General features: G+C 71.1%; 79 protein-coding genes, 4 pseudogenes, 1 CRISPR repeat array and 2 riboswitches (2 of these 86 running past the window's edge). Of the genes and pseudogenes, 44 read left to right on the top strand and 39 right to left on the bottom strand.

Going from position 1 to position 115,343, the window contains the following annotated elements; genetic code table 11:
• Positions 1-399, top strand: partial view of a FadR/GntR family transcriptional regulator gene (locus VAB18032_RS11890; RefSeq protein WP_013733078.1) — the 3' portion only. The gene continues 327 nt to the left of window position 1, outside the view; only the last 399 of its 726 coding nucleotides appear in the window; its start codon lies beyond the left edge, outside the window; its stop codon occupies positions 397-399.
• A gap of 56 nt (positions 400-455) precedes the next feature.
• Here VAB18032_RS11890 and VAB18032_RS30015 read toward each other — a convergent pair whose 3' ends face one another.
• Genes VAB18032_RS30015 through VAB18032_RS11875 form a run of 3 tightly spaced genes read right to left on the bottom strand, consistent with a single transcriptional unit; the run spans position 456 to position 2,930 of the window.
• Positions 456-1,286, bottom strand: coding sequence for an N-acyl homoserine lactonase family protein (locus VAB18032_RS30015; RefSeq protein ID WP_013733077.1), 831 nt, complete (start codon positions 1,284-1,286; stop codon positions 456-458).
• Positions 1,283-1,930, bottom strand: a complete 648-nt coding sequence (gene dhaL / locus VAB18032_RS11880; protein ID WP_013733076.1) for a dihydroxyacetone kinase subunit DhaL — start codon at positions 1,928-1,930, stop codon at positions 1,283-1,285. Before dhaL ends, VAB18032_RS30015 begins: the two co-directional genes overlap by 4 nt.
• A gap of 1 nt (position 1,931) precedes the next feature.
• Positions 1,932-2,930 (bottom strand): dihydroxyacetone kinase subunit DhaK, encoded by a 999-nt coding sequence (locus VAB18032_RS11875; protein WP_013733075.1) that lies wholly within the window; start codon positions 2,928-2,930, stop codon positions 1,932-1,934.
• A 119-nt stretch (positions 2,931-3,049) separates the two neighbouring features.
• On the opposite strand from VAB18032_RS11875, the gene VAB18032_RS11870 reads away from it, so the two are divergent.
• From VAB18032_RS11870 to VAB18032_RS11850, 5 genes are all read left to right on the top strand, one after another.
• Entirely contained in the window at positions 3,050-4,654 is a 1,605-nt protein-coding gene (locus tag VAB18032_RS11870; protein WP_013733074.1) for a sugar ABC transporter ATP-binding protein, read from the top strand.
• On the top strand, positions 4,651-5,679 hold the full coding sequence (locus tag VAB18032_RS11865; protein ID WP_013733073.1) for an ABC transporter permease: 1,029 nt from the start codon (positions 4,651-4,653) through the stop codon (positions 5,677-5,679). The genes VAB18032_RS11870 and VAB18032_RS11865 overlap by 4 nt, the downstream gene beginning before the upstream one ends.
• The gene (locus VAB18032_RS11860) at positions 5,679-6,701 is read left to right on the top strand and encodes an ABC transporter permease (RefSeq protein WP_013733072.1); all 1,023 of its coding nucleotides are present in this window, start codon (positions 5,679-5,681) and stop codon (positions 6,699-6,701) included. The genes VAB18032_RS11865 and VAB18032_RS11860 overlap by 1 nt, the downstream gene beginning before the upstream one ends.
• Before the next feature lie 47 nt (positions 6,702-6,748).
• Positions 6,749-7,885 (top strand): sugar ABC transporter substrate-binding protein, encoded by a 1,137-nt coding sequence (locus tag VAB18032_RS11855; protein ID WP_148272253.1) that lies wholly within the window; start codon positions 6,749-6,751, stop codon positions 7,883-7,885.
• Positions 7,886-7,973: 88 nt separating this feature from the next.
• Positions 7,974-9,110 (top strand): mandelate racemase/muconate lactonizing enzyme family protein, encoded by a 1,137-nt coding sequence (locus VAB18032_RS11850; RefSeq protein ID WP_081476082.1) that lies wholly within the window; start codon positions 7,974-7,976, stop codon positions 9,108-9,110.
• Positions 9,111-10,000: 890 nt separating this feature from the next.
• On the opposite strand, the gene VAB18032_RS11845 is transcribed toward VAB18032_RS11850, so the two are convergent.
• Positions 10,001-10,396 carry a YkvA family protein gene (locus VAB18032_RS11845; protein ID WP_043723897.1) on the bottom strand — a complete coding sequence of 132 codons (396 nt, stop codon included), beginning with the start codon at positions 10,394-10,396 and terminating at the stop codon, positions 10,001-10,003.
• Between the two features lie 15 nt (positions 10,397-10,411).
• Here VAB18032_RS11845 and VAB18032_RS11840 point away from each other — a divergent pair, with 15 nt between their 5' ends.
• Positions 10,412-10,666 (top strand): hypothetical protein, encoded by a 255-nt coding sequence (locus VAB18032_RS11840; protein ID WP_148272252.1) that lies wholly within the window; start codon positions 10,412-10,414, stop codon positions 10,664-10,666.
• 53 nt (positions 10,667-10,719) lie between these two features.
• Here VAB18032_RS11840 and VAB18032_RS11835 read toward each other — a convergent pair whose 3' ends face one another.
• Positions 10,720-11,013, bottom strand: coding sequence for a Scr1 family TA system antitoxin-like transcriptional regulator (locus VAB18032_RS11835; protein ID WP_232510879.1), 294 nt, complete (start codon positions 11,011-11,013; stop codon positions 10,720-10,722).
• On the opposite strand from VAB18032_RS11835, the gene VAB18032_RS11830 reads away from it, so the two are divergent.
• Positions 11,000-11,296, top strand: coding sequence for a hypothetical protein (locus tag VAB18032_RS11830; protein WP_043720487.1), 297 nt, complete (start codon positions 11,000-11,002; stop codon positions 11,294-11,296). The two genes, VAB18032_RS11835 and VAB18032_RS11830, sit on opposite strands and share 14 nt — an antisense overlap.
• Positions 11,297-11,318: 22 nt before the next feature.
• On the top strand, positions 11,319-12,401 hold the full coding sequence (locus VAB18032_RS11825; protein WP_013733065.1) for a protein-L-isoaspartate O-methyltransferase family protein: 1,083 nt from the start codon (positions 11,319-11,321) through the stop codon (positions 12,399-12,401).
• 30 nt (positions 12,402-12,431) lie between these two features.
• On the opposite strand, the gene VAB18032_RS33185 is transcribed toward VAB18032_RS11825, so the two are convergent.
• A complete protein-coding gene (locus VAB18032_RS33185; RefSeq protein WP_269764253.1) occupies positions 12,432-12,563 on the bottom strand; it encodes a hypothetical protein in 132 nt (43 codons plus the stop codon).
• Here VAB18032_RS33185 and VAB18032_RS33525 point away from each other — a divergent pair.
• Both VAB18032_RS33525 and VAB18032_RS11820 read left to right on the top strand, forming a co-directional pair.
• Positions 12,501-12,845 carry an NUDIX domain-containing protein gene (locus VAB18032_RS33525; RefSeq protein ID WP_415878014.1) on the top strand — a complete coding sequence of 115 codons (345 nt, stop codon included), beginning with the start codon at positions 12,501-12,503 and terminating at the stop codon, positions 12,843-12,845. The genes VAB18032_RS33185 and VAB18032_RS33525 overlap by 63 nt on opposite strands.
• 347 nt (positions 12,846-13,192) lie before the next feature.
• Positions 13,193-13,951, top strand: a complete 759-nt coding sequence (locus VAB18032_RS11820; RefSeq protein WP_013733064.1) for an AfsR/SARP family transcriptional regulator — start codon at positions 13,193-13,195, stop codon at positions 13,949-13,951.
• Between the two features lie 12 nt (positions 13,952-13,963).
• Here the strand turns inward: VAB18032_RS11820 and VAB18032_RS11815 are convergent, their stop codons facing one another.
• Together VAB18032_RS11815 and VAB18032_RS11810 are read right to left on the bottom strand one after the other, a co-directional pair.
• A complete protein-coding gene (locus VAB18032_RS11815) occupies positions 13,964-15,154 on the bottom strand; it encodes a cytochrome P450 (RefSeq protein ID WP_013733063.1) in 1,191 nt (396 codons plus the stop codon).
• Between the two features lie 90 nt (positions 15,155-15,244).
• A complete protein-coding gene (locus VAB18032_RS11810; protein ID WP_148272251.1) occupies positions 15,245-17,914 on the bottom strand; it encodes a helix-turn-helix transcriptional regulator in 2,670 nt (889 codons plus the stop codon).
• A gap of 394 nt (positions 17,915-18,308) precedes the next feature.
• On the opposite strand from VAB18032_RS11810, the gene VAB18032_RS11805 reads away from it, so the two are divergent.
• Entirely contained in the window at positions 18,309-19,028 is a 720-nt protein-coding gene (locus VAB18032_RS11805; RefSeq protein WP_050814588.1) for an AfsR/SARP family transcriptional regulator, read from the top strand.
• A gap of 46 nt (positions 19,029-19,074) precedes the next feature.
• Here VAB18032_RS11805 and VAB18032_RS11800 read toward each other — a convergent pair whose 3' ends face one another.
• Both VAB18032_RS11800 and VAB18032_RS11795 read right to left on the bottom strand, forming a co-directional pair.
• A complete protein-coding gene (locus VAB18032_RS11800; protein ID WP_013733060.1) occupies positions 19,075-19,500 on the bottom strand; it encodes an allene oxide cyclase barrel-like domain-containing protein in 426 nt (141 codons plus the stop codon).
• Positions 19,493-21,271, bottom strand: coding sequence for an RHS repeat-associated core domain-containing protein (locus tag VAB18032_RS11795; RefSeq protein WP_013733059.1), 1,779 nt, complete (start codon positions 21,269-21,271; stop codon positions 19,493-19,495). Before VAB18032_RS11795 ends, VAB18032_RS11800 begins: the two co-directional genes overlap by 8 nt.
• A 164-nt stretch (positions 21,272-21,435) precedes the next feature.
• Between VAB18032_RS11795 and VAB18032_RS11790 the strand changes: the two genes are divergently transcribed.
• From VAB18032_RS11790 to VAB18032_RS33645, 9 genes and pseudogenes are all read left to right on the top strand, one after another.
• Positions 21,436-22,461: a 3-oxoacyl-ACP synthase III family protein gene (locus VAB18032_RS11790; protein ID WP_013733058.1), complete on the top strand. Its 1,026-nt coding sequence runs from the start codon at positions 21,436-21,438 to the stop codon at positions 22,459-22,461.
• Complete coding sequence (locus VAB18032_RS11785) at positions 22,458-24,326, top strand: HAD-IIIC family phosphatase (RefSeq protein WP_013733057.1); 1,869 nt, start codon at positions 22,458-22,460, stop codon at positions 24,324-24,326. Before VAB18032_RS11790 ends, VAB18032_RS11785 begins: the two co-directional genes overlap by 4 nt.
• The gene (locus VAB18032_RS11780) at positions 24,323-24,559 is read left to right on the top strand and encodes an acyl carrier protein (protein WP_013733056.1); all 237 of its coding nucleotides are present in this window, start codon (positions 24,323-24,325) and stop codon (positions 24,557-24,559) included. The genes VAB18032_RS11785 and VAB18032_RS11780 overlap by 4 nt, the downstream gene beginning before the upstream one ends.
• Positions 24,556-25,311 carry a 2-oxo acid dehydrogenase subunit E2 gene (locus tag VAB18032_RS11775; RefSeq protein WP_013733055.1) on the top strand — a complete coding sequence of 252 codons (756 nt, stop codon included), beginning with the start codon at positions 24,556-24,558 and terminating at the stop codon, positions 25,309-25,311. The genes VAB18032_RS11780 and VAB18032_RS11775 overlap by 4 nt, the downstream gene beginning before the upstream one ends.
• On the top strand, positions 25,308-26,375 hold the full coding sequence (locus VAB18032_RS11770) for an alpha/beta hydrolase (protein WP_013733054.1): 1,068 nt from the start codon (positions 25,308-25,310) through the stop codon (positions 26,373-26,375). Before VAB18032_RS11775 ends, VAB18032_RS11770 begins: the two co-directional genes overlap by 4 nt.
• Positions 26,372-43,717 (top strand): type I polyketide synthase, encoded by a 17,346-nt coding sequence (locus VAB18032_RS31665; protein WP_013733053.1) that lies wholly within the window; start codon positions 26,372-26,374, stop codon positions 43,715-43,717. Before VAB18032_RS11770 ends, VAB18032_RS31665 begins: the two co-directional genes overlap by 4 nt.
• Before the next feature lie 106 nt (positions 43,718-43,823).
• Positions 43,824-54,731: a type I polyketide synthase gene (locus VAB18032_RS11760; protein ID WP_050814726.1), complete on the top strand. Its 10,908-nt coding sequence runs from the start codon at positions 43,824-43,826 to the stop codon at positions 54,729-54,731.
• Positions 54,732-54,745: 14 nt separating this feature from the next.
• A pseudogene (locus VAB18032_RS11755) lies at positions 54,746-57,415 on the top strand (type I polyketide synthase); the annotation flags it as partial.
• A gap of 9 nt (positions 57,416-57,424) precedes the next feature.
• Complete coding sequence (locus tag VAB18032_RS33645; protein ID WP_463014104.1) at positions 57,425-57,706, top strand: acyl carrier protein; 282 nt, start codon at positions 57,425-57,427, stop codon at positions 57,704-57,706.
• Positions 57,707-57,774: 68 nt separating this feature from the next.
• Here VAB18032_RS33645 and VAB18032_RS11750 read toward each other — a convergent pair whose 3' ends face one another.
• Positions 57,775-58,467 (bottom strand): TetR/AcrR family transcriptional regulator, encoded by a 693-nt coding sequence (locus VAB18032_RS11750; RefSeq protein ID WP_013733050.1) that lies wholly within the window; start codon positions 58,465-58,467, stop codon positions 57,775-57,777.
• 83 nt (positions 58,468-58,550) lie between these two features.
• Between VAB18032_RS11750 and VAB18032_RS11745 the strand changes: the two genes are divergently transcribed.
• From VAB18032_RS11745 to VAB18032_RS11710, 8 genes are all read left to right on the top strand, one after another.
• On the top strand, positions 58,551-59,978 hold the full coding sequence (locus tag VAB18032_RS11745) for a DHA2 family efflux MFS transporter permease subunit (RefSeq protein WP_013733049.1): 1,428 nt from the start codon (positions 58,551-58,553) through the stop codon (positions 59,976-59,978).
• 70 nt (positions 59,979-60,048) lie between these two features.
• Positions 60,049-61,056 carry an LLM class flavin-dependent oxidoreductase gene (locus VAB18032_RS11740; protein ID WP_013733048.1) on the top strand — a complete coding sequence of 336 codons (1,008 nt, stop codon included), beginning with the start codon at positions 60,049-60,051 and terminating at the stop codon, positions 61,054-61,056.
• 87 nt (positions 61,057-61,143) lie between these two features.
• A complete protein-coding gene (locus VAB18032_RS11735; protein WP_013733047.1) occupies positions 61,144-62,760 on the top strand; it encodes an ABC transporter substrate-binding protein in 1,617 nt (538 codons plus the stop codon).
• Complete coding sequence (locus VAB18032_RS11730) at positions 62,757-63,692, top strand: ABC transporter permease (RefSeq protein ID WP_013733046.1); 936 nt, start codon at positions 62,757-62,759, stop codon at positions 63,690-63,692. The genes VAB18032_RS11735 and VAB18032_RS11730 overlap by 4 nt, the downstream gene beginning before the upstream one ends.
• On the top strand, positions 63,689-64,540 hold the full coding sequence (locus tag VAB18032_RS11725) for an ABC transporter permease (RefSeq protein ID WP_043723878.1): 852 nt from the start codon (positions 63,689-63,691) through the stop codon (positions 64,538-64,540). Before VAB18032_RS11730 ends, VAB18032_RS11725 begins: the two co-directional genes overlap by 4 nt.
• Positions 64,530-66,149: a dipeptide ABC transporter ATP-binding protein gene (locus tag VAB18032_RS11720; RefSeq protein ID WP_013733044.1), complete on the top strand. Its 1,620-nt coding sequence runs from the start codon at positions 64,530-64,532 to the stop codon at positions 66,147-66,149. The genes VAB18032_RS11725 and VAB18032_RS11720 overlap by 11 nt, the downstream gene beginning before the upstream one ends.
• Entirely contained in the window at positions 66,146-67,333 is a 1,188-nt protein-coding gene (locus VAB18032_RS11715) for a cytochrome P450 (RefSeq protein ID WP_013733043.1), read from the top strand. The genes VAB18032_RS11720 and VAB18032_RS11715 overlap by 4 nt, the downstream gene beginning before the upstream one ends.
• Positions 67,305-67,547 carry a ferredoxin gene (locus VAB18032_RS11710; protein ID WP_013733042.1) on the top strand — a complete coding sequence of 81 codons (243 nt, stop codon included), beginning with the start codon at positions 67,305-67,307 and terminating at the stop codon, positions 67,545-67,547. Before VAB18032_RS11715 ends, VAB18032_RS11710 begins: the two co-directional genes overlap by 29 nt.
• On the opposite strand, the gene ssuE is transcribed toward VAB18032_RS11710, so the two are convergent.
• Entirely contained in the window at positions 67,548-68,126 is a 579-nt protein-coding gene (gene ssuE, locus VAB18032_RS11705) for an NADPH-dependent FMN reductase (protein WP_013733041.1), read from the bottom strand.
• A 124-nt stretch (positions 68,127-68,250) separates the two neighbouring features.
• Between ssuE and VAB18032_RS11700 the strand changes: the two genes are divergently transcribed.
• Positions 68,251-69,147 carry a thioesterase II family protein gene (locus VAB18032_RS11700; RefSeq protein ID WP_013733040.1) on the top strand — a complete coding sequence of 299 codons (897 nt, stop codon included), beginning with the start codon at positions 68,251-68,253 and terminating at the stop codon, positions 69,145-69,147.
• On the opposite strand, the gene VAB18032_RS11695 is transcribed toward VAB18032_RS11700, so the two are convergent.
• Complete coding sequence (locus VAB18032_RS11695) at positions 69,046-69,954, bottom strand: zinc-binding dehydrogenase (RefSeq protein ID WP_013733039.1); 909 nt, start codon at positions 69,952-69,954, stop codon at positions 69,046-69,048. The genes VAB18032_RS11700 and VAB18032_RS11695 overlap by 102 nt on opposite strands.
• 90 nt (positions 69,955-70,044) lie before the next feature.
• Here VAB18032_RS11695 and VAB18032_RS11690 point away from each other — a divergent pair, with 90 nt between their 5' ends.
• On the top strand, positions 70,045-70,638 hold the full coding sequence (locus VAB18032_RS11690; protein ID WP_013733038.1) for a TetR/AcrR family transcriptional regulator: 594 nt from the start codon (positions 70,045-70,047) through the stop codon (positions 70,636-70,638).
• A 179-nt stretch (positions 70,639-70,817) separates the two neighbouring features.
• Here VAB18032_RS11690 and VAB18032_RS11685 read toward each other — a convergent pair whose 3' ends face one another.
• On the bottom strand, positions 70,818-72,053 hold the full coding sequence (locus VAB18032_RS11685) for an aminotransferase class V-fold PLP-dependent enzyme (protein WP_232510877.1): 1,236 nt from the start codon (positions 72,051-72,053) through the stop codon (positions 70,818-70,820).
• 48 nt (positions 72,054-72,101) lie between these two features.
• A riboswitch (SAM riboswitch) is annotated at positions 72,102-72,222 on the bottom strand.
• Between the two features lie 380 nt (positions 72,223-72,602).
• Here VAB18032_RS11685 and VAB18032_RS31660 point away from each other — a divergent pair.
• The 5 genes from VAB18032_RS31660 to VAB18032_RS11660 all read left to right on the top strand — a co-directional run bounded on the left by VAB18032_RS31660 (position 72,603) and on the right by VAB18032_RS11660 (position 76,759).
• Positions 72,603-72,902 carry a hypothetical protein gene (locus VAB18032_RS31660; RefSeq protein WP_013733036.1) on the top strand — a complete coding sequence of 100 codons (300 nt, stop codon included), beginning with the start codon at positions 72,603-72,605 and terminating at the stop codon, positions 72,900-72,902.
• A 352-nt stretch (positions 72,903-73,254) separates the two neighbouring features.
• Positions 73,255-74,121 (top strand): ABC transporter permease, encoded by an 867-nt coding sequence (locus VAB18032_RS11675; protein WP_013733035.1) that lies wholly within the window; start codon positions 73,255-73,257, stop codon positions 74,119-74,121.
• A gap of 10 nt (positions 74,122-74,131) precedes the next feature.
• Positions 74,132-75,154 (top strand): taurine ABC transporter substrate-binding protein, encoded by a 1,023-nt coding sequence (locus tag VAB18032_RS11670; RefSeq protein WP_013733034.1) that lies wholly within the window; start codon positions 74,132-74,134, stop codon positions 75,152-75,154.
• The gene (locus VAB18032_RS11665) at positions 75,141-75,911 is read left to right on the top strand and encodes an ABC transporter ATP-binding protein (RefSeq protein WP_013733033.1); all 771 of its coding nucleotides are present in this window, start codon (positions 75,141-75,143) and stop codon (positions 75,909-75,911) included. The genes VAB18032_RS11670 and VAB18032_RS11665 overlap by 14 nt, the downstream gene beginning before the upstream one ends.
• Complete coding sequence (locus VAB18032_RS11660) at positions 75,908-76,759, top strand: TauD/TfdA dioxygenase family protein (protein ID WP_013733032.1); 852 nt, start codon at positions 75,908-75,910, stop codon at positions 76,757-76,759. Before VAB18032_RS11665 ends, VAB18032_RS11660 begins: the two co-directional genes overlap by 4 nt.
• On the opposite strand, the gene VAB18032_RS33520 is transcribed toward VAB18032_RS11660, so the two are convergent.
• The 8 genes from VAB18032_RS33520 to VAB18032_RS11625 form a co-directional block, all read right to left on the bottom strand.
• A complete protein-coding gene (locus VAB18032_RS33520) occupies positions 76,756-77,127 on the bottom strand; it encodes a response regulator (RefSeq protein ID WP_415878001.1) in 372 nt (123 codons plus the stop codon). The two genes, VAB18032_RS11660 and VAB18032_RS33520, sit on opposite strands and share 4 nt — an antisense overlap.
• A 66-nt stretch (positions 77,128-77,193) precedes the next feature.
• Positions 77,194-78,504 (bottom strand): M48 family metallopeptidase, encoded by a 1,311-nt coding sequence (locus VAB18032_RS30005; protein WP_148272249.1) that lies wholly within the window; start codon positions 78,502-78,504, stop codon positions 77,194-77,196.
• A 293-nt stretch (positions 78,505-78,797) separates the two neighbouring features.
• Positions 78,798-79,364 (bottom strand): LysE family translocator, encoded by a 567-nt coding sequence (locus VAB18032_RS11650; RefSeq protein ID WP_232510784.1) that lies wholly within the window; start codon positions 79,362-79,364, stop codon positions 78,798-78,800.
• Between the two features lie 60 nt (positions 79,365-79,424).
• Positions 79,425-79,937: an acyl-CoA thioesterase gene (locus VAB18032_RS11645; RefSeq protein WP_013733028.1), complete on the bottom strand. Its 513-nt coding sequence runs from the start codon at positions 79,935-79,937 to the stop codon at positions 79,425-79,427.
• 119 nt (positions 79,938-80,056) lie between these two features.
• Positions 80,057-80,272: riboswitch (cobalamin riboswitch) on the bottom strand.
• A 27-nt stretch (positions 80,273-80,299) separates the two neighbouring features.
• Positions 80,300-80,590, bottom strand: a complete 291-nt coding sequence (locus VAB18032_RS32235) for a hypothetical protein (RefSeq protein WP_162097624.1) — start codon at positions 80,588-80,590, stop codon at positions 80,300-80,302.
• Positions 80,591-80,631: 41 nt separating this feature from the next.
• Positions 80,632-81,975 carry an MFS transporter gene (locus VAB18032_RS11635; protein ID WP_013733026.1) on the bottom strand — a complete coding sequence of 448 codons (1,344 nt, stop codon included), beginning with the start codon at positions 81,973-81,975 and terminating at the stop codon, positions 80,632-80,634.
• A complete protein-coding gene (locus VAB18032_RS11630; protein ID WP_043720460.1) occupies positions 81,972-82,799 on the bottom strand; it encodes an SDR family NAD(P)-dependent oxidoreductase in 828 nt (275 codons plus the stop codon). The genes VAB18032_RS11635 and VAB18032_RS11630 overlap by 4 nt, the downstream gene beginning before the upstream one ends.
• Entirely contained in the window at positions 82,796-84,139 is a 1,344-nt protein-coding gene (locus tag VAB18032_RS11625) for a flavin-containing monooxygenase (protein WP_043720458.1), read from the bottom strand. The genes VAB18032_RS11630 and VAB18032_RS11625 overlap by 4 nt, the downstream gene beginning before the upstream one ends.
• A gap of 125 nt (positions 84,140-84,264) precedes the next feature.
• On the opposite strand from VAB18032_RS11625, the gene VAB18032_RS11620 reads away from it, so the two are divergent.
• On the top strand, positions 84,265-85,395 hold the full coding sequence (locus VAB18032_RS11620) for a PucR family transcriptional regulator (RefSeq protein WP_013733023.1): 1,131 nt from the start codon (positions 84,265-84,267) through the stop codon (positions 85,393-85,395).
• Positions 85,396-85,469: 74 nt separating this feature from the next.
• On the opposite strand, the pseudogene VAB18032_RS33515 reads toward VAB18032_RS11620, so the two are convergent.
• The 5 genes and pseudogenes from VAB18032_RS33515 to VAB18032_RS11605 form a co-directional block, all read right to left on the bottom strand.
• Positions 85,470-85,871 (bottom strand): annotated as a pseudogene (locus tag VAB18032_RS33515) (beta-xylosidase family glycoside hydrolase); the annotation flags it as partial.
• Positions 85,872-85,950: 79 nt separating this feature from the next.
• Positions 85,951-86,883, bottom strand: a pseudogene (locus VAB18032_RS33510) (glycoside hydrolase 43 family protein); the annotation flags it as partial.
• Positions 86,798-88,324 carry an alpha-N-arabinofuranosidase gene (locus tag VAB18032_RS33180; RefSeq protein WP_013733021.1) on the bottom strand — a complete coding sequence of 509 codons (1,527 nt, stop codon included), beginning with the start codon at positions 88,322-88,324 and terminating at the stop codon, positions 86,798-86,800. The gene VAB18032_RS33180 and the pseudogene VAB18032_RS33510, both read right to left, overlap by 86 nt.
• Positions 88,325-88,362: 38 nt before the next feature.
• A complete protein-coding gene (locus VAB18032_RS33505) occupies positions 88,363-88,443 on the bottom strand; it encodes a hypothetical protein (protein ID WP_353505311.1) in 81 nt (26 codons plus the stop codon).
• A gap of 171 nt (positions 88,444-88,614) precedes the next feature.
• Positions 88,615-89,610, bottom strand: coding sequence for a LacI family DNA-binding transcriptional regulator (locus tag VAB18032_RS11605; protein WP_013733020.1), 996 nt, complete (start codon positions 89,608-89,610; stop codon positions 88,615-88,617).
• 279 nt (positions 89,611-89,889) lie between these two features.
• Between VAB18032_RS11605 and VAB18032_RS11600 the strand changes: the two genes are divergently transcribed.
• The 5 genes and pseudogenes from VAB18032_RS11600 to VAB18032_RS11580 all read left to right on the top strand — a co-directional run.
• Positions 89,890-91,512, top strand: a complete 1,623-nt coding sequence (locus VAB18032_RS11600; protein WP_013733019.1) for a type 2 periplasmic-binding domain-containing protein — start codon at positions 89,890-89,892, stop codon at positions 91,510-91,512.
• A gap of 93 nt (positions 91,513-91,605) precedes the next feature.
• The gene (locus VAB18032_RS11595) at positions 91,606-92,682 is read left to right on the top strand and encodes an ABC transporter permease (RefSeq protein ID WP_013733018.1); all 1,077 of its coding nucleotides are present in this window, start codon (positions 91,606-91,608) and stop codon (positions 92,680-92,682) included.
• Between the two features lie 9 nt (positions 92,683-92,691).
• Entirely contained in the window at positions 92,692-93,645 is a 954-nt protein-coding gene (locus tag VAB18032_RS11590) for a carbohydrate ABC transporter permease (RefSeq protein WP_013733017.1), read from the top strand.
• 143 nt (positions 93,646-93,788) lie between these two features.
• A complete protein-coding gene (locus VAB18032_RS11585; protein ID WP_013733016.1) occupies positions 93,789-94,343 on the top strand; it encodes a YesL family protein in 555 nt (184 codons plus the stop codon).
• Between the two features lie 375 nt (positions 94,344-94,718).
• Positions 94,719-95,420, top strand: a pseudogene (locus VAB18032_RS11580) (IS5 family transposase); the annotation flags it as partial.
• A gap of 488 nt (positions 95,421-95,908) precedes the next feature.
• On the opposite strand, the gene VAB18032_RS11575 reads toward VAB18032_RS11580, so the two are convergent.
• Together VAB18032_RS11575 and VAB18032_RS32830 are read right to left on the bottom strand one after the other, a co-directional pair.
• Positions 95,909-96,430, bottom strand: a complete 522-nt coding sequence (locus tag VAB18032_RS11575; protein WP_013733014.1) for a hypothetical protein — start codon at positions 96,428-96,430, stop codon at positions 95,909-95,911.
• A gap of 437 nt (positions 96,431-96,867) precedes the next feature.
• Positions 96,868-97,041, bottom strand: a complete 174-nt coding sequence (locus VAB18032_RS32830) for a hypothetical protein (RefSeq protein ID WP_415878013.1) — start codon at positions 97,039-97,041, stop codon at positions 96,868-96,870.
• A 349-nt stretch (positions 97,042-97,390) separates the two neighbouring features.
• Between VAB18032_RS32830 and VAB18032_RS30655 the strand changes: the two genes are divergently transcribed.
• Positions 97,391-97,975, top strand: a complete 585-nt coding sequence (locus tag VAB18032_RS30655) for a DUF4352 domain-containing protein (RefSeq protein WP_158309493.1) — start codon at positions 97,391-97,393, stop codon at positions 97,973-97,975.
• A 37-nt stretch (positions 97,976-98,012) separates the two neighbouring features.
• Here the strand turns inward: VAB18032_RS30655 and VAB18032_RS11565 are convergent, their stop codons facing one another.
• From VAB18032_RS11565 to VAB18032_RS11525, 10 genes are all read right to left on the bottom strand, one after another.
• Positions 98,013-99,299: a hypothetical protein gene (locus VAB18032_RS11565; RefSeq protein WP_013733012.1), complete on the bottom strand. Its 1,287-nt coding sequence runs from the start codon at positions 99,297-99,299 to the stop codon at positions 98,013-98,015.
• Between the two features lie 931 nt (positions 99,300-100,230).
• A CRISPR array of direct repeats spans positions 100,231-102,757; the repeat unit is 28 nt; unit sequence CTGCTCCCCGCGCACGCGGGGGTGATCC.
• 447 nt (positions 102,758-103,204) lie between these two features.
• Positions 103,205-103,615: a type I-E CRISPR-associated endoribonuclease Cas2e gene (gene cas2e, locus VAB18032_RS30645; RefSeq protein WP_013733011.1), complete on the bottom strand. Its 411-nt coding sequence runs from the start codon at positions 103,613-103,615 to the stop codon at positions 103,205-103,207.
• Positions 103,615-104,583, bottom strand: coding sequence for a type I-E CRISPR-associated endonuclease Cas1e (gene cas1e, locus VAB18032_RS11560; RefSeq protein ID WP_013733010.1), 969 nt, complete (start codon positions 104,581-104,583; stop codon positions 103,615-103,617). Before cas1e ends, cas2e begins: the two co-directional genes overlap by 1 nt.
• The gene (gene cas6e, locus VAB18032_RS11555) at positions 104,580-105,257 is read right to left on the bottom strand and encodes a type I-E CRISPR-associated protein Cas6/Cse3/CasE (RefSeq protein WP_013733009.1); all 678 of its coding nucleotides are present in this window, start codon (positions 105,255-105,257) and stop codon (positions 104,580-104,582) included. The genes cas1e and cas6e overlap by 4 nt, the downstream gene beginning before the upstream one ends.
• Before the next feature lie 2 nt (positions 105,258-105,259).
• Positions 105,260-105,961: a type I-E CRISPR-associated protein Cas5/CasD gene (gene cas5e / locus VAB18032_RS11550; protein WP_013733008.1), complete on the bottom strand. Its 702-nt coding sequence runs from the start codon at positions 105,959-105,961 to the stop codon at positions 105,260-105,262.
• A complete protein-coding gene (cas7e, locus tag VAB18032_RS11545) occupies positions 105,958-107,082 on the bottom strand; it encodes a type I-E CRISPR-associated protein Cas7/Cse4/CasC (protein ID WP_013733007.1) in 1,125 nt (374 codons plus the stop codon). The genes cas5e and cas7e overlap by 4 nt, the downstream gene beginning before the upstream one ends.
• Positions 107,079-107,753 carry a type I-E CRISPR-associated protein Cse2/CasB gene (casB, locus tag VAB18032_RS11540; RefSeq protein ID WP_013733006.1) on the bottom strand — a complete coding sequence of 225 codons (675 nt, stop codon included), beginning with the start codon at positions 107,751-107,753 and terminating at the stop codon, positions 107,079-107,081. Before casB ends, cas7e begins: the two co-directional genes overlap by 4 nt.
• Positions 107,750-109,411 carry a type I-E CRISPR-associated protein Cse1/CasA gene (gene casA, locus VAB18032_RS11535; protein ID WP_013733005.1) on the bottom strand — a complete coding sequence of 554 codons (1,662 nt, stop codon included), beginning with the start codon at positions 109,409-109,411 and terminating at the stop codon, positions 107,750-107,752. The genes casB and casA overlap by 4 nt, the downstream gene beginning before the upstream one ends.
• Positions 109,412-109,608: 197 nt before the next feature.
• Positions 109,609-112,449: a CRISPR-associated endonuclease Cas3'' gene (locus VAB18032_RS11530; RefSeq protein WP_050814584.1), complete on the bottom strand. Its 2,841-nt coding sequence runs from the start codon at positions 112,447-112,449 to the stop codon at positions 109,609-109,611.
• Positions 112,446-114,545, bottom strand: coding sequence for a UvrD-helicase domain-containing protein (locus tag VAB18032_RS11525; protein WP_013733003.1), 2,100 nt, complete (start codon positions 114,543-114,545; stop codon positions 112,446-112,448). The genes VAB18032_RS11530 and VAB18032_RS11525 overlap by 4 nt, the downstream gene beginning before the upstream one ends.
• A gap of 259 nt (positions 114,546-114,804) precedes the next feature.
• On the opposite strand from VAB18032_RS11525, the gene VAB18032_RS11520 reads away from it, so the two are divergent.
• Positions 114,805-115,343: the 5' portion of a serine/threonine-protein kinase gene (locus VAB18032_RS11520; protein WP_232510782.1), read on the top strand. 757 nt of this gene lie beyond the right edge of the window; 539 of the gene's 1,296 nt are visible here — the first part of the coding sequence; it begins with the start codon at positions 114,805-114,807; the stop codon falls past the right edge of the window.

Genomic DNA, 115,343 nt, shown 5'->3' with positions numbered 1-115,343 from the left:
TCCCTCGAGCCGGACGCCGCCAGCCTGGCGGCCCGGCGGATCACCGCCTCGGAGGCCAGCAACCTGCAGCGAATCCTGGCGGAAGCCGAGAACCCGCAACTGAGTGACGACGCGTTCGTCAAGCTCGACGCCGAGTTGCATCGCGCGATCGTCGCGGCCACCAAGAACACGTTGCTGCTGCGGCTCATGGAGAGCGTCGAGCCACTGTTCTTCAAGTACTCCCACCGGGTCATCAAGCTGCCCGGCCGTCGAGCGCACGCACATGCCGGACACGTGGCGCTCTGCCAGGCCATCATCGGGCATCGGGTGCGGGACGCCCGGACCGCGGCGCTGAGTCACATCCGCGATGTCGAACGCGACATCGCCGAGCATCTGGAGCAGACGGTCGAGCGCCGGTGACGCGCCTGCCCGCAGCGCCGCCGCCGGTCGTCCCGGCAGCGGCGCTTTCGGAATCGTCAGCGCAGATCCAGCATCTTTCTCGCCTGGTGGACCGGGCCGCCGGTCGGCCGCCGCAGCGGGTCAGGGGCCTTCGGTAGCGCCTCGAACTGGGTCATGTCATGCCCGGTCACGACGAGCGCATCCGTGGCGTCGGCCAGCGCCGTGAGCCGGTGCATCGAGTGCACGGCCGCGAGGGTGTCGGTCGCGATGCCCGGCGGAAGGCCATCGTCGATGCATCCGACGGTGTTGATCGCATCGCCGGCGAGGATGACGTTGCCCAGGTCCGGCACGTCCCAGAGGACCACCGACTGGTGCCCCGGAGTATGGCCCGGCGTCATCATGAGCTGGAGGCCGGGAAGCATGTGCCAGTCGCCGTCGGCGAGCGTCCACGTCGTCGCGGTGAAGTCCGCCGGCACGTACGCCGTGCCCGCGTGCCCGTCAGGGCTGGTCGCCCATCGGTGTTCCGCGCGCTGCACGACGTGGACCGCGTGCGGAAAGACGCGCCCGCCACCGGCGTGATCGTGGTGCAGGTGTGTGTAGACCACGGCCCGGACATCGCGCGGCGCAAGACCCAGCAGCGCCAGTTGCCGGGCCGGGTGCTGGTGCGGCTGCATCCGCGGGCGGGAGGCCGCCGCCAGGTCAGCTCCCCAGGTGCCGACCGGGTCGTCGATGACACCGGGGTCGTTGCCGGTGTCGACCAGGACGTATCCCGAGGTGGTGCCGACCAGGAACATCTGAACCGGTACGGCGATGCGGCGGCCGAAGCCGCTGCCGGGCACGACGACGCTCGACTCGACGTCGAGCACGCCGCCGTCGAGGAGATGGACGGAAGTGATCGAGGACTTCATGATGTGACCTCCTCGGCGCTAGCGTGCAGACAGCGCAACAGCATTGCCATGGAGGTCGCACCGGCGTCGATGTGGCCTCGGCTGCGATCGCCGAGGTAGCTGCCCCGCCCCATCCTGGCCACCATTGCCGCGGTGGCATCACGACCCTGCTCGGCCGCGGTGGCGGCGCGGTCGAGGGCCGCGACAAGGCCGGCGGATCCGGTGGACGGCGACTCAAGCACGGCGACGGCCGGGTGGATCGCGTCGACAAGCGTCTTGTCGCCGGGGGCCGAGCCACCGAGTTCCCGGATGCCCGCCAGGGCGGAACCGAGGCCCTCGGTGAGGCCGGCGAGGTCCAGCGTGTTCCGACCCGCGCCCACGTCACTCAGCCGCAGGAAGAACGTGCCGTAGAGCGCACCGCTGGCACCGCCGACGGTGTTGACGATCGCCATCGCGACGGCCATCAGTTGTTCCTGGATGTCGCCGAACTTGCGGTCTCGAAGCAGAGCGCGGACAGCAACCGCGCCCTGCCGCAGGTTCGAGCCGTGCTCGCCGTCACCGACGGCGGCGTCGAGCTGGTTGAGGTGGGACTCGGCCGCCACGACGTCGGCGCAGAAGCGCTCAAGCCACGTCGTCACGACGTCTTGCGACAGCACCAGGGTCATCTCAGGCTCCCCAACGCAGCGAAGCAGTGTGTACGGGCCGGTCCCAGAGTTCGAGCAGTTCCTCGTCGGCATGCAGCACCGTGAGCAGCGCGCCCTGTGAGTCGAGCGAGGTGATGTAGTCGCCGACCAGGCTCCGGACGGGTTCGACGCCCTGCTTGACAAGCCGATCCCGGACCGCCGCAAAAAGCCCGTACAGTTCGATGGCCGGGGTCGCGCCAAGGCCGCTGAGCAGGACCACGACCTGGTTGCCAGGCCGCAGCTCCAGTTCGTCGATGATCCGTTTCAGCATGACATCGGCGATCTCGTCGACCGGCGGCAGCGGCCGGCGCTCGTGGCCGCGGTCACCGCCGATACCGACGCCGACCTCGTACTCCCCGTGCGGCAGGTCGAACGTGCGCCGGCCGGTCTTCGGGTGTGTGCAGGAACTCAGCGCCACACCGAACGTTCGGCTGCGTCCGACGACCCGGCGGGCGAGGGCGGCCACGTCGTCGAGCGGGCGTCCCTCCTCGGCGGCGGCGCCGGCGATCTTCTCGACCAGCACGGCGGCGCCCAGGCCACGGCGCCGGGCCGCGAGCTCGGGCGGGAACGACGCGTCGTCGTCGACGAGAACCTTCTCGATCCGGACGCCCTCACGCCGCAGGATCTCCGCGGCCAGGCCGAAGTTCATCACCTCGCCGCCGAAGTTCTTGACGACGTAGAGCACGCCTGCGCCGTGGTCGGCGCGCCGGGTCGCCGCCATGATCTGGTTAGGCACGGGAGATGAGAACACCTCGCCGGGGCATGCCGCGTCGAGCATGCCCAGCCCGACATAGCCCGCGTGCAGCGGTTCGCAGCCGGAGCCGCCGCCGGAGACGAGCCCGACCTTGCCCGGGGCGGCTGGTGCCCGGCGTACGACGATGCGGTCAACCGGGTCGTACTCGACGACGCCGGGATGGGCGGCAGCCAGGCCGCGCAGGTAGTCGGGGACGACCGTGGTGGCGTCTCCCATGATCTTCTGCATCTTGCCCGCTTCCTCTCTGCGGAAGAAACCGAGTCAGCCTCTTGACTTTGTGGCCGGGGCATCAGGATATTGGTCCGACCACCCGATCACAAGACCAGTGGATTGCGGAAGGAGCAGGTATGGAGACGCCACTCCCCGTGCCCGACGAGGCACAGCGGTTCGCAGAGGCTCCGCACCTGCGTATGACCGACATCAGCAAACGCTTCCAGGGCGTCCAGGCCCTGGACAGGGTGAGCCTGCTGGTGCACAGCGGTGAGATCCATGCCCTCCTCGGCGGTAACGGCGCAGGCAAGTCGACGCTGCTGAACGTGCTGTCCGGCCTGGTCGTACCGGACTCCGGCACCATGGAACTGACCGGCCGCGAAGTTGTCATCGGCCATCCCCGAGAGGCGCAGGCCCTGGGCATCAGCACCATTCACCAGGAGCTGTCCACAGTGCCCGACCTGACCGTTCTGGAGAACATCTTCCTCGGCCGGGAGAAGGCGCTGATCGGCAACGGTGCACTGCTTCTCAACCGGCGTCAGATCGCGCGCCAGATCCAGGATCTCGCCGGCGAGTTCGGCATCACCCGGTCCGAACTGTGGCGTCCAGTCGGCGAGTTCGGGGCGCTCAAAAAGCGGGTCATCGAGATCGTCAAGGCGCTCGCTGTGCCGCCGCGGATTCTCATCCTCGACGAGCCGACGTCGGGACTCGAGGAGCACGAGAAAACGCTGCTCTTCGAACACATGCGCGGCCTGCAGCGCCGGGGTGTCGCCCTGATCTGGGTCACCCATCACCTCGACGAGGTGTTCGGCCTGGCCGACGTGGTAACCGTGATGCGCGACGGGCGCACCATCGCTCGCACCGCGACCGCGGAGCTCACGCAGCGCGAGCTGGCGGTGCAGATGTTCGGCGGCGACGCGACGAAACTCATGGAGTCCGCCGACGCCGTGGCCGCGCCGCGGCGGCAGGCCGGCAGCGAATGCCGTCAACCGCGGCTACGGGCACTGAACCTGACCCGGCGCGGGGTGCTGCGCGACATCTCCCTCGAGGTGGCATCCGGGGAGATCCTGGGCATTGCAGGGCTTGCCGGTGCCGGACGAACCGAGCTGGTGCGCGCTCTGATGGGCTTGGACAAGCTCGACTCGGGCCGGATCGAGATCGACGGACAGGCTCGCACCATCCGGCATCCCAAGATGGCGTACCGGGCCGGTCTGGCGATGGTGCCCGAGGACCGCAAACAGCTGGGCATCCTGCCGGACCTCTCGGTCGCCGCGAACATCACGGTCGCCAACCTCGGCTCCGTCACGACGGCCGGGGTTCTGCGCGGGCGGAGCGAGCAGACGCTCGCCGACTCGTACATCCGCAGCCTGGGGATCAGGACGCCCGGCCCGGCCGAGCCGATCCGCAACCTCAGCGGCGGCAACCAGCAGAAGGCGATCATCGCTCGCTGCCTGAACACCAGGCCGTCGATCCTCATCTTCGACGAGCCGACCCAGGGCATCGACATCCACGCAAAGGCCGAGGTTCACCGTCTCGTCCGGGACGTCGCCGACCAGGGCACCTCGGTCATCGTCATCGCCTCGGAGTTTGCCGAGCTGATCAGTCTGTGCGACCGCGTGGTCGTGCTGAACCGCGGCGCCCTCGTGGGCGAGATCCGCGACATCCCGCACCGGGTGGCGACAGAGGGTTACGACGCCGTCAAACACGCCATCATCGACAAGGCATCGAGAGCTGACCGATGAAAAACCTCCGCTCCGGCGCCGCTCGGTTCCTCGGGATCGAGGGCGTACCCATCCTGCTGGCCTTCACGGCCGTCGCCATCGGCTTCGCCGTGGCCGTGCCGTCGTTCGCCGAAGGGGACTCCGTCAGGTACTACCTCAACGAGGAAGTACCGATCTTCATCATCACGGCCGGGCTGGCCTTCGTCATCATCGCTGGCGGGATCGACCTCTCCGTCGGCGCGGTGCTCGGCCTGAGCGCCGGCACCTCCCTGTGGGCGTCGATGCAGGGCTTCAACCCGTTGCTGTCCGTCTTCGTCGGAGTCGGCACCGGGTTGGCCTTCGGCCTTGTCAACGGCTTGGTGATCGTCAAGTTCCGGCTCAACGATTTCATCGTCACGCTGGGCACACTCAACATCGCCGCCGGCCTGCTCGTGGTGCTCACCAACCACGTCCAACTGGTCGGCACATCCGACGAGACCTTCCTGGGCATCGCCGGCACGACAGTCGGCGGCCTTACCAGCGCCATGGTCCTGACCGCCGGCACCATCGCGGCGCTGCACCTCGTGCTCGTGAAGACCGCCTTCGGCCGGCGCATCCGGGCGGCCGGCATGGGCAGCGCCCCCGCGCTGGTCCTCGGTCTCGACGTCGGACGACTCAGGTTGTACGCGTACCTCGTCTCGGGTGCCCTGGCCGGCCTCGGCGGCGTCCTGCTCGCCGCCCGCCTCAACTCCGTGCAGTCCGGCATGGCCGGCGGCTACGAGCTGATCGCGATCGCCGCCGCGGTGCTCGGCGGGGTGAGCCTGACCGGAGGTAGGGGCGGTATCTGGCAGGCGGTGCTCGGCGCGCTGCTGCTCGTCACCCTCAAGCAGGGCTTCCGGTTGATGGGCGTCGACCCTCTCATCTTCTCCATCATCACCGGGCTCTGCATCCTCCTCGGCGTGATCGTGGACCGCAATGTCCGTCGCTTCGCGATGACGCTGCGCATCTCGCAGCCCGTGCCGGCACCCGCCGGCGACCTGCAGCCAGCGACGAGTAAGGGGCGATGATGACCACCCTGACCACGGAGCGGGCGTCCGCCACCACCGATCGGATCTCCGCACTGCGGATCCGGATCCTGCGGGATCCATCGTTCGGAATCCTCGTACTGCTCGTCGTCGTCTCCGTCGTGATGGCGTTCGTCGAGCCGACCTTCGCCACCGCCGGCAACCTCACCAACATCATCAATGCAATGATCACGGTGAGCTTCTTGGCCATCGGCATGACCGTGGTTCTCATCGCTGGCGGCCTCGACCTCTCGGTCGGGTCGGTGATGGCGCTGACCGCCGGCGTGGTCGCCAGTTGTCTCAACAACGGGATGCCGCTGGCCGTCGCGTTCCTCGCCGCGCTGGCCGTCGGCGCAGGCATCGGCCTGATCAACGGACTGCTCATCACGAAGCTCGGCATCCCGGACTTCATCGCGACGCTGGCGATGCTCGGTCTGGCCGGGGGTCTCCTGCTGTACTGGACCGCCGGGGTCCCGGTCCTCGGCTACATGACCAACGCGTACTACTACATCGGCGGGCTGCGCCAGCTCATCGGGCCGATAACCGTGCCGATGCTGTTGGTCGTCGCGGTCGGCATCGCGGTCTCGGTGTTCCTGCGCCGCACCACCTACGGCGTGAAGTTCTATGCGGTCGGAAGTTCGGCGACCGGTGCCATGAACGCCGGCATCCGCGTCGACCGCATCAAGATCGCCGCGTACGTCATCAGCGGCCTCATGGCCGCCATCGCTGGCATCCACATCGCCGGACGTACCACCACCGTGCCGCCCCTGATCGGCAACGGCTACGAGATCAGCGCCATCGCGGCAGCCGTGATCGGCGGTGCCTCGCTGTTCGGCGGCAAGGGACGGGTGATCGGCGCCCTCGTGGGCGCGCTGACCCTCACCCTGACGCGCAACATCATCAACCTGACCGGTGTCGAGTCGAGCTGGCAAGCCGTCGTTACCGGCCTCGTTCTCATCATCGCCGTCCTAGCGAACCAGGCGTGGAGCGGCATCGCCCGCTCCATCGGCGCCGCCCGCCGCTGAACTCCGCACCCCTCCGAGAGACACACCGCACCGCAAAGGAGACCGACATGGCCGACTTCAATGGACTATCGCGACGACGAATGTTACGCACCGCCGGGCTGCTCGCCGGGGCGGGCGTGGGTGGATCCCTGCTGGCTGCCTGCTCACCCAACGGCGAGACGGGCGAGTCGTCCGGCGGTGGTGGTGCCGCCAGTGAGTCGTTCGACGAGGCCATCAAGAAGATCGTGGACGGCAGGGAGATCAAGGTGGGCTTCACCCCGCCGGTCCTCTCCGAGAACTTCACCCAGATCGAGCACGCCGCCTGGCGCAAGATGCACGAGTACGAGCAGCGATTCGGCTGCCGCTGGGTCTGGGAGCGCCAAGCGCCGGTCGGCGACTTCAACGCCGTCCAGGGCACTCTCGGCATCGTGCAGTCGTGGGTCTCGCGCAAGTTCGACGCCATCGCGGTCTGCACCGGCGCGAACTTCGCGACCGTGCAGAACCTGTACCGCGACGCCACGGCGAAGGGCGTCAGGATCTACCAGTTCAACCAGCCGGCCGAGCTGTACCCCGAGGACCAGCTGCAGACTGTCACCAACGTGGGATACGACAACCGTTGGCAGTCCGGTTACCTCGCCGGCAAGTACATCGCCGAGAAGCTCAACGGGCAGGGGAACATCCTGCAGATCTGGGGTCCGTCCGGCTCGGACTGGACCCGGGGCCGCAAGATCGGCTTCAACCGGGCCCTCGCCGAGAACCCGGGGATCAAGGTTGTCGGCGAGGCCGACGGCGGGTATGTGCGCGACAAGGGCTTCGCCGCCGCCCAAGACCTGCTGACCAAGAACCGTGACGTCAATGCGATCTACGGTGAGAACGAGGAGATGGCCCTCGGTGCGTCCCAGGCCATCGACACTGCCGGCCTCAAGCACTGGGACGACACCGGCGGAATCCTCACCATCGGCGCCGACGGGCTGGTCTCCGGATACAAGCAGATCAGGGCCGGCAAGCTCACCGCGACCGTCGACATCGGCGGCGTCGACCAGGGCCAGAACCTCATCGAGGCCATCTTCGTCTCCGCAGTGCTCGGCCAGTCGCTGACTCAGTTCATCAACAACCCAACGCAGGTCGTCGACCAGAGCAACGTGGACTGGCACCAGGCCTACACCGAGTGGGCCCTCGCGGCCCCAAAGAAGTACGGCGCCTGACCAGGTGACACGTGGCGGCCAGAGGACAGGCCGCCACGTCCACACCACACCAATCAACAACAGCTACGAGGCGAACGGTGAGTTGAGCATGAAGATCGCAGGTGTTCGGGCATATCCCGTCGGGCTACCCCTAGAGGAGGAGCTGCGTTGGGGCGCGATGGCGGTGAGCACCAAGGGCGGCATCATCGTGGAGGTCCGCACCAGCGACGGACTGGTGGGAATCGGCGAAGCCGGTTTCTCGGCCGAGTACTTTCCGACCGTCGGCCCACTCATCAACGGGCAGCTCGGTCCGATGGTCATTGGCCGCGACCCCCGCGACATCGGTGCGCTGTGGCACGACATGATGAGGGCGACACACATGTGGGGCCGCCGCGGCGTCGAGACGTACGCGCTGAGCGGCATGGACATCGCACTCTGGGACTTGATGGGCAAGACAGCCGAGCAGCCGGTCCACCGGCTGCTCGGCACATCCCAGCACTCGGTGCGGGCCTACTACGCCCCATCGCTGAAGCCAGCCGACAAGGCCGTCACCGAGGCCCAGGAAGCAGTCGCCGCCGGATACACCGCGATCAAGCTGCGCGTCGACGGAGACCTGTCCGCCGCGGTGCACCTCGTGCAATCGGTACGCTCCGCGGTAGGTGCCGGCGTCGATCTGATGGTCGACGCCAACATGGCCTACCACCGCCGGGGAGCTCTGACCCTGGCCAGGGAGCTGCATGACCTCCAGGTGGCCTGGCTCGAAGAGCCCATCATGTCGCACAGCCTCTCCCAGTACGTTTCAAGCCACTCATGGCTCGCCGACCGGGTCGACATCCCGCTGGCCGGCGGCGAATCACTGCTGACCCGCTTCGAATACATCGACCTCATGGCGAAGCTGCCGTTCGACATCGTTCAGCCAGACGCCGCCAGCGTCGGCGGCATCTCCGAGCTCAAGCGAATCGCGGACATGGCCAGCTCCTGGAATCTCCAGTGCGTGCCGCACATCGGTTGCTCCTCCGGTACCGGCATCGGCATCAACGCCGCCCTACAGGTCATTCTCAGCTGTGACAATGCCCCACTGATCGAGTTCGACGCCTACGGCGGACTCGGCTGGCAGGGCTTCCTCGCCGTCCCACCGGTGGTCAAGGACGGCCGGGTCTGGGCAAGCGAGGAGCCGGGCATCGGCGTAACCATTGCCGACGGGGCGGAGCAGCGGTTCCGGATCCAGACCCGAGCTGTGCAGTGAGCCCACCACGAAGACCCACCGCACCCGGCTGGCGACTGCGGCCAGTCCCCCATCAGAGAGTCCACACGACCCTCGACGACCGCCCGGCGGACGTGGATCGCACCTGTGCGAGCATGTCGGAGTTGAACCCGTTTCATCCTGTGTAACAACCGGTCTCGACGTGGTGTGAGACGAGGCTGGCCGGCACAATGCGGCGGTTCGCCGTGGGCTGCAGCGCAATTGGGCAGAACGCTGCGAGACTTGCCGGTGATGGTGCGCTTATCGCGAGCGCGGTGGTTGAGTCGGCCTGGGGCGCGGCGTCGGGATCGCTCCCGGTCCGTTGCCCCCAGGCCGCTCGCTAAACCCCCGCCGCACCGGTCTACCGGCAGTGCTCCCCACGGTTTCTGCCGTCAGGCGTGGTGGGGCCCCCAGGGGTTGGGGGTCTTGCTGCCCCGGCCGGAATGAGTGACACGTGCCGGGGTTCCACAGATGATCGGGGTCCTTCGGACGCCCGCCGCCATCCGACAGCCGTTTGGAAATCGAGGCGGGAGCCTGGTCACGGGGGACGCACATCGACTGCTCCAAGGGGATGGTGACGCTGCGGCATGACCAATGAACCCACCGTGCGCCGATGTCGAACACCTTCGACACGATATCTCGACACCACCGGCGTGAGTAGCCCCCGGTCGACGAGTGGGTTGGCCGACCGGTAGGGCTGTGTATTCAACTACGGCGAGTTTGGCGAGTGATCGATTGTGAGGTTGCTCCGTGTAGTGCGGCGGGTTGGCTCACAGGCCGGCGAGGAACAGCGCTCCGGCGTGCAAGGAGGACCAACGTCCGGTCGCTGATTCGGCCGACGAACTTCTCGCCGACCCCGGCTCCGGCGAGGGTGGCGGGCTCTGCCAGGTTTGTCAGGCCGGCGGTGTGCCGAGCAGCCGTTCGATCAGCCGGGGCTCGCCGGGCCAGGCCGCGAGGATGACGTCTCGGGGTACTTGGCGTGCGGCGTAGCGCAGAGCGAGAGCAACCACGACGATGTCGTCGAGGGGGCCGATGACGGGCAGGAACTCGGGGATCAGGTCGATGGGGCTGGCGACCCAGATCCCCGCGATCAGCACGGCGATCTTCGCCCGGCGCGGCACTCGGGGGTCGGTGCGCAGTCGGCGGACGGTGGTGACGCAGTCGGGGATGAACGCGGCCAGGTCGCGCATGATGCCGGGTGGTAGGCGCCGGGCGAGCAGGATCAGCAGCGCCCAGGAGGCAAGCAGCAGCACGACCGCGATGGCCAGGCCGACGAGCCAGTCACGCATGATCACGGGCTCAGCATGTCATCGCCGTCGGGGGCGGCGCGATCAGTGGTGCTGGGGCAGCGGCTCCAGGTGCCGCTGCACAGCGTTGCGGCGCAGGAGTTGGATCCGGGCGGCTTCGACGTGCTCGACCGGCCAGGCCCGGAGTTCGCGTACGACCGGGCAGCGGGCTGGCGGGTCGACCCGGACGGGCATCCGGTGTACGTGCACCCCTACCTCCGCAGCGATGGTGGCACGGCTCCGTTCGACGGCGGTCCGGTAACGGACGAGTAGGCCGATGCCGTCGACCGGTACGAGACGAGAACCTTCTGTCTCCCGGCTTGCGGTTACCGAGCCTGCGACTCCGCTGAGTCCAGGGCTTCGGCCCGCATCGTTTCCAGCAGTTGGCGGGCCTGTTTGCCGGTTGCGGAGTCTGCGAGGAGCGAGTCGTATACCTGTGAGTAGATGCGGATCTCTTCTGGGTCGGTGAGGGTCAGTTCGCGGGTGTAGGTCTCGATCGTGGTGAGTTGGGAGCCGTCGGGCAGGGTGTGGATCACGAAGGGATGGGCGTGTACCGCTGAGGGGCGTACGCCGGTCGGCAGGATTGACAGGCTCACGCTCGGTAGCGTGGCGACTGACAGGATCTTGTCGTACTGGGCGGCGGGCGCGTCGTGGGGTACGGGGCGGAACCGCAGCGCGGCGCCGGTCGCGTCCTCCGCGCTGATCGGCCCGCACGGCTATCTGCTGCGCCGCGCGAAGTCGGACGGCCCGGACGTCGTCTGCGTCGATCTGGACCGCACCGATGCGGACCTGGATATCGCGCTGAACAAGGCCCGGCCGTGGCGAGCCGCCGCCCGGGCCGGTGACATCTACGCCACCCGCCGGGTCACCGATGCACGGAGCCTCGACCGCACCCACCCCTGAGCCTCTGTAAAAGGGAGCAGCCGTGACCGAGCTCGACCGGGCCTTCGACGCCGTACCGGCCCCGATCTACACCCACCATGAACGGCACGGCGAAACGGTGCACCGCTCGGCACCGGAGTCGATCCGCCGCGAGCTGGCCGCCCTGCAGGTCCGCGCCGGGGACCGGGTGCTCGAGATCGGTACGGGCTCCGGGTACAGCGGCGCGCTGCTCGCGCACCTGTGCTGCCCGGACGGCCAGGTCACCAGCATCGACATCAGCGACGAACTCGTCCGCCGCGCGGCAGCCATCCACGCCGAGCGCGGGGTAACCAGCGTCGACTGCCATGTTGGCGACGGACTGGCCGGCTACCCGGCCGCAGCGCCCTTCCATCGAGCTGTTTCGTGGTGTGCTCCGCCGCGGCTGCCGAGGGCGTGGACGCAGCAGGTCGTGAACGGTGGGCGGATCGTCGCGTGCCTGCCGATCACGGCCCTGCCGTCGACCACGTTGATCGCCACCATCACCGTTGCGGCCGGGAAACCTCGTATCGAAGCCCTCGCCGGAGGCGGCTACGCCCAGAGCACGCCCGTCGCGGTCGACGATGCCCTGACCGTCCCCGGCCGCTGGGTCGACTACTGCGACCGCCAGCCCGATCCGTCCTGGATCGGCATCTGCTGGCGTTCTGCCGACGACGCCCAGCACACCGGCGCTCGCTCCGCCCTCGGCCAGCTGCTGCATCCCGGGTACACCGACACGTATCGGCAGATGGAGCCGCACTGGCGCTCCTGGTACACCTGGACGTCCGCGCTCGGCGACCCGCAGCTGAGCCTGGTGTCGCTGCGCAACGAGATCCGCGGACTCGGTCACACCACACCAAGTTCGGCGGCGGTGATCCTGACCGATGGCAGGGTCATCGCGGACCGGCCGGACTCGCCGTCCCTGCGCTCCTTGCGGACCTGGCTGCAACGGTGGGAACACGTCGGCCGTCCGGCACCCGAGTCCTTCGCCCGCACCCTGGTGCCGCACGACTGCCCTGATCTCGCCGGCTGGGACCTGCAGGTCGGCCATGGCTCCGTGACCACCGACCGGCAGCCGCCGCGGCGCGTCGATGAGCCTCGCCGCCCTTGAGCAGGCCAGCACCCGAGGCGGAAGGGCAACCTATTGACCAGCCGGTATCGCACCATCGTCGTCGTGCACGTGCTGCTGCGCCGCGCCGACGGCCAGGTCCTGTTCCTGCAACGCGCCGGCACCGGTGAAGCCGCCGGCCAGCTCTGTCTGCCCGGTGGACACCTCGAAGATGGGGAATCGGTCGTCGCCGGCGCGATACGGGAGACGGCCGAGGAAACGGTGTGTCGAGCTGTCCGAGACGAATCTGGAGTTCGTTCATGTCGTGCACCGCCGCCACGGCCACGACGACCCGCGGCTCGGCTTCTTCTTCCTCGCCACCGCCTGGCAAGGCCAGCCGGTCAACCGGGAACCCCACAAATGCGCAGGCCTGGTCTGGACGGACCCGGCGCAGCCACCCGCCACCACGATCGCGTACACCGTGGCCGCCCTGGAACAGATCCATAGCGGGCGACCCTTCTCCCTGGACGGCTGGGCAGAGCACTCGCCCTCCGCCACGGGCTGCGGAATCGTTGATGTGGCATGGGAACCTCCCGTTCGACGAGGGCAGCGTGAACCGCGCCACCAGCATGACGACGGAGGTCGCCACGGATACACGGTCGGTCAGCCCGACCCCTGCCGTCCGCTGCTCGGGTGTCGCTCGACGGCCCACCCCACCGGTTGCCGTCCTCGCAGGAACGTCTCGTCCTGGCTGCAGCTGTCACCACGCACCCCGGGTCCGTACGCAATTTCTCTGATGTCCCGGGAACGGTGAGCGGCCAGAATACGGTGGCCGCCGACCTGCGGAGGAAACCATGCGCTACCAGTTGCTCGGAGCATTGCGGATCGCCGATCCCGCACCTCGCACGATTACCGCGCCGAAGGTGGAAACGCTGTTCGCCACGCTCCTCATCCGGGCCAACCACACCGTCACCACCGACGAACTCATCGCTGAGCTGTGGGGCGAGAACCCTCCCCGCCACGCCCGCACCGCGCTGCACGTCTACGTTTCGCAGATCCGCAAGCAGATCCCGAGCCCGCGCCCCGGCGCAGCGGTGCTGCACACGAAGCCGCAGGGCTACCAGATGGAGGTCGACGAGAACCTCGTCGATGCTGTCGAGTTGCAGCGGATGCACGCGCTGGGCAGGTCGTTGCTGGTAACCGACCCGGAGGCGGCCCTGGTCCCGCTGCGCCGCGCGGTCGGGCTGTTCCGGGGTCCCGTGCTCGCCGGCATCCGCAACGGCCTCGTGGTCGGTAACTTCGCCGAATGGGCCGAGGAGGTCCGCGTGGACTGCCTGCACGCCATTGGGCGGGCGGCACTGGCCACGAACCGGCATCGGGAGCTCATCGGCGAACTCGTGCAGTGGGTCGAGGAGCACCCACTGCACGAGCCGCTGCGGGAGGTGTTGATGGTGGCGCTCACCCGGGCCGGTCGCCGCGCCGAGGCGTTGGCGGCGTACCAGTCGACGCGGCGGGTGCTGCACGAGGAGCTGGGGCTTGAGCCTGGTGAGGCGATGCGCCGGCTTCAACTCGCGATCCTGAGTGCCGATGTGGGCCTGGTGCCGGCTGCCTGACGGGCCCTACGCCTACCAGGTGACTGGCAGCCGGTACACGCCCTGCACCGAGCCGCCCGGTTTCACCGGCAGCGACGACAGTGGCTCCGCCAGCGCCAGGGTGGGCAGTCGTTCGAACAGGGCCCGCAGCGTCACCTCCAGCTCGGCCCGGGCGAGGTTCTGGCCCAGGCACTGGTGGATGCCGTAGCCGAAGGCCAGGTGGTGACGGGCGCGGCGGGAGACATCCAGCGCGTCCGGGTCGGGGAAGGCGGCCGGATCCCGGTTGCTGGCGGCGGCGGGTAGGTAGACCGCGTCGCCGACGCGCAGGACATGGCCGGCGACCTCGATGGGTTCGGCGACCACCCGCTGGATCTCGTCGGCGACGGACAGGTAGCGCAGCAGCTCCTCCACCGCGTTCGGGAGCAGACTCCAGTCGGAGCGTAGGCGGTCGAGTTGTTCCGGGTTCTCCAGCAGGCCGACGATGCTCATCGTGATCATATTGGCTGTGGTCTCGTGCCCTGCCACGAGTAGGAACATGACGGTCTCTGCCAGGTCCCGCCGGGTGATCTGCCCTGTGTCGAGGTGGCTCGCGATGAGTTCGTCCAGCAGCCCCTCCCCCGGCTTGGTCTGCTTCTCCCCGATCAACGTGTCGACGTACTCGGTCAGGGCGGCGGCCGCGCCGGCCGCCTCCTGTGCGGTGCTCGAACCCAGCACCATGCGCTGGGTCTGGCTCTCGAAGAAGTCGTGGTCGGCGTACGGGACGCCCAGCAGCCGACAGATCACGGTGGACGGTACGGGCAGGGCCAGGGTGGGCACCAGGTCCACCGGCGGGCCCTCCTGCAGCACCGCGTCGAGACGGGCGCTGACGATCTCTTCTATCTCTGGGCGCATCTGCTGGGTCCGGTGGACAGTGAACGCCGCGATCAGCATGCGCCGCCGCTGGGTGTGCACCGGCGGATCCATGCCGACCAGTGGTACCAGCTTGGCGGCGGACATCCGGGGCACCAGCACCGGGAAGTCCGGTCGTAGCCGGTCGGAGGAGAGTCGCGGGTCGACCAGCAACGTCCGGGCGACGTCGTGGTCGGTCACCACCCACGCCGTACGGTCGCCCACCAGCCGGACCTGGGCCAGTGGCCCATTCTCGCGCAGGGCGGCGTAGCCCTCCGGCGGCTGGTGGGGACAGGTGCGGGTCATCGGGAACGCGGGCAGCTGGACGTCGGTCATGGCGGCCTCCTCGGTGGGTGGTCAGAACCTAGGAGAGACCGGTAAAGCCACTCTGATGACGGCCGGGCTCCACACCGGAGGCGGGGCTCTTCAGGCGATGCTCGCCATGAGCCGGGCCAGCTCGGCGCGGGTGGCGATGTTCAACTTGCGGTAGATGCGGGTGAGGTGGACGTCAACGGTGCGGGGGCTGATCGCCAGGCTGTTGGAGATGTCCTTGGTCTTGCGACCGGTGCCCGCCATCGACGCGATCTCCTGCTCGCGTCGCGTGAGGACGGACAGCATCGGGTGGGTCACCTCCGTCACCGACGGGCGGGTGCGGTATTCGGCCAGGGCTCGGCCTGCGCCGCAGCGCCGGGCCACCTCCCGGGCGAGGGCCAGGTCAGCCCGGCCCGCGCCGGGTTGGCAACGGGCCGCTTCGGCCAGGGCGACGGCCTGGGAGAAGGCCAGACCGGCGGTGTGGAAGAGCGCGGCGGCCTCGCGGAAGAGCGCGGTCGCGCCGGCCAGGTCGTTGCGCGAGCGCAGCAGGTGGGCGCGGGCGGAGACGGCGTAGGGCCGTAGGTAGGGCACGCCCATCCGGTCCACGACCGCCGCGGCGCGGCTCGCCCACTCCGCCAGGGGAAGATCGGCCCGGCCGGAGGCGGCGGCCAGGAGTTCGTAGCTCCACGGACGCAGCACGTCGGGGATGTCGTCCAGGCCCGGACCACCACCGAAGTCCAGGATGACGGTCACGGCCCGACGGGGGTCGCCGCCGGCCAGGGCCGCCTGTGCCAACGCCAGCCCGGCCGTGGCGCTCCACGTCGAGCTGCCCGGTGGGAGGATCGCCGCTGCCTGCTCCGCCAGGTCGACCGGCTCCCGGTCGCCCTGCGGCAGCAGCCAGGCGAGACTGAGCGAACGCAGCGCCAGCGCCAGCCCGTGCAGTCGCCACGCACCCATCTGCTCCGCGATCCGCGCGGCCTCGGCGGCCGCCTCCTGCGCGGCGTCCAACTCGCCCAGCCTTCGGCAGCTGTTGCTCAGCGTGTTGTAGAGCAGCGGGAGCAGGTGGCGGCCCCCGCTGCGCCGGATCACCGTCACGCCGCGTGCGGCGTGACGGCGTGCGTCGCGGTATCGGCCGCTGTACGACTCGGCCGAGGCCAGCATGACCAGGCACTCGGGATCTGCGGCCAGGTCAGGGTCGGCCGCCGCGTCCGCGATGGCGGCGGCCGCCGACAGGTCCGCCGCGCTGGCGGCGCCGCCACCGGCGCCGAAGGCGCGGACGGACAGGACGCCCATCTCGCCGAGCCGGTCGCCGTGTACGCGTGCCACCCGCAGCGCGACGTCCGCCACGCCGGGAGTCAGCGCAACTCCCTCCAGGCTCGCCAGCACGCCCTGCACGACCGCGAGGCGTACCAGCACCGCAGGCGGATCCTCGGGGGCCTCGGCCAGTGCGGCGGCGATGAGGCTGCCGCCCTCGCGGGCCCGCCCCAGCAGGCACTCGGCCAGGGCGCCGGGCACCAGCGCGTGGGCTCGCGCCTCCCAGGACAGCGGCGGGTCGGACCGCAGGATCTGGTGCAGCAGAACGCTGCTGGCGGTGGGCTGCCCCGACGCGAGCAGCGCGCCGACCAGGGCGGAGGCAAGCTCGTTGCGGGCGTGGGCACCGGCCGGCGCGAGATCCAACGCCACCCGTAGCCAGCGCACGGCCTGTGCGGGAGTGCCCGCCATGGCCTCCTGTGCCGCGCCGGCCAGCACGGTCAGATCCTCGTCGGAGCCCTGCGGTGCCCGCTCGACGTGCGGAGCCACCACGCTGTGCGGGGCGCCACGTGACAACAGCAGGGTCCGCGCCCGGCGGTGCGCCGCCGCCCGCCAGCAGATGTCGATGTCGTCGTAGTAGAGCGTGTGCAGCACCGGATGTCGGAAGACGTACTCCCGCGGCCGGTCGGACGGGCGCAGCAGGTCACGGCGGACCAGCACGCTGGTGGCCGCGCAGGCGCGCTCGCGCGGCAGACCGGCCACCTCGGCGACGCCGGCGACGTCCACCGAGCCACCCAGCACGGCGGCGGCTTCCAGGACGCGCGTCGCGTCCGGCCCGAGTGACGCCTTCTCGCCGAGCAGCGCCGTCGCGGCGGCACCGCGCGGAGCGGCCAGTGCCAGCAGGTACCGGGGATTGCCCTCGGCCCGCTCGTGCAGCCTGCGGACCTGTGGGTCCTTGATGCTGCAGCCGAGCAGCCGGGCGGACTCCGGCAGCGTCAGCGGACCCACCTCCACGCGCTCGACGACACCGACGTCGCGGCCGTCGGCCAGCACCGCGAGCAGCCCGGTGTGGGTCTGCGTCGGTCGCAGTGCGATGACGACCAGGAGCCCGACGTCCAGCGCCGTCTGGGTCAGCGCCCGCACCAGCCGTACCGAATCCTCGCCGGCCCAGTGGAAGTCGTCGACGGCGACCAGCAACCCGGCCGGATCGGCGGCCTGCCGCAACGCATCGGCCAGTTCGCCGGGACTCCCCGTGGCTCCGGTCACCGCGGCGGCGAGGGTCAGCGGGCTGTCCGGTGTCACCTCGGTGCACCGACCGGCGGCGATCGGGATGCCCGCCACGCGGGCGAGCCGGGTCAGCTCGGTCAGTGCCTGCGTCTTGCCGATCCCCGGCTCACCGACCAGTTCCACTACGCCACCGCGCCCGGAGCGGGCCCGGGCGAGCGCCTGCGACAGCCGATCTGCGGGTGTGGCCTGGGCCTGCGGTGTGTGACGCCCGGATGTGCCGATCCGATGCTCTGCCGTGTCGCGCACGAGCACACCACCCTTCGCCTGCCGACCCCGATCACGGCTGGTCCCAGTTTAACCACCAGCGTCGTGGTCACAACCGCGCATAATCAGCGAGCCCCATTGACTGGAAAAAATGCATCTCAATATCCGGACGTGCGGCCGGAGAAAATGCTGCGCGCCGTTTACATACCGCATATTGACTTGTTAACAGTTGCCCCGACCCGCCCGGTGGCAGGCCGCCACGATCCGGCGAAATACCATCCTGACCGGGCATTCAGCCCCCAATAAGGCCACCGATCGATGCGTACGTACTTTCTCTGATGCAGATCCCGACGACCGCGCACTAGCATCAGCCAAAACCGATAAATCGGGGGCAGCAATGCGCTACGAATTACTCGGACCACTACGACTGGTGGGCGTGGACACCCGTACACCGGTCAACGCGCCCAAACAGCAGGCGTTGTTGACCACGCTGCTGATTCGCTCCGACCAGGTCGTCGGCAGTGAGCACCTCGGCACCGAACTCTGGGGCGAGCGCCCTCCGCGGCGCGCGCAGGCCGCCCTGCACGTGCACGTGTCCCAGGTGCGCCGCCTGCTCCCGGCAGGTCGGCTCGCGACCGTCACAGGCGGCTACACGCTGCGGATCCGGGCCGGTGACGAGGTCGACGCCCACGAGTTCCGCGCGCTGTCCGAGCGGGGGCGGGCGCATCTGCGCGCGCGCCGGTACCGGGAGGCGGTGGCGTGCTTGGAACGGGCATTGACGCTGTGGCGGACCGGCCCGGTGCTGACGTTGGCCGGCGGGCGGACCGTCGCCGTCTTTGCCCGCTGGCTGGAGGAGACCCGGTTGGAGTGCCTGGAGATGCTCGTGGAGGCGCGACTCGCGCTGGGCGGGCACCAGGAGGTGGTCGACCTGCTGACCGCGGTGCTGGCCGACCATCCACTGCACGAGAACTTCCACCGGCAACTGATGGTCGCGCTGGTCCGCGCCGGACGATGGACCGACGCGTTGCGCGCCTACCAACACACGCACCGGCTGCTCCGCGAGGAACTCGGGTTGGAGCCGGACCGGTCGCTGCGCGAGTTGCACCACTGGATCCTGCGGGCCTACCGGCGGCGGGAGGTAGCCCAAGCCTGCTGAAGGCAGGCGGGGGGTGGGCGCCCACGGCGCCCACCCCCCGCCGCGGTCACTCGCCGAGCAGGATCCGCGCCTCGGCGGACTTGCGCACGCCCGTCATCCGCCACTGCCGGAAGCCGGTGAGGCCCAGGTAGCGGCCGCTCACCCCGGTCGCCGGGTAGAACACCCACTTACTCGTCCGCACGTCGTTGAAGTCCGCCCAGCCCTCCGCGTGGATCACCCCATCGGAGAGAGTGATGTCCTCCTGGTAGTAGGTGAGCAGTCCGCCGTCGGTCGGTCGCACGTACTCGATGCGGAAGTTGCCGCTGGACGTGCCGATCTGGGCACCGGCCTCGTCGTACAACTCGTCGTCGAATTTGCCCACCTGCCCCACCGCCGGAGCGGCCACGTCCACGTCGTCGACCACCTTCACCACGATCTCGGTGGGCACCTTGATGAGCAGGGCCTGCGGTCGCGTCTCCAGTCGCTCAGTCATTGTCGTCTCCTCGTCGGGTGATGAACGGAATGCCGGTGCCGAGAAACGTCGTCGGCGGGGGCGGGGTGCCGTGGAACGCCGCGACCGCCTCCCGCGGCGGCCGCGACAGCGTCGCCCAGAAATTGGTGCGGGCCGGGTTGCCCAAATTCACCGGGTCGTTGTCTGCGAAGGTGTACGGGGCGCGGGCCTGGTGCCGCGGATCCGGCTGGGTGAACCGCCCCCATGCCCCGTTGTAGATGCGGCACTCCAGGAAGTGGGCGCCCCGCAGCAACTGGTAGGCGCCCAGGTAGCGGAACGGGTTGACGGCCGCGACGCCGCTGGTCGCGGTGACCGCGCCGAACGCGCTGTAGGTGTAGGTGGCGGCCAGCGTCCCGTCCGTGGCCAGCAGCGCCAACACCGATCCCTGGTGGTCGGTGACCGCCTGGTAGCGGGTCCCGTCCGCCGTGCGCAACCCGATCAGCCGGCCGCTGGGCTCCCTGACGAACGCCGTGGGTACGTCGTCGGTGACCCGGACGATGCCCAGCGACGTGCGGTGCAGAACGTGGGTCACCGACCGCCCGTCCAGCGTGGTCTCGTGGATCCGGCGTGGCTCGCGATTGTCCAGACCGTCGTAGCGGATGTCGACCACCTGCCGGCCGTCGACCGACCCGGTACGGGTCTGGTTGGTCGGGCTGTAGGTGAAGCGCACCGTCGGATTCACCTCGTCGACGAAGTTGCCCGACCGGTCGTAGCCGAGGACCGTCTCACCGAAGCGCACGTGCTGCCCGGCGTCGTTGACGTCGAACGTGGTGCCACCGAGTCGGATCAGGTTGTTCGCCAGGTCGTAGCCGAACTCTTCGTCACCGGCGCGGACCACCCGGCCCAGGCCGTCGTAGGCGTACTCGGTGGTCACGCCGTCGACGGTGCGGGCGGCGAGCAGGGCACCACCGCCGTAGTCGTACGACACCGTGTGGACCGGGTCGCCCCGCCCGTCGGCCACCACGAGGCGCACCGGCCGGCCCAGCGCGTCGTACTCCGTGCGCTGGCTGCCCCCGCCCGCGAAGACCGTGGCCGTACGCCGCCCGGCGCCGTCGTACTCGAAGCTCGTCCGGCCACCGAACGGGTCGTCGAGCACCGCGAGCCGACCGGCGGCGTCGTAACCGTAGGTGGTGGTGCCGTTGAGGTCCAACTGGGCGGCCAGCGCACCGGAGGCGGTGTGGCGGTAGCCGACCTGTTCCATCTCGCGGCCCTCGCGCCGGACCGAGCCGATGCGCCGGCCGTCACGCCACTGGATCGACTCCGACCAGCCCGGGCCGGACCGGTGGGTCAGGTTGCCGGCGGAGTCGTGGGCGAAGTCCCCGAGCACCTGGCCGGTGTCGTCGTCACGGACCTCGACCAGTCGACCCGACGCGTCGTACGTGAAGCCGACGCGCTGGCCGTTACCGTGCGTGACCCGGACGACGCGGGAATCGTCGTCGTAGGCGAAGCGGATCTGGCCGAGCGGCTCGGGCGGGTCGATGGCGACCAGGCGTCCACGCCCGTCGTAGTGGTACCCCGTGGTCGCGCCCCGACCGTCGGTGGCCGAGGCGAGCGATCCGTCCGGGTGGTAGGTCCGGGTCTCGATGTCGCGGTCGAAGGCCCGGGAGTAGGCGCGCAGCAGCCGCCCGCCGTCGTCGTAGCTGTAGTCCACCCGGTTGCCGGCGGCGTCGGCCAGCGACAGGGGCAGGTCCGGGCGGTCCGGGTGGCGAGACACCAGGCTCCGCCCGTCCGCTCGTTCATGGGCAAGGGTCATGCGAGGACCTCTCGGTCGGGTGGTCTCGGGCAACTCGCCGCGGCGCGGACAGCAAAACGCATGGCGTCGACGGAGCGCCACAGTCGGGCCGCCCGCTTTTGGACCCGCTTTAGCGGTCGCGCCGACGATGACCGCCTCACGCCGACCCCCTCGGGAGGACTGCAATGACCAGGACCGTCTCGGTACTCTCGGCGGCCTCGGCGCTGCCCGGGCCGACGGTGGACAACGCGACGCTGGGCCGGCGGCTGGGCATGGACCGCCTGTGGGAGCAGTGGGTCGACGCCTTCATCGGCACCCGTACCCGCCACCTCGCCGTCGATCTGGACAGTGGCGAGATCCGGCACACGCTGGCCGACCTGGCCCACCAGGCCGGAAGCCGGGCTCTCGACGCCGCGGGTGTCACGCCCGAGGAGGTCGACCTGGTGGTGCTGGGCACCGCCACACCGGACCGCCTGATGCCGACGACAGCCACCGTGGTAGCCGACCGGTTGGGCATCGACGGGGTGCCCGCCTACCAGCTCCAGTCCGGCTGCTCGGGTGCCGTGCAGGCCCTGGCCGTCACCCGCAGCCTGCTGCTCGGCGGCACCGCACGCACCGCCCTTGTGCTCGGCGGGGACGTGGTGGCCCGGTTCTACGACCTGACCGCCGACCTGCGGAAGCTGCCGCCCGCGGAGTTCGTCAACTACGTCCTGTTCGGCGACGGCGTCGGGGCCGCGGTCCTGCGGGTCGGCGAGGTCGCAGGCGCGGCGGCGCTGCGCTCGGTCTTCACCCGGCTGGTCGGCCTCGGTCGGGAACCCGGCGCGACACTGGAGTGGTTCGGGCCGACCGAGGACCGCAACCGGCCCGCGGCGACCGAGGACTACAAGGCCATCGAGCGCCACGTGCCGGACCTGGCCGCCGAGGTCGTCGAGGAGCTGCTCGGCGAGTTGGGCTGGGCGCGCGACGACCTCGACTACGTGCTGCCGCCACAACTGTCCGGCCGGATGACCGCGCTGATCGTGGAACGCCTGAAGCTGCCGCAGGCCACCGAGGTGAGCTGTGTGGCGGAGACCGGCAACAACGGCAACGGAATCGTCTTCCTCCAGCTCGAACGGGCGCTCGCCCGACTCGCCGGGGGACAGCGGGCGCTGGGTGTGTCCATCGAGTCCAGCAAGTGGATCAAGTCGGGCTTCGCGTTGGAGGGCCTGTGACGGCGGGTGCCGCGGCCCCGTCCGCCACCGGGTCGGACGCGGCGGCTGAGCTGTCCGAGCTGTACCGCAGCGGCCGGCTGCCCACCGAATTCCCCCGCCTGCGCGCGCTGCTCGCCGAGCTGCCCGACACCGAGCTGCACCGGGCGGGTCGGCTGCTCGAACGGGTGGGCCCCGACGCGGTACGGGCGGCGCACCCGGACGTGCCGGTCGTGCCGATCACCGTCAGCGGGTACGGCACGGTGGCCCCGCTGGTCCCGCTGCTCACCGTGGAGTTGGCCCGGCACGGCCTGCTGCTCGATCCCCGGCTCGGGGACTTCGGCGGCTACCTGGACGCACTCGCCGCCCCGGACGACTCGTCGCTGCTGCTGACCCTGCTCGACGCCCAGGTCGTCTTCGACCAGGTGCCGACACCGTGGCGTCCCGAGGACGTGGCCCACACCTTCACCGCGAAGATCGACCTGATCGAGGGGCTGCTGGCCCGCTCGACCACCCCCGTGGTGCTCAACACGATCCCCCTGCCGAGGATCTTCCCCGCCCAACTGATCGACCACCGGTCCCGCGCCCTGCTCGGCGCCGTGTGGCGGGAGGCGAACGCCCGCCTGCTGCGGCTGTCGCAGGACCACCCGACCGTCGTGGTCGTGGACCTCGACCCCTGGGCGGCGACCGGGCTCGCGGTCCGCGACGCCCGGCTCAGCGTCTACGCCAAGGCGCACCTGACACCGCCGCTGCTGCACGCCTACGCCCGCGAGGTCGCCCACCTGGCCCGGGCCCGTGCCGGCGCGGCCCGCAAGGTGCTCGCCCTGGACCTGGACGAGACCGTCTGGGGAGGGGTCGTCGGCGAGGTCGGCCCGCTCGCCGTCGAGGTGGCCGACAGCCACCGGGGCGAGGCGTTCCGCGAGTTCCAGCGGGTCGTCCGCCAGCTCGGGTCGCAGGGTGTGCTGGTCGCCGCGGTGAGCAAGAACGACCCCGAGCCGGTACGCGAGGCGCTGCGCGCGCACCCAGGCATGACACTGCGGGAGGACGACTTCGTCCGGGTCGTGGCGAACTGGCGGCCCAAGCACGAGAATCTGCGCACCCTCGCCGAGGACCTCAACCTCGGGCTCGACAGCGTCGTCTTCGTCGACGACAGCCCGTTCGAGCAGGGCCTGGTCCGCCGCGAACTGCCCGAGGTGGCGGTGGTCGCCGTCGACGACGAGCCGGCCGATCACGTCGGACGGCTGCTCGCCGACGGCTGGTTCGACACCGTGACGCTGACGGCGGAGGACCGGCAACGACCCGGTCTGTACCGCGCGGAGGTGGAGCGCCGCGACTTCTTGCACTCCTTCGACTCGCTGCGCGACTACCTGGCGGAGCTCAAGGTACGGGTGGACCTGGCCGTCGCCGACGAGACCGACGTGCCCCGCGTCTCGCAGTTGACGCTGCGGACCAACCAGTTCAACCTGACCACCCGGCGACTGGCGCCCGCCGACGTGCTCGCTCTGCTGCGCCACCCCGCCGCAACCGTGCTCACGGTGCGCTGCGCCGACCGTTTCGGCGACATCGGGCTCGTCGGCGCGGTCGTCCTCCGCCACGACGACGACGTCCTGCACGTCGACAACTTCGTGCTGAGCTGCCGGGCCTTCTCCCGCGGGGTGGAGACGGCGACGCTGGCCGAGATCCTGCGCCACGCACGCGGCAGCAGCGCGTCCGCCGTCACCGCCGAGTACCTGCCCAGCCGTCGCAACGCCAAGGTGGCCGACTTCTACCCCCGCAACGGGTTCACGCGTCTCGACGCCACCCACTTCCGGCACGACCTGACCGACATGCCCCGACCGCCGGAACACGTCCAGTTGACCGGCTCCTGGCCCCCCGGAGGAACCCCGTGAGCACCCTGCGATCCGTCCACGACTTCGTCACCCTGGTCCGCGACGAGCTTGGGCTGCCCATCGAGGAGAGCGACCTCGACCGCCACCTCGACGACGTCGCCGGATGGGACTCCGTCCACCTGCTCGCGCTCTGCTCGGCGCTGGAGCGCGCCACCGGGCGGTCCATCTCGCTCCCGGCCGTCCTGACCGCCGACAGCCTGGGCGGGATCTACGCGACGGCGGTGGATCGGTGACCAGCGTCTCCCCCGTCGCCCGCGAGCGCCGGCACACCCTCTTCTTCCTGGAGGCCGTGCGGTCCTTCGCGCCCGTGCACCTGGACGCCGAGGTGGACATGAGCCGCGTCCTGGCCGAGCGGAACCGGGCGCGGGCGGACGGACGGCGGCAGTCGATCGTCAGCCACGTCGTCGTGGCGGCGGGCCGGGTGCTCGCCAAGCATCCCGAGGCCAACGCCGCGATCCAGGGCCGGCTGCGCGCCCGGGTGGCCCGGTACCCGTTCGTGCACGCCAAGGTCACCGTGGACGGTGTCCTCAACGGGGCCCGCGTCGTCCTGGCGACCGTGGTGCCGAATGTCCACGAGGCCGATGTGGACCAGGTGCAGGCCCACCTGAGCCGGATCCGCGCCGTCGACCCGGAACGCGCTCCCGAGTTCGCGGGCATCCGTCGGGTGCACGCCTCGGCCCTGCCGCTGGCGTACGCCCGGTTCCGGCGGGCCGTGCGCGACCTGCGCGTCCGCCCGCTGCTCACCGGCACCGTCGCGGTGACCTCCCTCGGGCACCGCGACGTCGACGGCTTCCACTCCGTCGGGGGCACCACGGTGACGATCGGCGTGGGACGTGTCGCCGACCGGCCGGTGGTCCGTGACGGCCAGATCACCGTCGCACCCGTGCTGCGCCTCAGCCTGACCTTCGACCACCGCGTCATCGACGGGGCGGAAGCGGCCGACGTGCTGACCGACCTCAAGCAGGAACTGGAGAACCCGGCATGAGCAACGACGTCGCAGAGCTGAAGCAGTACGTCCTCGCCCACGTCAGTGCCCAGAACGCCAGCGCGGACGGCGTGCTCGCCCGCATCGACGACGACGGCGACGGGCCCCGTTCCTGGACGACACAGTGGATCCGCGCCGGCGAGGAGCGGGAACAGGCGGGTGACCTGCTCGCCGCCACCACCTTCTACAACCTGGCCCGCTTCCCCTTCGTGGACTCACCGGGCCGGGCCGAGGCGCTGCGGCGCTGCGTGGCGGTGTTCGACCGGTGGCGTCGTACCGTGCCGGGGATCGAACGCCTGGAGCTGCGACTGCCCGGCGGTGTGGTCCGGGCCTGGGCCGCCGGGCTGTCCACGACCGAACGCCGTCCGGTGCTGCTGATGACCGGCGGCATCGTCAGCATCAAGGAGCAGTGGGCGCCGATCCTGCCGGAGCTGGCGCGCTACGGCTTCGCCGCCGTGGTCACCGAGCTACCGGGCGTCGGCGAGAACGAGCTGCGCTACGACCTGGACAGCGCCGCCCTGTTCGGCGTGCTGCTGGACGCCGTGGCCGAACGCGCGGACACCTCCCGGGCGTACGCGTTGGCGCTGAGCTTCAGCGGGCACCTGGCGCTGCGCGCGGCACCGTCCGAACCCCGACTGCGCGGAATCGTCACCGCCGGCGCACCGGTCGCGGCCTTCTTCACCGACAAGGAGTGGCAGGCGGCGGTGCCCCGCGTCACCGTGGACACCCTGGCCCGGCTGACGCAAACCACCCCGGCGACGGTCTTCGACCACGTCCGCAACTGGGCCCTGACCCCGCAGGACCTGGCCGGGGTACGGATCCCGGTGGCGTACGTGGCCAGCGGACGCGACGAGATCATCCCGCCCGCCGACCCGGCCCTGCTCCGCACGCACGTTCGCGACTTCCGGACGATCACCCACGACGACGTGCACGGCTCACCCGCGCACTTCCCGCACACCCGGCTCTGGACCCTCGCCCAGGTACTCGAGATGAGCGGCGCCGACCCACGGCACCGGGCGGCGGTCGACGGCGCGCTCGCCCAGGTCGAGGGAGGACGGGCGTGAGCGCCCCCGACGAGCCGGTCGCCGTCGTCGGTCTGGCCTGCCGGCTGCCCGGCGCCGCCGATCCGGAGGCGTTCTGGGCGCTGCTGCGCGACGGGCGGGAGGCGATCACCGACCCGCCCGCGTCCCGACGCGACCCGGACGGGCGCGCCCGCAGGGGCGGCTTCCTGGACGCGGTGGACCTGTTCGACGCCGAGTTCTTCGGCGTCCCGCCCCGCGAGGCGGCGGCCATGGACCCGCAGCAGCGGCTGGTGCTGGAGCTGAGCTGGGAGGCCCTGGAGGACGCCCGGATCCGCCCGGACGCGCTGGCCGGCAGCCGGACCGGGGTGTTCGTTGGCGCCATCTCCGACGACTACGCGACGCTGCTGCGCCGCCGTGGTCCCGACGCCATCGGCCCGCACTCGTTGACCGGCACGAACCGGGGGATCATCGCCAACCGCGTCTCGTACCACCTCGGGCTGCACGGCCCGAGCATCACCGTCGACTCGGCGCAGTCCTCCGCCCTCGTCGCCGTGCACGTGGCCGCCGAGAGCCTGCGCCGCGGCGAGTCGGAACTGGCCCTCGCCGGTGGGGTGAACCTGAACCTCGCGCCGGAGAGCACGCTGGGCGCCGAACGCTTCGGCGCGCTGTCCCCGGACGGCCGCTGCCACACCTTCGACGCGCGGGCCAACGGGTACGTGCGCGGCGAGGGCGGCGGGCTGGTGGTGCTCAAGCCGCTGGACCGGGCGCTCGCCGACGGCGACCGGGTGCACGCGGTCCTGCTCGGCAGCGCGGTCAACAACGACGGTGTCACCGACGGCCTGACCGTGCCCGGCAGCGACGGGCAGCGGGAGGTGATCCGGCTGGCCCACGAGCGGGCCGGCACCACGCCCGGCGAGGTCGACTACGTCGAGCTGCACGGCACCGGCACGGTCGTCGGCGACCCGGTCGAGGCCGCCGCGCTGGGCGCAGAACTGGGCCAGCTGCGCGACACGCCACTGCTGGTGGGCTCCGCCAAGACCAACGTGGGGCACCTGGAAGGCGCGGCGGGCATCGTCGGGTTCGTCAAGGCCGTGCTCTGCGTACGGCACCGGACGCTGCCGCCGAGCCTGAACTTCGCCACCCCGAACCCACGCATCCCACTCAACGAGCTGAACCTGCGGGTGGTGACCGAGAGCCACACCGTGCCGCGGCCCCTGGTCGTCGGGGTCAGTTCCTTCGGCATGGGCGGCACGAACGCCCACGCCGTACTCACCGAGGCTCCGCTGCGGACGGCGCGGAAGCCGGCTCCCGCGGCGCGCCCGCTGACGTGGGTGGTCTCCGGGCACACCCCGCAGGCCCTGCGGGCGCAGGCCGGGCAGCTCACGAGCCTGGCCGCCGACCCGGCCGACGTGGCGTTCTCGCTGGCCACGACCCGCGCGACGCTGCCCTACCGGGCGGCGGTGGTCGGCGAGACGGCGGCCGACCTGCGCGCCGGGATGGCGGCGGTGGCGACCGGCACGCCCCACCCGGGCACGGTGACCGGCTCCCCGGCCGGCACGCTGGCGTTCGTCTTCACCGGGCAGGGCAGCCAGCGGGCCGGCATGGGGCGGGAGTTGGCCGCCCGGTTCCCGGTGTACGCCCAGGCGTTCGCCGAGGTCGCGGCGGCACTCGACCCGCACCTGGGTCGCCCCCTCGACGAGGTGCTCGACGACGCCGACGCCCTCGACCGCACCGAGTTCGCCCAGCCCGCACTGTTCGCCGTGGAGGTGGCGCTGTTCCGGCTGCTCACCCATTGGGGTCTGCGACCGGACGCGGTGGCGGGCCACTCGGTCGGTGAGATCGCCGCCGCGCACGTGGCCGGCGTGCTGGACCTCCCCGACGCGGCCCGCCTGGTGGCGGCTCGGGGCCGGCTCATGCAGGCGTTGCCGACCGGCGGCGCCATGGTCGCCCTGTCGGCCGGCGAGGAGGAGGTACGACCGCTCCTGCGTCCCGGGGCCGACCTGGCGGCGGTGAACGCGGCGGAGTCGGTCGTGGTGGCCGGCGACGACGACGCCGTCTCCGCCATCGAGGAGACCGTGCGCGGCTGGGGGCGGCGGACCAGCCGGCTACGGGTCAGCCACGCCTTCCACTCGGCCCGGATGGACCCGATGCGCGTCTCCTTCGCGCAGGCACTGGCCGACATCGAGTTCGCGCAGCCGACGATCCCCGTGGTGTCCGCGCTGACGGACCCCGACGTGACCGACGCGGAGCACTGGGTACGCCACGTCCGGGACACCGTCCGGTTCGCCGACGCGGTCCGGGACCTGCGCGACCGGGGCGTCCGCACAGTCCTGGAGGTCGGACCGGACGCGGTGCTCACCGCACTGGCGCACGACGTGGCGGAGCTCGCCGCCGTCGCGGTGCTGCGCCGCGACCGCCCCGAGCCGGACACCGCCGTGACGGCGCTGGCCACCGCGTTCACCCGGGGCGCGGCGGTGGACTGGACCGCCCTGCTCGGTGCCCGCCAGGCGGTCGACCTGCCCCGGTACGCCTTCCAGCGCAGCCGCCACTGGCTGGACCAGGACAACCCAGCGATCGCGGCACCGGAGGTCACCCGCGCCCCCGACGGCACGCCCCGCCGCTCGGACGAGGAACTGCTCGACCTGGTGCGTACCGCCGTCGCGGTCGCCCACGGCCGCGTCGGCCCGGCAGCGATCGACCCGGATACCACGTTCCGCGATCTCGGCCTGGACTCGGTCACCAGCGTGGAGTTCCGCGACCGGCTCGCCGCGGCGACCGGCGTCCCCCTCTCCCCCGGCCTGGTCTACGACCATCCCACCCCCCGCGCCGTGGTGGCGCACCTGCGGACGCTGACCGGCGGCGGACCGGCCGACCCGGAGCAGGAGAGCGGCTACCGCGACGAGCCGGTAGCCGTCATCGGCATGGCCTGCCGGTACCCCGGCGGGGTCGGCTCACCCGACGACCTGTGGCAGCTCGTGCGGGACGGGCGGGACGCCACCGGCCCGTTCCCCACCGACCGTGGCTGGGACCTCGACGCGCTCTACGACCCGGATCCCGGCACCCCGGGACGTACCTATGTGCGGCGGGGAGGATTCCTCGACGGCGCGGCCGAGTTCGACGCCGACTTCTTCGGCATCAGCCCGCGCGAGGCCAGCGCCATGGACCCGCAGCAGCGGCTGCTGCTGCACACCGCGTGGGAGGCGCTGGAACACGGCCGACTGAACCCGGAGTCGCTACGCGGCACCCGAACCGGGGTGTTCGTCGGCGTGGTGGACAACGACTACGGGCCGCGACTGCACGAGCCGGTCGAGGGCACGGAGGGTTACCTGCTCACCGGCACCACGGCGAGCGTCGCCTCCGGACGCGTCGCGTACGCCCTGGGGCTGACCGGCCCGGCGGTCACCGTCGACACCGCGTGCTCCTCGTCGCTGGTGGCGCTGCACCTGGCGGCGCAGGCGCTGCGGCAGGGAGAGTGCACCCTGGCGCTGGCCGGCGGGGCGACCGTACTCGCCACGCCGGGCATGTTCCTGGAGTTCAGCCGACAACGCGGCCTCGCACCGGACGGCCGCTGCAAGGCGTTCGCCGCCACGGCCGACGGCACCGCTTGGGCCGAGGGCGCCGGTCTCGTCGTGCTGGAACGCCTCTCCGACGCCCGTCGCAACGGCCACCCGGTCCTCGCCGTGCTGCGCGGCTCGGCGATCAACCAGGACGGCGCCTCCAACGGCCTGACCGCACCCAGCGGCCCCTCGCAGGAGCGGGTCATCCGCCGGGCGCTGGCCGTGGCCGGGTTGGCTCCCTCCGATGTGGACCTCATGGAGGCGCACGGCACGGGCACCGCCCTGGGCGACCCGATCGAGGCCCGGGCCATCCTGGCCACCTACGGGCAGCGGCGCGACACGCCGCTGCACCTCGGCTCGTTGAAGTCGAACATCGGCCACACCCAGGCCGCCGCCGGTATCGCCGGAGTCATCAAAGTCGTCCAGGCGATGCAACACGGCACCCTGCCGGCGACGCTGCACGTGGACGAACCCACCCCGCACGTCGACTGGGCCGAGGGTCAGGTCAGCCTGCTCACCGAAGCCACACCCTGGCCCGACACCGGCCGACCCCGCCGCGCCGCCGTCTCCTCCTTCGGCATCAGCGGCACCAACGCCCACGTCATCCTCGAACACGGCGATCCGCAGCCGGCACCGCCGCGGCGTACGTCGACGGGGCACGTGGCCTGGCTGGTCTCGGCCCGGGAGCCGGAGCTGGTGGCCGAGCAGGCCGGCCGGCTACACCGGTTCGTGCGGGACAACCCGGAGCTGGACCCGGCGGACGTCGCGCTGTCGTTGGCCACCACCCGCCCCCTGCTGGAGCATCGCGCGGCCGTGGTGGGCGCCGACCGGGACGAACTGCTGGCCGGACTGGCGGAGCTGGAGTCGGGTCGCCGGCGCGCCGAGGCGATCCGGCCGGGGAAGGTGGCGTTTCTGTTCGCCGGACAAGGCACCCAACGCCTCAACATGGGCCGCCAACTCTACGACACCAACCCCACCTTCGCCCACGCCCTCGACACCGTCACCAACGCCCTCAACCCCCACCTCAACCAACCCCTCCTCGACATCATCTTCGGCACCGACCCCCACCTCCTCAACCGCACCGAAAACGCCCAACCCGCCCTCTTCGCCATCGAAACCGCCCTCTACCACCTCCTCACCCACCACGGCATCCACCCCGACTACCTCCTCGGCCACTCCCTCGGCGAAATCACCGCCGCCCACGCCGCCGGCATCCTCACCCTCACCGACGCCGCCACCCTCGTCACCACCCGCGCCAAACTCATGCAAACCGCCACCCCCGGCGGCGCCATGATCGCCATCGAAGCCACCGAAACCGAAATCCAACCCACCCTCCACCCCACCGTCACCATCGCCGCCATCAACACCCCCACCACCACCGTCATCAGCGGCGACCACCACCACACCCACGCCATCGCCCACCACTGGCGCCAACAAGGCCGACGCACCACCACCCTCACCGTCAGCCACGCCTTCCACTCCCCCCACATGGACCCCATCCTCGACACCTTCCACACCACCACCCAAACCCTCACCCACCACCCACCCCACACCCCCCTCATCACCAACCTCACCGGACAACCCCTCACCAACCCCACACCCGAACACTGGACCCACCACCTCCGCCAACCCGTCCGCTACCACGACGCCACCACCACCCTCACCCACCACGGCGTCACCCACACCATCGAAATCGGCCCCGACACCACCCTCACCACCCTCACCAAAACCAACCACCCCACCCTCACCACCACCCCCACCCTCCGCCCCCACCACAACGAAAACCACACCCTCACCCACACCCTCGCCACCACCCCCACCACCAACTGGGCCAGCCTGTACCCGCACGCCCGCCCGGTCCGGCTGCCCACCACGGCATTCCGGCGCGACCGGTACTGGCTCACCGGCGGCCGGGCCACCCCGGGCGCGGACTCGGGTGTGCGCGAGGTCGATCACCCGCTGCTGGGCGCCGCCGTGACGCTCGCCGACGACAGCACCGTCTACACCGGACGGCTGTCCCGGCGTACCGCCCCCTGGCTGGCCGACCACGTGGTGCTCGGCCGGGCGTTGCTGCCCGGCACCGCCCTGCTGGAGTACGCGCTGTGGGCGGGCCGGGACGTCGGGCTGCCCCGGGTGGCCGAGCTGACGCTGGAGGCCCCGCTGGTGCTGCCCGACGAGGGCGTGACGCAGGTGCGGGTCACCGTCGGCCCGCCGGGTGAGCAGCGGACCGTCGCCGTGCACGCGCGGGCCGACGACGCCGAGCAGTGGACCCGGCACGCCAGCGGCATGCTCACGGCGGCGCCCCCGGCGTCCCCGGTCCCCCCACGCGTGGACGGCCCGCCGGTCGACGTCGACGACCTGTACGAGCGGTTGGCCGGCAAGGGCTACGAGTACGGGCCCGCCTTCCGCCTCGCCACCGCCGCCCGGCACGGCCAGCACGTGGTGGCGCAACTCGCCGCGCCCGCCGGCCCCGACGGATTCGTGCTGCACCCGGCGCAGGTGGACGCCGCTCTGCACCCGATCGTGCTGGACGGCGACGAGACGCTCCTGCCGTTCAGCTGGAGCGGCGTCTCGGTCTTCCGCCGGCCCAGCGGGGCGCTGCACGCGTACTGGACGCCCGAGCGGGCGCTCGTCCTCACCGACGCCGACGGGGTGGTCGCCACCGCCGACAGCCTGCACCTGCGGCCCGCGCGCATGCCGGCCCCCACGGACCTGCACCGGATCCGGTGGGTGCCGGCCGAGGACGCCCGGCGGCAGATCCGCGTCGAACCGGTCGCCGACGCCACGGCCGCGCTCGCGATGCTCCACGAGCGCCTGGACGCCACCGAGCCGACCGCGCTGGTGGTGCCACACCTGGACCGCACCGGTGCGGCCGGGCTCGTCCGGTCGGCGCAGGCCGAACACCCCGGCCGGTTCGTGCTGATCCACGCCGACGACCCGGTCCGGACCGTACCGGACGGCGAACCCGAGGCGGCCTGGCGCGACGGTTCGTGGTGGGTCCCCCGGCTGGCCCGCGTCGCACCCGTCGATCCGGGGCTGCCGCTGTCCGGCACCGTGCTCGTCACCGGCGGGACCGGAGCCCTGGGCGCACTGGTCGCCCGGCACCTCGTCCGCGCCCACCGCGTGCGGGACCTCGTGCTGGTCAGCCGGCGCGGCGCGGACGCACCGGGTGCGGCCGCGCTGGCCGACGAGTTGGCGGGCCACGGCGCGCGGGTCGACCTGCGGGCATGTGACGTCGCCGACCGGGAGGCGTTGGCCTGCCTGCTCGCCGACCTGCCCACCCTCGACGCGGTCGTGCACGCGGCCGGGGTGGTCCGGGACGCGACGGTGTCCGCGCTGACCGTCGAGCAGGTACGCGCGGCCGCGACCAAAGCCGAGTCGGCCTGGCACCTGCACGAGCTGACCCGGGACCGTCCCCTGCGGGCGTTCGTGCTGTTCTCCTCGATCAGTGGGCTGCTGGGCACCGCCGGCCAGGGCGCGTATGCGGCCGCCAACGCCGCGCTGGACGCGCTGGCCGCGCACCGGCACGCCCTCGGCCTACCGGCGCTGTCCCTGGCCTGGGGTCTGTGGGAGGACACCGGGATGGGGGCGGGGCTGTCCGCTGCCGACGTGGCCCGGTGGCGGCGCGACGGGCTGCCGCCGCTGACCGTCGAGCAGGGCGTGGCGCTGTTCGACGCCGCGCTGTCGCACGAGGGTCCGGTCCTCGCACCGGTACGCCTGGACCTGGCGGCGCTGCGCGGCCGTGACGTGCTGCCCGCCGCGCTGCGGGGGCTGGTCACGCGTCGTGCCGTGCCGCCCGCCGGAAGCCGACCGCGTGACGAGGCCGAACTGCGGGAGGTGGTCCGTTCGGTGGTCGCCGAGGTGCTGGGGTACCCGTCGGCCGCCGGGGTGGACTCGGCCCGCCCGTTCCGCGACCTGGGGCTCGACTCGCTCGGCGGGGTGGAGCTGCGCAACCGCCTCGCCGCCGCGACCGGCCTGCCGGTGCCCGCCACGCTGGTGTTCGACCATCCGACGCCGGACGCCGTGGTGGCCCACCTGCTCGGCGCCACGACGAGCGCACAGCCGGCACCGACGCCCACAGTGGCCACCCGCACCGACGAGCCGATCGCGATCGTGGGGATGGCCTGCCGGTATCCCGGTGGTGTCTCCTCGCCGGAGGACCTGTGGCGGCTGGTGGCCGACGGTGTGGACGCGATCGGCGAGTTCCCCACCGACCGGGGCTGGGACCTGGGCCGGCTCTATGACCCCGACCCCGAACACGCCGGCACCTCGTACACCCGCCACGGCGGCTTCCTCTACGACGCGGCCGACTTCGACGCCGGGTTCTTCGCGCTGAGCCCGCGCGAGGCCACCGCCACGGACCCGCAGCAGCGGCTGCTGTTGGAGGTGGCGTGGGAGGCGTTCGAGCGGGCGGGAATCGACCCGACCGCGGTACGCGGCAGTCGGACGGGTGTGTTCGCGGGCGTCATGTACGGCGACTACGGGACGCGGTGGCGTACCGCCCCGGAGGGTTTCGAGGGGCACCTGCTCACCGGCAACACCTCCAGCGTGGTCTCGGGTCGGGTGGCGTACAGCTTCGGGTTGGAGGGTCCGGCGGTCACCGTGGACACCGCCTGCTCGTCCTCTCTGGTGGCCCTGCACCTGGCCGCCCAGTCACTGCGCAGCGGCGAGTGCGATCTGGCGCTGGCCGGCGGCGTCACGGTGATGGCGACGCCGCACACCTTCGTGGAGTTCAGCCGTCAGCGGGGGTTGTCCCCGGACGGGCGCTGCCGGTCGTTCTCGGCGGCGGCGAACGGTACGGGATGGAGTGAGGGTGCGGGCCTGCTGCTCGTCGAACGCCTCTCCGACGCCCGCGCCAACGGCCACCACGTCCTGGCCATCCTCCGCGGCTCCGCCGTCAACCAGGACGGCGCCTCCAACGGACTCACCGCACCCAACGGACCCGCCCAACAACGCGTCATCCGCACCGCCCTCACCAACGCCCACCTCCAACCCACCGACATCGACCTCGTCGAAGCCCACGGCACCGGCACCCGCCTCGGCGACCCCATCGAAGCCCAAGCCCTCATCGCCACCTACGGCCACCACCGCAACACCCCACTACACCTCGGCTCACTGAAATCCAACATCGGCCACACCCAAGCCGCCGCCGGCGTCGCCGGAGTCATCAAAGTCATCCAAGCCATGCAACACGGCACTCTCCCCGCCACACTGCACGTGAACGAACCCACCCCACACGTCAACTGGGCCGACAGCCAGGTCACCCTCCTCACCGAAGCCACACCCTGGCCCGACACCGGCCGACCCCGCCGCGCCGCCGTCTCCTCCTTCGGCATCAGCGGCACCAACGCCCACGTCATCCTCGAACACGGCGATCCGCGGCCGGTGCCGCCGGAGGAGACGGATCCGCCCGCGCCGGTGCCGCTGGTGATCTCGGCCCGGTCCGCCGGCGCGCTACGCGACCAGGCCGCCCGGGTGCGCACGGCGTTGGGCTCGGGGCTGCCCGTGCGGGACGTGGCGTACACGCTGGGGGCGGCGCGCGCCCGGCACCCGCACCAGGCGGTGGTCGTGGGCGAGGGTCGGGCGGAGCTGCTGGCCGGACTCGACGCGGTGGCCGACGGCACCGTTCCCGGTGCGGTGGCCACCCCGGGGAAGGTGGCGTTCCTGTTCGCCGGACAAGGCACCCAACGCCTCAACATGGGCCGCCAACTCTACGACACCAACCCCACCTTCGCCCACGCCCTCGACACCGTCACCAACGCCCTCAACCCCCACCTCAACCAACCCCTCCTCGACATCATCTTCGGCACCGACCCCCACCTCCTCAACCGCACCGAAAACGCCCAACCCGCCCTCTTCGCCATCGAAACCGCCCTCTACCACCTCCTCACCCACCACGGCATCCACCCCGACTACCTCCTCGGCCACTCCCTCGGCGAAATCACCGCCGCCCACGCCGCCGGCATCCTCACCCTCACCGACGCCGCCACCCTCGTCACCACCCGCGCCAAACTCATGCAAACCGCCACCCCCGGCGGCGCCATGATCGCCATCGAAGCCACCGAAACCGAAATCCAACCCACCCTCCACCCCACCGTCACCATCGCCGCCATCAACACCCCCACCACCACCGTCATCAGCGGCGACCACCACCACACCCACGCCATCGCCCACCACTGGCGCCAACAAGGCCGACGCACCACCACCCTCACCGTCAGCCACGCCTTCCACTCCCCCCACATGGACCCCATCCTCGACACCTTCCACACCACCACCCAAACCCTCACCCACCACCCACCCCACACCCCCCTCATCACCAACCTCACCGGACAACCCCTCACCAACCCCACACCCGAACACTGGACCCACCACCTCCGCCAACCCGTCCGCTACCACGACGCCACCACCACCCTCACCCACCACGGCGTCACCCACACCATCGAAATCGGCCCCGACACCACCCTCACCACCCTCACCAAAACCAACCACCCCACCCTCACCACCACCCCCACCCTCCGCCCCCACCACAACGAAAACCACACCCTCACCCACACCCTCGCCACCACCCCCACCACCAACTGGAAGACCCTCCTCCCCCACGCCACCGTCATCGACCTGCCCACCTATCCGTTCCAGCGACAGCGGTACTGGCTGGACGGTCCCGCCGCCGACACCGGCCTCGACGGCAGCGGCCATCCCCTGCTGCCCGGCGTCGTCGACCTGGCCGACGGGGGGTTGGTCCTCACCGGCACGGTGAGCGCCGACAGCCACCCCTGGCTGGCGGGGCACCGGATCGGTGGCGCGACGCTGCTGCCCGCCACCGCCGTGGTGGAGGCGGTGGCGCACGCGGCCAGCCGCGTCGGCCTGGACGTCGACGAACTGGTCCTGACGGCCGCCGTGCCGGTCGATGCCCCGGTGCGCCTACGGCTCACCGTCGGGCCGGCGTCCGACGACGACAGCCGCGCTGTGCACCTGCACGGCAACACCGACGACGGCGAGTGGTTGCCGTACGCCACCGGGCGGCTCGCGGTCGTCACGCAGTCGCCCGCCGCCGACCTCGCCACCTGGCCGCCGACCGACGCCGAGCCGGTGGACGTGGTCGACCTCTACGACCGGCTGGCCGAGGGCGGCTACGGCTACCACGGCCTGTTCCAGGGGCTGCGGGCGCTGTGGCGCCGAGGCGACGAGACGTTCGCGGAGGTACGCCCCGACGAGTCGCCCACCGGCGGCTTCGCCCCGCACCCCGCCCTGTGGGACGCGGCGCTGCACCCGCTCGCCTGGGACGCCGCCGAGCGGGGGCAGGTGGAGATCCCGTTCGAGTGGCGGTCCGTTCGCCGGCACGGCCCCGGTGCTCCGGCACTGCGCGTGCGGCTCGCCCGCCGCGACGACGCGGTGAGCGTGGACGTGGCCGACGACGCGGGCCGCCCGATCGCCTCGGCCGGTGCGCTGCGGCTGCGGTCGACCGGCACCGCGCCCACCACCGTCCTCGAACCCGACTGGGAGCCGGTGCCCACCGACGGGGAGTGGACCGGCCGGTACGCGACGGTGGTGGCACCGCGCACCGGCGCGGACGCGAGCGCGGCGTACGCGGCCGTGACCTGGGCACTGGACGCGCTGCGGCAGCACGAGGGCGACGAGCCGCTGGTGGTCCGTACCGTCGACGACCCGGCCGGTGCGGCCGTCCGTGGCCTGGTGCGCACGGCGCAGACCGAGCAGCCGGGCCGCTTCGTGCTGTTCACCGGTTCCGGTGACCCGGAGCCGGCGCTGGTCCGCGCCGCGCTGGCCAGCGGCGAACCGGAGGTGGCGCTGCGCGACGGGACGCTGATGGCACCCCGGCTGTCGCGGATCCCCGTCGCGCCCGGTCCGCTGCCCTTCGCGTCCGGGTCGACGGTGCTGGTGACCGGCGGCACCGGCGCTCTCGGCGCGCTGGTCGCCCGGCATCTGGTCGTCCGGCACGGGGTACGGCGCCTGCTGCTGACCAGCCGGCGTGGCCCGGCCGCCGACGGCGCGGCCGAGCTGGTGGACGAGCTGACCGCGGCGGGCGCCGAGGTCGAGGTGGTGGCGTGCGACGTGGCGGATCGTCCGGCGGTGGCGGCGCTGTTGGCCAGCATCCCCGAGGAGCACCCGCTCACCGCCGTCATCCACACCGCCGGCGTGCTGGACGACGGCGCGCTCACCTCGCTCACCGAGGAGCGCCTGGCCCGGGTGCTGCGGCCCAAGGCGGAGGCGGCCTGGCACCTGCACGAGTTCACCCGGGACCGGCCCCTCACCGCCTTCGTGCTCTTCTCCTCGATCACCGGCATCACCGGCACGGCGGGACAGGCCAACTACGCCGCCGCGAACGCCTACCTGGACGCGCTGGCCCGGCACCGCCGCAACCTCGGCCTGCCCGGCGTCTCCCTGGCCTGGGGGCTGTGGGGGGCCACCGGCATGGCGTCGGGTCTCGGCGCGGCCGACCTCGACCGGCTGGCCCGCAGCGGGATCACCCCGCTGTCACCGCAGGAGGGCCTGGACCTCTTCGACGCCTGCCTGGTCGCGGACCGACCGGTCCTGGCACCGGCCCGGGTCGACCTGTCCACAACTCGCCGGCAGCGTCGCCGCGCGGCGTCCGCCGCCGCCACGGTCACCAGCCGGGAGGGCCTGCGGGAGCTGGTCCGCGCCCAGGTGGCCGCGGTGCTCGGGCACACCGACGCCACCGAGGTGTCCACCGACGTCGCGTTCACCGGGCTTGGCCTGGACTCCCTCACGGCGGTCGAGCTGCGCAACCGGATCGCCGAGCGTACCGGGCTGCGCCTGTCGAGCACGGTGGTCTTCGACCATCCCTCGGTGGACGCGCTCACCGACCACCTGGTCGCGGAACTGGCCGGCGCCCGTCCGGTGGAGACGCCGCAGCCCGTTACGCAGCCGGCCGACGAGCCGATCGCGATCGTGGGGATGGCCTGCCGGTATCCCGGTGGTGTCTCCTCGCCGGAGGACCTGTGGCGGCTGGTGGCCGACGGTGTGGACGCGATCGGCGAGTTCCCCACCGACCGGGGCTGGGGCGAGATCCACGACCCGGACCCGGACCGGCCGGGACACAGCTACACCCGGCACGGGGGCTTCCTCTATGCGGCGGGCGACTTCGACGCGGAGCTGTTCGGCATGAGCCCGCGCGAGGCGCTGACCACCGACCCGCAGCAACGGCTGCTGCTGGAGGTGGCGTGGGAGGCGTTCGAGCGGGCGGGGCTGCCACCGGGATCGCTGCGGGGCAGCCGGACCGGCGTGTTCACCGGCGTGATGTACAACGACTACGGCGCGCGGCTGCACCAGGCCGGCACGCCCGCCCCGGGCTACGAGGGCTACCTGGTCAGTGGCAGCGCGGGCAGCGTCGCCTCCGGTCGGGTGGCGTACAGCTTCGGGTTGGAGGGCCCGGCGGTCACCGTGGACACCGCCTGCTCGTCCTCCCTGGTGGCCCTGCACCTGGCCGCCCAGTCACTGCGCAGCGGCGAATGCGATCTGGCGCTGGCCGGCGGCGTCACAGTCATGGCCAGCCCGGCGACCTTCGTGGAGTTCAGCCGACAACGCGGCCTCGCACCCGACGGCCGGTGCAAACCATTCGCAGCCGCAGCCGACGGCACCGGATGGAGTGAGGGTGCGGGCCTGCTGCTCGTCGAACGCCTCTCCGACGCCCGCGCCAACGGCCACCACGTCCTGGCCATCCTCCGCGGCTCCGCCGTCAACCAGGACGGCGCCTCCAACGGACTCACCGCACCCAACGGACCCGCCCAACAACGCGTCATCCGCACCGCCCTCACCAACGCCCACCTCCAACCCACCGACATCGACCTCGTCGAAGCCCACGGCACCGGCACCCGCCTCGGCGACCCCATCGAAGCCCAAGCCCTCATCGCCACCTACGGCCACCACCGCAACACCCCACTACACCTCGGCTCACTGAAATCCAACATCGGCCACACCCAAGCCGCCGCCGGCGTCGCCGGAGTCATCAAAGTCATCCAAGCCATGCAACACGGCACTCTCCCCGCCACACTGCACGTGAACGAACCCACCCCACACGTCAACTGGGCCGACAGCCAGGTCACCCTCCTCACCGAAGCCACACCCTGGCCCGACACCGGCCGACCCCGCCGCGCCGCCGTCTCCTCCTTCGGCATCAGCGGCACCAACGCCCACGTCATCCTCGAACACGGCGACGCCGTCGACACCGGGACCGGGACCGGGACCGTTGCACCGGGCACCGCCGTGGTGCCGTGGCTGCTGTCCGGGACCAGCCGGCAGGCGCTCACCGCGTACGCGCGGCTGCTCGGGGAGGTCGACGCCGCGCCCGTGGACATCGCCGCGACGCTGGCGCTGGGCCGCAGCCCGCTCGCCCTGCGGGCGTCCGTGGTCGGCCGGGACCGCCCGGAGTTTCCCACCGCGCGGCTGCAGCCGGTACAGCCGGTGGACGGGCCCACGGCGTTCGCGTTCACCGGCCAGGGCAGCCAGCGCGCCGGAATGGGGCTGGGACTGGCCGCCCGGTTCCCTCAGTTCGCCGACGCGCTCGCGTCCGTGGCAGAAGCCCTCGACCCGCACCTGCCGTCGCCGCTGCTCGACGTGCTCGCCGACGGCGACCTGCTGGAACGCACCGAGTACGCCCAACCGGCCATCTTCGCCGTGGAGGTGGCGCTGTTCCGGCTGCTGGCCCACTACGGAGTCACCCCGCACGTGCTGCTCGGGCACTCCGTCGGCGAGCTGGCCGCCGCGCACGTCGCCGGGGTGCTCGACCTACCCGACGCCGCCACGCTGGTCGCCGCGCGGGGACGCCTGATGGGAGGACTGGTTCCGGGTGGGGCCATGGCCGCCGTCCGGGCAGGCGAGGACGAGGTACTGGCGCTGCTGGTGCCCGGTGCGGAGATCGCCGCCGTCAACGCCGACGACGCGGTCGTCGTGTCCGGTGACGCGGAGGCCGTCGCAGCGGTCACCCAGGCCCTGCGCGACGCGGGCCGACGGGTCACCCCGTTACGGGTCAGCCACGCCTTCCACTCCGCCCGGATGGACCCGGTGCTGGAGGAGTTCCGGGCGGTGGCGGCCACGCTGCGGTTCTCCGAGCCCACCATCCCGCTGATCTCCCTGCTGCCCGGTTCCCCCACCGACCCCGGGTACTGGGTGCGGCACCTGCGCGAGGCGGTCCGCTTCGGCGACGGCGTACGGTCGCTGGCCGAGTGGGGCGTACGGCGCGTCCTGGAGGTGGGTCCGGACGCCGCGCTGACCCCGGTGACCGGGCCGACGGGAATCGCCACGCTGCGGCGCGACCACGACGAGGAGAGCGCCTTCGTCACGGCGCTGGCCGCGCTGCACGACACGGGCGCGACCGTGGACTGGGCGACCTTCTTCGGGGAGCTGGGCGCTCGGCGGGTGCCGCTACCCACCTACCCCTTCCAACGCCGCCGGTACTGGCTGACGCCCACCGCACCCCGCACCACCGGCGGGAGCGGTCATCCGCTGCTCGACGCGGCGGTGGAGCTGCCCGAGGGTGCCGTGCTGTTCACCGGCCGGGTGGCCGCCGAGGACGCCGACTGGCTGGCCGACCACGTGGTGCTGGGCCAGACCGTGGTCTCCGGCGCCACACTGCTGAGCCTGGTCCTGCATGCCGCGGCCGCGGCGGGACGACCCACGGTGCGGCGGCTGACGCTGCACGCGCCGCTGGTGCTGCCCGATGACGGCGGCGCGGCCGACCTGCGGGTCGGTGTCGACGAGCAGGGGCAGGTGACGGTGTACGCCCGGCCGGCCGGCGGCGGGTGGACCCGGCACGCCTCCGGCACGCTGGACACCGTCGAGCAGCCCGCCGAGGCGCTCGGGTCGTGGCCGCCGGCCGGTGCCGAGCCGCTCGACGTGGACTACACGCGACTGGCCGACGCGGGTTACGCGTACGGCCCCGGCTGCCGCCGGGTGCGCGCCGCGTGGCGCCTCGGCGACGACCTCTACGCCGAGGTGGGCCCGGTCGACGCCGACGGGCACGCCGCGCCGCATCCGGCGCTGCTCGACGCGGCGCTGCACCCGCTGGCCCTGGACCTGCTCGACGACGAGCAGACCCGGGTACCGCACGTCTGGTCGTCGGTGACGGTGCACGCGACCGGGGCGACGACGCTGCGGGCCCGGATCCGCCGGACCGGCACCGACCGTGTCGCCCTCACCCTCACCGACACCGACGACCGGCCGGTGGCCACGGCGGACCTCACCGTCCGGGCCGTTGCGCGCGGCCTGCCCGACCTGTACGCCGTCCGACTCACCCCGGTGCGGCCGGCCACCGGTGGGACGGTGTGGCCGAGCGTCGGCCGGGATGTCGGGCTGCCCCGCTACGCCGAGCTGTCCACCAGCACCGACGACATCGTCGAACGGGCGCACGACCGGGTCACCGAGGTGGCGGAGCTGCTTCGCCGCTGGCTGGCGCAGGGACCGCCGGAAGCCCGGCTGGTGGTCGCCACCGACCAGGTCACCGACCCGGCCGACGGGGTGCTGTGGGGCCTCGTACGGGCGGCCCAGACCGAGCATCCCGACCGGTTCGTGCTGCTCGACAGCGACGGCGACCCCCGGTCGCGGACCCTGGTCCCGGGGGCGCTGGCCACCGGCGAGCCGCAGCTCGTGGTGCGCGACGGGCGGATCACCGTGCCGAGACTCGCCCGCACCGCCGCCGCGCCGCAGCCACCCCGGCTCGATCCGGACGGGACGGTCCTGGTCACCGGTGCGGGTGGAGCCCTCGGCTCACTGACGGCCCGGCGCCTGGTCACCCACCACGGCGTACGGCGGCTCCTGCTGCTCGGCCGGCGCGGCGGGATGCAACCGCTGGCCGCCGAGCTGACCGCCCTGGGCGCCACGGTGCGGGTCGCGGCCTGCGACGCGGCCAACCGGGCGGCGCTGGCCCGGGTGCTCGACACCGTCCCCGCCGCGCACCCGCTCACCGCCGTGGTGCACGCGGCCGGGGTGGTGTCCGACGGGCCGCTGGCCACGTTGACGCCGCAGCGCTTCGCCGAGGTGCTGCGCCCGAAGGTGGACGCGGCGTGGCACCTGCATGAGCTGACCTGCGAGCAGGACCTGGCGGCGTTCGTGCTGTTCTCCTCCCTCGCCGGGCTGGTGGGCAACGCCGGCCAGGCCAATTACGCGGCCGCGAACACCGGCCTGGACGCCCTCGCCGCGTATCGCCGGGCCGCCGGGTTGCCGGCCGTGAGCCTGGCCTGGGGCCTGTGGGACGCGCCGGGCATGGGCGCCGCGCTGGACGAGACGCAGCGTGCCCGCATCGCGCGGACCGGTGTGGCGCCCCTGCCGGTCGAGCGGGGCCTGGCCCTCTTCGACGCCTGCCTCGGTGCCCGGGAGGCACTGTTGGTGCCCGCCGCGCTCCAGCCGGAGCGGGCGACGCGGGTCGCACCGGTGCTGGCCGGGCTGGCCCCGGCGACCACGGCGACCACGCCGCAGCAGGACTGGCCCCGACGGCTCGCCGGGCGGGGCGCCGCCGAGCAGCACCGGCTGCTGCTGGAGCTGGTCCGCAGCACGATCGTCGAGGTCCTCGGCCACTCCTCCGTCGCAGCCGTGGCACCCGACCGGGGGTTGATGGACCTCGGCTTCGACTCCCTCACCGCCGTCGAGCTGGCCGGGCGCCTCGGTGCCGACACCGGCGTCCGCACCCCGTCGACGGTGGTGTTCGACCATCCGACACCCACCGCGCTCGCCCACTACCTGCGACACGAGCTGGTGGGCGAGGAGGCGGCCGACGACGAGAAACCGCACGAGTTGGACGAGGTGTCCGACGAGGACCTGTTCGCCCTGATCGACACGGAGCTGGGAGAGCGATGAGCACCTGCGACACCACGGCCCACGCGACGACCCGACGGTCGCGGCCCACCACCGCCACGACCGGAGGAGACCGGCGATGACCACACCGAGCAAGGGGACGGACAGCATTGCCGACCAGCAGAAGCTGCGCGAGTACCTCCGGCGGGTCACCGACGACCTGCTGCGGACCCGCCGGCGCCTGACCGAGGTGGAGTCGGCCGACCGGGAGCCGGTGGCCATCGTCTCGATGGCCTGCCGCTTCCCCGGCGGGGTGGCTTCGCCGGAGGACCTGTGGCAGCTGGTGGCGTCCGGCACCGACGCGATCAGCGGGTTCCCCGATGACCGGGGCTGGCCACTGGACGAGCTGTACGACCCGGACCCGGAGCACCCGGGCACGTCCACCACCCGGCAGGGGGGTTTCCTGCACGACGCCGCCGACTTCGACCCGGAGTTCTTCGGGATCAGCCCCCGTGAGGCGTTGACCATCGACCCGCAGCAGCGGCTGCTGTTGGAGACCGCCTGGGAGGCGGTGGAGCGGGCCGGGATCGCACCGGACTCGCTGCGTGGCAGCCGGACCGGCGTGTTCGCCGGGGTCATGTACGGCGACTACGGTGCCCGCCTGCGCCCGATCCCGGCGGGCTTCGAGGGGTACATGGGCACCGGCAGCGCGGGCAGCGTGGCCACCGGCCGGATCGCGTACACCCTCGGCCTGGAGGGGCCGGCGGTGAGCGTCGACACGGCGTGCTCGTCGTCGCTGGTGGCGCTGCACCTCGCGGCGCAGGCGCTGCGGCGCGGCGAGTGCGACCTGGCGCTGGCCGGCGGCGTGACGGTCATCGCCACGCCGGAGCTGTTCGTGGAGTTCAGCCGCCAGCGGGGGTTGTCGCCGGACGGGCGGTGCAAGGCATTCGCGGCCTCGGCCGACGGCACGGGCTGGGCCGAGGGCGTCGGCCTGGTGCTTGTCGAACGGCTCGCCGACGCCCGCCGCAACGGTCACCCGGTGCTCGCGCTGCTGCGCGGCAGCGCCGTCAACCAGGACGGCCGCAGCAGCCAGCTCTCCGCGCCCAACGGCCCGGCGCAGCGGCGGGTCATCCGGGCGGCGCTGGCCAGTGCCGGCCTGGAGCCCGCCGAGGTCGACCTGGTGGAGGCACACGGCACCGGCACCCGGCTCGGTGACCCGATCGAGGCCCAGGCACTGCTGGCCGAGTACGGGCAGGGGCGCACGGAGCCGCTCTGGCTGGGCTCGCTCAAGTCGAACATCGGGCACACCCAGGCGGCGGCCGGCGTCGGCGGGGTGATCAAGGTGGTGCAGGCCATGCGGCACGGGCTCCTGCCCGCCACCCTGCACGCCGACGAGGCCACCCCGCACGTCGACTGGAGCGTCGGTGACGTCCGTCTGCTCACCGAGGCCCGCGACTGGCCGGCGCGGGAGCGGCCCCGGCGGGCGGCCGTGTCCTCCTTCGGCATCAGCGGCACCAACGCGCACGTGATCCTGGAGGAGGGCGACCCCGACGGGGTCGCCGACGCGCCACCGGACGACGTGCTCGCGCGCAAGCCGGTGCCGGTGGTGCTGTCGGCGCACACCGCGTCGGCTCTCGGGCCGCAGGCGGCCCGGCTCCGCGCGCACCTCGACGCCCACCCCGACCTCACGGTGGCCGACGTCGCGCACTCGCTGGCCACCACCCGTACCCCGCTCGCCGAGCGGGCCGTCCTCGTTGCCGCCGACCTCGACGAGCTGCGCACCGCCCTGGACGCCGTCGCGGACGGCGACGAGCCGCCGGTGCGCGGCACGGCCGGGCACCCCGGCGGGGTCGTGTTCGTCTTCCCCGGCCAGGGCGCCCAGTGGGCGGGCATGGCCCTGGACCTGTACCGCGAGGACGAGGTGTTCCGCGCGGCGCTGGACGACTGCGAGCGGGCCCTGGCCCCGCACGTCGACTGGTCGCTGCGGGCCGTGCTGGCCGACGCCGACGCCCTCGGACGCGTCGACGTCGTCCAGCCCGCCCTGTGGGCGGTGATGGTGTCACTGGCGGCGCTGTGGCAGCACCACGGCGTGACCCCCGACGCGGTCGTCGGCCACTCCCAGGGCGAGATCGCCGCCGCCTGTGTCGCGGGTGCCCTGTCGCTGGAGCAGGCCGCGGCCGTGGTGGCGCTGCGGGCGCGGGCCATCACCGCCGTCGCGGGTCGCGGTGCCATGGCGTCGGTTTCTGTGCCCGCACAGCAGATCACCGAGCGGTGGGGCGACCGGATCACCGTGGCCGTGACGAACTCCGCCGACGCGACGGTCGTCGCCGGTGAACCAGAGGCCGTCGCCGAGGTGGTCGCCGCGTACGACGCCGAGGGAGTCCGGGCCCGGGTCCTGCCGGTGGACTACGCCTCCCACTCGGCGCACGTGGAGCCCGTGCGGGAGCCGATCCTCGACGCGCTGCGCGACCTCACCCCGACCGAGGCCCGGGTCCCGTTCCACTCCACCGTCACCGGTGCGGAGTTCGACACCCGGGGCCTGACCGCCGACTACTGGTACACCAACCTGCGCAGCACCGTCCGGTTCGACCAGGCGGTGACCCGGCTACGCGAACAGGGCCACCGGATCTTCGTCGAGATCAGCCCGCATCCGGTACTGACGCCGGTGCTCGGCGAGGGCGCGTTCGGCACGCTGCGCCGCGACGAGGGCGACCGTCGACGTTTCATCACGTCACTGGGTGCGGTGCATGCCGTGGGCGTACCGGTGGACTGGTCCGCCGCGATCGGCCCGGCGCGCCGTGTGCCCCTGCCGACGTACGCCTTCCAGCGGTCCCGCTACTGGCTGGACGCGCCCGCGCGGACCGGCGACGCATCCGGGGTGGGGGTGGGCCCGACCGACCACCCGCTGCTCGGCGGTGCCGTCGACGTGGCCGGCGACGGCACGCTGGTGCTCACCGGGCGGCTGGTGCCCGGAGCGGACCGGGCCGCCGCCGAGCTGCGGGTCGGCGGCGTACCCGTGCTGTCCGGCACCGCGCTGCTCGACCTCGCCCTACGGGCGGGCGAGCTGGCCGGTCTGGGTGCGGTCGGCGAGTTCAGCGTGGAGACGCCTTTGGTGCTGTCCGCCACCGCCGGTTGGTTGCAGGTCGTGGTGGCGCCGGCCGGCGCCGACGGCGACCGGGAGATCGGCGTGTACGCCCGGCCCGACCACGAGGCGCCCTGGACCCGGCACGGTCACGGTGTGCTCGTCCCGGCCACGGCGCAGGACCTCCCGCCGCACCGGCCGGTGCCGGGCGCACCGCTCGCCCCGGACGAGGCGGTGGAGCGGCTCGCCGCGGCCGGTGTGGAACTGGCCTCGGCGCCCACGGCGGTGTCCGGCGACGCCGACGGGTACGTCGCCGACCTCGCGTCGCCGCCGGAGGGACGCTTCACGCTGCACCCGGCGCTGCTCGACGCCGCCCTGCTGCCCGCCTTCGGCCGGGGCGACGCCCGGCTGCCGAGCCGGTGGCGCGGGGTACGGCTGCCGCAGCCGGACGGCCAGCCGACCCGCGCGTCGGTACGCCGCCGCGACGGCGACTCGTGGGCCGTGTCGCTGACCGACTCCGCCGGTGCGCCGGTGGTCGAGATCGCCGAGGTGGTGCTGGGTCCGGTGCCGGTGGTGTCGGCCGCCGGGCACCACGACCCCCTGTTCACGCTGGAGTGGGCCCCCGTGGCCCGGCCCCGGGGTGCCGCCGCAACCGAGCCGGTGCCGCACGAGCTGCCCGGCGACGCCGGTCCCGCCGCGCTGGCCGTGCTTCGCGGCGGGCTGGCCGAGCCGGACGGGCCGCGCCAGGTGGTGGTGGCCCGCGGGGCGGGCACGGTGACGGGTCTGGTCCGGTGCGCGCAACTGGAGGAGCCCGGGCGGGTCGGCCTCGTCGAGTGGGACGGGCGCGACGCCGACGCGCTGCGCGACGCCGTGGCCGCCGGGCTGCCGCAGGTGGCGGTCCATGGTGCGGAGCTGCGTACGCCCCGGCTCGCGCCGCTCACCGCGCCGGGCCGCCCCGTCGAGTTGGACGGCACGGCCCTGATCGTCGGGGAGGCCGGAGCGCTGCGCGACGCCGTGCTGCGCACGCTGGCGCGCCACGGCGTGGACCGGCTGGTGGTGGTGGACGTGGACGGCACGGCACCAGCCGACGTGGGCGTACCCACCGAGGTGCTCACCGGTGATCCCACCGACCGTGCCGTGCTCGCCGAGGCGGTCCACCGCGCCGCGAACCTGCGCACGGTCGTGCACGCCGTGCAGCCCACGGCCGACGCGCCGCTGGCCGCGCTGAGCCCCGAGGACCTCACGGCCCTGGTCGAGCGGATCGTGGCGCCGGCCCGGCACCTGCACGAGCTGACCGCGCACCTGCCGCTGACCCGGTTCGTGCTGTCCGGCTCGGCGGCGGGTGTGCTGGGCGGCATCGGGCAGGCCGCCGTGGCGGCGGCCACCACCGGGTTGGGCGCGCTCGCGGCCCGCCGTCGCGCCGACGGGCTGCCCGCCCAGGTCGTCGCCTGGGGTCCGTCGGCCGGCACCCGCCGGCTCGGGCTGGTGTCCCTCGACGACGCCCGCCTGGCCGCACTGTTCGCGCAGGTCTTGGCGCACGACGTCGACGTGGTGGCCGCGCCCCTGGTCCGGGCGGGGCTGCGGGGGCAGGCGCGGGCGGGCACGCTGCCCGTGGCGCTGCGGGCCCTCGTGCCGGCGCTGCCCGGCGGTGCCACCGGCCTGGCGGCCCGGCTGGCCGGCGCCTCCCCCGCCGAGGGGCGCCGTCTGCTGCTGGACACCATCCGTACCCATGTCGCCGGGGTGCTGGGCCACGACGACGCCAGCGGCATCGACGAGCGCCGCGCCTTCAAGGACCTCGGGTTCGACTCGCTCACCGCCATCGAGCTGCGCAACCGTCTCAACACCGCGCTGGGGCGGACCCTGCCCGCGACGCTGATCTTCGACCACCCCAGTCCCGGCGCTCTGGCCGAACACCTGCGCGACGACCTGCTCGGCCGTGCCGCCGTGGCCGCTGCCCCGGTGGCGGTCGCCAGCGACGAACCGATCGCCATCGTCGCGATGGGCTGCCGCTATCCGGGCGGCATCGCCGACCCCGAGGCGTTGTGGCAGGCGGTGGTGTCGGAACTCGACGCGGTGGGACCGTTCCCGACCGACCGGGGCTGGCCGGCGGACCTGTACGACCCCGACCCGGAGGCCACCGGCCGCACGTACGCGCGTGAGGGCGGCTTCCTCTACGACGCCGCCGGGTTCGACCCGGAATTCTTCGGCATCAGCCCCCGCGAGGCCACCGGCATGGACCCGCAGCAGCGGCTGCTGCTGCAGACCGGCTGGGAGGTGTTCGAGCGGGCCGGGATCGACCCCACGGCGCTGCGCGGCAGCCGTACCGGGGTCTTCGCGGGGGTCGTCTACACCGACTACGGCTCCCGGGCCGACCCGATCCCCGCCGACCTGGAGGGATACCTCGGCATCGGCAGCGCCGGCAGCATCGCCTCCGGCCGCATCGCCTACACCCTCGGCCTGGAGGGCCCGGCGGTCACCGTGGACACCGCGTGCTCCTCGTCGCTGGTGGCGCTGCACCTGGCCGTGCAGTCGCTGCGCCGCGGCGAGTGCGACCTGGCCCTGGCGGGCGGTGCGACGGTGCTGTCCAACCCGGACATCTTCGTCGGCTTCTCGCGCCAGCGGGGCCTGTCCCCGGACAGCCGTTGCAAGGCGTTCGCCGCCGCCGCCGACGGCACCGCCTTCGCCGAGGGTGTCGGCCTGCTGCTGGTGCAGCGGCTCGCCGACGCGCGGCGCGATGGTCGGCCGGTGCTGGCCGTCATCCGGGGCACCGCCATCAACCAGGACGGCGCGTCCAACGGGCTCACCGCACCCAACGGGCCGTCGCAGCAGCGGGTCATCCTGGGTGCGCTGGCCGACGCGGGGCTGCGCCCGTCCGACGTCGACGTGGTGGAGGCGCACGGCACCGGCACCACCCTGGGCGACCCGATCGAGGCGCAGGCGATCATCGCCACCTACGGGCAGGGCCGCGACGAGCCGCTGCTGCTCGGCTCGCTGAAGTCGAACATCGGCCACACCCAGGCCGCAGCCGGTGTCGGCGGCGTGATCAAGATGGTCGCCGCCATGCGACACGGGCTGGTGCCCCGGACCCTGCACGTCGACGAGCCGACCCCGCACGTGGACTGGTCGGCGGGTGCGGTCCGGCTGGTCACCGAGGCGCGGCCCTGGCCGGAGTCGAACCGGCCGCGCCGCGCCGGGGTGTCCTCGTTCGGCATGAGCGGCACGAACGCCCACGTCGTCGTCGAGCAGGGCGACCCGCTCGAGGTGCCGCCGGTGCGCGCCGGCCGCCTCGTACCGGTGCCGGTGTCCGCCGCCAACCCGGCGGCGCTGCGCCGACAGGCCGCCCGTCTGCTCCCCGCCGTGGCCGACCGGCATCCCGCCGACGTGGCCCGTACCCTCGCGGCCCGCACCTCCCTCGCCACCCGGGCCGTCGTGCTCGCGGACGACGCCGACGAGCTGGCCGAGGGCCTACGGGCGCTGGACGACGCGACGTTCACCGGTCCGGTGGGCGACGCCGACGAGCCGGGCAAGGTGGTCTTCGTCTTCCCCGGGCAGGGCGGGCAGTGGACCGGCATGGCTCTGGACCTGTACCGCGACGAGCCCACCTTCCGCGAGTCCCTGGACGCCTGCGCCGCCGCGCTGGCACCGCACGTGGACTGGGCGTTGCTCGACGTGCTCGCCGACGAGGAGGCCCTGCGGCGGGTGGACGTCGTGCAGCCCGCGCTCTGGGCGGTGATGGTGTCGGTGGCCCGGCTCTGGCAGCACCACGGCGTCACGCCCGACGCGGTGGTCGGCCACTCCCAGGGTGAGATCGCCGCCGCCCACGTGGCCGGCGCGCTCAGCCTGGCCGACGCCGCCGCCGTGGTGGCGCTGCGGGCCAGGGCGATCACGGCGATCGCCGGGACCGGCGGCATGGCCTCGGTCGCACTCGGTGTCGGAGAGGTCACCCGGCGCTGGGGCCACACGGTGGCCGTCGCCGCGACCAACGGTCCGGACACCGCGGTGATCGCCGGCGACCCGGGCGTGCTGGACCACATCGCCGCCACGTGTGCCGCCGAGGAGGTCCGGGTGAAGATCCTGCCGGTCGACTACGCCTCACACTCCGCGCACGTGGAGGCACTGCGTGAGGAACTGCTGGCTGCGTTGGAGACCGTGCAACCCCGGGCCGCCGAGATCGCGTTCTGTTCCACGGTCACCGCCGAGGCGCTGGACACCACCACGCTCACGGCCGACTACTGGTACACGAACCTGCGCAGCACCGTGCGCTACGACGAGACGGTCCGCCGGCTGCACGCCGAGGGGCACCGCACCTTTCTGGAGATGAGCCCTCACCCGGTGCTGACCACCGTCACCGAGCAGGTCACCGGGGCGGTCGCGCTGGGCACGCTGCGCCGGGACGAGGGCGACCGCCGCCGCTTCCTCACCGCGCTGGCCGAGGCGTACGTGACCGGCGTGGCGGTGGACTGGCGTCCGGCCGTGGGCGCCGACGCACGGCTGGTGGACCTGCCCACGTATGCGTTCGCCAGCGACCGCTACTGGCTCGACGCGACGACGCGGCCGGTCGACGCCACCGGGCTCGGGCTGGCTGCCACCGCGCACCCACTGCTCGGCGCGGCCGTCGACCTGGCCGACGACGAGGGCGTGCTGCTCACCGGCCGACTGTCGCTCGACAGCCACCCGTGGCTGGCCGACCACACGGTGGCGGGCGTGCCGTTGCTGCCGGGCGCGGCGTTCGTCGAGCTGTGCGCCCAGGCCGCGGAGGCCGCCGGCGCTGCCGGGGTGGCGGAGCTGACCCTGGAGACGCCCTGCGTGCTGCCCGAGCGCGGGGGCGTGGACGTGCAGGTCCAGGTCCGCGACGGCGGGCTGCGCGTGTACTCGCGCAGCGTCGGCGACGCCTGGGTACGCAACGCCTCCGGCGTCCTGCTTCCCACCGAGCCGCCCGCGCCGGCCGGTTGGGGCGCCTGGCCGCCACCCGGGGCGCAGGCCGTCGACGTCGAGGGCCTGTACCCGCAGCTGGCCGCGTCCGGCTACGGGTACGGCCCGGCCTTCCGGGGGCTGCGGGCCGCCTGGCGGCGCGGCGAGGAGGTCTTCGCCGAGGTCCGGCTGCCCGAGGGCCTCGAACCGGAGGGGTACGGTCTGCACCCGGCGCTGCTCGACGCGGCCCTGCACGCGCTGGCGTTCGGGGACTTCCTCGGCGCGGGTGTCCGCCTGCCGTTCGCCTTCACCGGCGTACGGGTGTTCGCCACCGGCGCCGACATCCTGCGCGTACGGCTCAGCCCGCGGGGCGAGGACACCGTGGCGGTGGCGCTGGCGGACTCCACCGGGGCACCGGTCGCCGAGATCGAGTCGCTGGTGCTGCGCGCGGCACCGTCCCTGGAGGCCACCGCGCCGCACGCCCCCGACGTGCTGGTCCTCGACTGGACCCCACTGGCCCTGCCGGACACCCCGGTGACCGAACCGGACCTGCTGGTGGTGGCACCGTCGGATGCGCACGACCCGGTGGCGGCCACCGGCCGGCTGGTGACGTCCACGATCGCCGAACTCGCCGGCCGGCTGGCCGACGACCGGGGCGCGGTCGTCGTGACCCGCGACGCGGTGGCCGTGCGCCCCGGCGATCCTGCCGCCGACCTGGCGCACGCCGCCCTGTGGGGCCTGCTGCGCAGCGCGCAGACGGAGAACCCGGACCGGTTCACGCTCGTCGACACCGACGGGCGGCCCGAGTCGGCAGCCGTGGTGGCGGCGGCCGTGGCGACCGGAGAGCCGCAGATCGCCGTCCGCGAGGGACGCGGGTACGTGCCGCGCCTGGCCCGCGCCGCCGCCAACCGGGGCCTCGTCCCGCCGCCGGGCGCCTGGCGGCTGGAGGCGGCCGGCACCACTGTGGACGAGCTGCGCCTGACGGAGGTGACCGAAGCGCCGCTGCCGGCCGGGCACGTCCGGGTCGCGGTACGCGCCTGCGGGCTGAACTTCCGCGACGTGCTGGCCACCCTGGGCGTCGTACCCCGCGACGCCCCGCTGGGCGCGGAGGGTGCGGGCGTGGTGGTCGAGGTCGGCGTCGGTGTCACCGGCTTCGCCCCCGGTGACCGGGTGTACGGCTTCCTCCAGGGCGCCATCGGCCCGCGCGCCGTCGTGGACGCGCGGCTGCTCGCCCACCTGCCCGCCGGATGGTCCTTCGCGCAGGCGGCCACAGCGCCGGCGGTCTGCACCACCGCCTACTACGCGCTGGTCACCCTGGCGGACCTGCGCCCCGGGGAGCGGGTGCTGATCCACTCCGCCGCCGGCGGGGTCGGTCTGGCCGCCGGGCACCTCGCCCGGCACCTGGGCGCCGAGGTGTTCGGCACGGCGAGCCCGGCCAAGTGGGCGGCGCTGGACCTGGACGAGGCGCACCTGGCGTCGTCGCGGAACACCGACTTCGCCGACCGGTTCGGCCCGGTCGACGTGGTGCTCAACTCGCTGACCGGGGAGTTCATCGACGCGTCCCTGCGCCTGCTGGGTCCGGGCGGTCGGTTCGTGGAGATGGGTGTGGCGGACCTGCGGTCGTCCGAGCAGATGCCCACCGGCGTCGACTACCACGCGTTCGAGCTGCTCGACCTGGCCCCCGCGCGGGTGGGCGAGCTGTTCGCCGAGGTGGTCCGGCTGATCGACCAGGGGGTCTTTCCGCCGCTGCCGGTCACCGCCTGGGACGTCCGGCGGGCGCCGGAGGCGCTGCGCTACTTCAGCCAGGCCCGGCAGATCGGCAAGATCGCCCTGACCGCCCCGGTCCCGCTCGACCCGAACGGCACGGTCCTGGTCACCGGCGGCACGGGCAGCCTCGGCGGCCTCGTCGCCCGGCACCTGGCGCGCGCCCACGGGGTACGTCACCTGCTGCTGGTCAGCCGGTCCGGTCCGGCCGCGCCCGGCGCGACGGAGCTGGTCGGTGAGTTGACCTCCCTGGACGTACGGGTGGACGTGGTGGCGGCCGACCTGGCCGACCGGGCGGCGGTCGCCGGGGTGTTGGCGGCGGTGCCGCCGGAGCACCCGCTCACCGCCGTCGTGCACACTGCCGGTGTCCTGGACGACGGCGTCCTGGAGTCGTTGACCCCGCAGAAGATCGCCCGGGTGCTCGCACCGAAGGTAGACGCCGCGTGGCACCTGCACGAGCTGACCCGGGACCTGGACCTGTCGGCGTTCCTGCTGTTCTCCTCGGCGTCGGGTCTGCTGGGCGGTGCGGGGCAGGCCAACTACGCGGCGGCCAATGCGTTCCTGGACGCGCTGGCCACGGCGCGGCGCCGCGCCGGCCTGCCCGCCGTGTCGCTGGCCTGGGGCATGTGGGCGCGGGCCACCGGCCTGACCGCCCACCTGGGCGGCACGGACCTGGGCCGCATCGAACGCGGCGGCCTGCTGCCGATGACCGACGAGCAGGGCCTGGCTTTGTTCGACGCCACCTGGACGGCCGACCGTCCGGTGCTGGTGCCGGCGCCGCTGCGCCTGGACCGGGGCCGCACCGGATCCGGTGTGGTGCCGGCCGTGCTGCGCGCGCTGGTGCGGCCGGTGCGCCGGGTGGCCCGCTCGGCGGGGACGGCGTCGCCGGACTCGCTGCGCGAGCGGCTGCTGCCGCTGTCCCCGACGGAGCGCACGGCCCTGCTGGTGGACCTGGTCCGTACACAGGTCGCGGCGGTCCTGGGCCACACCGACACCGACGCCGTGGTGGTGGACCGGGCGTTCAAGGACAGCGGTTTCGACTCGTTGACGGCGGTGGAGCTGCGCAACCGGGTGTCCCGCGCCACCGGGCTGCGGCTGCCACCCACCGTGGTGTTCGACCGCCCCACGCCGGCGGAGTTGGCCGCGCACCTTCTCGACCAGCTCGTGCCGCCTGCCGACGGGCCGGCCGGCGCGGCGACGCCCGCCCGCAAGACCCGAAAGCAACTCGACTCGGCCACGGTCGAGGAGATCTTCGACTTGATCGACTCCCAGCTCGGCCGGGGGTCTCGCAGCGACTATCAGGAGGTCGACGCCGGGTGAGCGAGACACGCGAGGAGAAGCTCGTCGAGTACCTGAAGTGGGTCACCGGTGAGCTGCAGGAGACCAAGGCCCAACTCGCCAGGGCGAGGGCGGAACGCGAACCGATCGCGATCGTCTCGGCCGCCTGCCGGCTGCCCGGCGACGTCCACTCCCCCGAGGACCTGTGGCGCGTCGTGGTCGACGGTGTCGACGCCATCGGCGACGTCCCCACCGACCGGGGTTGGGCGGTGCATGAGGTGTACGCCGACGCGCCCGCGCACCGCCCGCTGGGCGGGTTCCTGTCCGACGCGGCCGGCTTCGACGCCGCGTTCTTCGGTATCGGCCCGCACGAGGCCACCGCCATGGACCCGCAGCACCGGCTGCTGCTGGAGTCGTCGTGGGAGGCGGTGGAGCGCGCCGGCATCGACCCGACCACCCTGCGCGGCAGCGCCACCGGGGTGTACGCGGGCCTGGTGTCGCAGAACTACGCCGCGTACGGCACCCCACCGGAGCTCAACGGCCACCTCATGACCGGCACGGCCACCAGCGTGGCGTCCGGCCGGATCGCCTATCTGCTGGGGCTGCGCGGCCCGGCGGTCACCCTGGACACCGCCTGCTCGTCGTCGCTGGTGGCCCTGCACCTGGCGGCGCAGGCGCTGCGCCGGGGCGAGTGCGATCTCGCGCTGGCCGGCGGGGCCACGGTCATGGCCACCCCGGCGTTGCTGGCGGAGTTCGTCACCCAGGGCGGGCTCTCGCCCGACGCCCGGTGCAAGGCGTTCGCGGCGGCGGCCGACGGAACGGGTTTCGCCGAGGGGGTCGGGGTGCTCGTGCTGGAACGCCTGGCCGACGCCCGGCGCCACCACCGGCGCGTGCTCGCGGTGCTGCGCGGCTCGGCGGTGAACCAGGACGGCGCGTCCAACGGGCTGACCGCGCCGAGCGGCCCCGCGCAGGAGGAGGTGATCCGCGCCGCGCTGGCCGACGCGGGCCTGCGACCGTCCGACGTGGACCATGTGGAGGCGCACGGCACCGGCACCCGGTTGGGCGACCCCATCGAGGCGGCGGCCCTGCTCGCCACCTACGGTCAGGACCGCGCCGAGCCGCTGTGGCTGGGTTCGGTGAAGTCCAACATCGGGCACACCCAGACCGCCGCCGGTGTGGCCGGGGTGATCAAGGTGATCGAAGCCCTGCGCCACGAGCGCCTGCCGCGCACCCTGCACGTCGACGAGCCCACTCCGCACGTCGACTGGGCGGCGGGGAAGGTACGGCTGCTCACCGAGGAGCAGCCGTGGCCGCGCGGGAAACGCCGCCGGGTGGCGGGGGTGTCGTCGTTCGGCATCAGCGGCACCAACGCCCACGTGCTCATCGAGGAGGGCGACCCGGAGCCGCCGCCCACGCCGCCCACGCCCTCCGCCCACCCGGTCGCCTGGCTGCTCGGCGCCAAGACCGACAGCGCGCTGCGCGCGCAGGCCGCGCGCCTACGCCAACGGTTCGCCGTCGCGTCGCACGACCCGCTGGACGTGGCGGTCGCGCTGGCCACCACCCGCACCGCGTTCGACCGGCGGGCGGCCGTGGTGGCGGCCGACCACGACGGCCTGCTGCGCGGTCTCGACGCGCTGGCCGCCGGGGAGACGACACCGGGACGGGCGGTACGGGGACCCACCGCCTTCCTCTTCTCCGGGCAGGGCAGCCAGCGCGTCGGCATGGGTACCGAGCTGCGGCGGGTCTTCCCTGCCTTCCGCGACGCCTGGCGGGAGGTCGCCGACGAGGTCGACCGGCACCTGGACCAGCCCCTGGACCGCGTGCTGGCCGACGAGGACCTGCTGCTGCGCACCGAGTACGCCCAGCCCGCGTTGTTCACCCTGGAGGTGGCCCTGGTCCGCTTGCTGGGCGGCTGGGGTCTGCGGCCGGACCTGCTGCTCGGTCACTCGCTCGGCGAACTGGTCGCGGCGCACGTCGCGGGGGTCCTCGACCTGCCCGACGCCGTCGCGCTGGTCGCGGCGCGGGGTGCGGCCATGCAGGCGGCCCCGGCCGAGGGCGCCATGGTTGCGATCCGGGCCGCCGCCGACGAGGTACGGGCCAGCCTCGCCGGCCGCGAGCACGAGGTGTCCGTCGCGGCGGTGAACGGCCCCCGCTCGACAGTCGTCTCCGGCGATGCCGGTGCGGTGCAGGAGGTCGCGGCCCACTGGGCGGCCACCGGGCACCGGACGTCGCGATTGCGGGTCAGCCACGCCTTCCACAGCCCGCACCTGGACGGGGTGCTGGACGGGTTCCGCGCGGTCGCCGCCGGCGTACGCCACCACCCGCCGAGCATCCCGGTCGTGTCGAACCTGACCGGCACGGTCGTCGAGGCGTTCACCGCCGAGCACTGGGTGCGGCACGTGCGCCAGGAGGTCCGCTTCGCCGCCGGCGTGTCCGCGCTCACCTCGGCGGGCGTACGCCGTTTCGTGGAGGTCGGCCCGGACGCGGTGCTGGCTGCCCTGGCCGGCGAGAACGCCCCTGGGACACCCGTCGTGGCGACCCTGCGCCGCGACGAGTCCGAGGCGTTGACCGTCGTCCGGGCGCTGGCGGCGAGCCACGTCACCGGCGCTCGGGTGGACTGGCGGGCGTTCCACGACGAGCGGACGGCGGCGGTGCCGCTGCCCACGTACCCCTTCGAGCACCGCCGCTACTGGGTGTCCCCGCCGACCGGCCCGGCGCCCACCGCCCCGCCGCCGGTGGCCGACGAGCCGCCGCGGGAGTCGACGCCACACGAGGAGCGGTTGCTCGACCTGGTCCGCACGCACGCGGCGGCGGTGCTGGGCCACGACACGCCGGAATCGGTGGGCCCGGACGACAACTTCGTGGAGATCGGGCTGTCGTCGTTCACCGCGCTGGAGGTGCGCAACCGGCTCTGCGAGGGCACCGGCCTGGAACTGTCGCCGCTGGCGCTGTTCGAACACCCCACCCCTGCCGCGCTGGCGGAGCACCTGCGGGCCGTACGGGCCGCGCGGACGTGAGCCCGCGGCCCGGGACGCGGCCGGGGCGGGCGACCAGCCCCGGCCGGGTCGGCGCGGCCCGCCGGGGCTCAGCCTGGCAGCGGCCCGACCGCCTCGCGCGCGGGCGGGTCGGCCGGGGCGTCGGTCGGTGTGGCGAAGGCCCGCAGGAACGTGTCCACCCCGGCGGTCACCGCGCGTTCCAGGTCGTCCGGGTTGATCGGGCGGGTGCCGAGCGCGGTCATCGCGGGCAGCTCGTCGGTCAGCAGGGCGACGAATTGGCGGGCGGCGCGGATCGGGTCCTCGATCGTCAGGTAGCCGGCGTTGGCCAGCCGTGCAAGCCGGCCCGCGAGCGCCTCGGTGGCCTGGTTCGGCCCGCTGTCGAGCACGACGTCGAACAGGTCGGGAAAGCGCGCGATCTCTGCGTGCAGCAGCCGGCGCAGCGCCGAGGACTGCTCGTCGACGAAGCATTCGGCCAGCCGCAGGCCGACGGTGTTGAGGTGGTCGCGCAGCTCCTGAGGGTCGGTGGGGAACGTCTGGAGAGCTGCGAGGGTCTTGGCGTTCGACCGCGCGGCAATCTCGGCGAGGACGTGCCGGAACAGGTTCTCCTTGCCGCCCAGGTGGTTGTAGATGGTCGGCTTCGCCACCCCGGCCTCGGCCGCGATGGTGTCCAGGCTGGCCTGGCCGTAGCCCTCGCGGGCGAACACGCGCAGGGCCGCGGCGATGATCGCCTGCCGCTTGTCCAACCTGCCGCGCGGTGCGTTTCGGGTGTCGCGCTCAGTCATTCGGCCATGTTACCGTGCAGTGCGCCGAACTGAACTGATCAGTTCAATCTATCGAACCGGCCCGACAAAAACCGGAGACGGCCATGACCCAATCCCCATCCGACCGCATCGACGGCCCACTGCTTCGCCTGCTCGGCGTCATGGTCCTCGGCGGGGTGATGTCCTACTTCGACGCCACGATCATCAACGTGAGCGTCGAGACGCTGACCGCTCACTTCGACGCCACACTGGGCACGATCTCGTGGGTCGCCACCGGTTACCTGCTCGCCGTGGCCGTCGCCATCCCGCTCGCCGGGTGGGCGGTGGCCCGCTTCGGCGCGCGCCGCGTGTGGCTGGCCGCGCTGACCCTCTTCCTGGTTGCCTCGGCGCTGTGCGCCCTGGCCTGGGACGTGGGCAGCCTGATCGCCTTCCGCGTGTTCCAGGGCTTCGCCGGCGGCCTGCTCGAACCCATCATGCTCACCGTGGTCGCCACGGCGGCCGGCCCGAGCCGGATGGGCCGCGCGATGGGCCTGATCTCCATCCCGATCACCCTGGGACCGGTGCTCGGCCCGATCATCGGCGGTCTGATCCTGCAGAACCTGACCTGGCAGTGGATCTTCCTGGTCAACGTGCCGATCGCGCTGCTGGCCATCGCCCTGGCGCTGCTGATCATGCGCGACGACCGGCCCGAGCCGGGCGCCGCGCCGCCGCTGGACCTGATCGGTGTCGCCCTGCTCTCCCCCGGCTTCGCCGCCCTGATCTACGCGCTGTCGCAGGCCGGCACGGCCGGGTTCGGCGCCACCCGGGTCATCGTCGGGCTCGCCGTGGGGGTGGTGCTGGTCGCCGCGTACGTGGCGCACGCGCTGCGTTCCGCACAGCCGCTCATCGACCTGCGCCTGTTCCGCAGCAGCGGCTTCACCTCCAGCGTGCTCACCATGTTCCTACTCGGCGGCATGCTGTTCTCGCTGTTGTTCCTGCTGCCGCTGTTCTACCAGCAGGTGCGCGGGCAGGGCGTGCTCGCCGCCGGACTGCTGCTCGTACCGCTCGGGCTGGGCACGATGGTCGGCATGCCGGTGGCCGGCAAGCTCGCCGACACCTTCGGCCCCCGCCGGCTGGTACCGACCGGCGCCCTGCTGATCGCGCTCAGCGCCCTCGTCTACACCCAGGCCGGACCGGACACCTCGCAGGTCCTGCTCACCGCCGCCCAACTCGTGACCGGCTTCGGCCTCGGCCTCGTCGGCGCACCGACGATGGGCTCCGTCTACCGCACCGTCGCGCCCGAGGCGGTGGGCGGCGCGACCGGCACCCTGTTCATCCTCAACCAGATCGGCGCGTCGTTGGGCGTGGCGGTGGTCGCGCTCATCGTGCAGAGCGGCCTCACCGACGGCCGGACGCCCGCCGACTCCTTCGACCAAGCCTTCTGGTGGACCGTCGCCGGTGGCGTGATCGTCGCACTGGCCAGCAGGTTCCTGCCCGGACGCCCGCAGCCCGTCACCCCCACACCGGCCGATGCGGAGACCGCCGCGGCCTGACGACCCCCAAACCCGGGGCCGGTCGGCGCCCCCGAGTCGACCGGCCCCGTACCCACCCAGAGAGGCCCCGATGACCGACACACCGCCCGTATCCGTCCTCGACGTCGTTCCGGTCTGGAGCGGCTCCACGGCGACGCGCGCCCTGCGCGACTCCGTGCAGCTCGCCGTCGAGGTCGAGCGGCTCGGTTACACCCGCTACTGGGTGGCCGAGCACCACAACACCCCGTGCCTGGCCACCGCCACGCCTCCCGTCCTGGTCGGCGCCCTGCTGGCGGCCACCTCGACGCTGCGGGTGGGCTCCGGCGGGGTCCTGCTGCCCAACCACCCCCCGCTGGTGGTCGCCGAGCAGTTCGGCACCCTCGCCGCGCTGTACCCGGGCCGCGTCGACCTCGGGGTCGGTCGCGCCCCCGGCACCGACGCCGCCACGGCCCGTGCCCTGCGCCGGGCACCCGACGGCGCCGACCAGTTCCCGACGGAGCTCGCCGAGCTGATCGACCACTTCGGCCCGGCACCGCGTCCCCGGCAGATCACCGCCGTGGCCGCTGCCGAGTCCGAGGTACCGGTCTGGATCCTGGGCTCCAGCCCCGGCAGCGCCCGCCTGGCCGGCTCGCTCGGGCTGCCGTACGCGTTCGCCCACCAGATCAACCCGACCCTCACCGCCACCGCGCTGCAGCTCTACCGGAAGTCGTTCCGCCCCTCGGCACACCTCGCCGATCCGCACGCGATCCTGTCGGCCGTGGTCGTGGTCGGCGAGAACGACGAGCACGCCGAGCGGCTGATCGCGCCGTACCTGCTCGGTCAGATCGGGCACCGCACCGTCGGTCGACTGGACCCCTTTCCGAACGCGGCGCAGGCTCAGCAGCACTCGTACACCGACGCCGAACGGGCCTTCGTCGCCGAGCGGATCACCAGCCAGATAGTGGGCGGCCCCGAAACGGTGCGCGAGCGGGTCCAGCGGTTGCACGCGGAGACCGGCGCGAACGAGCTGATGGCGCTGACCATCCTGCCCGAGCTGGAGGACCGCGTGCGCTCTTACGCCCTGCTGGCCGACGCCGTCCGGGCCAGCATCGCCGTGTAGGCGCGCGACCTGCGGGTTTAGGCCAGCTTTAGGCGCGGCACCCACAGTGGCGGCGCACCACCGGACAGCCCTGAGGAGATTCCCGACGTGCGCACGACAACCCGCTCGACAGCCATTCTGCTGCTCCTGGTCGCCGCCACCGCGGCCTGCGGCACCTCCGCGGCCCAGACCGGCGACGCCCAGCCCACCACGGGCGGCGCCCTGACCTTCGCCACCGCCGTGGAACCGGACTGCCTCGACCCCGCGGTCAGCGCACGGGACGTCACCGGCGTCATCAACCGCAACATCTTCGACTCGCTCGTGCGGCAGGCCCCGGACGGGAGCTTCCACCCCTGGCTGGCCGAGCGGTGGGAGACGGCGCCGGACGGGCGGGCCTACACCTTCCACCTGCGATCGGGAGTACGGTTCCACGACGGCACCACCCTCGACGCCGCGGCGGTGAAGGCCACCCTGGACCACGCCGTCGATCCCGCCACCGAGTCCCGCTTCGCGGCGGGCCTGCTGGCCGCCTACCGCAGCGCCGAGGTCACCGACGCGTCCACCGTCACCGTCCGGCTGAGCCGTCCGGACGCCGCACTGCTCCAGACGCTGAGCACCCCCTACCTGGGCATCCAGTCCCCCCGGTCACTGCGGGAGAACAAGGACGGGCTCTGCGAACAGCCGATCGGTTCCGGGCCGTTCCGCTTCGTCCGGTGGGAGAAGAAGGTCGGCATCGACCTGAGCCGCTACCCCGACTACGCCTGGTCGCCCAGCGGGGCAACCCACCAGGGACCGGCCCGCCTGGACACGCTACGGATCACGTTCGTGGCAGAGGACAGCGTCCGGCTCGGGTCGCTGACCAGCGGTCAGGTGCAGGTCTCCGACGTGCCGGCGAGCAAGGCGCGCACGGTGCAGGGCAGCGCCCACCTGCTCAAGACCGAGGTCCCCGGGGCCCCGTACACCATCTTCCTCAACTCCTCCCGCGACGCGATCCTGGCCGACATCCGGGTCCGCCAGGCCCTGCGTCGGGCGGTGGACCTCGACCAGCTCGTCAAGAGCATCTACTTCGGGCAGAACCAGCGCGCGTGGAGCCCACTGACCCCGGCCACCCCGCTGTACGACGACTCGACCCGGGACGCGTTCACCTTCGACCAGGCCGAGGCGAACCGCCTGCTGGACGAGGCGGGGTGGACCCAGCGCGACAGCGCCGGTTACCGACTCAAGGACGGCCGCCGGCTCACCCTGCGCTGGCCGCACACCGCCGCGATGGAACGCGACCAACGGAACCTGATCGGGCAGGGCCTGCAGTCGCAGGCCAAGCAGGTGGGTATCGAGATCCAGTACACGCTGGTCGACCAGGGCACGATCGGCGACCTGATCGGCAAGCGGGCGCTGGACCTGTTCGACGTCAGCTTCACCCGCTCCGACCCGGACATCTTGCGCTACTTCTTCGGCACGAAGTCGACGCTCGCCGAGGGCGGCGGCAACATCTTCGGCCTCGACATCCCCGAGCTGGACAAGCTGCTCACCGACGGCGTGAGCACCCTCGACCCGGCACAGCGCCAGCGCATCTACAGCGACGCGCAGCGGTACGTGGTCGAGAACGCCGTCTCCCTGCCGGTCTACGTGCCCACCAGCCTGCTCGGGGTGGCCCGCCACGTACACGGCGTCGAATTCGGCGCGAACGCCACCCCGCTGTTCGCCGGTGCCTGGATCGCCGGATGAGTCCTGCCCTCCGGTGGCTGGCGCGCAAGCTGGCCCTGGCCGTCCTGGTCGTCCTCGGGGCCGCGACCGTGGCGTTCGCGGCGCTGCACCTCGCACCGGGCGACCCGGTCCGCGCGGTGATCGGCACGCTGGCCCCGAGCGACGACCTGGTGGCCCAGGTCCGCGCCGACCTCGACCTCGACAAGCCGCTGGCCACCCAGTACGCGCACATGCTGGGTGGCCTCGCGCGCGGCGACCTGGGTGAGTCCTACCAGCTGCGCCGCCCGGTCGTCGAGGTGATCGTGGCGGACCTCGGCTGGACCGTCCAGCTCGCGGTCGCCTCCCTGCTGCTCGCGCTGGTGGTGTCGACGGCACTCGCGGTCGCCACCGCCGGCCGGCGGCCCACCCTGCGCCGGGTCAGCATCCTGCTGGAACTCGTGACCGCCTCCAGCCCGACATTCTGGGTGGGCACCATCCTGCTCGCGGTGCTGTCGTTCCAGCTGCACCTCTTCCCCGCCGCCGGCGCCGGCGGTCTGGAAGGGCTCGTGCTGCCGGCCGTCACGCAGGCGATCGGGTTGGTCGGCATCTTCACCCAGGTGCTGCGGCAGAGCATGGAGCAGGCCCTCGACGAGCCCTTCGCGCTCAGCGCGCGGGCCCGAGGCACCACCGAGACGGCCCTGCGGCTGCGGCACGCCGCGCGGCACGCCCTCATCCCGGTGCTCACCCTGTCCGGTTGGATCCTGGGGGCGCTGCTCAGCGGCGCGGTCGTGGTGGAGACGCTGTTCAGCCGGCCGGGCCTCGGGCGCACGCTGGTCACCGCCATCCTCGGCCGCGACCTGCCGGTGGTGATCGGCGTGGTGGTGGTCGCCGCCGCGCTGTTCACCGTGATCAACCTGGTCGTCGACCTGCTGTACCGCGTCGTCGACCCCCGGCTGCGGGAGTGGGCGGCATGACGACCGTCCTCACCCCGGTCACCGCGCCGGTGGCCCGTGCCCGTCCCGCCCTGGTGCTGGCCTGGGTCGGGCTCGGGTTGCTCGCCCTGGCCGCCGCCTGGCCCGCGCTGCTCGCCACCGCCGCGCCGGACACGGTCGACCCCGCCTCGGCGCTCGCGCCGATCAGCCCGCACCACCCGTTCGGCACCGACCAGCTCGGGCGTGACGTCTACAGCCGGGTGGTGTACGGCACCCGCATGTCGCTGCTCATCGGGCTCGGCGCGACCACGCTGGCCGTGACCGCAGGCGCGCTGCTCGGGGTGCTGGCCGCCGCCGCCGGGCGAGCCGTCGACGAACTGTTCATGCGGATCACCGACATCCTGTTGGCGTTCCCGGGACTGCTGCTGGCGCTGCTGGTGATCGCCGTGCTCGGTCCGGGCGCGGTGAACACCACCATCGCCCTGGCCTGCGCCGCCGTACCCGGCTACGTGCGCCTGGCCCGGGGGCAGGCGCTGGTGGTCCGCCGGTCGGGCTACGTGTCGGCGGCGGTGGTGATGGGCCGGTCCCGGGTCGGGATCTTCTTCGGTCACGTGCTGCCGAACGCGCTGCCGCCGGTGCTCGCCTTCGCGGCGGTGGACGTCGGTACGGCGCTGATGGCCAGCGCCTCGCTGAGCTTCCTCGGCCTGGGCGCGCAGCCACCCGCGCCGGAGTGGGGCTCGATGCTCGCCGAGGGACGGGACTACCTGGACAGCACCTGGGGGCTGACGGTGTTTCCCGGCCTGGTGGTCACCGCCGCGGTGATCGCCTGCTACGTCGTCGGCGCCGACCTGCGCGCCCGGTTCGAGGGACGGGGCACCGGTGGACGATGAGGTCGTGTCCGTCGCCGGGCTGCACGTGACGTACCGCGTCGGCCGCGCCGAGGTGTTCGCCGTGCGCGGGGTGGACTTCCACCTGCGCGCCGGGGAGTGCCTGGCCATCGTGGGCGAATCCGGGTCGGGCAAGAGCACGGTGGCTCGCGCGTTGGTCGGCCTCACCGGACCCGGCGCACGGCTGCGCAGCGACCGGCTCGTGGTGTCCGGCCAGGAACTCAGCAGGCTGGGCGACCGCGAGTGGCGGCGGATACGTGGCGCCCAGGTGGGGCTGGTGTTGCAGGACGCGCTCACCGCGCTGGATCCACTGCGTACCGTCGGCGCCGAGGTCGCCGAGGCGGCGCGCAACCACGGTCTGGTCCGTCGGGGTGAGGTGGCGCGACGGGTCCACCGACTGCTCACCGACGTCCAGGTGCCGCAGCCCGAGCTGCGTGCCCGGCAGTACCCGCAGCAGCTCTCCGGTGGTCTGCGCCAACGCGCGCTGATCGCCGCCGCGATGGCCGCGGATCCGCCGGTGCTGGTGGCCGACGAGCCCACCACCGCGCTGGACGTCACCCTGCAGGCCAAGCTGCTCGACCTGCTGGCGGCACGCAAGGCAGCCGGCACCGCCGTGCTGCTGATCAGTCACGACCTGTCCGTGGTGGCCCGGCTCGCCGACCGGGTCGCGGTGATGCGCGACGGAGAGTTCGTGGAGACCGGCTGCACGACCGACGTGCTGCGCGCGCCGGAGCACCCGTACACCCGGCAGTTGCTCGCGGCCACACCCTCCGCGCACGCCCGCGGCGCCCGACTGGCCGGGCCGCGCAGCACACCGGCGCGAACCCGTACGCCGCGTCCGTCCGGTGTCCTGGCGCGGGTCCGGGAGGTCTCCAAGACGTTCCGCGGGCCGGGCGGGGCACGGCTCGCGGCCGTGTCGGAGGTGTCGTTCTCACTTTCGGCCGGTGAGATCCTCGGCGTGGTCGGCGAGTCGGGCTCGGGCAAGAGCACCCTCGCGCATCTGCTGCTCGGGCTCCTCGAACCGGACACCGGCACCATCGAGCTGTTCGGGCAGCCCTGGTCGGGGGTGCCGGAGGCGCGGCGGCAGCGGGGCCGCGTGCAGTGGGTGCAGCAGGACCCGCTCGGCTCGTTCGACCCGCGCTACCGGGTGGGACGGCTGATCGCCGAGGCGGGGGTCGACCGGGCCCGGGTCCGCGAGCTGCTCGACCAGGTCGGTCTCGACCCGGCCATGGCCGACCGGCACCCGCGCACATTGTCCGGCGGGCAGCGGCAGCGGGTCGCCATCGCCCGCGCGCTCGCCCGCGACCCGGAGGTCATCGTGTGCGACGAACCGGTCTCCGCGCTGGACGTCTCGGTGCAGGCACAGATCCTGGACCTCTTCGCCGACATCCGCGCCGACCTGGGTACCGCGCTGGTGCTGATCAGCCACGACCTCGCGGTGGTGCACCACGTGGCGGACCGGGTCCTGGTGATGCGGGCCGGGACGGTCGTGGAGAGCGGGCCGGTGACCGAGGTCTTCGCCCGGCCGACGCACCCCTACACCGCGCAGCTCATCGCCGCCCTCCCCCGGCCGGGGGACGCCTACGCCGCCTACCCCGAAGGAGTCGCATGATCGAGATCCCGTCTGCGGCGACCGCGTCGCCGCAGTATCCGCAGCGGCGCGCCTGCCCCTATCGTCCGGCAGGGGGTTACGAGCGGCCGGTGACCCGCGTACGGCTGTACGACGGCCGGCCGGCGTGGCTGGTCACCGGCCACGAGACGGCACGGCAGGTGCTGCTGGACGCCGCGACCTTCTCCTCCGACCGGCAGCACCCCGCGTTCCCGGCGCTCGCCGCGCGGTTCGAGGCCGCCCGCGCGGTCCGCAACTTCATCGGGATGGACCCGCCCGAGCACACGGCGCAGCGGCGCATGCTCATCTCCGGTTTCACCGCCAAGCGGGTGGCCACACTCCGGCCGGCCATCACCGAGATCGTGGACTCCCTCCTCGACGAGGTGGTTCGGCGCGGGCCCGGAGTGGACCTCGTTGCGACCTTCACGCTCCCGGTGCCGTCGGTCGTGATCTGCCGCCTACTCGGCGTCCCGTACGCCGACCACGAGTTCTTCGAGCACCAGTCCCGGCGCATCGCGGCGGGCACCTCGACGGCCGCCGAGAGCGCGGACGCCTTCGGCCAACTGAAGCGCTATCTGCTCGGTCTGATCGAAACGAAGGGCAGAGGCGGCGAGGACATGCTCGACGTGCTCGTCGACGAGCAGGTGGCCACCGGCACAGTCACGACCCCTGACCTGGTCGACCTGGCACTGTTGCTGCTCGTGGCGGGGCACGAGACCACGGCCAGCACGTTGGCGCTCGGAGTGGCTCTCCTGCTGGAGCAGGACGGCGGCGCCGTCGCCGCCGACCCGACGCGAGTCGGCGCGGTGGTGGAGGAGATCCTGCGGCACACCGCCGTGGCCGACGGCGTGGCCCGCTTCGCCACCCGCGACACCGAGGTGGCCGGCGTCCGGATCGCCGCCGGCGACGCGGTGGTGGTCGCTCTCTCGGCGGCCAACCGGGACCCGGGCCCGTTCCCCGACCCGGACCGCTTCGACCCTCGTCGTGGCGGTCGCCAGCACGTGACCTTCGGGCACGGCCCCCACCAGTGCATCGGTGCGAACCTGGCCCGCGCCGAGTTGGAGATCGCCCTGTCCCGTCTGTTCACGCGGCTGCCGACGCTGGCGCTCGCGGTGCCCGTCGAGGAGCTGGGCGGCAAGGAGGCGGGGGGTGTGCAGGGTGTCCAACGCCTTCCGGTCACCTGGTGACCCGGTCCACGTCAACATCGACGCGGCACGGTGCGTCGGCGCCGGGCAGTGCGTGCGGACCGACCCGACGGTCTTCGGCCAGTCCGACGAGGGCACCGTCCGGCTGTTGCGCGGCAGCCTCCCCGGCTCCCTGCGGTCCGTGGTGACCGAGGCGGCGGCGCTGTGCCCGGCCCAGGCGATCACCGTGACCGGCACGGCCGATCCGCCCCACTGATCAGCGCATTCCCGGCCGCCCCGTGCCGTCCGGGGGCGCGCTGGTCACCGCGCGGTGCAGCGCCGCCGCGAACCGGTCGACGACCTCGCAGAGCGCGTCGGCGGCAGCCGGCGCGACGACAAGTGTGCCGTCGTCGCCGACGACCAGGTCGGTGTCGAGGGTGAACCAGCCGGGCAGGACGTGCCCCGCGCCCATCGCGGTCAGGACGGGACGCAGCGCGTAGTCGATGGCCAGCACATGGGCCCTGCTGCCACCGGTGGCCAGCGGCAGCACCGTCTTGCCCGCCAGGGCGTACTGCGGCAGCAGGTCGAACAGGCACTTCAACAGGCCGGAGTAGGCGGCCTTGTAGATCGGTGTGCCGATCACCAGCCCGTCGGCCTCCGCGACCAGCGCCGCCACGCCGGTGATCGCCGGGTGGCGTGGGTCGGCGCCGACCAGCACGTGCGCGGGCAGGGTCCGCACGTCCAGCGGGATCACCTCGTGCCCGTCGGCGACCAACTGCCGGTCGAGGTGACGAAGCAGGCCAGCGGTACGCGAGGTCGCCGACGGGCTGCCGGAGACGGAGAGCACGGTGGGCATGCCAGACCTCTCGTGATTGCCGGTTCCTGCGATCCTCGCCCAGCCGGCGTGAGCGCACATCCGAGAAACCACGTACGTCCGCGTGCTTGGTGTCGCTTTACCGGGGTGAGCCACGATGACGCCCATGGGGCGGACAGCGCGGGCGGGCACGCAACGATCGACCGGTTACCTGGACCGGACGCCGGATCCGGCGGACCGGGTGCGGCTGTTCTGTTTCCACCACGCCGGCGCCGCAGCGTCCACCTTCGCCGGCTGGGCGGAGGCGTTGCAGCCACGGGTCGCGGTCTACCCGGTGCAGCTGCCCGGCCGGGAGAACCGCGTGCGGGAGGCGCCCATCACCGATTTCGGCCGTCTGCTCGACGCCGTCGTGGACGCTGTCGAGCCGTCACTGGAACGTCCGTACGCTCTCTATGGACACAGCATGGGTGCGGCCCTGGCCGCCGCGGTGGCCCGACGGCAGGTCGAGCGGGGACGACCGCCGGTGGCGTTGTTCGTCGGCGGCTACCCGGACCCGCGCTGCGGGCCACCGCTCGCGGTGTCGGCGCTGTCCGACGACGAGGTCGCCGACCTGCTGGTGCGCATCGGGGGCATGTCCGAGGTGGTACGCCGGTATCCCGCGTGGGTGCGGACGGCGGTCCGGCTGCTGCGCGGCGACCTCGCGGCCCTGCACTCCCAGCCTCCGACCGGGCCCGATCCGGTGCCGGTGCCGGTGCGCGCCTACGTCGGCGACTCCGATCCGCTGGTGGGGCGCGCCGACGCGGTCGGGTGGGCGGCGTACACCTCGTCGTCGTTCCGGCTGCGGGTGCTGCCCGGCGGTCACCTGTTCCACCTCCGGTCGGGCGATCGGCTCCGGGCGGACATCGCGGCCTGCCTGGGCGAGCTGACCTCGCTGCCGGGCGGCAGGCCCGACGGTGGGGCGTCAGTCGATGTCGAGGACCGCCTTGCCGGCCACGCGGCGGCCGAGCAGCGCCTCGATCGCGTCGTCGACGCGCTTCCAGGAGTCCCGCCAGCCGACCGGTAGGGAGATGTCCCCGGCGGCCACGAAGGCCAGGAGGGTAGCCAGGTCGGCTCCGGGGCGGGAGGTGTCACCGAAGGACTGCAGACGCCGGGGTTCGCCCAATGCGAAGGTCGAGTTGGGCGCGAAGACGGCCGCCGCACCCGACGCCCAGCCGATGCTCTGGCAGATCCCGCCCGGCTTGAGCAGCGACCACGCGCGGGTGAGGTGGTCACCACCGACTGTCTCCACCACCACGTCGACCGGCTCGCGGACGTCGTCCAGCCCGACCACCACCTCGGCTGCGCCCAGGTCGCGCAGCCCCTCCCCCCGCGCCGGCGAGCCGACCGACGCCACCACCGTGGCTCCGCCGAGGCGGGCGAGTTGAACCGCCAGCCGTCCGACGCCTCCGGACGCGCCGGTGACCAGCACCCGACGGCCCAGCAGTGGGCCGGCGCCTCGCAGGGTCCGCAGGGCGGTGAGGCCCACCATCGGCAGGGCCGCCGTGGCGGCGAGATCGAGCCCGTCGGGGATCCGCGCCACGCTGTCGACGTCGAAGACGGCACGTTCGGCCCACGTTCCCGGACCGAAGGCGACCACCCGGTCGCCGACGGCCGGACCGCTGCCGTCCTCGGCGGCCCGCACGACGTAACCCGCGGCGTCGTAACCGAGCACCGTGCCGGCGGGCATCCCGGCACGGAAGCGGGCCTCGCCGAAGTTCACCGAGGACTGTCTCACCTCGACGAGCAACTGGCCGGGCGTCGGGACCGGCTCGGGCACCTCGGCCAAGCGGTGTCCCTCGGCGGTGTCGGGGGCGGCGATCAGGGCTTGCACGGTACGACCTCCAGAAACACGATCCGGACCAGCGGCCCGGTTGTCCCCGCTACCGTAAGTCCGACTCGTCCAATTTTCTGGGGAAATGCCATGACGACTGAACGCGCCGACGCGGCCCGCAACCGGGCGATGATCCTGCGCGCCACCGAGGATCTATTGACGTACCGCGAAGCTATGCCGATCTCCGTCGACTCGATCGCCGCCCGGGCGGGCGTCGGCAAAGGCACCGTCTTCCGCCGCTTCGGCAGCCGGTCCGGCCTGTTCCGGGAACTCCTCGCCGAACGCGCGACGCGAATCGGAGAGCAGATCAGCCACGGTCCACCACCGCTGGGGCCCGGAGCACCGCCCGGGGACCGGCTCCTGGCCTTCCTCGATGCACTGGCCGACCTCGCCGCGACCAACGCGACCCTCCTCGCCGCCCACGCAATGGCCTGCGCCGCCGGACGGCACGACGACCCCACCTACCGACGCTGGCACGAACACCTGCGCCAGCTCGTCGGGCAACTCCGCCCGGACCTCGACGCCGGATACGTCGCCCACGTCCTGCTCGGGGCATTCGACGCCGAACTGGTCCGCCGAACCATCGCCGACGGCGGCGGCGACCGGCTCCGCGCAGCCGTAAGGGCACTCGCACGGTGCCTGCTGCCACCCGGGCCCGAGCGATCATGCCGCCCGGGCCCGTAACGAGTGGTTGTGGCCCACGCCCGCCCGGTCCGACCTGCTCGACAATCCGCTCGGCAAGATCAGTGAACGGGGCTTGACCGGCTTTTGCGAACCTGTGGGCCGACGCCCGCGATCTCTACCAACTGCCCCCTTTCGAGGTCATCGGAGCCGGCACGCCCCCTGATAGAAGGCTCGCCGGTTCAGCGACGCGCTGCCGCCCGACTCGACGTCACGATCTCCCGCAACCCGCGCAGAAGCCGGTCGACGTGCGCGACGGTCGTACCGATGCCGATGCTGGCCCGGATCGCGTACCTGTCGGTCGGGCAGCCGAGCCGCTCGGCCGCGTCGGTCAGCAGTTTCCGGGCGAGCGGGTGGGCGCAGAACAACCCGTCGCGCACGCCGATACCGTGATCAGCGGCGAGCCGGTGGGCGACCTCCGTTGCTCGCTGCTCGGCGACGGCGAAGCTGACGATGCCGACCCGGTCGTGACCGACGTCGAACGTCCGCAGCTCTGCCACCCCGGGCAAGGCCGCGAGCCCGTCGCGCAACCGCTTCAGCAGATCCTGTTCGTGCGCCAGCACGGCCGGCGAGGCGGCGAGCGTGGCGCAGGCGGCGGCGAGCGCGACCGCGCCCAGCAAATTCGGTGTGCCGGCCTCATGCCGAGCGGGACCAACATGCCACTGCACCTCGGCCGCCTCGTCACCGACGTGCCTGGTGGCCCCGCCGCCGGCGAGATACGGGGCGGCGGCGTCGAGCCAGTCGGCCCGGCCGGCCAACACTCCTGCGCCGAACGGCGCGTACAGCTTGTGCCCGGACAGCGCCAGGTAGTCGATGCCGGCGTCGGTCATGGAGACCGGACGGTGCGGGGCCAACTGGGCGGCGTCGACGGCGATCCGCGCGCCGTGCCGGTGCGCGATCTCGGCGAGTTCGGCTATCGGCCAGACCTCTCCGGTGACGTTGGACGCGCCGGTGACCGCTACCAGCACGGGGCCGGCGCTGCGCAGGTCGGCCAGTGCGCGGGTGAGCCCGGACACCACCGCCGGCAGGTCCGCGGGCACCGGCAGGCAGTGCACCCGCGGCCAGGGCAAGAGGTTCGCATGGTGCTCGCCCGCCCAGGTCACCACGGTGGTGTGGGATGGCAGTGCCCGGGCGAGCAGGTTCATCGCGTCGGTGGTGTTCCGGGTGAAGATCACGTGGTCGTCGGGCCGGATGTCGAGGAAATCCGCCACGGTCTGGCGGGACTGCTCGTACGCCAGGGTGCAGCGACGTGACGCCGCGCCGGCACCCCGATGCACACTGGCGTACCAGGGCAGGAGTTCATTGACCGCATCGGCGGCGGCAGCGAGGCACGGTGCGGTAGCGGCGTAGTCGAGGTTGGCGTACGTGACGGTGGTGCCGTCGGAGAGACGGACAGGCAGATCCGCGCCGAGCACCACAGGAGCGATCGTGGGCACACTGGTCCTTCATGACGGTGGACCCGCACGGGTCCGCGCTTGCCTCTCCGGCGGACGCCGGCGGCCTGGTCCTCACCCGGAGGCACCCCACCGCGGACGCACGAGGGTTGCCGGCCAGCAGGCCGGGGCCTTGACGCTGACACTCATGACCGCCGCCGATATTGCCATACGGACCGGCCTTGCCGCCAGTACGCTTCGCGCACTATCCGACCCGGTGCAGGTACAGATAGCTGCCGCGCGCCGCACGGCAGTGATAAGCCACTCCGGCGTGCACATCTGCCTGGCGCGCACATCGAACGTGACCATAGTCGAGTGTCCTTTGTTCCCACTGACGTCACATGGATGGTTGTTATCGCCGTGTCGGTCCAGGCGGTCACGACGACAATGCCAGTTTCATCGTGGATAGCGGGCGCTCGGCGCCCCGGTCGATCGAGACCAGCGTGCCGTCGGGGATCGCATACGCCAGTCGAGCGGCCCGCGGTGCCAGGTTATGCCTGCGCAGCACGGTGTGTGCCGCACTTTGCGGTAGCAATGGAAAGCCACTGGCAGGAACGCAGGCGGCTCGGCGCACCGTCCTACTTCGTCATCCGAGACGAGCCGGACGCCCCTTCTTCGGCGGCAGCATTCCTTGTTGTCGACGTGGCGGAACATCTGGTCATCTTCATTCTGGTGCCCGTGTTCGTTGGCGCGATGATCGGCATCCTGGTCGCTGGGCTTCCGAACAGGTGGCACGTTCTTGCGTCTATCGTGACGCCGGCCGCGACCTCGACGGCCGGCGGGTCGTTGGTTGTCGCCACAACCTTCACCAACCACGTTTCGGCATTTCCCTGACCGATAATCGCCCGTCATCTCATTCTCGCGCTGCACATCAGCCGCCTCACCAGCCTCGGTCTCGCCCTGGACGACGTCGCTCGGATGCTCGAGTCGGAGGAGCGCGGCCAGGAGTCCCCCCACGGGCTACACGCGCCGGAGAACGAGCACCTCTCTCGCCGACCGGGCGGCCACCACGCTCAGGGGGTCTTCGCCACCCGCCCTGACACGCTCCTCGGCATCGACAACAGCTGGGCGGGACAGCCAAAGGCCGACGTGGTCCATGACTACGAAACAGCGTGGGTACGCAGCCGGCCGTCCCGCCCTGTGATCTCCGCTTGCCCATTACCTACTTTCACTATAGGAAAAGTGGGTGACCACCACAGTCTCCGCGTCACCCACCGCGGAAACCTCGATCGGTGCATCGACGGCCGCCCGGAGGGCTCTGGCACCCCGTGGCTGGCGCCGCCGTCGGATCCTGCTTCGGCTCCTCGCCCTCGTCGTGCTCTACGGGCTCTGGGAAGTCGCCGCCCGGACCACCGGCAATCCGACCTTCATCCCCTCACCCGGCGCGGTGTGGCACCAACTGGTCCAGACGTCGACCACCCACGACGGCATCCGCGGCTACAGCGGGCATCTGCTCATCGAACACCTCGGCGTCAGCCTGCGGCGCATCCTGATCGGCTCCATCATCGGCATCGCCGGTGGGGTGCTCCTCGGTGTCGTGATGGGAACTGTCAGCGGGTTCCGGGTAGTGATCGAACCGGTCGTCACCTTCGTCCGCGCCCTTCCGCCGCTTGCCTACTTCAGCCTCTTCATCATCTGGTTCGGCATCGACGAGACGCCCAAGCTCTGGTTGCTCTCCATCGCCGCGTTGCCGCCCGTGGCGGTCGCGACCGCCGCAGCCGTCCACTCCGCACCGACCGGTCTGGTCGAGGCCGCGCGGGCGCTGGGCGCCGGTCGTGTTCACGTGATCCGCGACGTGGTGCTCCCCCACGCATTACCGGAGATATTCACCGGCATCCGGATCGCGGTGGGGGTCGCGTACTCCTCGGTGGTCGCCGCCGAGACGATCAACGGCGTACCCGGCATCGGTGGCATGGTCCGCGACGCCCAGCGCTACTCCCAGACCGACGTCGTCATTCTCGGCCTCTTCGCCATTGGCCTGTCCGGCCTCATCATCGACGCCCTGCTACGGACCGCCGAAAACCGGCTCATCCCGTGGCGGGGCCAGATCTAGGAGACAACAGATGCGCAAGACACTCGGTCTGCTGGCAGCCGTGTCCCTGCTGTTGAGTGCCTGCGGCGACGGTGCCGCCAGCGGCGGCGATCCGGGCCGCAAGACCATCCGGATCGCCTACCAGGCCTTCCCCAGCGGCGACCTCATCGTGAAGAACCAGAGACTGCTTGAGAATGCGCTACCCGACTACCAGATCACCTGGACCAAGTTCGACTCCGGCGCGAGCATCAACACCGCCTTCGTCGCCGGCAGCGTCGACATCGCGGCGATCGGGTCGAGTCCGGTGGCGCGCGGTCTCTCCGCGCCGCTGAACATTCCGTATCAGGTCGCCTTCGTCCTCGACGTGGCCGGCGACAACGAGGCGTTGGTGGCCCGCAACGGCGCCGGCGTCACCGACATCACCGGCCTGCGCGGCAAGAAGGTAGGGACCCCCTTCGCCTCCACCGCCCACTACAGCCTGCTGGCCGCCCTGGATCGAGCCGGCGTCAAGGAATCAGAGCTCACCATCGTCGACCTGGAGCCCCAGGACATCCAGGCCGCCTGGACCCGGGGCGACCTGGACGCGGCCTACTCCTGGTTGCCATCACTGGATGAACTCCGCAAGACCGGTACGGTGCTGATCACCAGTCGCGAACTCGCCACCGCCGGCAAGCCCACACTGGACCTCGGCGTCGTCGCCACGGACTTCGTTGAGGCGCACCCTGCCGCAGTCGACGCCTGGCGCAAGGCCCAGTCCCAGGCCCTGAACCTGATCCACGACGACCCCGCCGCGGCAGCGAAGTCGGTCGGCGCCGAACTCAACCTCAGCCCGGAGGAAGCGCAGCGGCAACTCTCGCAGGGCGTCTTCCTCAAGCCCGAGGACCTGGCCAGCCCCGAATGGCTGGGCACCTCCGCGGCCAAGGGCAAACTCGCTGACAATCTCGTCAGCGCCGCACAGTTCCTCAAGGACCAGCAGAAGATCGACGCTGTGCCAGACCTGGCGACCGTACAGGCAGCGATCTATACCGTAGGACTGCCCGATGCCCTCGGCTGAATCCGGCCACACCGCGGCGATCACCGTCACCGACGTCGAGCACAGATACGGCGAAGTCGTCGCCCTCGGTCCCATCGACCTGACAGTGCCGCCGGGCGAGTTCCTCGTCCTGGTCGGCGCGTCCGGGTGCGGCAAGAGCACACTGCTGCGGCTGATCGCCGGCTTCGAGCAGCCCACCACCGGCACGGTCCTGACCGACGGCGTACCACCGATCCCAGGGCGCAGCGCCGGCCTGGTTTTTCAGCAGCCCCGGCTCTTCCCGTGGAAAACCGTCGGCGGCAACATCGAGTTGGCACTGCGGTACGCCGGGCAGCCCACCGATGGCGTCGACGCGCTCCTCAACCGGGTCGGGCTGCACGACGTGGCAAAGCGCCGCACCTGGCAGATCTCCGGCGGTCAGCAGCAGCGAGTCGCCATCGCCCGGGCCCTCGCCGCCGACCGCCCACTGCTGCTCCTCGACGAACCGTTCGCAGCGCTCGACGCGCTCACCCGCGAGCGCCTCCAGGAAGACCTTCGCTCGGTCAGCACCGCGCCCGGGCGCACCTCGATCTTCGTCACCCACAGTGTGGACGAGGCAGTCTTTCTCGGCAGCCGGGTCGTGGTGCTCAGCCCTCGCCCCGGCCGGATCGTCCTGGACCTGCCCATCCACCTACCTCGCACCGGCATCACCCCGGACGACCTGCGAGGCCTGCCCGACTACGCCGCCCTGCGCGCCGAGATCGGACACGCCGTCCGAAGCGAAGGAGCATCCGCATGACCACGGTTCACACCCCGCTCGACCTCGAACCGCTGGGACCACACTTTGGCGCTCTGGTCCACGGTCTGGACCTGGCCATCGCCAGCGACGAGGAGGTCACGGCGCTGCGCGCCGCGCTGGTCGACCGCAAGGTGCTCTTCCTGCGCGATCAGCGCCTCGACGACGATGGCCAGGTGCGTCTGGGACGCAGAATCGGAGAACTGACAGCATCCCACCCCGTGGTCGGCGGCGTCGATGACGCACACCCCGAGATCTACGCCCTCGACAGCACGGACAACGGCTTCGCCGACGTCTGGCATACCGACGTCACCTTCATGAAGCGACCACCACTCGGCTCGATCCTGCGCGCCGTCATCCTCCCGCCCACCGGAGGCGACACCACCTGGGCCGACGCGCAACTGGCGTACGACTCGCTCAGCGAACCGGTACGTCGGCTTGTCGATCAACTCACCGCCATTCACGACGGCACTCGCGAGTTCGGCTACTATCTCGCCCAACGCGGAGGCAACGTGTGGGAGGGCCAACAGGTGTCCCGACTGGATCCGGTCGAACACCCGGTGGTCCGGGTCCATCCCGAGACCGGCCGTCGAGGGATCTTCGTGAATCCGGGTTTCACCTCGCACATCGTCGGCGTATCGGACTTCGAGAGCCGGGCCATCCTGGACCTGCTCTACGCCCACCTCACCAAGCCGGAGCACATCGTGCGGCACCGATGGCGCCCCGGGGACGTGGCGCTCTGGGACAACCGCAGTACCGCCCACTACGCCAACCGGGACTACGGATCCGCTCGACGGGTCATGCACCGCATCACCCTGCGCGGCGACATCCCCCGCGGACCGAAGGACTAGGTGCACTGCCGAACCTGTAGTGGTTGATCGTTGACGATGTGCCGGTGGTGCGTCGTGGCGAGCGCCTCCCACCAGGCGGGGTCGGGGGCATTCAGCCCCGAAAGCACGGCCGGCCGCACCTCCCGGTCGTAGTACGGCGCGGTCTCCGGGACGCAGCTCGGCATGGCAAGGCCGAGCAGCACCGGCGGTGGGCGCTCCTCGAGCACGAGCGCGGCCACCCGATGCGGTGCGAGCGCGGCGTAGACGTACCGGTCGACGTTGAAGGTCGTGAGAATGATGATCCGCGGTGGCCTCGCCATGCCGTCGACCATTCGGCGAGTCGCCTCGATGCCGTCCATCACGGGCATGCGGATGTCCCTGAGCACCACGTCGGGCTCGTTACGGCGGACCACGGCGACCGCCTCCACGCCGTCGGCGGCCTCACCGGCAACCTCTCAGAACCGGTCCCGGGTTCCGAGGAGGATGTTGTGTGCGGCGCGGCGCCGTGGCGCGAGCTCGGTGTCGATATCGGCCCAGCGCCTGGTGTCAACACAGAGAGCTCCGTCGACAGCAGGCAGGGCCTCGATCAGCCGCATCCGCTGGTCTTCGCCCGGGTGGGAACTCCACAGGTCGGTGGTCCGCCGGCTGAGCTGACGAGCCAGCGGCAGACGAGCAGCCAGGCTTTCCCGGGCTTCAGCAGCCGCCGCCTCCAACTGCTCGCCGTCGATACGCGGCGCCAGGTGCCACAAGTCCTGCCAGATCCGGCCAGCGAGCAGGACCGTCTCGGAGGATCGGAGGAAGGCCGCGCTGCCGGCGACCCGGCGGGCGACCAGATCCGCCCGGTATTCGGCGCGGCGGCTGTCGGGCATCGCCACGCTGTCGACGAGCAACTGCGCGGTCGCGCCAGCGACATTGGCGAGAGCGACGATTCCATGGACGATCATCCCGAGGAGCACAACCGGCCCCGACCCCTGCTCGGCCAGCGAGTCAGCCGCGTGAACGGCACGCCGCCAGGGGTTCCGCCCACCGGTGGCCACTACCGCCCGGGCGCCGAACGTCCTCGCCAGCAGGGTCCTCCGCACCCGAAGCGGATCGCCGTTGGCCAGGTGCCCCAGTTCGTGGGCCAGCAGCGAAACCCGGGCCGGCCGCGGCAGCATCACCCACAGGGGAATCCCGATGACGAGCACCGACCGCTGACGCCAACCCAGCCGCGCGACACCGGCGTTGAGACTCAGATCTGCACAGATCACGTCGGGAACCGGTGTTCCGGCGGCATCAGCGACTTCCCGCACCAGCCGGTGCAACTGCGGGGCCTCGCGCTCAGTGATCACGCCATACCTGGGCACCCGCCCGAACGACGGCTTGACCAGCAGCAGGACGAGCACAGCCGGGATCGCCAGGGCCAGCCTGACCCCCTGCGGCAGGTCGCTGGCCACGACGAGCCAGGCGAGGTAGCCCACCGCCGCCACCCCCAGCAGGGCCAGCAGCACGGAGACCACCGACAGCCAGACCTCCCCCGACGACGTCCCATCCGGGCGGGCCTCCGGGGCGGCCAGCACCTGCTCATACGTCGCCCGGTCGATCTCCAACCCTCGCCGGAACCCCCACCGACCGATCATCCTGGTGCCGCGCCACGGGGCCAGGGCGGGGTCGTACACGTCCAGGTTCCACTGACAGGCAGGGCACCACGAGGGCGCCCCCGCCTCCAGCAGGACCAGCTCGTGGGCACAGGCCGGACATCTGCTCAGCGTCGTCTTCGTCGGCACGAGGGTGGAGTCTAGATCGAAGTGACAGCAGTGCATGGTCCGGCTCGGGCGCCGCCGGACGCCATCGGACCGCCTACCTGAGGAAGGCCCGTCACTGAGCCTTTTCCAACCTGATCTTGCAGGTCAGCGCAGGTAGGCCGGGGCTGCTGATCGATGAGGGCGAGGCTCCAGGTAAGACAGCAATCTGTGAGTGTGGTTTGTCAAAGCCACCCGCTACGACTCGCCGTGCGCTACGAAGCCACCCTCACCATCGCCGCCATCAACCAATGGCTCCGCGCCCTACGAAACACGGCCTAGCCCAGTGCGAGGCGAACGCCAAGCGCGACGAAGGCGAACGCGCAGAGTCGGTTGATGCGCCGTGACCAGAGTCCGTCGGTCATTCGATGCGCCAGGCGTCCGACGCCCGCGCCGAGGGTGACGTCAACTGTGAGCTGCACGGCGACGAACAGAGCACCGAGCAGGATGAGCTGGGCGGTGGGGTCGCCGGCAGCTGGATCGACGAACTGGGGCAGAAACGCCACGCTGAACATGATCATCTTCGGGTTGAGCAGGTTGGTTACCAACCCGCGCAGAAATGCCTGGCGAGGCGTTGCGCCGCGCTCGGGGTGGCTGTGGTTGGCGGTGCCGCTGAGGCGTACGGCTCGGATTCCGAGGATGACCAGATACACGGCGCCGGCCCAGCGGATGGCGGTGAACAGCACCGGCGATGCGGTGATCACCGCGGCCAGGCCGCAGACCACCGCCGCGACGTGGATGGTTTCTCCCGCGGCGACGCCGAGTGCAGCGATGACGCCGGATCGGGCGCCGTAGCGGGTGGCATTGGTGAGGACGAACATCATGTCGGGACCGGGTGTGATCATGAGAACGGCGATCACGGCAAGGTAGCCCACGAGGGTCGTTACTGACAGTCCGAGCAAGGCTCAGCCCTCCTCGGCACCGTCAAGCAGAGCGCGGCGTAGCGCGAGTCGGTGTTCGCGGCGGATCTGTGCCTCGCGGTAGCGTCGCCGATCCCCGTCGGTCTCGGGTAGCAACGGCGGGACGGCGCGAGGATGTCCGTCGTCGTCGATCGCCACCATGACCAGGTGGGCGGTGGCCACGTCGGTGGGGGGCACGGCCCGGTCCCACCGGTCTGCGGTCACCTTGACGGCCACCTCCATGGAGCTGCGTCCGGCCCAGGTGATCCGGGCGTCGACGTGGACCACATCGCCGACCCGTACCGCGCGGAGAAAGGCCGTCTCGTCGATGGCGGCGGTGACCGCCGGCCCGTCGGAATGCCGGGCGGCAACCACCCCGGCTACGGAGTCGATGAGGTTGAGGATCCGGCCTCCGTGAACTGTGCCCATCAGGTTGGTGTGGTGCTGGTCCATGATCTGCGACAGGGTCAGGTGCGATGCCGATGATGGCCGACCGGCGAGCGTAGTGGTGTCGTGCATTGCGTGGTCCGTCCTCGGGAAGCACACCGCCTACTCGGCTGGGTGCACGTCGAGGACACGCCGGACCGTGGCGTGTCACCCGCTCGACCCACCCGCGAGGTCGACGGCAGCGCACACACGTCGTGTACGCGGCGCGGGCAGGTCTTCGGACTCGCGGGCGTGACCGGGCAGTACCGGTCTCCTACTGGCCATCGCTTCCCAGGCAGGTGCGCCCAGTGCTGTTGACGGCGGTCGTTCCCACTCACCGCTGCGGGGCAGTCCCGGACTCTCACCGGGTTCCCTCTTACGACGCCCGTCCTGTCGAGGTCGGGCGAACCAGCGCCGCGACCATCGTACTCAGTCCACCAGGCGGTGCTGGCGTGTCAGGTGTCGTTGGTGACCGCCGTCTCGTTGTCCTGATGGTTGGTGGGGCCGACGATGACGAACACCCCGGTATCTGCGGTCTCGGCGATCTGCCGTTGCGCGTGGGTGATGGGCCCGGCCGCCAGGGCCGCGTTCGCCGCCCCGAAGGTCAGCGGTGGCTGCTGTCTGAGTTCACCGCTACGCTTCGCCGCCACACCCGCCGCCGTCGCGGCATTCCTGGCCGACGCCGTCGGCTGGCGTTGGGCATTCTGGCTGCTGGCTCCCGGCCCGATGCTCGGGACGCTGGCCATGCGCGCTTTCGCCCGGCGACCGGTGCCGGCCTGAGCACAAATCAACCGGTGTGGCGTGTCCGATCCAGCTTCCAGCGCACTTGGAATGTCAGCGCCGCGGCCATCAGCACCGCCGGGACCACGGTGAAGCCGATCAACAGGGCGGTGTGGGCGGACTCCGGCTGCGTCACGGTCTGCCCCTCGGTGGTGGAGATGAAGCCGCCCAGGGCGAGCACGGCCGAGTACACGTACGGGCCGATTGCGGTGCCGGTGGCTTCGGTGGCAGTCCAGACACCGGTGTAGGCGCCAGCCCGGACGGTACCGCGCTGCTCGGCGGCCGCGACCGCATCCGGGACCATCGAGAACGCGAACAGCTGCAGCCCGGCGAACGCGATGCCCAGGACGCCGACCACCGCGACAGCCGGCCCGGTGCCGTAGCCGAGCAGCGGCGCCAGCGAACCGGCCACGAAGACCGCCTGGCAGATCAGCAGGCCACGCTGCTTGCCGATGCGCCGGGACACCTGCATCCACACCGGACCGGCGATCACCGCTGGACCGAGGAACGCCCCCATGAACACGGCGGTCAGCCCAGAGTTCTCGAAGACGTACCTGGTGTAGAACGGCAGTGCTGCGAGGAACAGGTGAGTAGTGGTGCCGGTGAACAGGTAGGACAGCACCAGCGCGCGGAAGTCGGGGTCCCGCCAGGCGACCGCGATGTCACCGATGGTCGAGTGGGCCGCCTTCTGGTCGGGCATCCGGAAACCGGCGTGGGCAGTGAGACGCCGTACCCCGGTCAGTGCGACCAGCCCGGAGATCACCATGACGCCGGAGAGCAGCAGGGCCATCCAGCCGTAGTCGCCGCGCCGTCCCGACTCCACCAGCGCCGGTGCAGCCACACCGGCACCAAGCAACCCGAGGGTGAGGAAAAGCATCCGGAACATGAACACCCGGGTGCGCTCGTGGTACCCGACTCGAAGATCGGACGGGGTGGTCAGGTAGGGCACCTGGAAACACGCGAAGAGCAGGTTGCCGGCGATGAACCAGCCGCCCACCCAGAGCGCCGCCGATGCGCCGGAGAGACCGGCGGGCACCGAGAACATCGCCACCATGGCCACCGGAAGCAGCAGACCGACCCGCAGCATGCCGAGGCGGTGTCCGCTGCTGCGCGCTTCCCGGTCGGATCGGCTGCCCAGCATCGGATGCACGATGATGTCGATGATCTTCGGCAGCAGCAGGGTGAGACCGGCCAGGAACGGCGAGACACCGAGCGTATTGGTGAGGAAATAGAGCAGCAGCAGGCCGGGAACGGTTACCCAGACGCCCATCCCGACCGAGCCGGTGGCGTACGCGGTCAGGTCACCTGCCCTGGTCCGCACCTCGCCCGCCGCCCCGCGCAGCGCCGTCATCGGGTCGCCTCGTGTCGTGCGACCACACCCGCGGCCAGTTCGGCGCCCTGCAACGCGCCGGAGCGGACCCGGCCGGCGAGGGTGCGCGCCACGATCCGATCGGTCAGCGCGGGCAGATGACGGGCCAGGAAGAACTCGACCGCGCCCCGCCGGGTGGTGGGTAGATCACGGCGAGGACGACGACTGAGCGCGGCGCGCAGCACGGTCCGGACCACCCCGTCCAGCGGCTCGTACTGGCTCATGCCCTCCAGCGAGAGCCCGGCCGCGGCCGTCGAGTCGTGGATCGGGCTTCGTACCGCCGACGGGTACACGCAGGTGACGCCGACATGGGTGCCGAGCTCCAGACGCAGCGCGTCCGCGTACGCGACCAGGGCGCGCTTGGAGGCGCCGTACGCAGCGGCCAGCGGCAACTGCATGACGGCCATCCGCGAGCTGAGCATGACTATCCGGCCACCAGAGGCGACCAGCGCGTCCACGCATGCGGCGGTGACCCGCCAGGTGCCCAGCAGGTTGATGTCGAGCTGGCGGCGTACTTCCGCGCCCGGCGCCAGTTCGGCCGGGGCCGGCCCACCGATCCCGGCGTTGTTGATCAGCAGGTCGAGCCCACCGAGCTGGTCAATTGCTTCGCGTACCACCGCCGGCACCGCGTCGTCGTCGGTGATGTCGCAGGCCAGGACCCGGACCGGGTCATCGGCACGGGGGGCCAGGTCCAACCCGACGACCTGGGCCCCCAGCTCGTCCAGGCGGGCGCAGATGGCCCGGCCGAACGTGCCGGAGGCACCGGTGACGAGGACACGCAATCCGCGGGGGTCTCGGGCGCTCAAACCACACTCTCCTCGGCGGTGAAGGTGCGTCCGCCCCGGGCGAGGCGATTGCGGCCAGCCGCGATCTCCCGGGGCAGGTTGGCGACGTACCTGTCGAAATCGATACGCATGTGCGGCCGCGCGTTCGCACCCCACCGCTCGATGGCGGCGCGCAAGGCTCGCTGCACGGCGTGCCGCTGTTCGTCGATGCCGGGCAGGGCATAGCCGCCGGAGAGATACGCGGCGACCAGTTTGGCCTGGACCTCCACGACCGGCAGAGCGGCACCGGTGGACTGCATCAGGCCGACGAATGCCAGGCTGGGGTCGTCGAGATGGAAGACCCGCTGGTACAGCGGCAGCTGTTCGGGGTCGGGGCCCAGCCATTGAGGGGACAGGAACGGGATACTCACCCGGTACCCGGTGGCCCAGACGATCACGTCGACCGGGTCGGCGCTGCCGTCGGTGAACATCACCCGTTCCCCGTCCAGCCGTTCGATGCCGGGACGTGGGGTCACCTCACCGTGGGTGAGCCGGTGCAGGATCGTGTCGCTGATCGTCGGATGGTTCTGGAACAGGCCACCGGCCGGGGCGGGTAAGCCGTACGTCTGCGGGGTCCCGACGGCGAGCCGCAGCAGGGTCTCGGCGATACGCTGCCGCAGCCGCCACGGCAGGGCGGCGAGGGCACCGCCGGTCGCGTCGGCCGGGCGGCCGAACAGGTACTTGGGGACGATGTGGACGCCGCGCCGGGCGGAGAGCAGGACCGGCCCTCGAGCGACGTGCGAGGCGTCCACCGCGATGTCCATGGCCGAGTTGCCCATGCCGACGATCAGCACCCGCCGATCCAGGAAGACCTCCGGAGTGCGGTAGTCGTGGGCGTGCATCTGGGTGCCGTGGAACGTCCCCGGATAAGCCGGATCCGGGTAGCGCGGATCCCAGTTGTGGCCGTTCGCGACCACCACGGCGTCGTACCGCTCGGTGTCACCGAACTCGGTCGTCACCGCCCAGAGCCGGTCACGCTCGACGCGGGTGACCGTGCTCCCGAACCGGATGTGCGGAATGAGCCCGAACGACTGCGCATAGTCGGCCAGGTAACTGGCGACGCGACTGGCCGACGGATAGTCGGGCCAGTCCGCGGGCATCGGAAAATCCGCGAACTCGGTGCGCCGTTTGCTGGTGTTCAAGTGCAGGGAGGCGTACGCCGGAGACAAGCCGCTGCTGTTGTCCCTGACCCACAGGCCACCGGGCCGGTCACCCTTCTCGTACGCCACCACCGCACAACCGGCGTCGAGCAGCGCCTTCACCGTGGCGAGACCGGCTGCTCCCGCACCGATCACCGCCACCCGACTCGAAGAAACGGCCACGGTGCTCCTCGACGGTTGTAGCTTCCGCCAAACCGTAGGGCCTGGCACAGGGCGAATACATGGCGTGGAGCACGCGGTTTCGGGTTCTTGTTGTAGCGCACCACAACGGCGGGGAGCATGACAGGATGACGCATCCGGACGGCTGGACGACGATGGTGGACCTGATCGAACGCGTCGTGGGCGATGACGAACTGCTGCCGTCGGTGGTCGCCGGAGTTCGTACCACCGTGCGGGAGGTCTCCGCACTGCCCACCTCCGACATCGCCGGACACACCCGTGCTCTGCTGGTGGCCGCAACCCGCGCATTGGCCGCACGGCGCGGCCCCACCGAAGCGGAGCTGTCGTTCGTCGCGGACCTCGGTGTCACCCGTGCCCGGCAGGGCGTGCCGATCGAATCAGTGCTGGGCGCGATCCACTTCGCCGAGCGCGCGATCTGGGCCCGGGCCCGGGAACTCGCCCGAGCCCAAGGCGTCAGCGCCGAGCAACTGCTGGACGTCCGGGACCTTTACGACGACTGGGCCGAGGCCGTCCGGGCACGGCTGATCAGCGCGCATCGGGCTACCGGAGCCAGCACGGATCCGCTTCCCGGGCGCCGGGACACGGCACTGCTGCGGCGGCTGCTCCAGGGTGGTTCGGCGGCCACGCTGGCAGCCGCCGAGGCCGGCCTTCCGGTCACCGACGGGCTGTGGGTGCTCGTCGCCCGGCCCGGGGAGACCGCCGCCGGCATCGAACGAGCCGTACGCGAGCACCCGCCGGTGCTGTGCGCGACCGTGGACGACCTGATGGTCGGAGTTCTGTCCCGGGCTCCGTCCGCCCGCCTGGAGGGGATCGGGGCTGTGGCGGGGCTCGCCGGTCCGGCCGAACCGGAGAAACTCGCGCCGGTGCGGCGGCTCGCCACCGCGGCCCTGACCGCCGCCGAGTCCACCGGCCGCACCGGACTGGTCCACATTGCCGATGTGGCCTGGCTGGCGGCGTTGACCGAGCGGGCAGACCTGGCAACGGTGCTGCTCGACCGGTACGCGCCCGCTTGGGCGGCACTCGGACCGACTGCCGAATCGGTGGCGCACGCCGTGCTCGCCTGGCTGGAGAGCGACCGCGATGTCGACCTCGCCGGGGCGAACCTTTTCGTGCACCCCAACACGGTTCGCAATCGGGTCCGGCGCTTCGCCGCCGTCACCGGCATCGACCCGGCGGGCACCTTCGGTGCCATGACCGCCTGGTGGCTTTGCCGAACCTGGCTGCGCGACGCGACCTGATCTCGCACCGTACGACGTGTTGTCCAGGCGGTTGTCCCACTGCGAGGTCGTACCGCATCGGCACGGTGTCGCCCAGACGTCCAGTTGCTGCCGTCGTACGAGTACGCGAACGACGCCGTATCGACGGCATCCCGGAAGTCGACGTCCGCGCGCAGGTAGACGACGTCCGCCCGCAGCGGCACCGGTGCGCTGGTGAAGGCGATGACGCCGTCGCCGCCTGCCCGGCGCATCACCAGGCTCCTGGTTCCGCCCTCCATCGTCACGGCGATGTATCCGTACGTGCGCTGGTAGGCGGAGGTGCCTGCGACGTTCCCGTCCTTCATGTGCGAGACGTCCAGCGAGATGGTGCCGGAGCTCGTGGGTCCGAGCGTGCGTTGGGTGAGCGTGTTGCGCGCATCGAGGATGCTCGACGCGACGCTGCCCGTGGTCAGCCGCAGGTGTCCGGGCCGCTCGGTGAGCGACCAGAACCGGTTGTCCGGGTTGTGGTTTCACTGCCACTGCGGCCCCAGGTTCGACCCGTTCCATGCAGGTCACGCCAAAGAGGTGAGGCGAACGACCCAGCGGGCCCTCGTCCTGGAACAGCATGGCGTACCACTGCCCGTCGTACGTCTGGACGATTCCGCCCTGGGCCACGCCGGTTCCGGGCCGGCCCCCGACCGTCACGCCCTGGCTCAGCACGACCCGGCCCTCCCACGCGCCGCCCGCCGACTGCGGCGTGAGGGACGGCGACCGCCACAGCACCTCCTGGCGGACGCCACCCGACGGCCACTCGATCATGAAGACGTAGTAGTAGTCCCCGATCTTGTACGCGTGAGCGCCCTCGGCGTGCAGACCGCTGGTCTGGTCGACGTTGGCGTCCTCGACGAGCCGCGTCGCCGGGCCGTCCCACCCGAGGGTCCCGTCGTCGTGCCGCCGCAGCCTGCGCAGGTCGATCGACCCGCCACCGTAGACAAGCCAGACGTCGTCGCCGTCGAACAGCAGCGACTGATCGTGGGCGTACCCGTCGAGCACCGACCTGCTGCACGGCCCGCGCTCGATGTTGGGAGTCGAGTAGACGTACGTCTGCTGCGTGGTGAGGCTGCCGACCGACATGTAGTAGGTCCCGTCATGGAACCTGATGCTCGCTGCCCAGCTGCCCTGGCCGTACGCGTCTTGGCCTTTGCGCAGCGCCAGCGCGTCCGCGTCGTCGAGGATCGCCGCAGCGTACCCGGCGATGGACCAGTGCACCAGGTTGCTCGAGCGCATGATCGGGACGCTCGGCGCGAAGTACATCGTCGTGCTGACCATGTAGTAGTACCGGCCGTCGAAGACGACGTCCGGGTCGGGCACGTCCGCGAAGATGACAGGGTTGGTGAAGTCTGCCCCGCCCCGCCGTCGCGGATGTTCACGTTCGGTCGGTCCATCAGCGCAGCTCGAGCGCCACGGTGACGTAGGAGTGGGCGGGCAGGTCGACCTCGAGCCCCCGGGGGTGGGGGCCCACGCCGGCATGGTCGGTGGGGGCGACGGCGTCGAGCTGCTCGGGGGTGTTGTGCGCGTCGAGCGCGGTGGCGGTCAGCACCCGCGCGGTGTGCCCGACGACGTCGCGGCCGCGCAGGTCCAGGACGAGGGTGCGGTCCGTCTCGGCGTCGAGGTTGGACAGCGAGACCAGGGCGGTGTCGCCCTTGACCGACGCGGACGCCGAGACCAGCGGCAGCTCGGTCGCGTCGACGGCGCGAGTCTCGACGTCGCGCAGGTGAACCGCGAGGGCGGCGGCATCGTGGTGGCCGGTGTTCATAGCGAAGACGTGGTACGTCGGGGTGAGCACGAGCGCCCCCGTGTCGGGGTCGGTGAGGATCATGGCCTGCAGCACGTTGACGGTCTGGGCGATGTTCGCCATGACCACCCGTTCGGCGTGCCGGTGGAACGCGTCGAGGTGCACGGAGGCGACCAGGGCGTCGCGCAGCGTGTTCTGCTGGTACAGGAACCCGGGGTTGGTGCCCTTCTCCACGTTCCACCACGTGCCCCACTCGTCCACGACCAGGCCGACCTTGCGGTGCGGGTCGTAGCGGTCCATGACCGTGGAGTGCCGGGTGAGCAGCTCCTCCATGCGCCGGGCGCGGGCCATGGTCGCGTACCACTCGTCGGTGCTGAACCCGGTGGCGTCGCCCTTGTCCGACCACGACCCGGCCATCGTGTAATAGTGCAGCGACACGGCCTGGAACGGGCCCGCCGACCCGGCCGGGTCCGCCGCCAGGTCGTCGAACGAGCGCATGAGCGTCTCGGTCCAGTGCAGGTCGGCCTCGTTCGCGCCCGCCGCGATCCGGTACAGCAGGTTGCCGCCGTGGTTGCGGCAGTAGGTGGCGTACTGCCGGGCCAGAGACGCGAACTGCTCGGCGCGCAGGTTGCCGCCGCAGCCCCACGCCTCGTTGCCCAGGCCCCAGAACGGCACCCGCCACGGCTTCTCGCGCCCGTTCGCCCGCCGCAGCGCCGCCATCGGTGAGTCGTCCGCCCGGGTCAGGTACTCCACCCAGTCCGACATCTCCGCCACCGACCCGGACCCCACGTTCCCCGACACGTACGGGTCGGCACCGAGCAGCTCGCACAGGTCCATAAACTCGTGCGTGCCGAACGCGTTGTCCTCCACCACGTCGCCCCAGTGCGAGTTGACCATCCGCGGGCGGCTCTCGCGCGGGCCGATGCCGTCACGCCAGTGGTAGTCGTCGGCGAAGCAGCCGCCCGGCCAACGCAGGTTCGGGATCGAGATCGCCCGCAACGCCTCGACCACGTCCGAGCGGATGCCCCGCACGTTCGCGACCGGCGAGTCCTCACCCACCCAGAACCCGCCGTAGATGCACCGCCCCAGGTGCTCGGCGAAGTGCCCGTACACGTGCCGCCTGATCGTGGCGCCGGGCAGGTCGAGGTCGATCACTGCGGTCGTGGTCGTCGTCATTGTCTCCCCATCAGTTGCGTGTTCCGTCATTGCATGCCTCAGCGAGGAGCTCGCGGAAGCCAGACCCGCATCGGGCCGGGGGCGCGGTTGCCCCAGGTCGAGAACGGGATCGCTGTCACCGTCTGCTCGTCGACGAGCTCGGTGGCGGTGTCGGGGTCGTAGAGGCCGGTGCCGCGTCCCGGTGATCGGGGATGCGGGGACAGGCGCGCAAGGCGGACGTGCGCCCATAGGTGCTCGACATGGTTTCCTTCGACCGAAACGGGCTAAACGGCGCGGGTGGTTGCACGGCCCTAAGCCCCACCGCGGGTGGAGCCACGTACCACGAGACGGACGGGCGCGACGACGTGCTCGGCCGGGCCGGTCCAGCCCGCCATCTGCCGGTGCAGCAGACCCACCGCGGTCTCAGCGACACCTTCATGGTTCGCGTCGACGGAGGTGAGGCCGGGCGGGATGAAGCTTGACATGTCGAGGTTGTCGAACCCGGCGAGCTGGACGTCGGTGGGCACCCGGAGCCCGCTCTCTGCCAGGGCCGCGACCGCGCCGAGCGCGACGACGTCGGTGACGGCGAAGACGCCGTCGAAGGGCAGACCGGACGCGATCACATCGAGCAGGGCATCACGTCCGGCCGCCGACGTGAACGTGGAGATGGGCACCACATAGCGTGCGTCGACATCGAGGCCGGCATCGCGATGTGCGCGCTCCCAGCCAATGCGGCGGTCCGACGTCATCATGTGCGCGGTGTCGAACGTGCAGCCCAACCCAACGATGCGCCGCGAGCCGTGCTCGATCATGTGCGCCGTCGCGAGGCGGGCGCCCTCTTCGTTCGCCAGCCGCACGTGGTTGAAACGGTCGGGCACGTCACGCTCGCCGAGCAGCACGATGGGCTTGGCGGTACGCACGCGGTCCAGCTGGTCGCGGTCGAGTCCGACGACGGACAGCAGGACGCCGTCGTAGAGCTGGAGTCGCGCGACGCTCAGCGCCGCCATCTCATGCTCGGGGCTGCCGCTCGTCCGCTCAAGGACGAGGTGTCGCCCCTCGGCCTCGATCAGCGGCGCGATCTTGTCGGAGACCTCACCGAAGTAGTCGTGGAAGCTCGGCACGATGAAGGCGACGGTGTCGGTCCGTCCCGCGCGCAGGTGGCGCGCGGTCAGGTTGACCTCGTACCCCAGCGCCTCGACGGCGGCCATGACACGGGCGCGCGTCGGTTCGTTGACCGGGAGGCGCTCATTGACGACGTTCGACACGGTCATGACCGAGACGCCCGCCTCACGGGCGACGTCCGCCATCGTTACCACATATCCTCCTTATCGCGGCATTCTGCCAGCTCAGCAACGTCGTCTGGCGAGAAGCCCGCCACCCATCCACCCGCCGGGGCGGGCCTTGACGCAACACGATCGACTCTTTACTTTAACGCTAAAATCCCGCTCGATATGAGGACGCCAAGCCCCAACTCGCGTCGATATGCCCACAAATTCCAGTCAAGGACGACCGGAACTGTTCTCAAGGGAGAGCCCTCGGTGCGTACCACAAGAACGAAGTTGTCAATTGTTGTCCTGGCTGCAGCCGTGTTGGTAGGACTTGTCGGATGTACCTCTGCCGACAACCCCGAAGACGACTCGGGAACGCTGACCCCCAGTGACCCCACGACGTTCACGGTCTGGATCACGTCGGCCCAGCAGGCCCCGGCACCCGAAAACAAGATCACCAAGCTGCTCAAGGACAAGCTCGGTGTCACCCTCAAGTACGAGATCGTCACGCCGGACAACGAGGACCAGAAGATCGGTGTCATGCTCGCCGGCGGTGAGTTCCCCGACCTCATCGGCACCGGCGACCTGAAGCAGCGTCTCCTGCAGGGCGGCGCTCTGCGGCGCCTGGACGACATGCTGGCCAAGGGGGACTACCCCAACCTCGCCGAGCACGTCAAGGACGACATCAAGAAGATGAGCTACTCGGGCGACGAGGTGGACAAGGGCCTGTACATCCTCCCGAACTACAACCGCTTCTACGGCGACGTCACGGGCGGCGTCTACTACGGTCCCGCGTTCTGGATCCAGAAGCGTGTGCTCGCGGACGCCGGCTACCCGGACCTCAGCAACATGACGCTCGACCGCTACTTCCAGCTCATCTCGAACTACAAGGCGAAGCACCCCCAGACCGCCGGCGCCCCGACCGTCGGCTTCGAAATTCTGGCGTCCACGGGCCGTGAGTGGGGCATGACTAACCCGCCGGCACAGCTGGCAGGCTTCCCGAACAACGGTGGCGTCGTCGTCGACAGCAACAACAACGCGTCGATCTTCGCCGACAAGGACATCGCGAAGAACTTCTACAAGGTCCTCAACCAGCAGTACAACTCGGGTGTCGTCGACCCCGAGTCCTTCACCCTGACGTTCGACCAGTACACCGCGAAGCTGGCCACCGGCACCGTCCTCGGCATGCACGACCAGGGCTGGAACTTCCAGACCGCCACCCAGTCACTGCAGAGCGCCGGCAAGGACGAGTACACCTACGTGCCCCTCATGCCCGTCTACGACGGGGTGAAGCCCTGGTACGCCGACCGCCCCGTCATGAACACCAACCAGGGGTTCGGCGTCTCGGTCTCCAGCAAGCAGCCGAAGAAGGCACTGAAGTTCCTCGACATCATGCTCAGCGAAGAGTGGCAGAAGACGCTCTCCTGGGGCATCGCTGGCGAGGACTACCAGGTCGGCGCCGACGGCGTCTTCTCCCGCACGGACGAGCAGCGGAAGAACTACAAAGACCTCACCTGGCGTGCCTCCAACCGTCTCGATGCGCTGCTCGACATGCTGCCCAAGCGCAACGGCCAGTTCTCCGACGGCAACGCCTACAGCCCCGACGACCAGCCCGCCGAGTTCTACGCGACGCTGAGCGACTACGACAAGGACTTCATGGCGAAGTACGGCAAGAAGACCTGGCTTGACTTCGTGAACAAGGCACCGGACAACCCCAAGTACTACCCGGCGTGGAACCTCACGCTCTCCGACGACGCCAACCAGGTCAACCAGCAGCTGACCGACACCAGCGTGCAGAAGCTGCCGGGGATCATCGCCGGCCCGCCCGCCGACTTCGACAAGAACTGGCAGGCCTACGTCGACTCCATCCGCAAGATCGACGTCAAGGTGTACGAGGACGCAGTCACCGCTGGCATCAAGGACCGTCTGGCCAACTGGTAACAGTCTGCGAGCAGTCGTGGTGGGGGGCGTGCGCCCCCCACCACGACGCGTTCTCGATTACCACCCACTGCTCCTGACGACGAGGTTGGACAGATGACGGACGCCCCGGTCGGCATCCCCGTGACCGCCACCGGGCTCGAACCGGCCCCGGAGCCCGCGAGCAGTTCGCGTGCCCGGAACCGCAAGGCCCGAAAGAATGCCGCGAAGGATCCCAAGCGCAAGATCACCTGGGACCTGGTCTGGGCGCAGCGAGCCCTGCTCGCGATGGCCGTCCCGCTGCTGCTGTACCAGATCCTGTTCAAGTACGTCCCGGTCTACGGCTGGGCGATCGCCTTCCAGGACTTCAAGCCGGCTCGCGGCAGCAGCCCCTGGCCGGGTCCCCGCAGCCTCTGGAACCAGCAGTGGGTGGGCCTCGAGAACTTCCACAACCTGTTCACCGGTGTCATGGGTGAGCGGTTCATCCGGGTCGTGATCAACACGATAGGACAGTCGCTCCTGACCCTGACCGTCGGTACCCTCGGGGCCATCGTCCTAGCGCTGCTGCTGAACGAAGTCAAGAACCTGCCGTTCAAGCGAGTCCTTCAGAACATCACCTACATGCCCCACTTCCTCAGCTGGGTGATCGTGGCGAGCATGGCATCGGTGGCGCTCTCGCTGCCCTCCTCCGGCGGGTTCATCAACCAGGGCCTCATGAACCTGCACATCATCGACCAACCGATCCTGTTCCTGACCGAGCCGAACTACTTCTGGGGGATCGTCGCCGGGACGAACCTGTGGAAGGAACTGGGCTGGAACACGATCATCTACCTGGCCGCGATCACCGCGATCGACCCGAGCCTGTACGAGTCCGCCGAGGTCGACGGAGCAGGCCGCTTTCGCAAGATGTTCAGCATCACGCTCCCGAGCATCAGGCCCACGATCGTCGTGCTGCTCATCATCAACAGCGGCTGGATCCTGTCCACGAACTTCGAGCTGCCGTACTTCCTCGGCAACGGCCTGGTGTCCGACAGGTCCGAGACCATCGACGTCTTCGTGCTGCGCTATGGATACGAGCTGGGCAACTACAGCCTCGCCATCGTCGCGGGCATCTTCAAGACCATCGTCGCCGTCATCCTGGTGGGCGCGGCGAACCAAGCGGCCAAGCGCCTCAACCAAGAGACGCTGGTCTAGGAGGACTTCATGTCAAGCACCACTGTCGCGAAGCCTCTGGCGCGGCGCGCATCACGGGGCGGGTCACGGCGTCGCAAGTGGACGACCGAGCGGATTATCTTCACGACGCTCAACACGACCTTCCTGCTGGCCCTCGCGGCGGTCATGGTCTACCCGCTGCTGAACACGCTCGCCATCTCCCTGAACGACGGCATGGACGCCGTCCGTGGCGGGATCGGCATCTGGCCTCGGGACTTCTCGCTGCAGAACTACAACGTCGTGTTCAACATGCACACGATCTACCAGGCGTTCTTCATGAGCGTCCTGAAGACGGTCGTGGTGGTGGCGACAAACCTGCTCTTCACCTCGATGCTCGCCTACGCGCTCAGCCGCACAGAGTTCATCTTCCGCCGCCCGATCACCGTGATCTTCGTGCTGACGATGTACTTCGACGCCGGGCTGATCCCCAACTACCTGCTCATCAAGGACCTGGGCATGCTGAACACCTTCCAGGCCTACTGGGTGCCGACGATCATCAGCGCGTTCAACCTGATCATCCTGCGCACGTACATCAAGTCGATCCCTGAGGAGATCATCGAGTCGGCACGGATGGACGGTGCGGGCGAGTTCCGCACGTGGTGGCAGATCGTGATGCCGCTGTGCAAGCCCGCGCTGGCCGTGGTGGGTCTGTTCGTGGCGGTGGGCAGCTGGAACGCCTGGCTGGACACCCTGCTCTACGCCTCGGGCAATCCGGCGTTGACCACCTTGCAGTACGAGTTGCAGAAGCTGCTGTCGAGCTCGATGAACGCCGGCGTGAACTCCGTGGCCGCCACGGGCGCCGCGTCCTCTGGCGGGCAGGTCACCACACCGATCGCGCTGCGGTCGGCGATCACCATGGTGGCGGCCGTCCCCATCCTGTTCGTCTACCCGTTCCTGCAGAAGCACTTCGTGTCCGGTCTCATGATCGGCTCCGTGAAGGGCTGATCGCGTCGGCCTCCCGCCCACCGCAGGAGGCCGACCCCGTCCTCATGACCCGCAACTGCGCACACTGAAAGGCCCCGACCATTCTCCGTTTCAACCCCACGTCGCGACTGTGGCGCATCCTGGACTCACTCGGCTCCATCATCGTGATCAGCCTGTTCTGGCTCCTGAGCCTCGGCCTTGTCGTGACAGCGGGAGCGGGAACGGTGGTCGCCTACGAGGTGTGCCGCCGGTACGTCCTGGGCAAGGACGGTGGCGTCCGGGCCATTGCTGCGAAGGCTTTGCGGCAGAGCTGGAGGCAGGCGACCGTCGTCGGTCTGCTGGCCGTCCCGGTCGCGGCCGTCGGCATCCTCTCGCTCTCCTACCTGCCCACTCGCGGGCTGGCCGAGGTCTGGGTGCCGCTCATTGTCGTCGGACTTTTCCTCCTGCTCCTGGTCTTCTGGTGCCTCCCCCTCGTAGCCCGCTTCACCAACCCCACCTGGCGCCAGGTGTTCAACGGGCTCACGTTGGGGCTGACGACGCCCAGCCTGACGTTCCTGCTCGGGATCGCCGTGGTCCTCGGGGGCGTCGCCATCTGGAACTTCATGCCCGCGGTGTTCGTGGTGCCCGGCCTGATCCTCCTGTGGTGGTGCTACCTGCTCGAGCGGTTCTTCGTCGCCCGGGGGTACGTGCAAATGGAGCCGAAGGAGGCAGAGGCCTGACGCTCTCCAGCCGTGGACCTGAGTTGTCTCGTGAAGCGGCTCGCGGCGATCTTGTACACAGAACGGTGGGGGTGGACCAGCTTCGGTGGCCTGGGCACCGACGTATGGGAGGTGCGAGTGGGACGGCAGGTTCGCCGGTTCCGGCACACCCCTGACTGGACGTTTAATCCACGCTCGTGGCGAGAGCGGCGGATTCATATCGACTCTGATGACCGGGCGGGTCCTAACATGACCCAAATAAGTGCTCTCCGCCGATTTGCGTCTGAGATAGTACGAGGCCTTTGACCCCGCAATCGTGTCTCGTTCACCTTCGTCACGGGAACCGGCGGACCCATGGTCCGCCGGACCAACCGGTCGCCGCGGTAAGCCACCACAATGTCTGAGCGTCGCGCCTACCCGTCCGACCTGTCAGACGCCCGCTGGACCCTGATCGCACCCCGACTGACCGCCTGGCGACAAGCCCGCACCGACGCCGGAGTCGGCGGCCGCACCGCCACCCACGACCTGCGCGAGATCCTCAACGCCATCCTCTACGTCAATCGCACCGGCATCGCCTGGCGACACCTGCCCCACGACCTGCCGCCCTACCAGACCGTCTACGCCTACTTCGCCGCCTGGAGCAAGGAAGGCATCTTCTCCGAACTGAACTACCACCTCACCGGCCTGGTCCGTGACTACCACGGGCGGACCACCACCCCGACCGCCTCCATAATGGACATCCAGAGCGTCAAGACATCCACCAACGTTCCGACCACCACCCAGGGCATCGACCCGAACAAGAAGATCGTCGGCCGCAAACGCGGCATCATCACCGACACCCTCGGCCTCCTACGCACCGTGATCGTCACCGCCGCCAGCGTCAGCGACTACACCATCGGCATGCACCTGCTCGACCAGGCCACCACCGCCCATCCCACCCTGGCCAAGACCTGGGTCGACGCCGGCTTCAAAAACCGCGTCGTCGAACACGGTGCCCGCCTGGGCGTTGACGTCGATGTTGTCACCAAAAACCCCCCAGTGGCCCAGCGGCATGCTCACGCACGTTTGTCCAGGTCGCATGAAGCAGCCAGCCGGTCGATGCGATCCGGTTCAGTCGCTGACCCATCAAGGAGCGCGCCATACGCAGCGATCAGTTCATCCGTACGTGCATCCGCCACTCGCGACCTCCCTCGGCGTCGCGACGATTGTCCTTTACGCCACTGAGCCTCCGTATGCTGGGTCAGTCACCGAAGTGGACCGCTACACGCTTGCCACCGGGTTCCATGGAACCGCGACGTCCTGATCGGACTTGCTCGGAAGGACGCGTGCCCATGGCGGCGCATGGAGGGTACATCCATCCGGTGGGGTGACACCGCGTCCCACCCATGCCAGCCCGGCCCGACGGCTTCCGAACCCGCCAGGCGCCAACCACCCCACCCTGCTTGATAGGGCGAGCGCACCCCTGACCCCAGTGCGCCTGAGCTGAATCGGTGCGTGGTCAGGACGGGCACCAACCCCGCTCCCCACTCGGGTGGAGTTGCGTGGTGCCGGAGACGAGGTGGTGGCGATCGTCGCCGACGGTACGGCTATGCCGGACGGAACCGGCCGGAGCGCCTCACATCAGTGAGTACTGATTGGTCGTCGCTCAACCACTCCCACGTCGGCGTGCGGCCCAGTTTCAGGAACACAGCGTACTGGTACCCATGCTCGTCAAGGTATGCCTGCAGTTTTTTGCGGTCGTAGTCCGCATCGGTGTCGGGGCAGTCGGGCTTTTTCGACTCGACCACCAGCAGATTCGACTCACGTCCGCGCATGCCACGGCGGTGCACGATTAGATCAGGTAGAACCGAGCGGGCTTTGTCCTTTTCGCTTCGGCGGAGAGCCCATGCCTTCTTGGGTACACCTTGGTCACCTTGCCGGTTGTACTCGACATCCACGTGCCATTCCGGGCCGAGGTGTGCTTCGATGCCCATCGCCAAGTAGTGACCAATCCGGAACATGACCGAGCGTTCGCTGGAGCGATAATCGAATAGCTTTTCGTCACCCGTGACGGTGAGCCAAATCGCATCGCTGAGCCAGTTCTCGATCTGCACCCGGGACATCTCCATAGGCTTGGAGCGTAGAGGAGCGAGCAAGCCGGCCGCTGCCCTCCTGGCAACGGCCAGAACGCGGCGGCCTCGTCCATGTAGTGCGGGCGCCGGGCCGGGTGATCGGGGGCGATCCGCTGGTGCCGCACCGCATGCCGATCGTCGACACGGTGCCGCCAGGCCAAGTCTGGCCGGGCTTCAGTCGTACCATCAGTCAACAAGTAGCCGTGAGGCGCACACCCCGGCCATTTGCGCGATCACGCTGTGTGGCCCTACTCGTGGTCAGTGCTCGTGACGCTCGTCATCTTCAACGTGATGCTGCCGGGAGGCGGCAACGAGGTCGTGTCGACCACTCTGGCCCTGGCCACCTCGGGGCACCTAGGTGTAGTGCCCAGCAGCGTTGTTGACGCGGCTGATGGGTGGTTTGCCGCCGCGCCGAGGGCCCGATCTTAAAGTGATCACGCACGATCATGCTGCCTAATGACTCGCAGCAGTCGGGTTACGGCGTGGGCGAGAGGGATTGCTTCCTGCTCGATCCGGCGGAACGCAGTGGGACCCGCGGTGGCGATGGTGTTGTACGCGGTGGTCTCGGCTTCGGTCAGGTGTGGCAAGGGCTCCCGTGATGGCTTGATGGGGCGGCCCGCCTTGTCGTGGTTGACGCCGTGGTGGGAGTAGCGGTGCAGGTCGGTGGCTTCCCTGAGGCGGTACCCAAGACGACACCGGCCTCACGCACCTGAGCGCACGCGAATACGACCCCACCCTCGGCCGATTCATCAGCCGCCGCCACGCCGCCAGCCTGATCGGTCAGCGTCCATAGCTCATCCGACGAGTCCTACCGATTTACGCCTATTTACCTCCACGTCCCGATCAGAAACCAAGCTTACGGTCGGTCGGCGCCACTGCACGTAGACCAATATGCGGATTAGATGTCCCCTTGAGGCGTTCACCGCGACACCCACAAGGGACGGTAGGTTACGGGTCATGAAGGCTCGCTCACTTCCTGCCGTCGCCACAGCAACGGCAGCGGTCCTCCTTGCCGGTTGCGGCAACAGCGGCGATACACCAGCACCCCGGGGTTCAGTTTCGCAGGCCAGTTCGGCCGCGCCTGCCACGAGAACCCCGACCGCTGCGGACAGGTCGCCATCCCCGACTGAAGACCAGGGCCCGGCCCGACTCAAGATCGGCCAGACATTCACCGGCGCTGGTTGGAAAGTAACCGTCTACTCGGCCAAATTTGGCGGACAGGCCGACTCTGAGCCCGACAAGGGCAAGGTGTGGGTGCCGACCGATGTGAAGATCTGCAACGCCACCACGGGGGATAGCCTGCCGACCCCGAGTTGGAGCTCCTGGCAGCTCAAGACCACCGACGACTACCAACTGCAGCCCGCCGACATCACTCCCGAACCGCGGCAGCCTGCCTTGCCTTACTCCGCCACAATCCTGCCAAACGACTGCGTTCGCGGCTGGCTCACCTTCGAGATCGACAAGGGAAGCAGGATCAAGGAGATCCGTCTCATCGAGGACCAACTGTTCGGTCCAGGGCCGGCCATAGCGATCTGGGGCTAAGTCGTCGACTCTGCCGAAGCCACACCCCACTCCCCCGTTAGCGCGGGATGAGCATCAACACCGCTCCGTCGTCGGAGACAGCGGTGACATCGTCGCCGGGCTCGCGGCTTGCCACATCACGCTCCTGCGCGCGCTGGCTGGCTGCTCGCCTCTGGGCCTCGATGACCCTGTTCGCGTCGCGGTCGGCAAGCGCTTCGTCCACCTCCGCGGCCAAGCCGAACACCACCTCCAACTCTCCGCCCGGCAGCGTGATCAGATTGCGGACGCCCACAACGTCCAGACCGCCACGGGTCTGGCGTTCGACCCGCTGCGGTCGTGCCCGCACATCCCGATCCAGGTTGGCCCGGAACACCGGAGGTGCCCACCGCTGAAACGCATAGTCGTTACCGGCGAAATCGGCGAGGCTGGCCCAAGAGGCTTGCATCCCTGCCCCCACCAGGTCCTCCGCCGACAACGGCGCTCCCTCATCCATGTCGACGTGAACAATCCGCTCGAACGCCTCACGCTCAACGTGGACCTCCGCTGCGTCCCCGAACGACTCCGGTAGCTGCACCGGATAAGTCGCCGACTCGTGGTGCCCACGGCGTCCGGGAGACAGCTCCAGCGCCCTGCAATACACCCGGTCGTCCGCCAAGACCGTACCAACGGCAAGCCCGGGAGGTTGGCGACTCTCGACAGCTACACCGCGCAACTGCACACAAGCCGACGCCAACTGGTCCAGGCCATACCTCCAGCCCTTGGTGCCTTTGCATTCGACCACCGCGTAGTGGTACCGGTCTTCGCTGCCCGGGCTCTCCGCGATCAGGAGATAGTCCGGACGCCGTCGCCCCCGCTGCACAACGGATGAGGTAACCGCGCCGACCCTGATGACGCCACTGGACAGCGCAACGTCGATGTCGATGACACCGGCGGTCGTGGCGCCGGGCCAACGAGCGGCCATCCATTCCTGCGCCCGGTGCACGGCAAACCCGATGCCCAGTTCCTCGGAGGTGACCCTCCGCTGGTTCCCGACGATCCGCCGGCCCGCGGACGACAGACACAGATACCCGTCCGAGTCCGAATCGAACAAACCCAGGTACCGCAGCAGTGACCAGTGCCGGTGCGCCTCATACAGATCTGTCTGATATTGCGGCTTCGTTGCCACCGCCAGCCGAAGCAGTACATCCAACGGCCGCACCGCCGCCTCGCCATCGAGTGCGGGCACGTCCCGCACACCAAGGTCATCATCGGCGTACGCCTGCACGTCAGCGCAGAGTTGGGCATCGCTAACGCCGAAGTACGTCCAAGGCTGGGCAACGATGTCGAGTGCTCGCCGTAGATCCACCCTTGGCATTCTGCCCGTCGCCGACAACGAGATCTTCCGGGCGGGTGCTGACGGACGGCGCGAATGATCAACAGCACCCGGAAGACCAACAACAGCAAGGACCACCTGTCAAGGCCGTGTCACGCCGACACCCACCTGGGAGGAGTAGAGTCCTCAACCGGCGCGCTTCGGGTTCAACACCAGACTCTCGTGGCGAACGAGGAGAATTGAACCCAAGAGAACCTCTTGTCGAGCAACGCTCGTCGGGGCTTGTCATTGGTTGTCAAAACCCCTTGTTACCTTCAGTAGCCATTCCGACCTTGTCATTGGCTGTCGAAAGTCAGCACTGAGCTGGGCAGACATGATTGAGCGATGATCGCTACTTGTCACTGGTTGTCACCCACGGGCGGGGGTTTTCGGGGGGTAAACGGGGGGCCGACATTGCGCGCAGTCCATCGTGTCCCGCTCCCCTACCAGTAGAACACCCGTCACCAAGGGAGCGGCGCGCTCCTACCCATCGCTACCCGCCACAGGCATGGGGGTTCATGTCGGTGGGGCAACACAAACCAAAACCCAACCGGGCCCGACGCTGTCGACGTCGATCCCGTTGGTCTAGCGGCCGATCGTTGGCGGTGTTCCACTCTCGACACCTACGTGGTGGAGGCAGTAACCGGGGGGCGCTGTCGGCGCACAGCGTCGGCATTCCCGTCCCATGGTTGCCCTCCGTATATGCGATCGTCGGGCACCCTGTCTACACACCACATCGACCGCTCCGGGACGGCCACCATGTCGCCCTCGACGACGAGCCGTTCGACGCTCCCCAGAACCGCTACGCTGGACCCCGGCTACCAGCAGGCGACCGGACACATAACCCCACAGGAAGCAAGAGGATCTTGCAAGTGAAGTAAAGAAAATCAGCTCACTTGATCTCTAGAACCACAGGTCAGGAAGTCTGCTCCCCGCGCACGCGGGGGTGATCCGGATCCGGACGACCCGGCCACCGAGCACGTCATCTGCTCCCCGCGCACGCGGGGGTGATCCCCCCCTGGTCGGCAATCTGGACTGGCAGGCCGCCTGCTCCCCGCGCACGCGGGGGTGATCCCGGAGCACCCCCCTGATGGAGCAGTCCGAGCTGCTGCTCCCCGCGCACGCGGGGGTGATCCTGGCGCACGATCAGCGGCATGAGCCAGCGGGACCTGCTCCCCGCGCACGCGGGGGTGATCCCTCAAATCGCGTGGCGTTAACGTTACCGATCTCCTGCTCCCCGCGCACGCGGGGGTGATCCCTGGTGTCGTCGTCGCGGATCACCGTGCCGCTGCTCCCCGCGCACGCGGGGGTGATCCCGCGTGAGCGTGAGCAGCAGGCATGGGCCGGTCCTGCTCCCCGCGCACGCGGGGGTGATCCCTCCATGTGGGTGTCGCCGTAGATGTGCAGCGGCTGCTCCCCGCGCACGCGGGGGTGATCCCCAGCCCACCGCTGGACGCTCACCATCGATGGTCTGCTCCCCGCGCACGCGGGGGTGATCCGTCTCCGGTGGCGTGCGTCGCCAGAATGCGCCGCTGCTCCCCGCGCACGCGGGGGTGATCCCGTGGACCCGCCTGGACGAGCTGTTCGCCCGCACTGCTCCCCGCGCACGCGGGGGTGATCCCTCCGCGTGGTCCCATTCGCTGCTCACGTGCAACTGCTCCCCGCGCACGCGGGGGTGATGATCCCATGAGGCTGCCGGCGATGTTGAGGCCGAGCGGCTGCTCCCCGCGCACGCGGGGGTGATCCCTGGAAGTGGTTCATCATCGGCGCGGCGGCCGGCTGCTCCCCGCGCACGCGGGGGTGATCCCATGTCGAAGACGGCGCCTTCGGCCTGGACCCACTGCTCCCCGCGCACGCGGGGGTGATCCAGTGCCCGGACGATGGCCACGAACAGCCGGTCCCTGCTCCCCGCGCACGCGGGGGTGATCCCAACTCGCCGAACAGTCCGGTGTCAGCGTCGAACTGCTCCCCGCGCACGCGGGGGTGATCCCGTCGAGCCTGTCAACGCAGGTGGTGACCTGAGCTGCTCCCCGCGCACGCGGGGGTGATCCGCGTGGCTGCGGTTGCAGCCGCCCGCCCCCACCCTGCTCCCCGCGCACGCGGGGGTGATCCGGACGTGGAGTCGAGGAGGGCGTCTGCGTCGCCCTGCTCCCCGCGCACGCGGGGGTGATCCCCAGGTCTCGGCGAGCACGGCGTGGACCGACCACTGCTCCCCGCGCACGCGGGGGTGATCCCCTGGACTACGGGGTGCACGAGCTGCACCGCGACTGCTCCCCGCGCACGCGGGGGTGATCCCCGCTCGCCGGCGTCGGTGACGACTACGAGCCCCTGCTCCCCGCGCACGCGGGGGTGATCCGTTCGGGGTGTCGTTCTTCGCGAGGCTCGGCCCCTGCTCCCCGCGCACGCGGGGGTGATCCCACCGGATCCGTCTCAGCGCGCATCTTCGCCGCCTGCTCCCCGCGCACGCGGGGGTGATCCGAAAGAGCCGGTGAAGCGTTCCTCTCGGAAGGCCTGCTCCCCGCGCACGCGGGGGTGATCCCACTCCGTCGGCTAGACAGGCGGGGGGAGCCCGCTGCTCCCCGCGCACGCGGGGGTGATCCGTGGCTTACCGGCGTGACGACGCTCGCCATCGTCTGCTCCCCGCGCACGCGGGGGTGATCCCGACGACTTCGCCGCGTCGGCGGTGGACTCCACCTGCTCCCCGCGCACGCGGGGGTGATCCCTGGTGGCTGCTGCGCCGCGAGACCGGCAAGCCCTGCTCCCCGCGCACGCGGGGGTGATCCCGTGCCAGGGTTCGCCGTGCCACGTCGCACGACCTGCTCCCCGCGCACGCGGGGGTGATCCCGAGCCGCCCCGGATCGCCGCGAGCGCCTCGGCCTGCTCCCCGCGCACGCGGGGGTGATCCCCGTCCATAGAACCGTCCACTCCGCCGCGAGCGCTGCTCCCCGCGCACGCGGGGGTGATCCTTCGCCGTAGTGCTCTGCGCCTTCGCGCATCACCTGCTCCCCGCGCACGCGGGGGTGATCCTTCGCCGTAGTGCTCTGCGCCTTCGCGCATCACCTGCTCCCCGCGCACGCGGGGGTGATCCCACTGTGAGCAGTTGCCGACCAACAGCCTCGTTCTGCTCCCCGCGCACGCGGGGTGATCCCTGCGGTCGCTGGCCTCCGACCCGTAGGCCCCCTGCTCCCCGCGCATGCGGGGGTGTTCCCTCCCGCTCCAACTGCACCGCCGCATCCGGACCCTGCTCCCCGCGCACGCGGGGGTGATCCCTGCCGGGCGCAGGCCGCCGCGTCGTCGCAGCCCTGCTCCCCGCGCACGCGGGGGTGATCCGGCCCGAGCCGCCGCCCCCGCCGGATCCGTCGTCTGCTCCCCGCGCACGCGGGGGTGATCCCTACCAGCTGGGTGACCTCGTGGCAGTCGAGGCCTGCTCCCCGCGCACGCGGGGGTGATCCCAGGCCGTGGACCCAGGGCCCGGCCGACTGTCGGCGCCGCGTGGAACTGGCTATGGCACACATTCTGGGAGTCGCGTTCGTCGGGGTTCGGGTTGGGTGCCCGGGGTGAGGACCATCTCGGCGTTGTTTCCGCATCTGATCGGCCTGCGGCTGGAAGCGGTGGTGGTCCGGGCGTCGGAGTCAGGATTGCGGCGGCGTCGCGGACAGCGCGGGCCTCGTGCGTGGCCTGTGGGACCTGGTCGGGCAGTGTGCATCGTCGCTATATACGGCGGCTGGCCGACGTCAGGTTGGGCGGCCACGAGGTGCTGCTGGCGTTGACGGTCCGCCAGTTTAACTGCGTCGATAATGGATGCCGGCGACGGACGTTCGTTGAGCAGGTACCCGGGCTCACACGTCGGTATGCCCGTCCCACGGTCCTGGCGGCCGGTGACCTGCAAGCGGTCGAGTTCATCTGGGGCTGTCTTCTTCGCCTGGTTTCGGGATCGCCACCGAGGTGTGGCCGATCTCTGGAGAACGGCGCCCGAAGCGGCGGCGTTTTGATGCCTTGCTCCAGCCATGTGACAGGGCTGGGTTGTAGGTCTTCCGGTCGGTGGGTCGACGGATCAGCGTAATGCCGTCGAGGTCGACAGGCTGCCAGTGGTGGTCGTGGACCTGGAAGCACAGCCGTTGTTCACCTGGCTGCTGATAGACGAGCAGGGCTCGACCCGGGCCAGCCATCTCGACAACTCTGGACCAGAGACGCTGGCGAATTCGGCTGTTCACGTGGCCCACGTACACGCCTGCGGAAATTTCCAGTAACCACTGAGTCAGGTGTCCGCGGAGCCCTTCGGGACAGGCGGTCAGGATGATGACGGTCATCAGAAGTCAACTTCTCCGCCATAGTTGCGACCGCTGGTGAACTCGTAGCCGCTCTCATCCCACAGGCGCACCGTGTCGTTCTCCGCTTCCCCGTCGAGCCACTCCTCATCGATCGGCCCGGTCGGGCCGGGACTGAGCAGCAGACTGCGGATGTCGCGTACGCATCGGTCGAGAAGAGCACCGTCGTGGATACGGTCGCGGACGGCACGCCGGGTGTCCGATCCGATGTCGGTCGAGCCGCTGGCGGCGACGTCGAAGGCGACCGGAATAGTGTATTCGGCCTTGTAGAGGTCGGCGATGTCGTAGATAAAGGATCGGTCGTGCCCGGTGTGGACGAATCCCAGGCCGGGTGAGGTGCCAACAGCGACGATGACGGCGTGCACCACGCCGTACAGGCAGGCGTGGGCGGCGGACAGTGCCTGGTTGACGGGGTCGCTGCTGGTGAAGTCGTCTGGGTTGTACTCACGGTTGTTCCAGTTCACACCGGTCCGCTTGGCGTGCTCGCGGTAGCTGCGACGTACTCGGGCTCCCTCTTTGCCGCGGAGCTGCTGCATGGTGAGGGCGGTGGTGTCTTCGCCCGGAAAGCGCATCCGATACATCTCCCGTGCTACCTGGAGCCGCCGATCGCGGTGCGTAACGGCGGTGGCCTGGGCGACGAGGAGCCGGCTGGATCGGGCGAGTGGACGTCCGTGCGCGTAGTAGCGCACGCCGTGTTCGCCGACCCAGACCACGGTGGCGCCGTTGTCGGCGAGCAGCATCATCGCCTGCTGGGTGATGCTGGTGCCCGGTCCGAGCAGGAGCACGCCGACCGTGGCGGCCGGGATGTGGATGATGCCCTTGTCGTCGGTTGTGGTGATCGCGTTGCTGTCGCGGTGGATGACGCAGCGTTCGAGGTAGATGAAGCTGAGCCGATCCTGTACGCGGTTGAGATCGGCCAGTTCCGCCGGTGGGACGCCGGGGATCTTCACCGGTTGCCCTGGACGGGAGCGAGGGTGAGAAGGCCGCAGCCGTACGCCTTGGCGTGGCCGATTCCGCCGGTCAACGCACGCCGCAAGGTGTGGGCGTCGGTGACGTGGAGGATGCCGTCGTAGGTGGCCGTGGTGAGGGTGACGGTTCCCATGCCACGTTTGAATGACTGCGTCTGGCGCCGGTGCAGGCGAAGGTTGGGGCGGCCGTCCTGCTGGGTCGCCAAGGTAAAGCCGTGTCGCTCGGCCCGGGCGAGCAGCCATGCGATTTGTTCGTGCTCGCGGAGGTAGCCGAAGCGCTGCGTCTCCTTCGCCTCGGCGGTCTTTCGCCCGCTGTGGGTCGGGTTGGCGGTGAGCCGGAACGCCCACTCTTGGCCCGCTCGTAGCGAGGCGAGCAAGCCGTCGTACTCCCGGGTCGTCCAGGCTTCCTCGCTGGTGGGCCAGCCGGCCTGCTCGACCAGGTGGGTGAGGTCGGGTCGTCCAGGGCTGGCTATGTAGAGGTGAACGGTGGCCGTGGCCGGGGTGTCGAGGCGCCACAGCGTACGAACTCCGGGGCGCTCGTAGTCGGCGGCGTCGGCGAACGCGGCGCGGACGGCCGCGTGCATGGCGTGTGGCGAGGAGAGCAGTTTGCGCGCGTTGCGGCGGGCGGCGTTGATCTGGAATCGGGTGAGGAACATGGTCAGCCTCCCAGCAGGCTCAGCGGGTCGTGCTCGGCGACACCGGCCCGCTCGGCGAGGTCATTTGGGACGTCGGCGTGGCGGCGCACCACGGACCGCCAGGTGTGCTGCCGATGCGCGGGGTCGAAGCTGACCGGCTCGTCAGGAACGGTCTCGGTGATCGGCTCGCCTTGACGCGCGTCCCGGATGATCTCCAACCGGACGGTGCGGGCTGCCTTCTTGCGGTGCCAGTCGGCGGCGAGCCAGGGCCACTGGTTCAGCGCGTCGTCGAGGGTGTCGTCGTGGACGCCGAGGTTGATCGGGCCGGCCGGTGGGCAGGATCGACGGCCGAGGTAGAGGGGGAACTGGGGCCGGTCCAGTGCCTCGGCCAGGCCGGTCAGGAGGGTCCGGTCGCCGCTGACGGCGGCGAGGAAGACCGCGTCGGACAGGTAGAAGCGGTAGGTCAGTGGTGCGCTGCGGCGGCCGTCGAGGGACCGGGCCGTCTGGAAGTCGCGCAGGATCTGGCCGGGCTGGTCCAGGCGTACGCCGAATTGGAGGCCGAGCAGGTCGGTGAGCGGTTCGGTGCGTCGCATGCCCTTGGCGGCGGCGAGCAGTCCGATCACTCCGCTCTTGGTCGGTGCGATCTCGGTGCCCCGGCGGGCGAACCGGCTCGATGACCCCCAGGATTGCAGTGGGCCGGCCAGCTTCAGCAGCAGCACACTCATGCCGGCTGCCCGAGCGTCACGGTGACCTGCTCCCCCACGCCCGCGACGAGTTCGCTGAAGGTGACCGCCTTGCCCAGGTCAGTGAGTACCGCGGTCCGCTCGCCGACCTGGGTGACCCAGCTGCCGATGGGCCGCTCGCCGTAGGCGCTTTCGACCGCCACGGTGTGCTTCGCCAGCGCCTCGGCGGCCAGTTCGATGCGTCCGGCGGCGTGGGTCTCCCGGATGGGTGTCTCGAAGGCGCCGACGAGGTTGATCGGCTGGGTGTCGCGCAGCCGCACCAGCACGGCGTCCGGAAGGGTGCGGTGGGCGAAGGTGTTCTGCTTGCCGGTCGGCATGCTGCGCGTGAACGCGCTCAGGAACGCTTCGACGGCCGCCCGGGTGGCGGCGGCGTCGCCGAGCGTACGGTACAGGGCGTCGACATCGATGGTGGCGTACCGGTACAGGGTGGACGAGTTGAACTCGATGGTGCCGATCATGCCGGCCCCCGTTTCGGCGGCGTCGGCCTTGCGGTCGTCGACGGCGGTGAAGTAGTCGAACTCGTTGTCGACGGCATGGACGCTGATGGCGTGGGAGACCTGGCAGGCGGCGTCGACGTTGATGTCGGTCATGTCGGCGACCATCCGGCCGAACATCGCGATGTCGACGGAGTGCTCGGAGGCGACCAGCGCCTTGAAGCGGGCCTTGTCGAGGGTGCCCCCGGCCCGCGCTGCCTCCAGTGCAGCGGCGGCGAGATTGTCCAGCTGCCGGTGGCTCAGGAACAGCAGGTAGCCGGACTCGACGTCCTTCGTCTCGCCCTTTTTCTTGTCGACCTTGGCCAGCCCACCAGCCACGAAGGTGTCGGCCGCTAGCGTGGACGCGGCCTCCTCGGACATGCTCGGGTCGAGTGCCCGGATCCGCGCGGCGAGGGACTCTCCCACACGCTTGGTCCGCTCGCCCAGCTGAGAACGATCGAGCAGGTCGACGAAGGCCAGCCGGATGGCCCGCTTCCACGCCTGGCTGGACACCCGCGCCCGACGCACACCTCCGTAGACGGCGGTCTTCGGCGAGCCGGTGTCGTCGCGGTTGAGGTTGCTCGGCGGTACGGTCTGCAGGGCGTAGACGTCGATGATGGTGCGGCTCATGACGGGTCCTCCTCGGGGTTGTCGGTGACAGGAGCGTCAGCGTCGGCGCTGGGTCGGCTGCGGAAGAACTCCCGACCCCAGATCGCCTGGATGGTGGGGCGGCGGCCAGGGATGCGGAGGGTCTGAAGATCGTCGGCGAGCAGGCCGTAGTCGAGTGGGATCTGGTGCTCGCGCAGCATCGTGATCAGGCTGCGCAGGTGGTAGATGCTTTCGTGGTAGGTGCTGGCGGTGCCGAGCGCGGCGAACCGACGCCGTACCCCGTCCGGTCCGGTCGATCTGCGGACCAGCTCGGCCATGGCCTGGCCCAGCCCGCGTCCGTCGGCGTGCATCCGTTCCCGGCGGGACTGCTGGTGCAACGCGTACAGGGTCACCGCGTCGTGGGCGGCCTGTTCGGCGTCTGTCGGCTCGGTGTCGTCGGCCGGGCGGCGGCCCAGCAGATGCTCCGGGACCTGCACGTACCGCTCCAGGCTGAAGTCGAAGCCGGGGGTCCGGCCGATACCGCGCCGCAGCCGCGCGAGGGCGCTGACCGCCTCGGGTTGCGGCACGGTGCTCAACACCCGCGCCTGGAGGCGGCCGATGGTCCTGGCGACATGTTCGCCGAGTTCGCGGCGACGTCGGTGCCGCGTCTTCTGGGCCGGGCCCGCCGGCTCGGCCTCCACTGCCGTGGTCATGCTGGTTGCTCCTGTCTCTGCTGCGGGGACTCGACCCCCATCGGCAACGCCTTGGCCAGACCGGAGCGGAACCACGCCTCGGCCTGCGAGCTGGAGTAGTGGACATCCCGGCCGGCGCGATCCTTGCCGGCGCGGCCGACCCAGGCCGTCGGGCCTGCCGCTTCCACCAGCCCGGCACCGAGCCGGCTGATGGCCCGCCAGACCAGCCGCTGCCACTGACCCCGCTCGGCGGCTGGGTCGCTGTCCGGACCCAGGCGTGCCAGCCAGTCGCGGAACTGGCGGTCCAGCAGGGCGTACGCGCGCTCGGCGGCGCGGTCAGCGGCGCCGCTGTCGGTGTCCCGGCTTCCGGCGGCGCGGGCCAGGTTGTCGGCGAGCCTGCGCAGCACCGTCACCGCGGCCTCGGCGTCGCCGGCCGCGTCGACGGCGGTCGCGCGCAGGGCGGAGTCTGCCACCAGCAGCAGCACGTTCATGGTCAGCGCGTCGCTGAACACCTCGTCGACGACCGACTGCTTGGCACCGTAGGTGATGCTCACGGCACGGGTGCGGGTCTGGAAGTCCGTGCCGACGACGCCGGTGACGGTGAGCCGGGCCAGCCACTGCACCACCATCGGCGCAAGCCGCTGCGGCGGCTCGCCGCCGGGCGGTGGCGGCGCCGGCAGGAGGGTTTGCAGCCCTCGCCACAGGGCCCGGCCGTGGTCGTGCGGTCGGGGCAGGTAGATCGGGGTGCGTTTCTGCTCGCGTTCGCGGGGTGCGCTGCGGCCCCACACACTCATGGGTTCCAGCAGGTGCCGGTCCTGCCAGTCGAGCCGGTCGCCGTTGGCGATCAATGCTCCGGTGATGCCGTCGGCATCACCGAACAGCCGGATCCGGCGGGACTGCCAGGTGTAGAGGCTGAGCAGTCCGTACGGGCCACGCGTCGAGGCGGGTTCCTCGGCTGCGGTGTGCGGCTCACGCTCCCACACCGGCAGGTCCCGATCGTCGGCTTCCCGCCAGGCGGGCGCGACAGGCACCAGGTTGAGCAGCAGGGTCTCCCACAGGTCAGCGCCTTCCAGGTGGACGCCACCCAACCACCCGACGGACCCCGCGCCGATCGGATAGCCCTTGCCGTTCTTGGCCTGCGGGTCACCGACCGCTCCGGTCTTGATGCCGGAGCTGTCGTACGCCTGGCAGTGCACCAACCAGCGGGCCGCCTCCGCCGGGCTGATCGACTCCATGCCGCGCCCGGCACGGGTGGTCAGGAACGGCATCCCGTTCGGTACGTCGGCGATCAACCGTTCCAGGCCGTACGTGTTCTCCTTCGCCGCCCGCAGGTCGGCCACCTGGTAGAACGGCTGCTGCGGATGCAGCAGGTCGAACCTGTCCCGGAAGGCGTCGAGATACTCGACGATGTCTGCGGTCGGTAGTTGACGGCCCCGCCACAGCGCGCGCCAGGCCGCCTCCCCAGGCGGACCGTCAGTGGCGCGGTGCAGGACCGCCAACGCAAGCCGCAGGATCGCGAAGCTCTGCGTGGGCAACTCACAGGCGATCATGCGTAGGTCGTTGGCCTGCTTGAACAGGCCGAGAAGGGACACCTCGCGGCGCCTCCCCGCGACGTCCAGCACCGGAATCCACGCCTGGTCAACCAGCGAGAACCCCTGCCGCTCCGGCGGACTCGTCAACGTTGGCCACCTCCTTCGTTGCTTCATCTAACCAGGAACAGTCTGACGCAGCCTGTATGGACAGACTTGCGGTCCACTTGAGCGTCGCTATAGCCTTTCGCCACCGCCGTCCGGGACGGCGTTGTAGTCCCTCCGGTGGAGGGGTGATCCGCAGGATCAGTGGGACGCAGCATCGCTCCCCGCGTATGCGGGGCTTCCTATTCGTTTCGAAAGACACGGAGGCCCTCGTGAGGCTCGTAGTAAAGATCGAAAGGGCCAATTCGCCCGTGACCCTCGCCGTCGACGTCGAGGACGAGCTCGCCAGCGAGCCACGGGTTTTCCTGCCAAGCCCTGACGTCGACCCGACCCTCGATCTCGCCGATCACTCCATCGATGACGTCAGCGGAGGTCATCGCACGGGGCAAGGGCAGGGTGCACCGAGCTATGGAACGAGCCAGAGTCGAACTCGGGGAGGAGGCGATCGGCACCCGTACTCCACCCCCGTCGATCCATGGGGGGAGTACTAGACCTTCCGGGGTGCGTACCAGGAGTAGGACTTCGAGGGAATCGGCGTCGGTGTCGCGAACGTGGCCCTGCGCCACACGCTCCTCGGCGTCGCCGACGCCGCCGGAGAGCCAGCCGATCAGGGGTACGCCTGGTTCGGCGACGCCGGCCAGGCGGAAGCTGTCGGCCTTCGACTCCTTGCTGGCGATCTCGTCGCGTTGTTTCGTCTCCGCTTCGACGATGCTGGGCTGCCAGGACTCGGGGCCGACCGGCGCGTCGCCGTAGGCGGTCTGGGTGATCGGCGAGATGTCGTGCGGCAGCCGCACCGGCGTGCCGTCCAAGTGCGGCAGGAGCACGGCGGCGCTGCGCAGCAGGGTGGCCGGCTGGTACACGCGTCGTGATCCGGTGACCGGCTGGGGTGGTTCGACGCTCCAGTCGGCACCGGTGATCCAGCAGGTCGCCTCGGTGAGCCGGGCGGGTCGGTCGGCGCGGGGGTGGCGGTGCAGCCGTCCGATACGTTGCAACACCAGGTCGACCGGAGCCAGGTCGGTGACGAGCAGGTCGAAGTCGATGTCCAGGGACTGCTCGGCGACCTGGCTGGCCACCACCACATGCCGGTGAGGGCGGTTGTTGCTGCCCGGTGGGCCGAACGTGTCGCGCAGCCAGCGGTCCTTGGCGGCGCGGTCGACGGCCATGAAGCGGGAGTGCGCCACCGACACGGGTGTATCCGGCCCGAGGGCCGCGCGGAGCACGGCAGCGCTCTCCTGGACCCGGGCCACGGTGTTGCGGACGACGAGGGCGCAGCCGCCCTCAGCGAGCCGGTCCCGCAGCAGATCCACAAGTGCGGGCAGGTCGTCGGGCAGCCGTCGCAGCGTGACGTCGATCCCGCGACCGGAGTCGCCGCAGCTGATGGCGGCGGCGCCACGCTGGTCCGTGGAGACGGTGACCAGGGGATACCGCAGGTCGCTGCGCAGGGCAGCGTACGGGTCGACCTGTGGTCTGCCTCGGTCGCGCCAGGTCAGCGGCGGCGGAGGGCCGAGGCGACCGTCGTCGTACGCCTTCATCAACTCGGCCCGCCGATGTGCCGGCAACGTCGCCGAGAGGACCACCACGGGTACGCCGTAAGCGCCGAGCCATTCCAGCGCCCGGTCGAGGAACCGGCCCATGTAGACGTCGTAGGCGTGTGCCTCGTCGATGACGACGACCTTGCCGGCCAGGCCGAGGTGCCGCAGCACCAGGTGCTTGCTGCGCAGCGCGGCGAACAGCAGTTGGTCGATGGTGCCGACGACGAAGCTGGACAGCATCGTCCGTTTGGTGCCGGCAAGCCAGCGGTGCACGCCGATGTCGGCACCTCCGGTGTCCTCGCCGATGCCGCTGGGCAGCGAGGTTGTCCGCAGGTGGTCGTAGTCGGGGTTGAGGGCGGCCTTGCCGTGGGCCAGGCGCACGTCACGGTCGCCTCGGCCGACCTGCGTGTCGGGCAGCCGACGCAGCCAGGACAGCATCCGGCCGAACATGGCGTCGCTGGTGGCTCGGGTGGGCAGGGCCAGGTAGCAGCCGGATGCGCCGGTACGCCGGGCCAGGATCTCCACCGCAGCCAGGGCTGCCTCCGTCTTGCCCTCCCCCATGGCCGCCTCGACGATCATCATCCCGGGCGTGGGCATGGTCTCGGCCAGGTCGACGACGGTGCGCTGCACCGGACGTGGTGTCGCCCCCGTGGGCAGCGCGAATCGTGCCCTGAACAGCTCGTCCACGTTGGCTGGTGGAGCGGTGGGTCGCCAGGGCACGGGCAGGTCCACCAACTCCCACCCGGTTCGTAGCCGATCCTCGTCGCTGCCCGTCAGCAGGTACGGGAAGTAGTTCTCGTTGCTGGCGATCCAGTCGGCGACGATGACCAGGCCGGTGAGCAGCGCCTGCACCGGTTGTGACAGGGCGACGCCGTTCCAGTCGGCGAGTCGGTCGCCGGCGCGGGACCGTTGCGTCATCCAGGTCAACAGTTCGTGCTGCACGTGCTGCCAGGCGGGGCCGCCGAGCAGGTGGGGACGCACCCGCACGTCACGCAGGCCCATGTCAGTCGGCGGAACGCCGTGGTGTCCGCCGACGACGACGGCGAACGGGTGCGGGTCGGTCCAGTCCTGCTGGTGCAGCCAGTCGGCCAACAGCACGTGCCCGGCGGTGGCGTGCGGGGCGTACCTGCGGTCAGCCTTGATCAGATCCCGCTGGTAGCCAAGGCCGTGGTCGCGCATCCGCTCCGCGAGGTTGTACGCCTGATAGGCGAAGGCGGGGGTGGCCTTGCCGATGTCGTGGATGCCGGCGAGCCACACGAGCAGGGTGCGGGCGTCGGCTTCTGCGCCGGGCAACTCGTCGGCGATGCGGTGCCGGGCGGCGCGGCCCAGCCAGTGATCCCACAGTTGTCCGGCCACGTCGGCGGTGTCGGCCAGGTGCCGCCACAGCGGCAGCCACCCCACCGGTGAGGTTCCCCGGCGGTCGGTCTTACCCCAGACTGCGCGTGCCGCCACGCCCAGCGTTGGGGCATCGGCGCTGACACGGGCGTTCATCGGACCACCGGCAGCAGCGGGCTCGGGGTGCCGCTGTGGGACAGGTAGAGCACGTCCCGGGCCCGGGTCAGCGCGACGAACAGCAGGCAGCGCTCACGTTGGAGATCCTGCCGGTGTGCGTGTGGATCCTCGGCCGCCGAGGTGAGCGCGTGTGGTGCCGGGAGCACGCCCGCGTCGAGCCCGACGACCGCGAGGCACTGGAACTCCAGTCCTTTCATCCGGTGCATGGTGGCTACCCGCACGCCGTCGGTGCCGCGTTTGTCGTCGGCGACGGGGATGTGGGCATCGTTGAGGATCCGACCGACGGCCTTGACCAGTTGACCGGTGCGGACGGCCACTCCGACCGCGTGCGGTTCCACGCCCTGGTCCAGCCAGGTGCCGACCCGTTCGATCAGCGCCTCGCACTCGCCGTCGCGGCTGACGTGCGCGGCCAGCTCGGGTATCCCGCCCCGGGTGACCGAGCGGTATCCCCGCAGCGTGTCGTCCTGCCCGTCGAGCCCGACCGTGGCGTCACCGCCGAGGACCTTGACCGACAGGTCGAGGATCTCGTGGGTGGTCCGATAGTTGACGCTGAGCCGGCGGGTGCGGCCCCGAACCTCGATGCCGAGTTGGGCCAGTGACACGTGGCTGTCGTAGATGCGCTGGTACGGATCGGCAAGCAGGAACATGTCGTTGGGGCCGGGTGCGACCAACGCCCGCAGCAGGCGCCACTGTGCCGGGTGCAGATCCTGCCCTTCATCGACGATGACGTGCCGATACGGTGCCGGTACGCGGCGGGCGATGGCGGCGGCGTCGTCGGCGAGTTGGGTGTGGGTGCGTAGCCGCCGCTTGGCCAGCGCCCCGGTCACCATCTCGATCACGGTCCACACCTGGTCGCGATGCGCGGCGCGCAGGCCGGCGCCGCGACCCCGGCGGGTGGCCTCGCGGTACGCCTCGCGGGTGGTCAGCTGTTGGGCCAGCACCACCTGCTCCCACTCGTGCCGCAGGAAGGCGGGGCTGTAGGTGGTGACCTGGCCGGCGCGGTTGAGGTAGGTCGGGCCTGCCTTCGCGGCAGACTCCCACAGCTGGTCGACGATCTCACCGTCGGCGACGGTGACGCGGCCGTTGCCTCGGGTGACGATCTCGTAGGCGAGCTTGTCGACGCTGATCACGTCGATGCGCGCCCGCACCGCCGGGTCGCTGGTGAGCCGGTAGAGCTGTCGAGCGAGAGCGTCAGCAAGAGCGCGAGTGAACGTGGTCAGCAGCACCTTCTCGCCATCGGGCAGCCGCTCGGCGAGGAACACCGCCCGGTGCAGGCCAGTGACGGTCTTGCCGGTGCCGGCGCTGCCGGTGACGAGTGCGGGTCCGCTGTAGGTGTCGCGGTAGGCGACGTCCCGCTGGGTCGGGTGCAGGAAGGTGCGCCACACGTCGAACGGGTGGGCGAGGATGGCCGCGAGTTCCACCGGGCCTGAGACGAAAGCGATCCGCTCGGGGGTGCGTCGCGCGGCGGTCAGCAGGTCGTCGGTGTCCACCCCGGACACCGTCCGGTCGGCCAGTTCCGCCCAGACCTCCTCCACGGACAGCCCGCTGGCTAGGCCCAGCAGCACGTCGAGTTGGCTCTCCGGTAGGTGCCCGGCCAGGCTTTCGAGTTGCTTGTCGGTGGCGATGACGCGCAGTAGCGGCAGCAGATCCTCATCCACCCCGAGCCTGGTGAAGTCGGCGACCGAGACGTGGGTGAACAGTCCGACGCTCGCCGGTGGCGCTTCGGCACGGGTGAACTCCTCGATGCCGGCCTGGTCCCTCATCTCCAGCACACCGAGGGCCTGGTTGACGGTGAAACGGCGGCTCACCGCGAAGGCGATAGCGTCGTCGTGGGGCAGGACGTCAAGCAGGGCGTACCTGTCTTCTCCGAGAGCGAGCACCACGCCGCGGTAGAACTGGTCGATCCGGATGGTGCGGATGTTCGGGTCCCGTGCGCCGGTCAGCTTCTCCAGGTGTAGGCCCGCGTGCGTGTGTTCGGCGAACTTGCCGATGGCGGCGTCGACGGCGCGCTGCACCCGGCGTTGCAGCCGGGCGTAGGTGGGTAGGAAGTCCCGGCCGATGGCCAACTCAGCCATACATCCCCCGATGACGGGCACCTGGGCCCAGCCAGGAGCGAGATGGACGGAACTGTCACGCGCCGGACAGGGCCGGCGGTCTGATTCACGCAGCATGGACGGCGGGCACGAACGATTCCCGCTCCGCATCGAGCCCCATCATGCACCTTGTGAACCATGCTTGCAAGCATCCGTCCGTTGTCGATGTTCACCGAAGCGGCTGCGGCGCGCCGGTCGGGTGTTCCTGACCGTGACCAAAACGGCCGCTATGCTGGGCGGCGTGGTGCCCGGCACGAGCCTCAAGGACCGCTATCGGCTGGCCCGGTCTCCGTTGGCGCACAAGGGGATGAGTGAAGTCTGGCCCGCGCACGACGCACTGCTCGACCGGCCCGTCATCGTAAAGTTCGTCGCTGTCACGGAACTGGATCTGGTACGCCGCTTCCGCCGCGAGGCACTGCTCACCGCCCGCCTCGACCATCCCGGCGTGCCCGCCGTCTACGATCTCGGCGAGCACGCCGGCCACCCATACCTGGTCCTTCAGCAGATCAACGGCATCGCCCTGTCGGACCTGGTCGCTGAACACGGTCCACTCCCGATCGGCTGGGTGGCCGCCATCGGAGCCCAGATCAGCAGCGTCCTGCTCGCTGCCCAGCGACTCGGGCTCGTGCACCGCGACATCAAGCCCAGCAACGCCATGCTGGAGCCGAGCGGCGCGGTCAAGGTGCTCGACTTCGGGCTGGCCGTCACGCCCGACGACGACCGCTACTCGCGGATCACCCAGAGCGGGCAGGCGCTCGGCACATTTGGCTACATGGCGCC

It is taken from the genome of Micromonospora maris AB-18-032 (assembly GCF_000204155.1).
In the GTDB taxonomy this organism is placed as follows: domain Bacteria; phylum Actinomycetota; class Actinomycetes; order Mycobacteriales; family Micromonosporaceae; genus Micromonospora; species Micromonospora gifhornensis.
This window is presented reverse-complemented; position numbering and strand designations above follow the sequence as displayed.

Bases quoted from the DNA above. Each gene is read 5' to 3' on its own strand.
- VAB18032_RS11865 (WP_013733073.1), top strand. From the start codon at position 4,651: ATGAAAAACCTCCGCTCCGGCGCCGCTCGGTTCCTCGGGATCGAGGGC.
- VAB18032_RS11525 (WP_013733003.1), bottom strand. From the start codon at position 114,545: ATGGCTGAGTTGGCCATCGGCCGGGACTTCCTACCCACCTACGCCCGG.
- VAB18032_RS11745 (WP_013733049.1), top strand. From the start codon at position 58,551: ATGACCCAATCCCCATCCGACCGCATCGACGGCCCACTGCTTCGCCTG.
- cas6e (WP_013733009.1), bottom strand. From the start codon at position 105,257: ATGTTCCTCACCCGATTCCAGATCAACGCCGCCCGCCGCAACGCGCGC.
- VAB18032_RS11875 (WP_013733075.1), bottom strand. From the start codon at position 2,930: ATGCAGAAGATCATGGGAGACGCCACCACGGTCGTCCCCGACTACCTG.
- VAB18032_RS11725 (WP_043723878.1), top strand. From the start codon at position 63,689: ATGACGACCGTCCTCACCCCGGTCACCGCGCCGGTGGCCCGTGCCCGT.
- VAB18032_RS30015 (WP_013733077.1), bottom strand. From the start codon at position 1,286: ATGAAGTCCTCGATCACTTCCGTCCATCTCCTCGACGGCGGCGTGCTC.
- casB (WP_013733006.1), bottom strand. From the start codon at position 107,753: ATGACCACGGCAGTGGAGGCCGAGCCGGCGGGCCCGGCCCAGAAGACG.
- cas2e (WP_013733011.1), bottom strand. From the start codon at position 103,615: ATGACCGTCATCATCCTGACCGCCTGTCCCGAAGGGCTCCGCGGACAC.
- VAB18032_RS30655 (WP_158309493.1), top strand. From the start codon at position 97,391: ATGAAGGCTCGCTCACTTCCTGCCGTCGCCACAGCAACGGCAGCGGTC.
- VAB18032_RS11645 (WP_013733028.1), bottom strand. From the start codon at position 79,937: ATGCACGACACCACTACGCTCGCCGGTCGGCCATCATCGGCATCGCAC.
- VAB18032_RS11665 (WP_013733033.1), top strand. From the start codon at position 75,141: ATGCCCTCGGCTGAATCCGGCCACACCGCGGCGATCACCGTCACCGAC.
- VAB18032_RS11855 (WP_148272253.1), top strand. From the start codon at position 6,749: ATGGCCGACTTCAATGGACTATCGCGACGACGAATGTTACGCACCGCC.
- cas7e (WP_013733007.1), bottom strand. From the start codon at position 107,082: ATGAGCCGCACCATCATCGACGTCTACGCCCTGCAGACCGTACCGCCG.
- VAB18032_RS11795 (WP_013733059.1), bottom strand. From the start codon at position 21,271: ATGACCCTTGCCCATGAACGAGCGGACGGGCGGAGCCTGGTGTCTCGC.
- VAB18032_RS32235 (WP_162097624.1), bottom strand. From the start codon at position 80,590: ATGGCCAGCGTCCCGAGCATCGGGCCGGGAGCCAGCAGCCAGAATGCC.
- VAB18032_RS11815 (WP_013733063.1), bottom strand. From the start codon at position 15,154: ATGACCGACGTCCAGCTGCCCGCGTTCCCGATGACCCGCACCTGTCCC.
- VAB18032_RS11650 (WP_232510784.1), bottom strand. From the start codon at position 79,364: ATGATCACACCCGGTCCCGACATGATGTTCGTCCTCACCAATGCCACC.
- VAB18032_RS11730 (WP_013733046.1), top strand. From the start codon at position 62,757: ATGAGTCCTGCCCTCCGGTGGCTGGCGCGCAAGCTGGCCCTGGCCGTC.
- VAB18032_RS11620 (WP_013733023.1), top strand. From the start codon at position 84,265: ATGACGCATCCGGACGGCTGGACGACGATGGTGGACCTGATCGAACGC.
- VAB18032_RS11860 (WP_013733072.1), top strand. From the start codon at position 5,679: ATGACCACCCTGACCACGGAGCGGGCGTCCGCCACCACCGATCGGATC.
- VAB18032_RS11845 (WP_043723897.1), bottom strand. From the start codon at position 10,396: ATGCGTGACTGGCTCGTCGGCCTGGCCATCGCGGTCGTGCTGCTGCTT.
- VAB18032_RS11750 (WP_013733050.1), bottom strand. From the start codon at position 58,467: ATGACTGAGCGCGACACCCGAAACGCACCGCGCGGCAGGTTGGACAAG.
- VAB18032_RS11770 (WP_013733054.1), top strand. From the start codon at position 25,308: ATGAGCAACGACGTCGCAGAGCTGAAGCAGTACGTCCTCGCCCACGTC.
- VAB18032_RS11800 (WP_013733060.1), bottom strand. From the start codon at position 19,500: ATGACTGAGCGACTGGAGACGCGACCGCAGGCCCTGCTCATCAAGGTG.
- VAB18032_RS11660 (WP_013733032.1), top strand. From the start codon at position 75,908: ATGACCACGGTTCACACCCCGCTCGACCTCGAACCGCTGGGACCACAC.
- VAB18032_RS11840 (WP_148272252.1), top strand. From the start codon at position 10,412: ATGTCATCGCCGTCGGGGGCGGCGCGATCAGTGGTGCTGGGGCAGCGG.
- VAB18032_RS11715 (WP_013733043.1), top strand. From the start codon at position 66,146: ATGATCGAGATCCCGTCTGCGGCGACCGCGTCGCCGCAGTATCCGCAG.
- VAB18032_RS11740 (WP_013733048.1), top strand. From the start codon at position 60,049: ATGACCGACACACCGCCCGTATCCGTCCTCGACGTCGTTCCGGTCTGG.
- VAB18032_RS11850 (WP_081476082.1), top strand. From the start codon at position 7,974: ATGAAGATCGCAGGTGTTCGGGCATATCCCGTCGGGCTACCCCTAGAG.
- VAB18032_RS11635 (WP_013733026.1), bottom strand. From the start codon at position 81,975: ATGACGGCGCTGCGCGGGGCGGCGGGCGAGGTGCGGACCAGGGCAGGT.
- VAB18032_RS11595 (WP_013733018.1), top strand. From the start codon at position 91,606: ATGACGGACGCCCCGGTCGGCATCCCCGTGACCGCCACCGGGCTCGAA.
- dhaL (WP_013733076.1), bottom strand. From the start codon at position 1,930: ATGACCCTGGTGCTGTCGCAAGACGTCGTGACGACGTGGCTTGAGCGC.
- VAB18032_RS11590 (WP_013733017.1), top strand. From the start codon at position 92,692: ATGTCAAGCACCACTGTCGCGAAGCCTCTGGCGCGGCGCGCATCACGG.
- VAB18032_RS31660 (WP_013733036.1), top strand. From the start codon at position 72,603: ATGGAAAGCCACTGGCAGGAACGCAGGCGGCTCGGCGCACCGTCCTAC.
- VAB18032_RS11605 (WP_013733020.1), bottom strand. From the start codon at position 89,610: ATGGCGGACGTCGCCCGTGAGGCGGGCGTCTCGGTCATGACCGTGTCG.
- VAB18032_RS11670 (WP_013733034.1), top strand. From the start codon at position 74,132: ATGCGCAAGACACTCGGTCTGCTGGCAGCCGTGTCCCTGCTGTTGAGT.
- VAB18032_RS33180 (WP_013733021.1), bottom strand. From the start codon at position 88,324: ATGACGACGACCACGACCGCAGTGATCGACCTCGACCTGCCCGGCGCC.
- cas5e (WP_013733008.1), bottom strand. From the start codon at position 105,961: ATGAGTGTGCTGCTGCTGAAGCTGGCCGGCCCACTGCAATCCTGGGGG.
- VAB18032_RS11700 (WP_013733040.1), top strand. From the start codon at position 68,251: ATGGGGCGGACAGCGCGGGCGGGCACGCAACGATCGACCGGTTACCTG.
- VAB18032_RS11575 (WP_013733014.1), bottom strand. From the start codon at position 96,430: ATGGAGATGTCCCGGGTGCAGATCGAGAACTGGCTCAGCGATGCGATT.
- VAB18032_RS11790 (WP_013733058.1), top strand. From the start codon at position 21,436: ATGACCAGGACCGTCTCGGTACTCTCGGCGGCCTCGGCGCTGCCCGGG.
- VAB18032_RS11530 (WP_050814584.1), bottom strand. From the start codon at position 112,449: ATGAACGCCCGTGTCAGCGCCGATGCCCCAACGCTGGGCGTGGCGGCA.
- VAB18032_RS11870 (WP_013733074.1), top strand. From the start codon at position 3,050: ATGGAGACGCCACTCCCCGTGCCCGACGAGGCACAGCGGTTCGCAGAG.
- ssuE (WP_013733041.1), bottom strand. From the start codon at position 68,126: ATGCCCACCGTGCTCTCCGTCTCCGGCAGCCCGTCGGCGACCTCGCGT.
- VAB18032_RS11820 (WP_013733064.1), top strand. From the start codon at position 13,193: ATGCGCTACCAGTTGCTCGGAGCATTGCGGATCGCCGATCCCGCACCT.
- VAB18032_RS11690 (WP_013733038.1), top strand. From the start codon at position 70,045: ATGACGACTGAACGCGCCGACGCGGCCCGCAACCGGGCGATGATCCTG.